The 111,700-nt window shown below is 72.1% G+C and carries 112 protein-coding genes and 1 pseudogene (1 of these 113 cut by a window edge); 39 read left to right on the plus strand and 74 right to left on the minus strand.

Annotation, left to right across the window (positions count from 1 at the left end):
- Both nuoB and G6W55_RS20660 read right to left on the minus strand, forming a co-directional pair.
- On the minus strand, positions 1–373 hold a 373-nt coding region (nuoB, locus tag G6W55_RS20655), incomplete at its 3' end, for an NADH-quinone oxidoreductase subunit NuoB (protein WP_175522320.1).
- A gap of 13 nt (positions 374–386) precedes the next feature.
- Positions 387–746, minus strand: a complete 360-nt coding sequence (locus G6W55_RS20660; protein ID WP_030790196.1) for an NADH-quinone oxidoreductase subunit A — start codon at positions 744–746, stop codon at positions 387–389.
- Between the two features lie 725 nt (positions 747–1,471).
- On the opposite strand from G6W55_RS20660, the gene G6W55_RS20665 reads away from it, so the two are divergent.
- A complete protein-coding gene (locus G6W55_RS20665; RefSeq protein WP_175522321.1) occupies positions 1,472–2,290 on the plus strand; it encodes a C40 family peptidase in 819 nt (272 codons plus the stop codon).
- Positions 2,291–2,629: 339 nt separating this feature from the next.
- Here G6W55_RS20665 and G6W55_RS20670 read toward each other — a convergent pair whose 3' ends face one another.
- Positions 2,630–3,925 carry a geranylgeranyl reductase family protein gene (locus G6W55_RS20670; RefSeq protein WP_175522322.1) on the minus strand — a complete coding sequence of 432 codons (1,296 nt, stop codon included), beginning with the start codon at positions 3,923–3,925 and terminating at the stop codon, positions 2,630–2,632.
- 97 nt (positions 3,926–4,022) lie between these two features.
- Here G6W55_RS20670 and G6W55_RS20675 point away from each other — a divergent pair, with 97 nt between their 5' ends.
- Complete coding sequence (locus G6W55_RS20675) at positions 4,023–4,541, plus strand: GNAT family N-acetyltransferase (RefSeq protein ID WP_309243769.1); 519 nt, start codon at positions 4,023–4,025, stop codon at positions 4,539–4,541.
- A 175-nt stretch (positions 4,542–4,716) separates the two neighbouring features.
- Positions 4,717–5,076: a PASTA domain-containing protein gene (locus G6W55_RS20680; protein ID WP_309243770.1), complete on the plus strand. Its 360-nt coding sequence runs from the start codon at positions 4,717–4,719 to the stop codon at positions 5,074–5,076.
- Positions 5,077–5,097: 21 nt separating this feature from the next.
- On the opposite strand, the gene G6W55_RS20685 is transcribed toward G6W55_RS20680, so the two are convergent.
- Genes G6W55_RS20685 through G6W55_RS20700 form a run of 4 tightly spaced genes read right to left on the minus strand, consistent with a single transcriptional unit; the run spans position 5,098 to position 9,628 of the window.
- Positions 5,098–5,793, minus strand: coding sequence for a demethylmenaquinone methyltransferase (locus G6W55_RS20685; protein ID WP_030790210.1), 696 nt, complete (start codon positions 5,791–5,793; stop codon positions 5,098–5,100).
- Positions 5,794–5,838: 45 nt separating this feature from the next.
- Positions 5,839–6,954 carry an acyltransferase gene (locus G6W55_RS20690; protein ID WP_175522324.1) on the minus strand — a complete coding sequence of 372 codons (1,116 nt, stop codon included), beginning with the start codon at positions 6,952–6,954 and terminating at the stop codon, positions 5,839–5,841.
- Positions 6,954–9,218 (minus strand): bifunctional polysaccharide deacetylase/glycosyltransferase family 2 protein, encoded by a 2,265-nt coding sequence (locus G6W55_RS20695; RefSeq protein WP_175522325.1) that lies wholly within the window; start codon positions 9,216–9,218, stop codon positions 6,954–6,956. Before G6W55_RS20695 ends, G6W55_RS20690 begins: the two co-directional genes overlap by 1 nt.
- A 50-nt stretch (positions 9,219–9,268) precedes the next feature.
- Positions 9,269–9,628, minus strand: a complete 360-nt coding sequence (locus G6W55_RS20700) for a hypothetical protein (RefSeq protein ID WP_309243771.1) — start codon at positions 9,626–9,628, stop codon at positions 9,269–9,271.
- A gap of 247 nt (positions 9,629–9,875) precedes the next feature.
- Here G6W55_RS20700 and G6W55_RS20705 point away from each other — a divergent pair, with 247 nt between their 5' ends.
- Positions 9,876–10,904, plus strand: coding sequence for a chitinase (locus G6W55_RS20705; RefSeq protein ID WP_175522327.1), 1,029 nt, complete (start codon positions 9,876–9,878; stop codon positions 10,902–10,904).
- A 10-nt stretch (positions 10,905–10,914) separates the two neighbouring features.
- Here the strand turns inward: G6W55_RS20705 and G6W55_RS20710 are convergent, their stop codons facing one another.
- From G6W55_RS20710 to G6W55_RS20735, 6 genes are all read right to left on the minus strand, one after another.
- Positions 10,915–11,571 carry a hypothetical protein gene (locus G6W55_RS20710; RefSeq protein WP_175522328.1) on the minus strand — a complete coding sequence of 219 codons (657 nt, stop codon included), beginning with the start codon at positions 11,569–11,571 and terminating at the stop codon, positions 10,915–10,917.
- A 7-nt stretch (positions 11,572–11,578) separates the two neighbouring features.
- On the minus strand, positions 11,579–12,778 hold the full coding sequence (gene mqnC, locus G6W55_RS20715) for a cyclic dehypoxanthinyl futalosine synthase (protein WP_175522329.1): 1,200 nt from the start codon (positions 12,776–12,778) through the stop codon (positions 11,579–11,581).
- Positions 12,779–12,903: 125 nt separating this feature from the next.
- Positions 12,904–14,013: a hypothetical protein gene (locus tag G6W55_RS20720; protein ID WP_175522330.1), complete on the minus strand. Its 1,110-nt coding sequence runs from the start codon at positions 14,011–14,013 to the stop codon at positions 12,904–12,906.
- Between the two features lie 51 nt (positions 14,014–14,064).
- Complete coding sequence (locus tag G6W55_RS20725; protein WP_175522415.1) at positions 14,065–14,808, minus strand: A24 family peptidase; 744 nt, start codon at positions 14,806–14,808, stop codon at positions 14,065–14,067.
- An 8-nt stretch (positions 14,809–14,816) separates the two neighbouring features.
- Entirely contained in the window at positions 14,817–16,796 is a 1,980-nt protein-coding gene (locus G6W55_RS20730; RefSeq protein ID WP_175522331.1) for a serine/threonine-protein kinase, read from the minus strand.
- A 76-nt stretch (positions 16,797–16,872) separates the two neighbouring features.
- Positions 16,873–17,730, minus strand: a complete 858-nt coding sequence (locus tag G6W55_RS20735; RefSeq protein WP_175522332.1) for a menaquinone biosynthetic enzyme MqnA/MqnD family protein — start codon at positions 17,728–17,730, stop codon at positions 16,873–16,875.
- A gap of 290 nt (positions 17,731–18,020) precedes the next feature.
- Between G6W55_RS20735 and G6W55_RS20740 the strand changes: the two genes are divergently transcribed.
- On the plus strand, positions 18,021–18,224 hold the full coding sequence (locus tag G6W55_RS20740; RefSeq protein WP_003974443.1) for a cold-shock protein: 204 nt from the start codon (positions 18,021–18,023) through the stop codon (positions 18,222–18,224).
- 158 nt (positions 18,225–18,382) lie between these two features.
- On the opposite strand, the gene G6W55_RS20745 is transcribed toward G6W55_RS20740, so the two are convergent.
- On the minus strand, positions 18,383–18,946 hold the full coding sequence (locus G6W55_RS20745) for a helix-turn-helix domain-containing protein (RefSeq protein ID WP_175522333.1): 564 nt from the start codon (positions 18,944–18,946) through the stop codon (positions 18,383–18,385).
- 80 nt (positions 18,947–19,026) lie between these two features.
- Here G6W55_RS20745 and G6W55_RS20750 point away from each other — a divergent pair, with 80 nt between their 5' ends.
- The 4 genes from G6W55_RS20750 to G6W55_RS20765 all read left to right on the plus strand — a co-directional run bounded on the left by G6W55_RS20750 (position 19,027) and on the right by G6W55_RS20765 (position 21,276).
- Entirely contained in the window at positions 19,027–19,746 is a 720-nt protein-coding gene (locus G6W55_RS20750; protein WP_175522334.1) for an AzlC family ABC transporter permease, read from the plus strand.
- Positions 19,743–20,057 carry an AzlD domain-containing protein gene (locus tag G6W55_RS20755; protein ID WP_175522335.1) on the plus strand — a complete coding sequence of 105 codons (315 nt, stop codon included), beginning with the start codon at positions 19,743–19,745 and terminating at the stop codon, positions 20,055–20,057. The genes G6W55_RS20750 and G6W55_RS20755 overlap by 4 nt, the downstream gene beginning before the upstream one ends.
- Before the next feature lie 112 nt (positions 20,058–20,169).
- Positions 20,170–20,823, plus strand: coding sequence for a class I SAM-dependent methyltransferase (locus G6W55_RS20760; RefSeq protein WP_175522336.1), 654 nt, complete (start codon positions 20,170–20,172; stop codon positions 20,821–20,823).
- Between the two features lie 42 nt (positions 20,824–20,865).
- The gene (locus tag G6W55_RS20765; RefSeq protein ID WP_175522337.1) at positions 20,866–21,276 is read left to right on the plus strand and encodes a hypothetical protein; all 411 of its coding nucleotides are present in this window, start codon (positions 20,866–20,868) and stop codon (positions 21,274–21,276) included.
- Positions 21,277–21,350: 74 nt separating this feature from the next.
- Here the strand turns inward: G6W55_RS20765 and G6W55_RS20770 are convergent, their stop codons facing one another.
- Together G6W55_RS20770 and G6W55_RS20775 are read right to left on the minus strand one after the other, a co-directional pair.
- Positions 21,351–21,842: a peptidylprolyl isomerase gene (locus G6W55_RS20770; RefSeq protein WP_175522338.1), complete on the minus strand. Its 492-nt coding sequence runs from the start codon at positions 21,840–21,842 to the stop codon at positions 21,351–21,353.
- Positions 21,843–21,924: 82 nt separating this feature from the next.
- Entirely contained in the window at positions 21,925–22,350 is a 426-nt protein-coding gene (locus G6W55_RS20775; protein ID WP_309243773.1) for an ATP-binding protein, read from the minus strand.
- A gap of 123 nt (positions 22,351–22,473) precedes the next feature.
- On the opposite strand from G6W55_RS20775, the gene G6W55_RS20780 reads away from it, so the two are divergent.
- Genes G6W55_RS20780 through G6W55_RS20790 form a run of 3 tightly spaced genes read left to right on the plus strand, consistent with a single transcriptional unit; the run spans position 22,474 to position 23,818 of the window.
- The gene (locus G6W55_RS20780; protein ID WP_175522339.1) at positions 22,474–23,331 is read left to right on the plus strand and encodes a helix-turn-helix transcriptional regulator; all 858 of its coding nucleotides are present in this window, start codon (positions 22,474–22,476) and stop codon (positions 23,329–23,331) included.
- Positions 23,328–23,510 (plus strand): DUF397 domain-containing protein, encoded by a 183-nt coding sequence (locus tag G6W55_RS20785; RefSeq protein WP_175522340.1) that lies wholly within the window; start codon positions 23,328–23,330, stop codon positions 23,508–23,510. The genes G6W55_RS20780 and G6W55_RS20785 overlap by 4 nt, the downstream gene beginning before the upstream one ends.
- Before the next feature lie 5 nt (positions 23,511–23,515).
- On the plus strand, positions 23,516–23,818 hold the full coding sequence (locus G6W55_RS20790) for a DUF397 domain-containing protein (protein WP_175522341.1): 303 nt from the start codon (positions 23,516–23,518) through the stop codon (positions 23,816–23,818).
- Here G6W55_RS20790 and G6W55_RS20795 read toward each other — a convergent pair.
- From G6W55_RS20795 to G6W55_RS20805, 3 genes are all read right to left on the minus strand, one after another.
- On the minus strand, positions 23,803–24,612 hold the full coding sequence (locus tag G6W55_RS20795) for a HEAT repeat domain-containing protein (RefSeq protein ID WP_175522342.1): 810 nt from the start codon (positions 24,610–24,612) through the stop codon (positions 23,803–23,805). The two genes, G6W55_RS20790 and G6W55_RS20795, sit on opposite strands and share 16 nt — an antisense overlap.
- Before the next feature lie 7 nt (positions 24,613–24,619).
- Complete coding sequence (locus G6W55_RS20800; RefSeq protein WP_175522343.1) at positions 24,620–25,108, minus strand: hypothetical protein; 489 nt, start codon at positions 25,106–25,108, stop codon at positions 24,620–24,622.
- 70 nt (positions 25,109–25,178) lie between these two features.
- Entirely contained in the window at positions 25,179–26,468 is a 1,290-nt protein-coding gene (locus G6W55_RS20805) for a hypothetical protein (RefSeq protein WP_175522344.1), read from the minus strand.
- A gap of 210 nt (positions 26,469–26,678) precedes the next feature.
- Here G6W55_RS20805 and G6W55_RS20810 point away from each other — a divergent pair, with 210 nt between their 5' ends.
- A complete protein-coding gene (locus tag G6W55_RS20810) occupies positions 26,679–29,567 on the plus strand; it encodes a BTAD domain-containing putative transcriptional regulator (protein ID WP_175522345.1) in 2,889 nt (962 codons plus the stop codon).
- Positions 29,568–29,605: 38 nt separating this feature from the next.
- Here G6W55_RS20810 and G6W55_RS20815 read toward each other — a convergent pair whose 3' ends face one another.
- The 4 genes from G6W55_RS20815 to G6W55_RS20830 form a co-directional block, all read right to left on the minus strand.
- On the minus strand, positions 29,606–31,207 hold the full coding sequence (locus tag G6W55_RS20815; protein WP_175522346.1) for a glycosyl hydrolase: 1,602 nt from the start codon (positions 31,205–31,207) through the stop codon (positions 29,606–29,608).
- Between the two features lie 331 nt (positions 31,208–31,538).
- Entirely contained in the window at positions 31,539–32,489 is a 951-nt protein-coding gene (locus tag G6W55_RS20820) for a hypothetical protein (protein WP_175522347.1), read from the minus strand.
- A 262-nt stretch (positions 32,490–32,751) separates the two neighbouring features.
- Positions 32,752–33,228, minus strand: a complete 477-nt coding sequence (locus G6W55_RS20825) for a DUF4913 domain-containing protein (protein ID WP_175522348.1) — start codon at positions 33,226–33,228, stop codon at positions 32,752–32,754.
- Positions 33,229–33,299: 71 nt separating this feature from the next.
- Complete coding sequence (locus G6W55_RS20830) at positions 33,300–34,334, minus strand: C40 family peptidase (RefSeq protein WP_175522349.1); 1,035 nt, start codon at positions 34,332–34,334, stop codon at positions 33,300–33,302.
- Between the two features lie 158 nt (positions 34,335–34,492).
- Between G6W55_RS20830 and G6W55_RS20835 the strand changes: the two genes are divergently transcribed.
- Together G6W55_RS20835 and G6W55_RS20840 are read left to right on the plus strand one after the other, a co-directional pair.
- Positions 34,493–34,885 (plus strand): hypothetical protein, encoded by a 393-nt coding sequence (locus G6W55_RS20835; RefSeq protein ID WP_175522350.1) that lies wholly within the window; start codon positions 34,493–34,495, stop codon positions 34,883–34,885.
- Positions 34,882–36,102, plus strand: coding sequence for a DUF418 domain-containing protein (locus tag G6W55_RS20840; protein WP_309243774.1), 1,221 nt, complete (start codon positions 34,882–34,884; stop codon positions 36,100–36,102). Before G6W55_RS20835 ends, G6W55_RS20840 begins: the two co-directional genes overlap by 4 nt.
- On the opposite strand, the gene G6W55_RS20845 is transcribed toward G6W55_RS20840, so the two are convergent.
- The 8 genes from G6W55_RS20845 to G6W55_RS20880 all read right to left on the minus strand — a co-directional run bounded on the left by G6W55_RS20845 (position 36,020) and on the right by G6W55_RS20880 (position 44,495).
- Positions 36,020–37,732, minus strand: coding sequence for a type IV secretory system conjugative DNA transfer family protein (locus G6W55_RS20845; protein ID WP_175522417.1), 1,713 nt, complete (start codon positions 37,730–37,732; stop codon positions 36,020–36,022). The two genes, G6W55_RS20840 and G6W55_RS20845, sit on opposite strands and share 83 nt — an antisense overlap.
- A 74-nt stretch (positions 37,733–37,806) precedes the next feature.
- Positions 37,807–39,306: an ATP/GTP-binding protein gene (locus G6W55_RS20850; protein WP_217687179.1), complete on the minus strand. Its 1,500-nt coding sequence runs from the start codon at positions 39,304–39,306 to the stop codon at positions 37,807–37,809.
- 239 nt (positions 39,307–39,545) lie between these two features.
- The gene (locus tag G6W55_RS20855) at positions 39,546–41,039 is read right to left on the minus strand and encodes an SCO6880 family protein (protein ID WP_175522352.1); all 1,494 of its coding nucleotides are present in this window, start codon (positions 41,037–41,039) and stop codon (positions 39,546–39,548) included.
- A gap of 168 nt (positions 41,040–41,207) precedes the next feature.
- The gene (locus G6W55_RS20860) at positions 41,208–42,449 is read right to left on the minus strand and encodes a hypothetical protein (protein ID WP_175522353.1); all 1,242 of its coding nucleotides are present in this window, start codon (positions 42,447–42,449) and stop codon (positions 41,208–41,210) included.
- Positions 42,446–43,204 (minus strand): hypothetical protein, encoded by a 759-nt coding sequence (locus G6W55_RS20865; protein WP_175522354.1) that lies wholly within the window; start codon positions 43,202–43,204, stop codon positions 42,446–42,448. Before G6W55_RS20865 ends, G6W55_RS20860 begins: the two co-directional genes overlap by 4 nt.
- A gap of 15 nt (positions 43,205–43,219) precedes the next feature.
- The gene (locus tag G6W55_RS20870; protein ID WP_175522355.1) at positions 43,220–43,507 is read right to left on the minus strand and encodes a hypothetical protein; all 288 of its coding nucleotides are present in this window, start codon (positions 43,505–43,507) and stop codon (positions 43,220–43,222) included.
- A gap of 140 nt (positions 43,508–43,647) precedes the next feature.
- Positions 43,648–43,962, minus strand: coding sequence for a hypothetical protein (locus tag G6W55_RS20875; RefSeq protein WP_309243775.1), 315 nt, complete (start codon positions 43,960–43,962; stop codon positions 43,648–43,650).
- Positions 43,959–44,495, minus strand: a complete 537-nt coding sequence (locus G6W55_RS20880; protein ID WP_175522356.1) for a DUF6668 family protein — start codon at positions 44,493–44,495, stop codon at positions 43,959–43,961. The genes G6W55_RS20875 and G6W55_RS20880 overlap by 4 nt, the downstream gene beginning before the upstream one ends.
- Before the next feature lie 207 nt (positions 44,496–44,702).
- Here G6W55_RS20880 and G6W55_RS20885 point away from each other — a divergent pair, with 207 nt between their 5' ends.
- From G6W55_RS20885 to G6W55_RS20895, 3 genes are all read left to right on the plus strand, one after another.
- Positions 44,703–45,506 (plus strand): lytic transglycosylase domain-containing protein, encoded by an 804-nt coding sequence (locus tag G6W55_RS20885; protein ID WP_175522357.1) that lies wholly within the window; start codon positions 44,703–44,705, stop codon positions 45,504–45,506.
- Between the two features lie 1,531 nt (positions 45,507–47,037).
- Entirely contained in the window at positions 47,038–47,631 is a 594-nt protein-coding gene (locus tag G6W55_RS20890) for a hypothetical protein (RefSeq protein ID WP_175522358.1), read from the plus strand.
- A gap of 143 nt (positions 47,632–47,774) precedes the next feature.
- A complete protein-coding gene (locus G6W55_RS20895) occupies positions 47,775–48,323 on the plus strand; it encodes a sigma-70 family RNA polymerase sigma factor (protein ID WP_175522359.1) in 549 nt (182 codons plus the stop codon).
- Positions 48,324–48,361: 38 nt separating this feature from the next.
- Here the strand turns inward: G6W55_RS20895 and G6W55_RS20900 are convergent, their stop codons facing one another.
- The gene (locus G6W55_RS20900; RefSeq protein ID WP_175522360.1) at positions 48,362–50,275 is read right to left on the minus strand and encodes a long-chain fatty acid--CoA ligase; all 1,914 of its coding nucleotides are present in this window, start codon (positions 50,273–50,275) and stop codon (positions 48,362–48,364) included.
- A 246-nt stretch (positions 50,276–50,521) separates the two neighbouring features.
- Positions 50,522–51,856 carry an acetyl-CoA C-acetyltransferase gene (locus G6W55_RS20905; RefSeq protein WP_175522361.1) on the minus strand — a complete coding sequence of 445 codons (1,335 nt, stop codon included), beginning with the start codon at positions 51,854–51,856 and terminating at the stop codon, positions 50,522–50,524.
- 94 nt (positions 51,857–51,950) lie between these two features.
- Between G6W55_RS20905 and G6W55_RS20910 the strand changes: the two genes are divergently transcribed.
- Both G6W55_RS20910 and G6W55_RS20915 read left to right on the plus strand, forming a co-directional pair.
- A complete protein-coding gene (locus G6W55_RS20910) occupies positions 51,951–53,264 on the plus strand; it encodes a 3-oxoacyl-ACP reductase (RefSeq protein WP_175522420.1) in 1,314 nt (437 codons plus the stop codon).
- The gene (locus tag G6W55_RS20915; protein WP_175522362.1) at positions 53,264–54,121 is read left to right on the plus strand and encodes a MaoC/PaaZ C-terminal domain-containing protein; all 858 of its coding nucleotides are present in this window, start codon (positions 53,264–53,266) and stop codon (positions 54,119–54,121) included. The genes G6W55_RS20910 and G6W55_RS20915 overlap by 1 nt, the downstream gene beginning before the upstream one ends.
- Before the next feature lie 23 nt (positions 54,122–54,144).
- Here the strand turns inward: G6W55_RS20915 and G6W55_RS20920 are convergent, their stop codons facing one another.
- The 9 genes from G6W55_RS20920 to G6W55_RS20960 all read right to left on the minus strand — a co-directional run bounded on the left by G6W55_RS20920 (position 54,145) and on the right by G6W55_RS20960 (position 61,257).
- Positions 54,145–54,789 carry a TetR/AcrR family transcriptional regulator gene (locus G6W55_RS20920; RefSeq protein WP_175522363.1) on the minus strand — a complete coding sequence of 215 codons (645 nt, stop codon included), beginning with the start codon at positions 54,787–54,789 and terminating at the stop codon, positions 54,145–54,147.
- A gap of 59 nt (positions 54,790–54,848) precedes the next feature.
- Complete coding sequence (locus G6W55_RS20925; protein WP_175522364.1) at positions 54,849–55,148, minus strand: DUF4229 domain-containing protein; 300 nt, start codon at positions 55,146–55,148, stop codon at positions 54,849–54,851.
- Positions 55,149–55,241: 93 nt separating this feature from the next.
- Complete coding sequence (locus G6W55_RS20930; RefSeq protein WP_175522365.1) at positions 55,242–55,766, minus strand: GNAT family N-acetyltransferase; 525 nt, start codon at positions 55,764–55,766, stop codon at positions 55,242–55,244.
- Between the two features lie 56 nt (positions 55,767–55,822).
- Entirely contained in the window at positions 55,823–56,986 is a 1,164-nt protein-coding gene (mqnE, locus tag G6W55_RS20935; RefSeq protein WP_030790336.1) for an aminofutalosine synthase MqnE, read from the minus strand.
- A gap of 38 nt (positions 56,987–57,024) precedes the next feature.
- Positions 57,025–57,480, minus strand: coding sequence for an Lrp/AsnC family transcriptional regulator (locus tag G6W55_RS20940; RefSeq protein ID WP_030790339.1), 456 nt, complete (start codon positions 57,478–57,480; stop codon positions 57,025–57,027).
- An 85-nt stretch (positions 57,481–57,565) separates the two neighbouring features.
- Positions 57,566–58,228 carry a UbiX family flavin prenyltransferase gene (locus tag G6W55_RS20945; protein ID WP_175522366.1) on the minus strand — a complete coding sequence of 221 codons (663 nt, stop codon included), beginning with the start codon at positions 58,226–58,228 and terminating at the stop codon, positions 57,566–57,568.
- Positions 58,229–58,283: 55 nt separating this feature from the next.
- Positions 58,284–58,856: a Uma2 family endonuclease gene (locus G6W55_RS20950; protein WP_175522367.1), complete on the minus strand. Its 573-nt coding sequence runs from the start codon at positions 58,854–58,856 to the stop codon at positions 58,284–58,286.
- A gap of 47 nt (positions 58,857–58,903) precedes the next feature.
- Complete coding sequence (mqnP, locus tag G6W55_RS20955; RefSeq protein ID WP_175522368.1) at positions 58,904–59,806, minus strand: menaquinone biosynthesis prenyltransferase MqnP; 903 nt, start codon at positions 59,804–59,806, stop codon at positions 58,904–58,906.
- Positions 59,806–61,257 carry a menaquinone biosynthesis decarboxylase gene (locus tag G6W55_RS20960; protein WP_175522369.1) on the minus strand — a complete coding sequence of 484 codons (1,452 nt, stop codon included), beginning with the start codon at positions 61,255–61,257 and terminating at the stop codon, positions 59,806–59,808. The genes mqnP and G6W55_RS20960 overlap by 1 nt, the downstream gene beginning before the upstream one ends.
- An 89-nt stretch (positions 61,258–61,346) precedes the next feature.
- Here G6W55_RS20960 and G6W55_RS20965 point away from each other — a divergent pair, with 89 nt between their 5' ends.
- A complete protein-coding gene (locus G6W55_RS20965) occupies positions 61,347–61,727 on the plus strand; it encodes a PLD nuclease N-terminal domain-containing protein (protein WP_175522370.1) in 381 nt (126 codons plus the stop codon).
- Between the two features lie 42 nt (positions 61,728–61,769).
- Here the strand turns inward: G6W55_RS20965 and G6W55_RS20970 are convergent, their stop codons facing one another.
- Positions 61,770–62,537: a CDP-alcohol phosphatidyltransferase family protein gene (locus G6W55_RS20970; protein WP_175522371.1), complete on the minus strand. Its 768-nt coding sequence runs from the start codon at positions 62,535–62,537 to the stop codon at positions 61,770–61,772.
- A 114-nt stretch (positions 62,538–62,651) separates the two neighbouring features.
- Here G6W55_RS20970 and G6W55_RS20975 point away from each other — a divergent pair, with 114 nt between their 5' ends.
- On the plus strand, positions 62,652–63,110 hold the full coding sequence (locus tag G6W55_RS20975) for a nucleoside deaminase (RefSeq protein ID WP_175522372.1): 459 nt from the start codon (positions 62,652–62,654) through the stop codon (positions 63,108–63,110).
- Positions 63,111–63,116: 6 nt separating this feature from the next.
- Here the strand turns inward: G6W55_RS20975 and G6W55_RS20980 are convergent, their stop codons facing one another.
- The 8 genes from G6W55_RS20980 to hemL all read right to left on the minus strand — a co-directional run bounded on the left by G6W55_RS20980 (position 63,117) and on the right by hemL (position 71,358).
- The gene (locus G6W55_RS20980; RefSeq protein ID WP_175522373.1) at positions 63,117–63,521 is read right to left on the minus strand and encodes an SRPBCC domain-containing protein; all 405 of its coding nucleotides are present in this window, start codon (positions 63,519–63,521) and stop codon (positions 63,117–63,119) included.
- 40 nt (positions 63,522–63,561) lie between these two features.
- Positions 63,562–64,647, minus strand: a complete 1,086-nt coding sequence (gene ccsB, locus G6W55_RS20985) for a c-type cytochrome biogenesis protein CcsB (protein ID WP_175522374.1) — start codon at positions 64,645–64,647, stop codon at positions 63,562–63,564.
- The gene (locus tag G6W55_RS20990; RefSeq protein WP_175522375.1) at positions 64,644–66,359 is read right to left on the minus strand and encodes a cytochrome c biogenesis protein ResB; all 1,716 of its coding nucleotides are present in this window, start codon (positions 66,357–66,359) and stop codon (positions 64,644–64,646) included. The genes ccsB and G6W55_RS20990 overlap by 4 nt, the downstream gene beginning before the upstream one ends.
- A 3-nt stretch (positions 66,360–66,362) precedes the next feature.
- Entirely contained in the window at positions 66,363–67,136 is a 774-nt protein-coding gene (locus tag G6W55_RS20995; protein WP_175522376.1) for a cytochrome c biogenesis protein CcdA, read from the minus strand.
- Between the two features lies 1 nt (position 67,137).
- Positions 67,138–67,764: a TlpA disulfide reductase family protein gene (locus G6W55_RS21000; protein WP_175522377.1), complete on the minus strand. Its 627-nt coding sequence runs from the start codon at positions 67,762–67,764 to the stop codon at positions 67,138–67,140.
- Between the two features lie 99 nt (positions 67,765–67,863).
- Entirely contained in the window at positions 67,864–69,180 is a 1,317-nt protein-coding gene (locus G6W55_RS21005) for a hypothetical protein (RefSeq protein ID WP_175522378.1), read from the minus strand.
- A 160-nt stretch (positions 69,181–69,340) separates the two neighbouring features.
- Entirely contained in the window at positions 69,341–70,042 is a 702-nt protein-coding gene (locus G6W55_RS21010; protein ID WP_175522379.1) for a histidine phosphatase family protein, read from the minus strand.
- Complete coding sequence (gene hemL / locus G6W55_RS21015; RefSeq protein WP_175522380.1) at positions 70,039–71,358, minus strand: glutamate-1-semialdehyde 2,1-aminomutase; 1,320 nt, start codon at positions 71,356–71,358, stop codon at positions 70,039–70,041. Before hemL ends, G6W55_RS21010 begins: the two co-directional genes overlap by 4 nt.
- A gap of 623 nt (positions 71,359–71,981) precedes the next feature.
- Between hemL and G6W55_RS39430 the strand changes: the two genes are divergently transcribed.
- The gene (locus tag G6W55_RS39430) at positions 71,982–72,419 is read left to right on the plus strand and encodes a hypothetical protein (RefSeq protein WP_010353923.1); all 438 of its coding nucleotides are present in this window, start codon (positions 71,982–71,984) and stop codon (positions 72,417–72,419) included.
- A 60-nt stretch (positions 72,420–72,479) separates the two neighbouring features.
- On the opposite strand, the pseudogene G6W55_RS21025 reads toward G6W55_RS39430, so the two are convergent.
- A pseudogene (locus tag G6W55_RS21025) lies at positions 72,480–73,001 on the minus strand (flavoprotein); the annotation flags it as partial.
- Between the two features lie 271 nt (positions 73,002–73,272).
- Here G6W55_RS21025 and G6W55_RS21030 point away from each other — a divergent pair.
- Positions 73,273–74,541 (plus strand): chloride channel protein, encoded by a 1,269-nt coding sequence (locus G6W55_RS21030; protein WP_175522421.1) that lies wholly within the window; start codon positions 73,273–73,275, stop codon positions 74,539–74,541.
- Between the two features lie 12 nt (positions 74,542–74,553).
- Here G6W55_RS21030 and G6W55_RS21035 read toward each other — a convergent pair whose 3' ends face one another.
- From G6W55_RS21035 to G6W55_RS21045, 3 genes are all read right to left on the minus strand, one after another.
- On the minus strand, positions 74,554–75,972 hold the full coding sequence (locus tag G6W55_RS21035) for a DUF2252 domain-containing protein (protein WP_175522381.1): 1,419 nt from the start codon (positions 75,970–75,972) through the stop codon (positions 74,554–74,556).
- 336 nt (positions 75,973–76,308) lie between these two features.
- Entirely contained in the window at positions 76,309–77,943 is a 1,635-nt protein-coding gene (locus G6W55_RS38805; RefSeq protein WP_254876360.1) for a YhjD/YihY/BrkB family envelope integrity protein, read from the minus strand.
- The gene (locus G6W55_RS21045) at positions 77,940–79,301 is read right to left on the minus strand and encodes a hypothetical protein (RefSeq protein WP_244367728.1); all 1,362 of its coding nucleotides are present in this window, start codon (positions 79,299–79,301) and stop codon (positions 77,940–77,942) included. Before G6W55_RS21045 ends, G6W55_RS38805 begins: the two co-directional genes overlap by 4 nt.
- A 233-nt stretch (positions 79,302–79,534) precedes the next feature.
- Here G6W55_RS21045 and G6W55_RS21050 point away from each other — a divergent pair, with 233 nt between their 5' ends.
- A complete protein-coding gene (locus G6W55_RS21050) occupies positions 79,535–79,921 on the plus strand; it encodes a DUF6325 family protein (RefSeq protein WP_375372461.1) in 387 nt (128 codons plus the stop codon).
- Positions 79,922–79,954: 33 nt separating this feature from the next.
- Here G6W55_RS21050 and G6W55_RS21055 read toward each other — a convergent pair whose 3' ends face one another.
- Together G6W55_RS21055 and G6W55_RS21060 are read right to left on the minus strand one after the other, a co-directional pair.
- On the minus strand, positions 79,955–80,347 hold the full coding sequence (locus G6W55_RS21055) for a hypothetical protein (RefSeq protein WP_175522382.1): 393 nt from the start codon (positions 80,345–80,347) through the stop codon (positions 79,955–79,957).
- 192 nt (positions 80,348–80,539) lie between these two features.
- Complete coding sequence (locus G6W55_RS21060; RefSeq protein ID WP_175522383.1) at positions 80,540–80,974, minus strand: hypothetical protein; 435 nt, start codon at positions 80,972–80,974, stop codon at positions 80,540–80,542.
- A 195-nt stretch (positions 80,975–81,169) separates the two neighbouring features.
- On the opposite strand from G6W55_RS21060, the gene G6W55_RS21065 reads away from it, so the two are divergent.
- Positions 81,170–81,472: an SHOCT domain-containing protein gene (locus G6W55_RS21065; RefSeq protein ID WP_030790397.1), complete on the plus strand. Its 303-nt coding sequence runs from the start codon at positions 81,170–81,172 to the stop codon at positions 81,470–81,472.
- 79 nt (positions 81,473–81,551) lie between these two features.
- Here the strand turns inward: G6W55_RS21065 and G6W55_RS21070 are convergent, their stop codons facing one another.
- The gene (locus G6W55_RS21070; RefSeq protein ID WP_245177764.1) at positions 81,552–82,115 is read right to left on the minus strand and encodes a sigma-70 family RNA polymerase sigma factor; all 564 of its coding nucleotides are present in this window, start codon (positions 82,113–82,115) and stop codon (positions 81,552–81,554) included.
- 173 nt (positions 82,116–82,288) lie between these two features.
- Positions 82,289–83,029 (minus strand): hypothetical protein, encoded by a 741-nt coding sequence (locus G6W55_RS21075; protein WP_175522384.1) that lies wholly within the window; start codon positions 83,027–83,029, stop codon positions 82,289–82,291.
- Between the two features lie 205 nt (positions 83,030–83,234).
- Between G6W55_RS21075 and G6W55_RS21080 the strand changes: the two genes are divergently transcribed.
- Together G6W55_RS21080 and G6W55_RS21085 are read left to right on the plus strand one after the other, a co-directional pair.
- Positions 83,235–83,846: a response regulator transcription factor gene (locus tag G6W55_RS21080; protein ID WP_175522385.1), complete on the plus strand. Its 612-nt coding sequence runs from the start codon at positions 83,235–83,237 to the stop codon at positions 83,844–83,846.
- Positions 83,847–83,995: 149 nt separating this feature from the next.
- The gene (locus G6W55_RS21085) at positions 83,996–84,364 is read left to right on the plus strand and encodes a hypothetical protein (protein WP_175522386.1); all 369 of its coding nucleotides are present in this window, start codon (positions 83,996–83,998) and stop codon (positions 84,362–84,364) included.
- Between the two features lie 60 nt (positions 84,365–84,424).
- On the opposite strand, the gene G6W55_RS21090 is transcribed toward G6W55_RS21085, so the two are convergent.
- From G6W55_RS21090 to G6W55_RS21120, 7 genes are all read right to left on the minus strand, one after another.
- Complete coding sequence (locus tag G6W55_RS21090; RefSeq protein WP_175522387.1) at positions 84,425–86,932, minus strand: SpoIIE family protein phosphatase; 2,508 nt, start codon at positions 86,930–86,932, stop codon at positions 84,425–84,427.
- A gap of 179 nt (positions 86,933–87,111) precedes the next feature.
- Positions 87,112–88,377 (minus strand): ArgE/DapE family deacylase, encoded by a 1,266-nt coding sequence (locus tag G6W55_RS21095; RefSeq protein WP_175522388.1) that lies wholly within the window; start codon positions 88,375–88,377, stop codon positions 87,112–87,114.
- A gap of 72 nt (positions 88,378–88,449) precedes the next feature.
- Entirely contained in the window at positions 88,450–89,877 is a 1,428-nt protein-coding gene (locus tag G6W55_RS21100) for a HAMP domain-containing sensor histidine kinase (RefSeq protein WP_175522389.1), read from the minus strand.
- Positions 89,878–90,609 carry a response regulator transcription factor gene (locus G6W55_RS21105; protein WP_175522390.1) on the minus strand — a complete coding sequence of 244 codons (732 nt, stop codon included), beginning with the start codon at positions 90,607–90,609 and terminating at the stop codon, positions 89,878–89,880.
- Positions 90,610–90,712: 103 nt separating this feature from the next.
- Positions 90,713–91,363, minus strand: coding sequence for a CE1759 family FMN reductase (locus G6W55_RS21110; protein WP_175522391.1), 651 nt, complete (start codon positions 91,361–91,363; stop codon positions 90,713–90,715).
- Positions 91,360–92,472, minus strand: coding sequence for an LLM class flavin-dependent oxidoreductase (locus G6W55_RS21115; protein ID WP_175522392.1), 1,113 nt, complete (start codon positions 92,470–92,472; stop codon positions 91,360–91,362). The genes G6W55_RS21110 and G6W55_RS21115 overlap by 4 nt, the downstream gene beginning before the upstream one ends.
- Positions 92,473–92,562: 90 nt before the next feature.
- On the minus strand, positions 92,563–93,453 hold the full coding sequence (locus G6W55_RS21120) for an NADP-dependent oxidoreductase (RefSeq protein WP_175522393.1): 891 nt from the start codon (positions 93,451–93,453) through the stop codon (positions 92,563–92,565).
- 131 nt (positions 93,454–93,584) lie between these two features.
- On the opposite strand from G6W55_RS21120, the gene G6W55_RS21125 reads away from it, so the two are divergent.
- On the plus strand, positions 93,585–93,995 hold the full coding sequence (locus G6W55_RS21125; RefSeq protein WP_175522394.1) for a helix-turn-helix domain-containing protein: 411 nt from the start codon (positions 93,585–93,587) through the stop codon (positions 93,993–93,995).
- 199 nt (positions 93,996–94,194) lie between these two features.
- Here G6W55_RS21125 and G6W55_RS21130 read toward each other — a convergent pair whose 3' ends face one another.
- The 3 genes from G6W55_RS21130 to G6W55_RS21140 are packed head-to-tail and all read right to left on the minus strand — an operon-like array spanning position 94,195 to position 96,497.
- Positions 94,195–94,938, minus strand: a complete 744-nt coding sequence (locus tag G6W55_RS21130) for a TIGR03943 family putative permease subunit (RefSeq protein WP_175522395.1) — start codon at positions 94,936–94,938, stop codon at positions 94,195–94,197.
- A complete protein-coding gene (locus G6W55_RS21135; protein ID WP_175522396.1) occupies positions 94,935–95,966 on the minus strand; it encodes a permease in 1,032 nt (343 codons plus the stop codon). The genes G6W55_RS21130 and G6W55_RS21135 overlap by 4 nt, the downstream gene beginning before the upstream one ends.
- A gap of 57 nt (positions 95,967–96,023) precedes the next feature.
- Entirely contained in the window at positions 96,024–96,497 is a 474-nt protein-coding gene (locus G6W55_RS21140) for a hypothetical protein (RefSeq protein ID WP_175522397.1), read from the minus strand.
- A 166-nt stretch (positions 96,498–96,663) separates the two neighbouring features.
- On the opposite strand from G6W55_RS21140, the gene G6W55_RS21145 reads away from it, so the two are divergent.
- The 3 genes from G6W55_RS21145 to G6W55_RS21155 all read left to right on the plus strand — a co-directional run bounded on the left by G6W55_RS21145 (position 96,664) and on the right by G6W55_RS21155 (position 98,615).
- Complete coding sequence (locus G6W55_RS21145; protein ID WP_175522398.1) at positions 96,664–97,440, plus strand: SDR family NAD(P)-dependent oxidoreductase; 777 nt, start codon at positions 96,664–96,666, stop codon at positions 97,438–97,440.
- On the plus strand, positions 97,440–97,613 hold the full coding sequence (locus G6W55_RS21150; protein WP_167797234.1) for a hypothetical protein: 174 nt from the start codon (positions 97,440–97,442) through the stop codon (positions 97,611–97,613). Before G6W55_RS21145 ends, G6W55_RS21150 begins: the two co-directional genes overlap by 1 nt.
- 489 nt (positions 97,614–98,102) lie before the next feature.
- Entirely contained in the window at positions 98,103–98,615 is a 513-nt protein-coding gene (locus G6W55_RS21155; protein WP_217687172.1) for a hypothetical protein, read from the plus strand.
- 39 nt (positions 98,616–98,654) lie between these two features.
- Here G6W55_RS21155 and G6W55_RS21160 read toward each other — a convergent pair whose 3' ends face one another.
- Complete coding sequence (locus G6W55_RS21160) at positions 98,655–99,848, minus strand: RtcB family protein (protein ID WP_175522399.1); 1,194 nt, start codon at positions 99,846–99,848, stop codon at positions 98,655–98,657.
- A gap of 209 nt (positions 99,849–100,057) precedes the next feature.
- Here G6W55_RS21160 and G6W55_RS21165 point away from each other — a divergent pair, with 209 nt between their 5' ends.
- From G6W55_RS21165 to G6W55_RS21175, 3 genes are all read left to right on the plus strand, one after another.
- The gene (locus tag G6W55_RS21165) at positions 100,058–100,909 is read left to right on the plus strand and encodes a DUF3558 domain-containing protein (RefSeq protein ID WP_175522400.1); all 852 of its coding nucleotides are present in this window, start codon (positions 100,058–100,060) and stop codon (positions 100,907–100,909) included.
- 136 nt (positions 100,910–101,045) lie between these two features.
- Positions 101,046–101,969, plus strand: a complete 924-nt coding sequence (locus G6W55_RS21170) for a DUF3558 domain-containing protein (protein WP_254876361.1) — start codon at positions 101,046–101,048, stop codon at positions 101,967–101,969.
- 76 nt (positions 101,970–102,045) lie between these two features.
- On the plus strand, positions 102,046–103,326 hold the full coding sequence (locus tag G6W55_RS21175; RefSeq protein WP_175522402.1) for a DUF2637 domain-containing protein: 1,281 nt from the start codon (positions 102,046–102,048) through the stop codon (positions 103,324–103,326).
- Between the two features lie 52 nt (positions 103,327–103,378).
- On the opposite strand, the gene lysS is transcribed toward G6W55_RS21175, so the two are convergent.
- Positions 103,379–105,118, minus strand: a complete 1,740-nt coding sequence (gene lysS, locus G6W55_RS21180; RefSeq protein WP_175522403.1) for a lysine--tRNA ligase — start codon at positions 105,116–105,118, stop codon at positions 103,379–103,381.
- Positions 105,119–105,314: 196 nt separating this feature from the next.
- On the opposite strand from lysS, the gene argS reads away from it, so the two are divergent.
- The 3 genes from argS to G6W55_RS21190 all read left to right on the plus strand — a co-directional run bounded on the left by argS (position 105,315) and on the right by G6W55_RS21190 (position 108,158).
- Positions 105,315–107,084 carry an arginine--tRNA ligase gene (gene argS / locus G6W55_RS21185; protein WP_175522404.1) on the plus strand — a complete coding sequence of 590 codons (1,770 nt, stop codon included), beginning with the start codon at positions 105,315–105,317 and terminating at the stop codon, positions 107,082–107,084.
- Between the two features lie 118 nt (positions 107,085–107,202).
- Positions 107,203–107,337, plus strand: a complete 135-nt coding sequence (locus G6W55_RS39290) for a hypothetical protein (protein ID WP_303049926.1) — start codon at positions 107,203–107,205, stop codon at positions 107,335–107,337.
- Between the two features lie 35 nt (positions 107,338–107,372).
- On the plus strand, positions 107,373–108,158 hold the full coding sequence (locus G6W55_RS21190; protein WP_175522405.1) for a DUF4253 domain-containing protein: 786 nt from the start codon (positions 107,373–107,375) through the stop codon (positions 108,156–108,158).
- A 22-nt stretch (positions 108,159–108,180) separates the two neighbouring features.
- Here G6W55_RS21190 and G6W55_RS21195 read toward each other — a convergent pair whose 3' ends face one another.
- Positions 108,181–109,386: a PLP-dependent aminotransferase family protein gene (locus G6W55_RS21195; protein WP_175522406.1), complete on the minus strand. Its 1,206-nt coding sequence runs from the start codon at positions 109,384–109,386 to the stop codon at positions 108,181–108,183.
- Positions 109,387–109,505: 119 nt separating this feature from the next.
- Positions 109,506–110,747, minus strand: a complete 1,242-nt coding sequence (locus G6W55_RS21200; protein ID WP_309243776.1) for a helix-turn-helix transcriptional regulator — start codon at positions 110,745–110,747, stop codon at positions 109,506–109,508.
- Positions 110,748–110,935: 188 nt separating this feature from the next.
- On the opposite strand from G6W55_RS21200, the gene G6W55_RS21205 reads away from it, so the two are divergent.
- Positions 110,936–111,634, plus strand: coding sequence for a DUF4232 domain-containing protein (locus G6W55_RS21205; RefSeq protein WP_175522426.1), 699 nt, complete (start codon positions 110,936–110,938; stop codon positions 111,632–111,634).
- A gap of 3 nt (positions 111,635–111,637) precedes the next feature.
- Here the strand turns inward: G6W55_RS21205 and hemB are convergent, their stop codons facing one another.
- Positions 111,638–111,700: the 3' end of a porphobilinogen synthase gene (gene hemB / locus G6W55_RS21210; protein WP_175522408.1), read on the minus strand. It continues 930 nt past the right edge of the window; only the last 63 of its 993 coding nucleotides appear in the window; its start codon lies off the right edge, out of view; it ends in the stop codon at positions 111,638–111,640.

Here is a 111,700-nt window from a genome sequence, read left to right on the forward strand (position 1 = left end):
CGGGGACGATGTGGTCGACGCCCTGGACGATCGCGTAGTTGTTGAACATGCCGCCCGAGGACGCGCACACGCCCATCGAGATCACCCACTTCGGGCTGGGCATCTGGTCGTAGACCTGCCGGAGCACCGGCGCCATCTTCTGGCTCACCCGGCCGGCGACGATCATGAGGTCCGCCTGGCGCGGTGAGCCGCGGAAGACCTCCATGCCGAAGCGCGCCAGGTCGTAGCGGCCCGCACCGGTGGTCATCATCTCGATGGCGCAGCAGGCGAGGCCGAACGTGGCGGGGAAGACGGACGCCTTGCGCACCCAGCCCGCGGCCTGCTCGACGGTGGTCAGCAGGAAACCGCTCGGCAGTTTTTCTTCGAGTCCCATGGCTAAAGGCCCCTCAGTCCCATTCCAGACCGCCGCGCCGCCAGATGTACGCGTAGGCGACGAAGACGGTGAGCACGAAGAGCAGCATCTCCACGAGCCCGAAAACACCCAGGGCGTCGAAGGTGACGGCCCAGGGGTAGAGGAAGACGATCTCGATGTCGAAGACGATGAAGAGCATCGCCGTCAGGTAGTACTTGATGGGGAAGCGCCCGCCGCCGGCCGGCGTGGGGGTCGGCTCGATTCCGCACTCGTAGGCCTCGAGCTTGGCGCGGTTGTACCGCTTCGGCCCGATCAGCGTGGCCATGACCACGGAGAAGATCGCAAAGCCTGCCCCGAGGGCTCCCAGTACGAGGATGGGCGCATACGCGTTCACCGCTCCTCGCTCCTCTCAGTCGGCACTGACTGCTGGCGATGACATCGGGCTCACATCCGCCTCGCGCGGCCCGCAAGTCCCGCCCGTCCCGGCGAAGATCGCGAACATGTGAAGCAGGTCACAAGCCCAACTGCCTCGCATCCTATGCCCGCCGCTCTGTGATCTGCGACACGGGGTATGGGACGAGCTTTGTGATCTCCACCACCTGATGAAGGATCATGAAGTCATATCAGCAGTGATCTTCGCACCCGAAGCGTCAGAGTGATCACAAGAAGTGACATTTCCGCTCGTCACCGCAGGCGAGAGGGGGCGTCTCAATATCAAGAGACTTCCCTTGCATGCAAATTGGCGATGGACCGGGTGTCCTGATAGTGCGCCGCGTTCACACATCAGAGGGAGTTCCGGGGCGGGATGTGGACGTGTGCACCCGTTCACGAGCGGGGCCGGTCTCGGGACATGCGCCGGCCGGGCGCGAGACGCAGCCCGCCGTACGGCCGTTGCGTGACGTCCGTCACATGCATAAGGGCCGGCTCAGAACCGGGCTTGGCCAACGATCCCAACCGATGGTAGGCCCAGGGCAATTCGGGCGTAACGACGAAAGCCCATGATCACAGCCCTGAGAGGGCGAGTCCGCAATGTCCGTTACGACGTCAATAAGGGTCTCCGGGAAAGGTTTTCGGAGGCCCCGTTGAACAATTGTGGCGCAGCACACGTTTCTTGAAGGTATGGAGGAGCCCCTGATACCGGTTGGACTCATGTCCCACACCGCTCACATACGCAGCCACCGGAAACCCCGCCGCAGCGCGTCGACGATCGCGATGCGGGCCGGAGTCGCCAGTGGTGTCCTCGGCACGCTGGCCGTCGCCACGGCGGCCGGTTCGGCCAACGCCGCCGAGCCGGTGACGCAGACGCTCGAACTGCCCGTGTTCACCGGCGACCTGGCGGCCCAGCTCGCCCAGTCCGCCGAGGCCACGCAGCAGGCCGCGGCGAACTACCAGCTCGCCGCCGAGCGGGACGCGGCTGCCGCCGCGGCCGCCGCGGAGGCGAAGAAGGACCTCGCCGCCGCCAAGAAGGCCGAGGCCAAGAAGAAGGCGGAGGAGGCCCGGGTGGCCGCCGCGGAGGCTGCTTCCCGTTCCGCGGGCCGCACCACGCTCTCCACCACCTCGACGACCGCGTCCGCTCCCGCCAGCGGCAGCGTCGCGACCGTCATCTCGTTCCTCAAGGCCCAGGTGGGCGACGCCTACGTCCTGGGTGCCACCGGCCCCAACGCGTGGGACTGCTCGTCGCTCGTCCAGGCGGCGTTCCGCCAGGTCGGCGTCGACCTGCCGCGGGTGTCGCAGGACCAGTCGACCGTCGGCACCGACATCCCGCTGTCGCAGATCCAGGTCGGCGACATCCTGTACTGGGGCGGCAAGGGCTCGGCGTACCACGTGGGCGTCTACATCGGTAACGGCCAGTACCTGGACGCGGCCAACCCCTCCAAGGGTGTCGTCATCCAGGACCTGTCGGGCTACCCGGCGAGCGGTGCGGTCCGGGTGCTCTGACCCGCTTCACCCCATGGGTGCCGGTTCGGCACCCCTCCATACGGAAGGGCCGCGGCCGCTCGGGGGCAGCGGCCCTTCGGGCTGCGCGCGTACGGCCGTTCACGCCACCGGACGGCCGGGCCGGCGCCAAGACCCGCCGCACGGCCCGCCGGTGGCCCCACGACGGCGTACCGGCCGCCGCCCGTACTCCGGATGCCTCCCGCGCCCCGCGGCGCGGGAGACGGCCGTCGGCGGCCGCGCGCCCCGGCGCCGAACGGTTCGTCCCACGAAGGGCGGGTCCCCGGCCGGACGGCTCGCAAACCCCGCCCGGCCGAAAGAAATCCCCCTCACCCGCACATCTCAGGCGCGCGGCGCCACCTTGCTGAGGCCGTTGATGATGCGGTCCATCGCGTCGCCGCCCGTCGGGTCCGTGAGGTTGGCGAGCATCTTCAGCGTGAACTTCATCAGCAGCGGATGGGTCAGACCCCGCTGCGTCGCGATCTTCATGACCTTCGGGTTGCCGATGAGCTTCACGAAGGCGCGGCCGAGCGTGTAGTAGCCGCCGTAGGTGTCGGCGAGGATCTGCGGGTAGCGGCGCAGGGCCAGTTCGCGCTGGGCGGGGGTGGCGCGGGCGTGGGCCTGGACGATCACCTCGGCGGCGAGCTGCCCGGACTCCATGGCGTAGGCGATGCCCTCGCCGTTGAAGGGGTTCACCAGACCGCCGGCGTCGCCGACCAGCAGCAGGCCCTTGGTGTAGTGGGGCTTGCGGTTGAAGGCCATGGGGAGGGCGGCGCCGCGGATCGGGCCGGTCATGTTTTCGGGGGTGTATCCCCAGTCCTCGGGCATGGACGCGCACCACGCCTTGAGGACCTCGCGCCAGTCCAGCTCCTTGAAGGAGTCGGAGGTGTTGAGCACGCCCAGGCCGACGTTGGACGTGCCGTCGCCCATGCCGAAGATCCAGCCGTAGCCGGGCAGCAGCCGGTCCTCGCCGGGGCCGCGCCGGTCCCACAGCTCCAGCCAGGACTCCAGGTAGTCGTCGTCGTGGCGCGGGGACGTGAAGTAGGTGCGGACGGCGACGCCCATCGGGCGGTCCTCGCGGCGGTGCAGGCCCATCGCCAGCGAGAGCCGGGTGGAGTTGCCGTCGGCGGCGACCACCAGCGGGGCGTGGAAGGTGACTTCGCGTTTGTCGTCGCCGAGCTTGGCGTGGACGCCGGTGATCCGCCCGGTGCGGTCGTCGACGATCGGGGCGCCGACGTTGCAGCGCTCGAAGAGACGGGCGCCGGCCTTCTGCGCCTGGCGGGCGAGCTGCTCGTCGAAGTCGTCGCGCTTGCGGACGAGTCCGTAGTCCGGGAAGGAGGCGAGATCCGGCCAGTCGAGCTGGAGCCGGACGCCGCCGCCGATGATGCGCAGCCCCTTGTTGCGCAGCCAGCCGGCCTCCTCGGAGATGTCGATGCCCATGGCCACGAGCTGTTTCGTGGCGCGCGGGGTGAGGCCGTCGCCGCAGACCTTCTCGCGGGGGAACTCGGTCTTCTCCAGCAGGAGCACGTCGAGTCCGGCCTTGGCGAGGTAGTAGGCGGTCGTGGAGCCGGCCGGCCCCGCGCCGACGACGATCACATCGGCGGTGTTTTCGGAGAGGGGCTCGTTCACGACGGTCACGGCGGGATCTCCCCAAGTTAGGAATCTGCGTGCCGACCGGCACTGGACACGGGCAGTCTATTCAGCAGAATTGATCACCCGGCTGAAGGGCTGCCCCGTGAACCGTGCTCTCCCCGTCGTACGGCTGCGTGTCCCCACGGACGAGGACGCGGTCGCCTGGCACCGGGTCTTCGGCCACCCGGACGTCATGGAGTTCCACGGCGGCCGGCCCGCGGAGCTGTCCGTCTACGAGGAGCTGACCGCGCGGCAGCGCCGGCACGACGCCGAGCGCGGCTTCTGCCTGTGGACCCTGCTCGACGAGGACGGCCGGGTCATGGGGTTCACCGGGGCGCAGCCGTGGCCGGCGGAGTGGGGGCCGCGGGGCGAGATAGAGATCGGGTGGCGGCTCGGCCGGGAGTTCTGGGGCAAGGGCTATGTCACGGCGGCCGCGCGGACGACCCTGGAGCGGGTGCGGGCGGCCGGGGTGCCGTCGGTGGTGGCGATGGTCGACGCCCGCAACGCACGGTCGATCGCGGTGACCCAGCGGCTGGGCATGCGGCTCGCCGACACGTTCACGGGCCCCGAGTCCGGCCGCGAGGGGCACTGCTACCGGTTGGATCTCGGCACCACCGACTGAGCCGCGACAGGGCCCCGGCAGAGCCCCGACAACGCCCCGACAGCGCCCGACGTCACGCTGAGTGAGAAAATGCTACGGATCGATACTCAGCGCTTCCGGACGGCACCCCGGGCCGGTTACCCTTCCAGTACCGCTGGGGGTGACATCTGTGCTCATACCGCCCAATACACCCGAAGTGCGCGTACCGCGGTTCGTCGGCCTGATGGCCGTGGACGCGCGCGAGGCGGCCGCGGCGCGAGGCGTGCTGCTGGCCGCTCCCGACCGGCCCGAATTCCACCGCGCCGTCGTCGACTACGTCGTACGGCAGTATCCGCCGCCCGGAGTGGAGGTGCCGCGCGGGGCCGTCGTCACCGTGTGGTTCGACTTCGCCGAGGGTGAGGGCGGCGGCGGGGCGGGAGTCCGGGAGCCGCGCGTCCCGAAACCGGGCGGCGGCGGAATCCGACGCGAACTGGACCGGCCCGGGGACGCCCTCCGTCCCGGACATCCGGGCGCCTCGGGGCACCCCGAGAGCCCCTTCGAGCCGATCGCCCTGTAGCCGCGGGCCCGCCCGTGCGGCTCAGGACTCCTTGAAGCCCCGGTGCAGCGTGACCACACCGCCCGTGAGGTTGCGCCACGCCACCTTCGACCAGCCCGCCTTGCGCAGCCGTTCGGCCAGCGCGGGCTGGTCGGGCCAGGCGCGGATGGACTCGGCGAGATAGACGTAGGCGTCCGGGTTGGAGGAGACCGCGCGGGCGACCGGCGGCAGGGCGCGCATCAGGTACTCGGTGTAGACGGTCCGGAAGGGCGCCCAGGTCGGGTGGGAGAACTCGCAGATCACCACGCGTCCGCCGGGCCGGGTCACCCGGTGCATCTCGCGCAGCGCCGCGTCGAAGTCCTGGACGTTGCGCAGGCCGAAGGAGATGGTGACGGCGTCGAAGGTGTCGTCCTTGAACGGCAGCCGGGTGGCGTCCCCGGCGGTGAACGGCAGCCAGCCGTGCTTCCGCTTGCCGACCTGGAGCATGCCGAGCGAGAAGTCGCAGGGGACGACGTAGGCGCCGGTCCGCGCGAACGGCAGGGACGAGGTGGCCGTGCCCGCGGCGAGGTCGAGGATCTTCTGCGCCGGACGGGCGTCGACCGCCGTCGCCACCTCCTTGCGCCACCTGCGGTCCTGGCCGAGCGACAGCACGTCGTTCGTCAGGTCGTACCGTTCCGCCACGCGGTCGAACATCGAGGCGACTTCGTGGGGCTGCTTGTTCAGGGAAGCACGGGTCACCTCGCCATTCTTACAGCACGCCTCCCCGGCGCTCACGGCACGCCCTCAGGGCAGCAGCCTCGGCCGCTTCCTCGCCGCGACGTCCTCCACCCAGCCGCACAGCAGCACGAACACCCCGATCAGCAGCCAGCCGACGCCGAACAGGAACCACTGGCTCTCCAGCGGCAGATACGCCTCGAACGCCGGGACGTCCCAGAACCGGTCGATCAGCGGGACCGCGAGAAGCAGCGCGATCTCGTGCCAGAGGTAGATCGTGACCGCGCGCGCGTTGAAGACGGTGACGATCCGGTTCGTCCGGCGGAACCGGGTCAGCCGGGCGAAGTCGATGCCGAAGCGCGCCTTCGCCCACAGCAGCGGCAGCACGAACCCGGCCGACCAGAACGCCTGGGCGAGCGGGTTCTCGTCCAGGTCGTAGGTGCCGAACTCGGCCCGGTGGGCGAGGGCGTACCAGCCGCCGAAGCCGAGCGCCGCGAGGGAGAGGACGGCGACCGCGGCCGGTCTCATCCGCCGGAGCACGCCGTCGCGGTGCGCGAAGCCGAGCAGCCAGCAGCACAGATACGTCGACAGGTCCCACAGGGCGGTGCCGATCCGGCCGTCCGGGCCCGCCCAGACGAAGTTCAGCACCAGCACCGGTACGAGGGAGAGCACGAGCACCGGGAGCGGGGCGAGCCGGAACACCCGCAGCAGCAGCGGGGAGAGCAGTACGAACCAGAGGTAGGTGCGCAGGTACCAGAGGATCTCCCACGCCTGCTCGCCCCAGGCGTTGCCGGGCGGATCGCCCAGCGGGACGATCCAGTACACGATCCGCCAGTCCGGCATCCAGCCGTGCAGCAGCATCGCGAGGACGACGAAGACGCCCCAGAACCAGAACGGCGGCAGCAGCCGTCGCAGCCGGCTTCGGACGACCTTGAGCGCGGGCCGTTCCAGGGACTTGGCCATCAGCGTGCCGGCCAGGGCGAACATGATCCCCATGGACGGGAAGACCAGCCCCGCCCAGGCCCAGCCGAAGGTGTGATACCCGACGACCCTGATCAGGGCGAGGGCCCGGAGGGTGTCGAAGTAGCGGTCCCGCTGGGCAGGCGCGGGCACGGACACGGGCCCGGACGCCGGCTCCGGGACCCGTACCTCCGTCGTACTCCGGGCCTTCCGGTGCGCCCCCATCAGCTCACCCCGGCCGGGGTCCCGACCTCGCCCGTGCGCTTCAGCTTCTGCCAGCGCAGCCGGCCGCCGGTGAGCGCCGTGACACAGGAGTGGATGAGGACGAGGTACATCATCTGGCGGTAGGCCAACTGCTGGAGCGGCATCATCAGCAGATACCGGTACTTCTCGCGGTCCAGCCGGAACGCGTAGGCCGCGCAGACCAGTTGGACGCACAGGACCGCCAGCCAGGCCAGCAGGGCCGCCCGGAAGTCGATGAAGATCATCGAGTAGAGGGTGAACACGTCGATGAGCGGGGCGAACACCGGCGTGACGATCTGGAAGAGCACCACCAGCGGCATCCCGACCCGGCCGAAGCGTCCCGAAGGCCCCTTGTCCGTCAGGGACTTGCGGTGCTTCCACAGCGCCTGCATGGTGCCGTAGGACCAGCGGTAGCGCTGGGACCACAACTGCTTCAGCGAACCCGGCGCCTCTGTCCACGCCTTGGCGTGCTCCTGGTACACGACCTGCCAGCCCGCGCGGTGCATGGCGATGGTGATGTCGGTGTCCTCGGCGAGGGTGTCCTCGCTCATGCCGCCGACCTCCAGCACCGCGTCCCGGCGGAACGCGCCGATCGCGCCCGGGATGGTGGGCATGCAGCGCAGCAGGTCGTACATGCGGCGGTCGAGGTTGAAGCCCATCACGTACTCGATGTGCTGCCAGGCGCCGATGACCGTGTCGCGGTTGCCGACCTTGGCGTTGCCGGCGACGGCTCCGACCTTCGGGTCGGCGAAGGGCTGCACCAACTGGTGCACGGCGTCCGGCTCGAAGACGGTGTCGCCGTCCATCATCACGACGATGTCGTGACGGGCGCTGCGGACACCGTGGTTGAGGGCGGCGGGCTTGCCGGCGTTCTCCTGCCGCAGGACCCGGACGTTCGTCATGCCGAGCCGTTCGGCCGCCTCGCGCGCGATCTGCGAAGTACCGTCCGTGGAACCGTCGTCGACGACGAGGATCTCGATGGGATGGGTGCTCTTCGCCAGGGACGCGAGGGTGTTGGCGATGCACTCCTTCTCGTTGTACGCCGGGACGATCACGCTCACCGGGCGGGTGACCGTCGGTCCCCAACTGAACCGGCGTCGGTTGCGTTTGCGGTGGTGGCGGCGGGCGAGGACGAGCATCATCCCGAACCGGCCCATGACCGCGACGCCGACGACCATCAGTCCGACCGAGAGCGCCGGGACGGTCCACTCGGCGAGGGTGACCGCCGCGATGAGCGCCTTGCCCTCGTAGAGGGTGACGCCGGTGGCCTCGCGGTGGGCGGCCTGGAGGGGGGAGGCAGCCGCACCGCCGACGCCCGCGCCTGCGCCTGCGCCTGGGACGCCGTTGCCCCCCGTGTTCCCGGCAGCGGTCTGCTCGGCCATCGCGCCGCTGATCGTGGTGAAGGTGTACCCCGCCGCCTTCATCTTCTCGATGTACTTCGGCAGCGCCGCGATCGTCTGCGAGCGCTCCCCGCCCGCGTCGTGGAAGAGCACCGACGCGCCCTCGCCGTCCTCCGGCGTGGCCCACTTGATGATCTTCGAGACGCCGGGGCGCTTCCAGTCGTCGCTGTCGGTGTCGACGAAGACGCTGGTGTAGCCGTCCTCGCCCAGCTCCTGGTAGACGGGCCAACTGTAGTTGTCGATGGCGTCCGTCTCGGAGGAGTACGGGGCGCGGAACAGCGTGGTCGTGATGCCGGCCGCACCGGCGAGGGCGAGCTGGGTCTGCGTCATCTCCCGCGTGACGCGGGCCTCGCTCTGGTAGGAGAGGTCGACGTGGGTGAAGGTGTGGATGCCCACCTCGTTGCCCTGCTCGACCATGTCCTTCACGATCCCCGGGTAGCGCGACACCATCGAGCCGACGACGAAGAACGTGCCCGGGACGTCGTACTCCTCAAGGATCTTGAGGACTTGGGGTGTCCAGGTGGGGTTCGGGCCGTCGTCGAAGGTGAGGGCGATCGTCTTGTCCGGGACGGAGACGGTCGTGGCCTGGCCGCCCCGGAAGGTGAGGATCGGGCCGCCGTCGAGGATGTCGTCGGGTACGTCGCTGGAGCTGGCGCCGGTGCGGACGCGCTGGTCGCCGCCGACCTCGGCGCGCAGATAGCCGTCGAGGAGCATCACGCTGGTCAGGGCCAGCAGAAGCAGCAGGGCGAGGATGACCCGTGGCTTCTGGAGCGCGGCGGCCTTGCCCGCGGCGCGGCCGATGCGGGAGGGGGCGCGGCGGCGGCCACGGGAGGAAGTCGTCGTCATGGGTGTGGGGCTGCGTTCCGTCGAAGGGCCGGTGAGGGAGAGGTCGGGGGTCAGCCGGTGGACGGGGAGGCCGTCACGGTCGGGCTCGTGCTCGGGGGCGCCGCCCCGGTCGGCGCGGCCCCGGTCGGCGCGGCCCCGGTGGGCGGCGCTCCCACCTCCGCCCCGGCACCGCCCGCGGGACCGAAGCCACCGGGCAGCCCGCCGCCGCCCTGTCCGCCACCGCCCTGTCCGCCGCCGAACGGCAGCAGCGAGGACGGCGTGAGGGAGGTCCCCCAGCCCATGAAGGCGGCGCCGAGGATCGCGGCGTAGGCGAGACAGCCGACGCCGAGGAGGACGCCCACCCGGCGCAGCAGCTTGGACCTGCGGCCGGAGGTGTCCACGAACACGGGTCCGTCGGCGGGGCCGCTCACGCCGCCGGGTTTGCGACGGCGACCGCGAACGCGAACGGCCTCACGACTGTCGAAAGCAGGCTCGGATTGCATTCCCCGGATGTTAAGGAGCCTTATGTGGCAGAAACTCTGACCCGTATATGAGGCACCCATGAGAAAGGGGTGAACCTGTCTCCTTCCTGAGAGATTCGCACTGTGCCCGTGCGATCGGTCCGCATGTGAGAGATTTCGAGCCCGGGGGTCGATTCACGAAAGCGGGTGCTTGTACATGCGGAGTTTCCTGGTGCCGACGGCCGGGCTGACCTGCCTGCTCGTCCTGGCCACGGCGGGATGCTCCACGGGATCCGGGGGATCCGCCGGGGAGCAGCAGGCGAAGGGGGTCACGCCGTCGCCGTCCGTCTCCGCGTCCGCGTCCGGGGCCGGCACGGCGTACGCCCCGTACGTCAGCGCCGTCGAGCCCTCCGACAACGACACGGCCGGCTCGCCGTCGACGTACAACCTGGCCTTCGTCATCTCCGACGGCAGCGGCTGTACGCCCGAGTGGAACGGCACGCACGCCGTCGACGACTCGGCGGTGACCTCCCGGATCTCCGCGCTGAAGGAGTCGGGCGCCACGGTCCGGGTCTCCTTCGGCGGGGCGTCCGGCGAGGAGCTGGGCGCCACGTGCTCCGACGCGGCCGCGCTGGCGGAGGCGTACGGCGCGGCGCTCGACGCGGCCGGTTCCACGCAGGCCGACTTCGACATCGAGGGCGACGAGCTGACCGACGCCGACTCGGTCGCCCTGCGCTCCCGGGCGATCGCGCTGCTCCAGGAGGAACGGCCGGACCTGGAGGTGTCGTTCACCCTGCCGGTGATGCCGTCCGGGCTGGACGCGGACGGGCTCGCGCTGCTGAAGTCCGCGAACAAGTACGACGTGCAGGTCTCCACCGTCAATCTGATGACGATGAACTACGGGGAGTCGTACGACGGGGACATGGGCGCGTACGCGATCACCTCGGCGACGGCGGCGCAGGCGCAGTTGAAGGAGGTCTTCGGCACCTCGGACGCCACGGCGTGGCGGGCGATGGCGCTCACCTCGATGCTCGGCACGAACGACGTCGCCAACGAGACGTTCACGCTGGCCGACGCGGCGGAGGTACGGGAGTTCGCGGAGGAGAAGGGCATCTCCTGGGTGTCGATGTGGTCGACGTTCCGCGACCAGCAGTGCGAGGAGGGCACGGCCACGGACGACGCGCTCACCAATTGCAGTGGGGTGGAGCAGAGTCCGGGCGCGTTCGCGGAGGCGTTCTCGGGATAGCCCCGCGGGCTCACCTGGACCGGTACAGCAGTCGGCCGTCGATCACCGTGGCGATGCAGCAGGACGCGCCCCGGGCGGTCAGCGCGGCCTCGTCGGGGGCGTCGAAAACGGCGAAGGTGGCGGCCGCGCCGGGCACTTGGGCGAGCGGCGCCACGATCGCCTCGCGCAGGCCCCGGCCACCGTCACGGGCCAGCGGGTCGAGTGTCGGGGCGCCCGCCGGATCCGTGAAGCGCTCCTCCACCGTGAGTCCGGCCCGGCGCACGGCGTCCAGTACGGCCGGCCGCCACAGGTCGCCCGCCACGGCCACGGTGCCGTGCGCCAGCATCCGCTGTACGCCGCGCCGGGCGCTCGCGCCCCGGCGCGCGTCGGTCGGGGCGAGCGCCGCGAGGGCCTCGCCGGTGAGCGGCTCGGTGCCCAGCTCGTCGGCCTCGCGCGGGTCGGGATGGTAGGCGTGTTCGAGGAGTTCGGGGCCGTACGGGTTGAGCAGCCCCGGGGTGAGCAGGCCCGGCCAGCGGCGCACGCGAGCCGTGGGAGACGCCTCGGCGAGTTCCTCGTACGAGCCGAAGGCCGCGACGGTCCGCCCGTCCACGAGCACCGCGCCGCCGGGCACGGGAGGGTTGTGCGGATCCCCGGTCACGAGCAGATCCGCCGTATGAATCGTCAGCACGGAACGGCTAGTTGGAGGTGAGGAGCTTCAGTTCCGGGTGGGCCGTGCCGCCCTCGATGGCGGTCGAGGAGATGTGGGACATCACGCGCTCGTCGAGCGGGTCGTTGGCCGGGTCGTCGTGGACGACGAGGTGCTCGTAGGTCGTCGCGCGCTGGGCCGGGACACGGCCCGCCTTGCGGATCAGGTCGATGATCTCGAGGCGGTTGGAGCGGTGCTTGGCGCCGGCCGAGGAGACGACGTTCTCCTCCAGCATGATCGAGCCGAGGTCGTCCGCGCCGTAGTGCAGGGAGAGCTGGCCGACCTCCTTGCCGGTGGTGAGCCAGGAGCCCTGGATGTGCTGGATGTTGTCCATGAACAGCCGGGCGATGGCGATCATCCGCAGGTACTCGAAGAGCGTGGCCTGCGTACGGCCCTTCAGGTGGTTGTTCTCGGGCTGGTAGGTGTACGGGATGAACGCCCGGAAGCCGCCGGTGCGGTCCTGCACGTCACGGATCATCCGCAGGTGCTCGATGCGCTCGGCGTTGGTCTCGCCGGTGCCCATCAGCATGGTGGAGGTGGACTCGACGCCCAGCCCGTGGGCCGTCTCCATGATCTCCAGCCAGCGTTCGCCGGACTCCTTGAGCGGGGCGATCGCCTTGCGGGGGCGGGCCGGGAGCAGCTCGGCGCCGGCGCCGGCGAACGAGTCGAGACCGGCCGCGTGGATCCGCTGGATGGCCTCCTCCACGCTCACCTTGGAGATCCGGGCCATGTGCTCGACCTCGGACGCGCCCAGCGAGTGGATCACGAGCTGCGGGAACGCCGCCTTGATCGCGGAGAAGTGCTTCTCGTAGTACTCGACGCCGTAGTCCGGGTGGTGGCCGCCCTGGAACATGACCTGGGTGCCGCCGAGTTCGACGGTCTCCGCGCAGCGGCGCAGAATGTCGTCGAGGTCGCGGGTCCAGCCCTTGTCCTTGTCCTTCGGGGCCGCGTAGAAGGCGCAGAAACGGCACGCCGTGACGCACACGTTCGTGTAGTTGATGTTCCGCTCGATGATGTACGTCGCGATGTGCTCGGTCCCGGCGTACTTACGGCGGCGCACGGCGTCGGCGGCGGAGCCGAGCGCGTGGAGGGGCGCGTCGCGGTAGAGGACCAGCGCCTCTTCCGGGGTGATCCGACCACCGTCGGCTGCGCGGTCGAGCACGGACTGGAGGTCGGCCTTCTCGGTCACCGGGCGCGTCCCTTTCGTCAAGGGTTGTGGACGGACCCGGCCAGCCTACGCCAGCCCTTTCACCGGGATCACTTCAGGCCGCCGGGCTCGACATGGCCCGGGTCCTCGTGCCCCGGCGACCGCCGTCAGCCGTCGAACGTCCGCCAGGGGATGTCCAGCCGGCGCAGGGGGTCCAGTGCGCTGCGGTGCGTGGCACCGATCCAGACCTGGAGCCTGGTCTCGTCCCAGTCCGGTGTGATGTCGGCGACCAGGCCGGGGGCGACCAGGAAATCGGTGGGCGCGAGGGGCGACAGGAACGGCCGCAGGGGCACCCGCCGAAGACAGTCCTCAAAGGCTGGCAGGGAGTCCCTGGGAACGTCCTGGGACGTGGCCAGATAGGGGGCGGTCAGGGCGGCTTCGTGCAGCAGGAACTGTAGGAGGAACCCGCTGAGCGGTTCCTGTTCGGGCATGGGGCGATCGTCCTCGAACCAGACGGTCGGATCGGCGTCCGTGGCACCGGGCTGCCAGGGGTACGACCAGGTCCAGCAGCCCTGGTTCTCGACGCCGAAGACGAGACGCTCCGCGCTCTCGTCCGGACGCAGTCCGCCGGCCGGCAGGATCGTGTTCTGCCGGCCGAGGAGAGCCGGGCGCCTTGCGGCCAGGCGGTAGAAGTCGGCCAGCGCCCAGGGGACGGAACCCGGCACGTCGGCGACCGGCCCTTCTCCCCCTTCCGCCCCTTCTGTCTCTTCTGTTCCGGTCACCGGGAACCAGCCCTTGGCGAAGAGCTCCAGGGCCCTGCCGCGGTCGGTGTGCACGTGGTCAAGCCATTCCAGGCCGGGCAGGGCGGGCGGCGGGGCCGGTGGCCGGACTCTGTCGAGCACCTCTTGGTCCAGTGGGGAGTCGAGGCTCAGCACGCAGAACATGAATGCGTCGTCGCTGTGCTCACCTCTCACCGGCCGTGCCGTGCCGAGGTAGACGCAGGTCCCTGCGAGCCGGATGAACACGTGCGGGGAAGGTCGGCGGTCCGCCCCCCAGATCCGTGAGGCGAGTCCGGCCGGGCCCGGACCGTGCAGCCGGAATTCCCTGCTGTTCCAGACACCGCTCGCGGTCACGCTGTCCCCGGCGTCCGCGACGACCACGGACTCGGCCGCGCCGAACGCGACGACAGCGCCGCCGACCGTGAACACCTCGGCACCGGGCCCGGCGAGAGCCAGCGCCTCGGCTTCGTCGACCAGGTCCAGGCAGGTCAGGTACATGGCGGGAGTGTAGTCAGGCCGGGCGCCGCAGGGGACGGACGGCGATCTTCGCTAGGCGGTGTACGCGCCGATCAGCAGACCGGTGAGGGTTCCGGTGAGCATGAACGGGCCGAAGGGGATCGTCGTGCGGCGGTCCGCGCGGCCTGTGACGACGAGGGTGCCGCCGTAGAGGGCGCCGTAGGTGAAGCCGGCGAGGGTGCCGAGCATGACGGTGGGCCAGCCGTACCAGCCGAGGACGGCGCCGGTGCCGAGGGCGAGTTTCACGTCGCCGAAGGCCATGCCGTCGGGGTTGATGAGGTGCAGCACGTAGTAGGCGGCGCCGAGGGCGAGGGTGGCGAGGAGGGCGGTCGTCCAGCTTCCGGCGTGCTCGGGCAGCAGGGCGGCCGGGGCGAGGAGAGCGAGGGCGGCGGTGGGGAGGGCCAGGGTCAGCGGGTCGGGCAGTCGGCGTACGCGCAGGTCGACGACGGCGAGCAGGACGCCGACCGGTGCGAGCGCCAGCCAGACCCCCAGTTCGGGCCGGGTTCCGGTGGCCGCGGCGAGCAGGGCGCAGACGGCGGCGGTGACGAGGGGGTGGAGGTATGTGCCGGGGGCGTAGGGGGCGGTGGGCGCCGCGCAGGCCGGGCAGTGGGCGCGGCCGAGCCAGCCCCGTAGGGGGTGGCCCGCCGGGCAGGCCGTGCGCCAGCCGGTGTCGGCCTCCTCGGACGGTACGGCGAAGCGGTACGCGGCGCGGGGCAGGAGCGTGCCCGCCAGCGCGCCCCACACGGCGGCGAGGGTGATCAGCGCCGCGTCGGTCAGGTCCGCGGTCACCCGTCGACCTTCGCCATCCGGGCCGTGGGGTTGCCCTCGGCCGCGCTGTCCGAGCGGTAGGTGAGGTCGTCGCCGGTCGGGGTGAAGCGGATGGTGTGGGGCTCGGGGTTGCAGCCGGCGTGGTTGGACGGGGCGCCGACCGAGGTGGCGACGACCTCCGTCTTCGTCACCTCCTTCAGCGTCAGGACGTCGACGCAGACACCGCCGAGCGGGTCGGTCTGGCGCAACTGGCCCAGCTTTCCGCCGACGTCCGTCTGTTTCAGGGTGACCCGGAAGGTGCCCATGGGGAGACTGCCGCCGAGGCCGCGGCCCTGGCCCTCCCAGGTGCCGACGTACCGGGCGGGCAGCGCGGTCAGCCGGTCGCCTCCGCCGGTCGCGCTCGCGCTCGGCGCCGCGCTGGACGCGGTGTCGGAACCGGCTCCCGTTCCGGCGTCGGAGTCGTCGCGCTGGCCGGGCAGGAGCTGGAAGACGAACGCCGACCCCAGGGTGACCGCGGCGAGCGCACCGGCGACCGCGAGCACCACACTGCAACTCAGCCGCCGCCCACGGCCGCCCTCACCGGGGGTGGCCCCGGCCGCCACGGTCACGGACAGCTTCCCGGGCCGCCCTCCGCCGCCCTCCCCGGGCACGGCGTCCCGCGGCGCGGGCACGGAGCCAGGGGCCGGAGGCCCGCCCACCGGGGCACCTGCGCCTACCGGCCCGGCAGCGGCGATTCCCGGCCCGGCGGGCGTGGCACCGTGCCCCGCACCCGACCCGGGCGTCGTGTCTCCGCCCGTCCCAGGCCCGCCAGGCGCCGCACCCCCACCCGCCCCGAAACCGGCGGCCCCGAACACCCCGCCCCCGCCGGGCCCGACGGGCGTGGCCTCGCTTCCCGCGACCGACCCGGACCCCGGCCCCGTGGGCGTGGAGGCACCCGGGCCCGGCCCCCACCCGGCGGCACCCGCACCGTCCACCGGCGTATCGGTGCCGCCCCCCGCCGCCCCCATCACCGGTGGCGGCCCGAAGACTCCGTGGGCCTCGCCCACCGAGGGGGTGGTGAAGCCGACCGGGCCCGAGGGGATCGGTTCCGCGGACGTCGCCTCCAGGTTGAGGAGTTCGACGGCGCTGCGGCCCACCTGGGCGATCAGGGCGCCCGGCAGCCAGCCGCCGGCGACCAGGCGGGCGGCGCCGTCGGGGGCGAGACGGTGGGCGAGGTCGCCGGGGGCGGGGCGGGCCGCCGGGTCCTTGGCCAGGCACGCCCGGACGACCTCGCGGAGTTCGCCGGTGACCGACGCGCCGAGCACCGGCTCCTCGTGGACGACCTTGTAGAGCAGCGCGGCCGACGAGTCGCCGGGGAAGGGCGGTTCGCCGGTGGCCGCGTAGGCGAGGACCGCGCCGAGGGAGAAGACGTCCGCCGCGCCGGTCACGCCCCGGCCGAGGATCTGCTCGGGGGCCATGTAGCCGGGCGAGCCGATGGAGACGCCGGTGGAGGTGAGGGACGCGGTGCCGTCGGTGGCGCGGGCGATGCCGAAGTCGATGAGGAGCGGGCCGTCGACGGTGAGCAGGACGTTGGACGGCTTCACGTCCCGGTGCACGAGACCCAGTCCGTGCACCGCGGCGAGCGCCTCGGCGAGCCCGGCGCCGAGCACCCGCACGGTGTGCTCGGGCAGCGGCCCCGCGCCGGAGGCGACGGCCGCGGCGAGCGAGGGCCCGGCCACATAGGCGGTGGCGACCCAGGGCACGGCCGCCTCCGGGTCGGCGTCCAGCACCGACGCCGTCCAGGCGCCGCCGACCCGGCGGGCGGCCTCGACCTCGCGCCGGAACCGGGCCCGGAACTCCTCGTCGAGCGCGAGGTGCGGGTGCACGATCTTCACGGCGACCGTGCGGCCCCCGGCGCTGCGGCCCAGGTAGACCCGGCCCATCCCGCCGGACCCCAGCCGGCCGAGCAGCCGGTAGGGCCCGACGGCCGTCGGTTCGTCGGCTCCGAGCGGCTGCATGGACGTCCACCCCTCCCCCTGGGCCCGAGACCCGGTGCCCCCGTGGCCCGTCGGCCCCTTTGGGCTCTGAAGCAGGTTACGCAGGAAGGGGCCGGAGCAGTTCCACGTTCACGTCGGCGGGGAAGCCGGTCGTCGGTCCGATCCGGCGGGCGAACTCCGCGACCGCCGCCAACTGCGGTGCGCCGAACCGGAAGTCGAGGGTGGTGAAGTACTGCTCCAGGACGTGTTCGTCGAACGCCTCCCAGCGGGCGGCCTGTTCGGCGACCTTGCCGACCTCCTCCAGAGAGAGGTTGCGGGAGGCGAGGAACGCCTGGTGGACCTCGCGGGTGAGGTCGGGCTCGCGCTCCAGGTAGTCACGGCGGGCGGCCCAGACGGCGAAGACGAACGGCAGCCCGGTCCACTCCTTCCAGAGCGCGCCGAGGTCGTGCACCTGGAGGCCGTAGCGCGGCCCGTCGAGGAGGTTGGCCCGCAGCGCCGCGTCCCCGATCAGGACGGCCGCCTCGGCCTCCTGCATCATCAGGCTGAGGTCGGGCGGGCAGGTGTAGTAGTCGGGCCGTACGCCGAAACGATCCGCCAGCAGGAGCTGGGCCAGCCGCACGGAGGTGCGCGAGGTGGAGCCGAGGGCGACGCGGGCGCCGTCCAGCTCCTCCAGCGGGACCTGCGAGACGATCACGCAGGACATGACCGGGCCGTCGCAGCCGACCGCGATGTCGGGGAAGGCGACCAGGTCCTCGGCGTTCCTGAGGAACTCGACCAGGGTGACGGGCCCGATGTCGAGGTCTCCCTGCACCAGCCGCTCGCTGAGCTTCTCCGGGGTGTCCTTCGTCAGCTCGAGATCGAGGAGCGTGCCCGTTCTCGCGAGCCCCCAGTACAGGGGCAGGCAGTTCAGGAACTGGATGTGGCCGACGCGCGGCCGGGTGCGAGAATTGTCCACATCGCGAGGCTAGACCTCGTCGGGTACGCTGCGGACTCCGACCCCCTCAGTCAACCCCTTCGCCGGACGTTCAAACGTCCGGGTGACGTGATCTTGACCTCTGTTGCTTTCGGCTGCCCGCGTGCTAGGCTCGCCCGCAAGTTGCAGTTTGGTTTCCCTTGCAGTACAGAGCCTGCGGAGCATGTGACCGCGGGCTCTTGACGTTTTCAGACGTATGCAGTTGTGCGGCACTCGCTTTTCACACTTGCAGGTTCTGGAGCAGGGCAACCCTTTGGGCCCAAGGAGGGCTTATGGCTACCGGAACCGTGAAGTGGTTCAACGCCGAAAAGGGCTTTGGCTTCATCGCCCAGGAAGGCGGCGGCCCCGACGTCTTCGTCCACTACTCCGCGATCAACGCACAGGGCTTCCGTTCCCTGGAGGAGAACCAGCAGGTCTCCTTCGACGTCACGCAGGGCCCGAAGGGTCCGCAGGCGGAGAACGTCACCCCCGTGTGATCGTCACACCTCGTGTGATCGCAACCTGAGTGCAGTACCCAAGGAGCCCCGCGCCATCGGCGCGGGGCTCCTGCCTCTTCCGGCACCTCTTCCGGTCCCCCTTCCGGGTGAATCACCCGGGTGAATTCCTGGCGTGCGTCTGACGCCTCACGCGCGCCTCACACGTGCTGCATGACAAGGACGAACGTCGTCCCGGGCAGCAGCGCCTCGTACGAATGGGGGACGTCCCCCCGATAGGTCAGGTAGTCCCCGGGATCCAGTTCGACCAGTTCCCCGGCCGGGCCCGCCTTCACCCGCCCCGTGCTCACGATCAGGTGCTCCACCGTGCCCGGGATGTGCGGCTCCGAGGTCCGCGCCGCGCCCGGCTCGGCCCGCAGATGGTAGATGTCCCGGCGGGCGCCCGGCGGACTGGCCGACAGCAGGGTGGCCGCGTACGGCGCCTGCTCCGAGGCCACGGTCGGCCCCTGACCGGCCCGGATCACCCGGACGGCGGCGGCCGGCGGCTCGACCAGCGCGCTGAACGGCACCCCGAGCGCCACGCCCAGCGCCCAGATCGTCTCCATGCTCGGATTACCGCTCGCCGCCTCCAACTGGGAGAGCGTGGACTTGGCGATGCCGGCGCGTTTGGCCAGCTCGGACAGGGAGAGCCCGGCCCGGGCGCGCTCGCGCCGCAGGGAGGCGGCGATCCAGTCCAGCGGGAGCCGGGAGGGGGTTTCGGGCATGCCACGCACTCCATCGTTCGCTCTGTCGGTACGGGCGTTCGCCTTGACGAACGACCGCCGTACTGTTCATTGTAGAAAACATGCGTTCGCCACACCGAACAACACCGGGTTCCGGAACCCCCTCCCTCGGGCCGCTCGTCCGGGACAGTTCACTCGTCTGGGTGGCCAGTGGGGTGGTGGGTCTCTCCTTCGGCGCGATCTCCGTCGCGGGCGGGCTGCCGGTGTGGGTGCCGGTGGTGATGTCCCTGCTGGTGTACGCGGGATCGGCCCAGTTCAGCGCGGTGGGCGTGCTGCTGGCCGGGGGCGGGCCGTTCGCCGCGGCGGCTACCGGGCTGCTGCTCAACACGCGCACGGCCGCCTTCAGCCTCGCCGTCGCCGACCTGCTCGGGCCCGGCCGGGCGGCGAGGTTCCTCGGCGCGCACCTGGTGACCGACGAGACGGTCGCCTTCGCTCTGGCCCAGCCCGACCCGGCGCGCCGCCGGGCCGCCTTCTGGGTCTCGGGGCTCGGTCTGTTCGCCGTGTGGAACGCGGGGGTCGCGGCCGGTGCGCTGGCCGGCACCGCGCTCGGCGACACCGCCGCGTACGGACTCGACGCCGCCTTCCCCGCCGTACTCGTCGCCCTGGTCCTGCCCGCCCTCCGCGAGGACACCCGGCTGCGCCGCCCGGCGGCCCTCGGCGCGCTCCTCGCACTGGCGGCCACGCCGTTCGTCCCGGCGGGCCTGCCGGTCCTGCTCGCGCTGGCGGCGCTGCCGCTGTACGGCGTGCACGGCCTGAACGGCAAGGTCGGGGCCGTCCGATGAGCGCGACGGTCGCGGCGATCCTGGTGCTGGCGGTGGGCACGTACGCCTTCCGGCTGGTCGGCCCCGCCCTGCACGGCCGGGTGACCCTCCCGGACCGGGTGCGGGAGCTGCTGACGGCCGGGGCGGTGGTCCTCCTGGTCGCCCTGCTCGCCACCGGCGCGCTGACCGAGGGCGGCGGTTTCGCAGGCTGGGCGCGCCCGGCCGGGGTCCTCGCGGGCGCGGCCCTGGCCTGGCGCCGGGCGCCGTTCGCGGTGGTGGTCCTGGGCGCGGCGGGGGTGACGGGGGTGCTGCGGGCGGTGGGGGTGGGGTAGCGAGGACGGGTTCGCGGGGGCGGGTTCGCGGGGGCGGGCGTGTTCCGGGTGGTGGCGGAGGTGCCGTTGGACGCGGCGCGGTTGTCAGTGGGGCGATCTAGGCTCCGGGGGCATGAGCGCCTCCTCCTCCGATTTCCTCACGGCCACCCGCGTCTTCTACGACACCGTCGCCGAGGACTACGCCGAGCAGTTCCGGGACGTCTTCGCGGGGGCGCCGCTGGACCGGGCGCTGCTCGTCGCGTACGCCGAACTCGTCGGGAAGGGCGCCCGGGTGGCCGATCTCGGGTGCGGGCCCGGCCGGGTGACGGGGCTGCTGGCCTCGCTGGGTCTGGAGATGTCCGGGCTGGACCTGTCGGAGTCGATGCTCGCCGTCGCGCGGCGGGAGAACCCGGGGATACCGTTCGAGCGGGGCTCGATGCTCGGCATGGCCGGGTACGCGGACGGCTCGCTCGACGGGGCCGTCTCCTGGTACTCGTCCATCCACACCCCGGTGGAGCAACTGCCCGCCCTGTTCGCCGAGTTCCACCGGGTGCTCGCGCCGGGCGGCCCGCTGCTGCTCGCCTTCCAGGTCGGGGACGAGCCGCGCCGTCACGACCGGCCCTGGGGTCACTCCGTCGTCCTCGACTTCCTGCGCCGGCGCCCGGAGCGGATGACCGCGCTGCTCACGGAGGCGGGTTTCGTGCCGCTGTCGTGCACGGTGCGGGAGGCCGACACCGGGCGCGGGGAGACGACCCCTCACGCTTTCCTGATCCTCCGCAAGCCCTGACGTGCCTGACGCGTGACCTGCCCCTCGAAAGGATCCGCCCCCGTGTCCATGTGGCTGAACCTCGCCAAGACCGACCCCGTCCGGCTGCGGGAGGCGCGCGCGAATCCGGAACTGATCGACGCCCTCTTCGACGCCGAGTCGGCGGAGGCGGATCTGCACGAGGAGGACTACCGGCTGCTCGCCGACATCGCCGAGGGCCGCGCCGCCGCGGAGGAGGGCTCGGCGGACTGGAGCAGCGCCTATCCCTGGCTGGCCCGTGCGACCGGGCAGGGCTGCGAGACGGTGGAGGAGTACGACTTCGGGTACGGCCCGGCGTTTCTGCTCACCCCGGACGAGGTGCGCCGGACCGCCGACGGGCTGGAGCGGGAGGGCTGGTCGCGCTTCCTGGAGCTGAGCGCGTACTACGCCAAGGCCGCCGCGGAGGGCAGGGGGATGATCGGCGGCGTGAGCTGAGCCGGGGCCGCGCTGCGGCGGGCGGGGCCGGCTCAGGGCGCGTGCCCGGCCCGCCGCAGCGCGTGGCGGGTGGCTCAGACGGTGCCGGACTCCGCGATGGTGACCTTCGCCTTGGTGCTGCCCGACTGGCTGCCGAGGCTCTCGATCTTCTTGACGAGGTCCATGCCCTCGACGACCTCGCCGAAGACGACGTGCTTGCCGTCCAGCCAGGAGGTCACGATCGTGGTGATGAAGAACTGCGAGCCGTTGGTGTTCCTGCCCGCGTTAGCCATGCTCAGCAGGCCCGGCTTGGTGTGCTTGAGCTGGAAGTTCTCGTCCGCGAACTTCTCGCCGTAGATGCTCTTGCCGCCGGTGCCGTCGCCCCGGGTGAAGTCGCCGCCCTGGAGCATGAAGTCCGGGATGACACGGTGGAAGGACGAACCGGCGTAACCGAAGCCGTGCTCGCCGGTGGCCAGCTCACGGAAGTTGCGGGCGGTCTTGGGCACGACGTCGTCGTACAGCTTGAAGACGATGCGCCCGGCGGGCTCGTCGTTGATGGTGATGTCGAAGTAAACGTTGTCGCTCATGGGTCCATGATTCATCGATTCGGCCCGGTTCCGGTAATCGGCACGGTGGGAGCGGGTGGGAGCGAGCGGGTGGGAGCGGCGTTCACGGCAACTCCAGCTCCGCCCACACCGTCTTGCCGACCTCCCGCCCGGTGACCCCCCAGACACGGGCCAGCACCGTGACGATCACCAGTCCCCGGCCGCCCTCCTCCTCCGGGTCGGTCACGATCCGCAGCCGGCGGTCGCCCCGGGTGTCGCTCACCTCGACACGGAGCGTGTTCCCCGCGAGCAGCAGCCTCAGCTCGAAGTCCCGGCCCGGTACGCGTCCGTGCGTGACCGCGTTCGCGGCGAGTTCCGCGACGACCTGCTGTGCGGCGCGGTTGCCGTCGCCGTCGTGCGGGTGGCCCCACGCGGTGAGCTGCTGTTCGGTCAGCCTCCGGGCGAGGCGTGCGCCGCGGGGCGTGGAGCTGAGGCGCAGGGTCGTCCCACCGAGGGGGGTGGAGATCTGGGTGGAGATTTCGGAGTTCACCTGACTGAGCGTGGCCGGTTGTATCTACGCTGGCCAGGGGCGACTTGGCGACTCTGGGTAGCCGTACGGCTGCGGGGCGGTGTGCGTACGGAGTGTCGTCGTCCAGGACCCACGGAGGCGTACATGACGGATGAACGCAGGCCGGAAACCCCGGCGGAGGCCGACGGCACGACGGGCTTGCTGACGGCCCTGGGCAAGATGATGAAGCTGCTACGGGAACGGAAGGGGCTGACTCAGAAGGACTTCGGCCAGATGGTGGGCTACGGCCCGGACGCCATCTCCGCGATGGAGCGGGGCGTACGGACGATGCGGCCGGAGGTCCTGGAGAAGGCGGACGAGTTGTTGGACGCGGGGGGCTTGTTCCTCCAGGCAATCCCGGAGCTACGGGAGGCGATGTCCCGGGTACGGACACGGCATCCGGAGTGGTACCGGAGCTACGCGGCGTTGGAGGCGGAGGCGGTTGAGCTGCACTTCTATGCCAACCATGCCATTCCTGGGCTTTTGCAGACTAAGGACTACGCGTTCACCGTGTTCCGCCAGAGACGCCCCTTCCTCAGCGAGGACATCATCGAGAAGCGGGTCGCGGACCGGCTCTCCCGGCAGCAGATCTTCGACAGCTGGCCCCCGCCGATCGTGAGCTACGTCCTTGAAGAGGTTGTTCTGGATCGGCCGATCGGCGGACTGGCCATCCTAAAAGGGCAGTTGGAGAATCTACTGCGGGTCGGCAGCCTTCGGAACGTGGAAATCCAGGTGATGCCGACTCGGCGCGAGGAACACCCCAACCTGGACAGCGCGTTCAATCTGCTGACCCCCAAGGCACATGGCCAGGTCGCGTACACGGAGGCACAGAGGTACCCCCGGTTGATCACCGACTCAGAAGAAGTCAGGAAGATCGCAGACCGCTATGGTTTCATGCGCGCGCTGGCACTCAGCCCTGCGGAGTCCCGCACCTTGATCGAAGGGAAGCTGAAGGAACTATGAGCAGCGAGAACCTCACCTGGTTCAAGTCCAGCTACAGCAGCGGCGAAGGCGGCGAGTGCCTGGAGGTCGCCACGTGCACCCACACCATCCACATCCGCGACTCCAAGAACCCCGCCGGCCCTAACCTCACCCTTTCCCCCGCCGCTTGGGCTGACTTCCTCACCCGCGCCACGGAGTGATCGCGATGAGCAACCAGAAGCTCACCTGGTTCAAGTCCAGCTACAGCAGCGGCGAAGGTGGCGATTGCGTAGAGGCCGCCTACGCCTGGTTCAAGTCCAGCCACAGCAGCGGCGGGGGTGGCGAATGCGTTGAAGCCTCCTACGCCTGGCGTAAGTCCACGCACAGCGACGGGGAGGGCGGCGAGTGCCTGGAGGTGGCGGCCTGCCCGCACACCATCCACATCCGCGACTCCAAGAACCCCGTCGGACCCACCCTCGCCCTCTCCCCCACCGCCTGGGACGGCTTCCTCGCTCACGTCGCGGAGTGAGATCTCACCGCCGCCACCGCCTCCCTGACCTCCGGTACGGGGTCGGTGGCGAGGTGGGTCAGAAGGGTTTCCGTGCCGGGGGTGGACCAGCCGCAGATCGCCCACACCAGTGCCTCCCGGACGCCCGGGTCGGGGTGGGCGGCCAGGCGGGTCAGTTCGCGGATCGGGCCCCGGCGGCGCTTCGCGAACCAGTGCAGGGCCTCCAAGAGGACGGCCGGGTCCCCCGGGTCCCCAGCCGTCTCGATACGCGCGAGCAGGACGCGGGGCGGCGGACCGGGGCCGTCCAACGGATGCGGGAGACGCTCCCGTAGGCGGCGGTCGCCGTAACCGCCGCGCACCCCACAGCCGTAGCACGTGCACGGGCGGGTGCCGTGGGCGTCCGGCTGGTAGCGCCAGCCGAGGAGTTGGGGCACCCGGCGAACACGGTGGATCTCGCGTGGGCGGATCGCGCGGGGGACGAAGACCCCCCAGCCACGTGGGTCCCGCAGCGCCCCGACGCGGCGTACCGCCTCCGCGGCGGCGACGGTCACCTGGGCACCCCGGGCACGGTCCCGGTAGTGCCCGACCAGGACCTCCTGCGTGTCGTCCAGCCGGATGTGGACGGCGACCAGACCGCCCCGGCTGCCGAAGCGGGCCAGTTCGCGCAGCCACTGGTGGGTGAGGGTGTGGGAGGGCAGCACCGGGAAGCAGTAGACGCCACGCGCGCCGTCCTGGCCGTGGCTCACGGCACGGATTCCGGAGCGGCGGACGCGTGGGGCGGTGGATGCCGACGTCAGGTGGACGAACATTGCCATCGGTCGGTCACACTCCCAGGCCGGGAGGGGGTGGGCCCAGTGGGTCCTCCGTCAGAGTCCGTGGGCTCGTCAGAGACGCCTCGTACGCGTTCCTTCTGAACACGAAGGGGCCCACAGGGAGTTCTCCCCACTGTTCGCGGAACGGCAGGTGGAAGGTGGACCAGGTGATCGTCGTGCCGGTCACCCGGCGGGACGCGAGCAGTGGGGCGCATTGCCAGATGCCGCAGGGGCAGCCCAGGAGGGGAGTCTCGTCGGTGTCGGTGAGGAAGGAAGTCGGGGTGAACTCCCTTACCCACAGCCCCTCGAAGCTGCCCCAGATCTGTTCCGCCGACTCTCGTTCCTGGTCCTCGAACTGGTCCTCCAGTTCCGGGCGCCACAACTCCCTTGTTGCCCAGGCGATATGGGCGCGCAGGTCAGTGCCGTCTACGCGGATGCCCCAGACGGGGAACTCCGGTGCGCTCTCCGCCGGGTGGTGGAAGAACTCGATCTCGTTCACAACGGCCCGCTCACCTCTCGTACAGGCCCAGTACCTGTTCGCCGAAGTCTCGCAGGACGCTTCCGTTCCGTCAGACGGTGAACTTGACCGCCTCCAGCCACCGGTCGTTGCTGAACGAGCCCCCGGTGACGAAGTCGGGGCGGGGATCGGCGCAGCCCGTCTCGCTCCAGCCGGTGTCCTGCACATGGGCGGCCTGGCAGATCCGGCCCCCGCTGCCGATGTTGATGGCGAAGCCCAGCATGCTCGGGGCGCTCCGCTTCGCGCTGCCGATGTAGATGTTCTTGCCGTCGGCGGTGTTGGGCGTCCACTTCGGCTGCCAGATCCCCGCCCCGTCGGTCGAACGAGGGTTGTGGACAAAGGCGTTGGCGGCCGTACCCCCCGTCCCGCTCACGGCGATGTTGAGCGCCTTGATCGGCAGGTTCTGTCCCGTCGTCCCGGCCACCGTGCCGTCGCACACCGGCTTCTGCCAGCCGCGCCCCGAGACGTAGGCGCGGTAGCAGATGTGCCGTCCGGACGGATCGTTCCTGGCGAGACGCTTCACGGCCGTGGCGGCCGTCTCCGCCGGAGGCTTGGCGGTCACCGTGGTGGTGGCCTTCGGCGGTCGCACGGTGACGGTGGCGCCCCCGGCGCCGCCCTCGCCCCCCGCCCCGCCCGGCACCTTCGGCGTCGGTTTCGGCTTCGCCTTCGGCTTGGTCGGTGACGGGCTGGGCGACAGCGAACTCACGCTCGGGGACACGGAGACGGTCGGCGCCGCCGTCCGGGGCGACGGGGACGCCGTCCGCTGTGGTGCGGTCGCGCGGGCCGCCTGGCCCGTCGGCTCGCCGTCGTCCGATCCGCCGCTCCCCAGCATCACCAGCGGGACGATGACGGCGCCGGCCACGAGGAGGGCCACCGGTCCGATGACCAACGGCCTTTCGAGCAGCCGGGCGGGCTCGTACTCGTCGTCCGACTGCCGGGTCCGGGTCCGGGTCCGGGTTCTGCGTACGGCCGTCGGCCCCGGGGCAACAGCGGCGGGGGCCGGTTCCGGCTGCCGTTCCGGCTGTTCCGGCTGTTCCAGGAGTCTGCTCGAACCGTCCGGGGCGACCTCGACGTACGTCACATGGCCCGCGGAGGGGTCGGTGACGGCCGCCGTGACCGTGCTGTCGCGGTCGACGGCGTGCCGGTGCAGCCGGTCGAGGACCGCCGCGTCGACCGACTCGCCCGCCTCCGTCCGCACGGGCTCCCCGTCGACGGCGGCGGAGCCGTCGCCGGAGATGACCACGGTGAAGTCGGGCGCGGGCCGCGCGGGCAGGTCCCCGGGAGGACCCGCCGCTCCGGGATCCTCGGCCCCCGGCCCGTCCGTATGCTCACCCCGGTTCATACCTGCTCCTTCACGGCCTTCACTGCCTTCACGGTCCTGAGACGGAACCTGGTAGCCCAACGGCCCCCGTCCCCGAACGGTTCAACCGAACCCGGTGATTAAACGTTCAAATACACGGCCGGACGGCACTCAACACGCATTGAACGGGGCGGACATGTACGTTCCGTCGAAGCCGCCGCGCGCACAACGCCGGTCAGTAGAGTCCGTCCCATGAACGCCCATGAGACGGATGTGCGATTCTCCGTGCTGGGACCGGTCCGAGCCTGGCGCGGCACGGAGGAGTTGGCCCTCGGCTCCCCACAGCAACGCGCGGTGCTGGCGGCGCTGCTGTTACGGCGAAGCCGCCCGGTCGCGCTCGACGAACTGGTCGACGCGGTCTGGGGCGGGGAACCACCACCCGCCGCGGTGTCCGTACTGCGCACCTACGTGTCCCGCCTCCGCAAGGTCCTCGAACCCGGACGGGCCTCGGCCGCTCCCCCGCGGACGGTCGTCTCGGTCGGTGACAGCTATCTGGCCCAGGTCCCCGAAGAGTCCCTGGACCTCGCCGTGTTCGAGCGGCACACCGCGGAGGCGAGAAGGCTGCGCGCCGCCGGCGAGGTGTCCGCGGCCGCCAAGCTGCTGCACTCCGCGCTGGACCTGTGGCGCGGGTCGGCGCTCGCCGGACTGCCCGGCCCGCTGGCCGAGTCGGAACGCGCGCGGCTGGACGAGGTCCGGCTGACCACGCTGGAGACCCGGCTCGACATCGACATCGAACTCGGACGCCACACCGAGGTGATCGCGGAGCTGACCTCGCTGGTCGCCCTGCACCCGCTGCGGGAGCAACTGTCCCGGCTGCTGATGCTCGCGCTGTACCGGTCCGGGAGGCAGGCGGAGGCGCTGACCGCCTACCGGACGGCCCGCAACGCCGTGGTCGCCGAACTCGGCATCGAACCCAGCGCCCGCCTCCAGGACCTGCACGAGCGCATCCTCGCGGGTGACCCGGAGCTGGCCCAGGACCCCTCCGGGCAGCGGGAACCGGAGGCCACGAGCGATGTCCCGGAATCCGTGCCCGCGCAATTGCCGCCAGGACTCGCCACGTTCACCGGGCGCACCACCGAACTCGACCGGCTGCGCGCCCTGTTGCCCGAGGACGATGGACAGTTCACCACGGTGGTGATCAGCGCGATCGGCGGCATGGCCGGGGTCGGCAAGACCGCTCTCGCCGTCCGCTGGGCCCATGAGATGGCCGACCGCTTCCCGGGCGGCCAGCTCTACATCAATCTGCGCGGCTTCGGCCCGACCGGCGCGGCGGTCCAGCCGGAGGACGCCATCCGCACCTTCCTCGACGCGCTCGGCGTTCCCGCGATGCGGATTCCCTCGGGTCTCGACGCCAAGGTGGCGCTGTACCGCAGCATGCTCGCGGGGCGGCGGGTGCTGGTGCTCCTCGACAACGCCCGGGACACCGACCAGGTCCGTCCGCTGCTGCCCGGCTCCCTCGGCTCCCTCGTGATCGTGACCAGCCGCAACCAGCTCCTGGGCCTGGTCGCCGCCGAAGGGGCGCATCCGCTGACCCTGGACCAGCTCACCTCCGCGGAGGCCCACGCCCTGCTGGCCGGCCGCCTCGGCGCGGACCGGCCGGCGGCTGAGCCCGAGGCGACGGCCGAGATCATCACCCGGTGCGCCCATCTGCCGCTGGCGCTGGCCATCGTCGCCGCGCACGCCGCCACCCACCCCGGGTTCCCGCTCGGCTCCCTCGCCGAGAGCCTGCGCGAGAGCCACGGCAGCCTCGACGCCTTCGCCGGGGGCGACGACCTCAGCACCGACGTACGCGCCGTCTTCTCCTGGTCGTACCGTGCGCTGTCGGCGCCCGCCGCCCGGCTGTTCCGGCTGCTCGGTCTGCACTCCGGTCCCGACATCTCCGCGCCCGCCGCGGCCGCCCTCGCCGGGCTCACGGTGCGTGAGATCCGCGGCCCGCTCACCGAACTGACGTCCGCGTGCCTGGTCATCGAACGCGCGCCGGGCCGCTACACCCTGCACGACCTGCTCCAGGTGTACGCGGCCGAACGCGTGGAGGCCGAGGAGACACCGCAGGAGCGGGACCAGGCCGTCGGCCGGCTGCTCACCTGGTATCTGCACGCCGCCGACGCCGCCTACGCGCAGATCACCCCGCACCGTGAACGGATCCCCCTGCCGCCGCTCCCCCCGGCGTTCTCCGTCCCCGAGTTCACGACCCACGACCAGGCGCTGGACTGGTGCGAGACCGAACGCGCCCACCTGGTGACCGGAGTGCACCAGGCCGCCGCGATCGGGCGGGCGGACATCGCCTGGCGGCTGCCCGCCACCCTGTGGGGCTTCTTCTACCTCCGCAGTCATCTGCACGACTGGGCCGACACCACCCGGGTGGGTCTGGCCGCCGCCCGCGCCGCGCACGACCGCCCGGGCGAGGCCCGCGCCCTCGCCGACACGGCCGCCGCCCTGCGCAGCAGCGGGCGCTACGAGGAGGCCATCGAGCACCTGCGCCGGGCCATGGCCGTCTACCGTGAACTCGGGGACGCCACGGGCCGCTCGCTGGCCGTGTCCAACCTGGGCGACGTGTACCTCCAGTCCGGCCGGCTCCGCGAGGCCGTCGAGTACATCCGCCGGGGACTCGTCCTCGACGAGATCAACGGCAGCGCCTGGGGAAAGGGCATCGCCCTGTCCAATCTGGGCGACGCCTACCAGCGGCTGGGCCGGTACGACGACGCCGTCGTCTGTCTGGACGAGGCGCTGACCGTCCTGCGCGCCAACGGCAACGTCTGGGTCGTGGGCGTCACCCTCGACATCCTCGGCACGGTCCACCACCGGCTCCAGCGGTACGACGAGGCGGTCGGGTACTACCACCAGGCGCTGGAGACGCACCGGGCCGTCGCCAACCGGTGGGGCGAGGGCCACACCCTGAGCAACCTCGGCGACGTCCACCGGGCCGCCGGCGAGCACGCGGCCGCCCGCGCGAGCTGGCGGCAGGCCCTGGCGGTCTTCGAGACGTTCGGCCATCCCGACGCGGACCGGGTCCGCGAGCGGCTCGCCCGCCCGGAGAACGGCCGGGCCGGCACGGAGACCCCGGCGGACGCCTCTGCATGACCCGCCGCACACCCGACGCCCTCGGCCCCCGTCCGGCATCAGTTCGCCGGCCCGCCCGCCGCGCGGTAGGCGCGGCCGCTGTCGTTCGGCGTCGTCCCGTCGTAGAGGCCGGTCGGGGCGGTGCCGGTGGAGAGGGTGAACCAGGCGTAGCGCTCCACGAAGTCCAGGCCCTCCAGCATGCGCGTGGACGCGGTGACGAAGTCGGTCTGCTCCCGAGCGCCGGGATAGCGAGGGGGGTCCTGTGAGAAGTCGATGAGGCCGTACTCGGTCAGCCAGACGGGCTTGCCGTACCGGTCGTGGACGGCTTGCAGATAGCCGCGCAACTGGTCGGTGGCGGCGGGCCCGAAGTCGCCGCCGTACCAGTGCAGTGGGATGAAGTCGACCCGCAGACCGCGCTCCCGGGCCCCCTGCATGAAACGGTCCAGCCAGCCCCCGGCCAGGTCGGCGCCCCAGGCGACCGCCGGGGCGCCGAGGCGCAGGCCGGTGTCCTCCAGCCGGGGCCACAGGTCGAGGGCCTGTTCGGGCGTCATGTCGGACTGTCCGGGCAGGTCGGGCTCGTTGAAGCCGAGCAGCGCGGTGCCCTCACGGGCGGCCTGTCCCAGTTCGGCGTCGGTGACGGAGCCGGGTCCCCAGATCATCGGGACGTACTCGACGCCCTCGGGGCGGGCCACCGGTCCGGTGGAGGAGGTCCAGTTGTAGTACCAGGACGCACCGGAGTCGGCGAGGGCCTCGGCGGCGCCGTCGACGGGGTTGAGGCTGATGCCCTTGCGGGCCGTCGTGGTGGCCCCGGCGGTCGGGGCCGGCTCGCCGGGGGCGACGGCCGGTCCCTGGTCCCCCGCGCCGCCGGTGCCGGTGCCGTGGAAGGCGACCGTCAGACCGCTGCACCGGGTGCACTGCCGTACGACGCTGTTGCCGGGCTCGGCGTCCTGCTTGGACCAGGCGTACGCGGTGGGGCACGCGCGGTTGAGGGCGTCGCTGTAGGGCGTCTTGGCGTCGCGGTCCGGGTTGACGCACACCAGCGGTTCGCCGGTGGTCCCGTCCCGGACGAGATCGTCGGCCGGGCAGGCGGACAGCAGGTCCTCCGCGCAGCCCATCGCCTGGCACTCGCCGCTCGCGGGCGGCTCGACGCCGTCCGGGGTGATGGTGACGGCCGCCGAGACGGCGTTGACATAGCTGACGTTGTACCAGGGCGCCAGGCCGTCGGCCAAATCGAAGTTGAACTCCGCGAGGGAGGTGGGCTGTTCGCCGGTGACGCAGTGGTCGGCGTACGGTCCGCAGTCACCCACCGCGCAGTGGAACGTACTGCCCTCCTCGCCGCCGCAGCCCTGGCGGGCGAAGAACGTGCCGCGCCAGTGTCCGGCGCCCGCGTGCTCGGGGACGCTGATCGTGGCGGACTCGCCCGGTGCCAGCGTCGGCAGTCCGGTGAGAGCGGCCGAGCCGTCGGCGTTCACCGTGCTGCCGATCCAGATACGGCCCTCCGTACGGTTCTGGAGCGTGACGGTGTGATCGACGACCCCGGCGGCCGGCGTGCCGTGGACGACCTCCCCACCCGGGCGGTGCCCCTGGATCGCAACGGCGGTGCCGGCCACACCGACGACGACCAGCAGCAGGGCCAGCAGGAATGAAGTACGTCTGCGCATAGCGGTGTTCACCTCACCGACGGACGAGGTTCCGCCTCGCGCGGTTCGAAGCCCGGCGGCAACGGTGGCAGCCCGACGGGCAGGGGCTCCTCGGGCGACGGCAGGGAGCCGTCGGTCGGCCGCGACGGGACGGCGGGGCGGACGGGGCCGTGGTCCGCGACGGGCACGGGCCGGCGGCGTGCCAGCAGCCCCTGCGACGCGAACCGCCCTCCGCGGGCAGCGGACATGGGGTACCTCCACCTCAACTCTCGATCACCGGACGGAAGTCGGAAGGAGCCCGGGCCCGCGGCGCCGTGAACTCGCCACGGGCCCGGGGGACATCCGTCAGCTCCTACCTGGTGGCGTGCTGCTTCTTCTCCGCGGCCTTCTTCTCCGCGGAGGACTTCGGCGGCTTGCTCGGGGTGGACGCTCCGTGCTTCTTCGCCGCGTCCTTGCTCGACGAACCGTGCTTCTTGGCCGCGTCCTTGCTCGAAGAGCCGTGCTTGCGCGGCCTGTCCGGGCTGAAGGCCTCGGCCGAGTCCTGGCCGAGAGGCGACTGAACCGTCGTGGCCCTGCGCTTGCCGGCCGCCCGCTCGCTCAATCCGGCCGACTCACCGGTGGACGCGCGCGGCTGGCCGGACAGGCTGAGGTCCTGGAGCGTGCTCGCCAGGTTCTCGTTGCCGTCGTTGGGGTGTGTGTAGAGGGACTGGGACGAGCGGGAGGACGGCGCGAGGGCGGCTCGCGGGTCGTAGCCCGGCGGGTACTGCCCCGGCTGGTCCCCGAGCATCGGGTTGCGGTGCATCCCGTACATCTCGTACCCGGGGTCCTGGGCCGTCCGGCCGGGATCCGTGTGGGCGTGGTGCACCGCGTCCGCGGCGGTCGCGGCGCCGGCCACCCAGGTTCCGCCGCCGTCGATCATCTGCGTGGCCGCGGCGTCCTGGTCGCCGACGGCGCCGTAGGTGTTCATCGCCGCCGACACCATCCGCCCGGTGCTGGTGGCTATCTGCATCGGGTCGATATGGCCACCCGACCGGTACTGCTGGTACTGGTCGTAGTACTCCTTGGCGGCCACACCCGCCTGCGCGGCGATGCCCACGCCCTTGGTGATCGTGGCGGCCTGGCCGCTCATGAAGGACGAGGCGCCCTGGATGAGGCTGGGGGACGCGTCCAGCAGGGCCTGTCCGATGCGTCCCCGGTTGTCCGACACCCACCTGGTCGCGGACGAGCTCCAGCGCGCCACGTCCCCGCTCGGGGACAGCGCGTAGAACGCCCCGCGACTGCCGTTGGTGGGCGCGACGTACACGCCGGTGTCGCCTTGGGGAAGCTGCGGCGCCGTCGGCGGAACGGCCTGGTTCGACGGCGTGATCCGCGTTTCGGTACGAGGATGCCGCCTGGTGCCGGTGTTGACCTCCTGTGCCTCTACGGCCGAGTAGTAACTGCCGCTGGATCGACCGCTTTCGTCAGAATGTTCGGATCCTGGCATGTCACCCTTCCTTTCGGGGTGGACTGATCACTCCCTACGGAGTTCTCTCTCGGCAGCACAACGGGCCCGCCACGGCTCCGGTTCACCCGAGTCCGGCGGACGGGGGCGGCGGCCCGAACGGATCGGCCGCGTCGACGGCGGGCGCCTCCTTCGCGCGGTGCATGCCGGGCTTGCATCCGGCGAACGGGCCCTGCGGGTCCCGCAGGGACTCCATCACCGAGGGCAGATAGTCGCGGTGCCAGACGGCGGGCCCGGTCGCCTCCGAGCCGGGACCGGTGAGTTCGTCCCAGGCGAGCCACAGGCCGTGGAGCTGGGCCACCGCCTCGGGGTGCTCCCACCAGCGGGGACACCAGGGCGAGGCGGACGTGGCCTCCCTGCCGTAGACCGGCAGCAGGACCCGGTGGGTCCACAGGGTCAGCCGGCGCAGCGTCTCCGCGTAGTCCGGACCCCGCAGGTAGAGGATGAACCGGGGTGGCGAAGGCTCGTCCTCCTCGGTCTCGGAGGTCTCCGGTACCTCCGTCGGCACCTCCGTCGGCACCTCCGTCGGTGTCGCTGTCATGGCGCTCCTGCTGTCCTGGTGGGGTCGGTTCGACGGTCGGGGGACACAACGGGCCGCGTGCAGGGGAAGGTTCAGGCCCCCGGCCGCACCACTCCGAGGATCTCCATCGAGCCCGCCGGTGCCACGGTCACGTCGCGGCCGGGGCGTGGGGCGTGGATGATCTTTCCGTCGCCGATGTAGAGGGCGACATGGCTGGCCTCGGCGAAGTAGATGACGAGGTCACCGGGGCGCAGGTCCGGGACGGGGACGCGTTTCAGTCGCCGCCACTGTTCCTGGGAGGTGCGCGGTATGAGCACCCCCGCGTGCTCCCAGGCGCGCAGGGTGAGGCCGGAGCAGTCGAACGAGTCGGGTCCCTCCGCGCCCCAGACGTAGGGCTTGCCGAGCTGGCGGGTGGCGTAGGCGATGGCCTTGCGCCCGGCGGCGTCGGCCTCGGTGCCGGCCCCGTCCAGGACACCGGACTCCACCCACTTCGCCTGCGCCTCGGCGGCGGCCTTCCGGTCGAGCGCGGCGAGCTGCTCGGCCTGCTCCCTCGCGAGCCGTGACTCCAGCCGCTTCGCCTCGCCGATGCGCTTCTCGATCGTCCGGCGTTCGGCGTCCTTGGCGCGGCGGGTCGTCCGCAGCTTCCTCAGTTCCGCCGCGGCCTCCTCGTCACGGGTCGCCAGGTCGTCCCGGGTGGTGCTCAGCGCGGTCAGCACGCCCTGGGTGGCCTGCTGCGAACGGCGGGCCAGGGAAGCGTTGTCCAGGGCGCGTTCCGGGTCGTCGGCGAGGACGAACTGGATCTCGGCGGGCAGCCCGCCGCCCCGGTACTGGGCGCGGGCCGCCGCGCCCGCCAGCTCGGTGAGACGGTCCAGCCTGGACTCGGTCACCGCGATCCGGGCCTTGAGCGCGCGGACCTTCCCGCTCTGCTCGGTCACCTTCTCGTCGGCGGCGTTGTAGTTGTCGGTGGCGATCTCCGCGTCGTGGTAGAGCCGTTCGAGTTCGGCGCGCACCTCGGGGAGGGTGGCGGGCTCGGCGCGGGCCGGCGGGGCGGCCGTCGCGGTCAGGGCGAGGGCCACGGTGAGCGTCGCCGCCGTCCGCCGGCCATGTGCGCGCAGGGTCCGTCTCATCCGGCCGTGGCTCCCTTCGGGGTCGTCGGGTCGGGTGGCAGGGGTGAGCCGACAGCACAACGGGGCCGCGGTGTGCGGTGGTTCAAGCGGACGTGAACCGGTGCGGTACCGCCGCCCGTTGTGCGTGCCGAGGCCGTCAGGCAGTCGAAGGGGCTCATGTGGATGTGGAGTTGACGGCGCTCGCGCTGTGCATCGGGTTCGGGGCGGGCTTCCTGCTGCTCGCCGGACGGTCGACGGCCACCGCCGTCCGGCTGCGGGTGCGCGGGCTGCGGGTGACGGGGGTCGTGACGGCCCGTGCGGCGGCCGACCGGCGCGGCGGCGGGCTCGTGGTGTTCCCGGACCATCTCGGACGCAGTCTGGTCCTCGATCCGGGCCGGTACGGGCGGCTGTACGGGCTGCCTCCGACCGGCCGGAGCGTGCCGGTGGTCTTCGTGCGGGAGCGGCCCACGACGGCCCGGGTGTGGACGATGCGGCATCTGCTCGGCCCGGCGTTCGGCTGGTTCCTGTCGTCGGCCGTGGCGTTCGGGACCGGGGTCGTGATCGCCTCGTGAAGCGGGACGAGGACGGGGCCGAGGGCATCGGGAGGGTCGAGGAACTCGACGTGCTGCGCGGGTTCGCCCTGTTCGGGATCCTGCTCGTCAACGCCCAGTTGATGGCGGGTCCTTGGACGTCGTTCGGCGGCGGGCCCGGTGCCTCGGCCCTGGACCGGACGGCGGCCTGGGCGGTGACCGCCACGACCACCCTCTACCAGTTGTTCTCCTTCGTGTTCGGGTACAGCTTCGCGCTCCAGGCGGACGCCGCCCGGCGCTCGGGCACACCGTTCGCCACGCACCATCTACGGCGTACGGCAGGGCTGTTCGGGCTCGGGCTGGCGCACGCCGTGCTGCTCTTCCCCGGCGACATCCTGATGACGTACGCCGTCCTGGCGCTGGTCCTGTACGGTCTGCGCGGTCTCTCGCCCCGGGCCGCGCTGCGGGTCGCGGTCTGTCTGGTGGCGGTCCTGGCGGCGCTGCTGCTCGGGTACGGGCTGCTGACGGTCGCCCTCACCGGCCCGGTCACCCCGGCCGGGTACGCTCCCGAGGCCGCGCGCCTCACCGCCGCCTACCGGGGCGGTGCCGCCTCGGTGATCGGGGCGCATCTGCGGGAGCTGCCGTCGGCGCTCGGCGCGAACCTGATGTACGCGCCCGACATGCTGGCCGCGTTCCTGGCGGGCCTCGCGGCGGCCGGGACCCGGCTCCTGGAGCGGCGGGGCCGGGACCGGGTGTGGCTGCGGCGGACGCTCCTGCGGTGGGGGCCGGCCGGTCTGGCCGGCGGGGTGGCCACCGCGTGCTGTGCGAACGGTCCGCTGGACAGCCGCTGGTTCCTGGTCGGGCACGCGGTGTCGCTGCTCACCGCGCCCGCGCTCACGGCGTCGTACGCCTGCGGGCTGCTCCTGCTGACCGGGGCGCACCCGGCGGCGGCCCGGGTGCTCGCCGCGTCCGGGCGCATGGCGCTCACCCACTACCTCACCCAGTCGCTGGTGCTGGCCTGGGTGTTCACCGGGTACGGGCTCGGACTCCACGACCGGGTCGGCACGGCCGCCGTCCTGGCGGGCTGCGTGGTGCTGTATGCTCTCCAACTCACCTGCGGACAGCGGCTGATGAGCCGTACCCGGTACGGCCCCGCCGAGCTGGTGCTGCGGACGGTCACGCGGGGGCGGCCTCCTGGCCGGGGGCCGGCTTGTGCAGGGTCACGCCCGGCATCAGGCGGCGTGCGGCCCGTTCGGTGATCGCCGCGGTCTCCGCCTTCGCCGCCGCGGCGATGGCACCCGCGCCGGGCTCCTTGTACCAGGGGCGCAGCCGGATCAGGGCGGGGCGTATCCCGGTGGCGAGAAGCAGGGCGGTGCCCTTGGGCAGGGCGCGGATGCGGTCCGGGGGCAGGACGGCCTCCTGGCGGTAGGAGTACGACCGTGACGTCCCGTCCTTGCCGCGGGTGATGCTCGGGGTGCGGACGTCGTGCTGGCCGACGAGGGTGGAGATCTTCTGGACGAAGTCGGCGTCGTCCAGGCCGGATCCGAGGAGTTTGACGGTCGCCGCGCTCCACAGCGCGTCCATGCCCACCTCACCCCACACCCGGGCCCCCTGGCGGTAACTCTGGAGCAGGGTCACGACGTTGATGCCGCGGGAGCCGAAGTGCGAGTAGAGATCGGGGAGATCGGAGATACGGCACACGTTGGCCGCCTCGTCGAGCACGGCGGTCAGCGGCGGGTCCAGCCGGCCGCCCATGCTCTCCGCGGCGACGACTCCGGCCCGCATCGTCGCGTCGGCGAGTCCCGCGATGACGCCGGCCGCCGAGCCGCCGCCGTCCTTGGAGAGGAGATAGAGGGTGTCGTGGCCCAGGACGTGCCGGTCGGGCCGGAACTCCGGCCGGTCGGGATCGGGGACGACCCAGGCGAGGACCTCGGGATCGAGGAGGCAGGACACGGTCTGCCGGGCCGTCTCGAAGATGCCGTCCCGGGTCTCCACCGCGCCCCGCACCGTTCCCTGCAACTGCTCGGCCATCGCCGGGAGTCCGACGTCGCGCAGCAGGTCGACCGGGGTGCGGTCGGCGGGGTCCGCCAGCCAGCCGAGGAGTTCGGTCAGCGGGGCCCTGCCGCGGGCGGCGGCGAGGAACAGGGCGGTCAGGGTGTTCTGGGCGGCCGCGATCCAGAAGTCCTTCTTCGCACTGTCGTCGTTGACCGACGCGACGAAGTGGCCGGCCATCCGGCGGGCCCCCTCGATGGTGTGGCACTCGCCGAGGAGGTCCCACCACATGGCGCGCGGGGTGTGGGCGATGCCCTGCGGGTCGAACGTCCAGACCGTGCCCGCCTTCTCGCGTTCGGCGCGGGTGACGGTGTAGACGTCGGACTTGTTGGAGGTGAGCAGCACCGCGCCCTGGGCGCGCAGCACCCGGGGGACGGCGATCCCGGTGGACTTGCCGGAGCGGGGCGCCATGAGGTCGAGTTCCACGTCCTCGTAACTGCTGCGCAGTTCGGGCCCCTTGGGCTCCAGATCGCCGAGGAGGTTGCCGGTCTCGTCCGGATGCAGCCGGTCGCGGTCCTGGAGACCGGGGCGCAGTTCGCGGGCCCGGGCCTCGATGCCCGTACGGCACAGGGCGGCCAGTTCCCGCCGTCCGGCGAGTCCCTTGGGGCGGGCCGCCCGGTCCAGGACCAGGCGGACGACGACAGCGGCGGGCACCACGAGGAGCGCCAGCAGCCCGGCCATGCCCGCGTAGACGGCGGCCGCCGGAGCCGGCCACAGGGCGCCCGGACCGTCGGAGACCAGCCGGGTGGCGGTGGACAGGGCGAACGGCGGGGCGTCCCAGCCGTTGCCGGAGAGCCCGCAGCCGAGGGTGCCGCCGGACCAGGCGACGGTGAACATCAGCAGTCCGGAGCCGGCGAGCAGGGCGAAGGCCCAGGGCAGCAGCTCGTGCGGGTCGGAGCTCCGGGAGGCGCTCACGCGGTCCACCTCCCGGTGTCCGGGCGGGTGCCGGGGACGCCGGGGGGTTCCGGGAGGCCGTCCCCGGCGGCCCGGGCGACCTGGCGCGCCGCGCGGGCCGCCGCCTGTTCGACGGCCTCCTCGTTCGTCGTCCAGCGGGTGTTGGTGTTGTGCAGCCGGCGCTCGGCGTCCGTGATGGCGACCTTGATGGGGATGCCGGGCCGGCCGCCGACCTTGATGAGGAACCGTCCGCGGCCGGGCGGCTCCTCGTTGTCGCCGGTGACGCCCCAGCCGGGCGGCGACGACCAGGACGAGACGAGGTCGATCTCGCGCCGGGACAGCCCGACCACCTTGCCCAGCTCCTCCATCTCGGTCTTCGGCAGCCCGGCGCAGACGACCATTCCGGCCCGCTCGACGAACCCCCGGGCCTTGGCCCGGTCGGCGTCGGTGCCGAGCGCCTCGGCGTCCTTGAGCGTGTGGGTGATCTTGGCGTCGCCGAGGCCGAGCGAGCGGTTGAGCCGGGTGAGCGCGTCGATGCGGTCGACGATGCCGGAGGCGGCGCGCAGCGGACGCCACAGCTCGTCGAGGACGGTGAAGAACCAGCGGCGCGGGGCGAGTCCGGCGTCCGCCAGCGCGTGCGAGGCGGCCACCGTGCCGAGTCCGTCGGACCACGCGGCGAGCATCGCGGCCGCGGTGAGCTGGGTGTCGGCCTCGCCGATGCCCGAGATGTCGATGCAGACGGCGGGCGCGTCCGGGTCGATCCGGGTGGACGTCTCGGAGGCGAAGGTGTCGCCGAGCGGCCCGTCGAGGATGCCGAGCAGGGAGCGGTGCAGGGGATCGACGGCGTCCCGGTAGCGGGTGTCGTCCCCCCGGTCGAGGGTGACCGTGCGGACCCGGGGCGGCCCTTCGGTGAGGACCCGCAGCACGTCGGGGAGGAGCACGGTCCGCCCCTGCGGGGTGCGTTCGCGCAGATGGTGCAGGACGGCGGAGAGCACGGACTGCTCGTGGTCGTCCATGGGCCGGCCCCGGACGATGGTGACGAGGGCGGCGACCATGTTCAGGACGCGGCCGTGGGCCTCGGCCCTGAGCACCTCGCCTGCCTCGCCGCCGATCTTCGCGGCGGCGGAGCCCATCGCACCGGGGTCGAGGACGTTGATGCCGCCCCGCCCGCGTCCGATGGAGATCACCTGGCCGCCGAGCGCGCGGACGGTGTCGGCGTAGTCCGGCTTGAGGTCGCCGAGGACGAGCGGGACGACACCTGTCGCGGCGAGTCCGATCAGCATCCGGTTGACCAGCGTGGACTTGCCCAGCCCCGGCATGCCGAGCATGAACAGCGAGGGGTTGGAGATGTAGCGGGCCCGGGTGAACCAGTTCAGCGGGTCGCCGCAGACGGTGGCGCCGGTGAACAGGTGCTGGCCGAGGGGCACTCCGGTCATCGGCGAGCCGGAACCGGCCGCGAACGGCCACATGCCGCACGCCTGCACGGTGGTGGCCCGCCACATCGTGGGCGGGTCCATGTGGCTGACGCGTCCGCCGCCCGCGCCGTACCAGCCGCGGTGCGGGACGATCAACTCCCGCGGCTTGGAGGGGCCTTGCGTCCCGTCCCGCTTCTTCCCCGGTTTCCCGGACGTCCCGGACGTCCCGAGCGGCTCGTCCCAGGGTCCCTGGAGGCCGGACCGGCCCGCCTCGAACTCCGCGGCCGCCCGTTCCTCGGCCAGCCGGTCGGCCCGCTCGGCCCGCTTCCGCTCGCGCCGGCTCACAGCGCCTCCTGGAGTTCGTGGGGGACGAGGGTCTGCTCCCAGGGCAGGATCCCGGCGGGCAGGGTGCAACTGAACGCCGCCGCCTGCATCCGGTCCGCCGGCCGCATCAGCACCCGGGAGGCCGCGGTGAGGTTGCGGACCGTGACGCTCGCGTCCGCCAGGTCCTCCACGGTGTCGACGGTGACGGTCAGCATCAGCGAGAACTCCACGAGCCCCGCGCCGGACGCCTCCTCGGCCGCGGTCTGCTCCGCCGCCCGCACCTCGGAGGCGGCACGGGCCTGCACCATGCCCCGGCCCGACGACGCCATGAACTGGGCGCTGCGCCGGTCCGCCTCGACGATCCGGGCCGACGTGGCCGGGTCGATGGGCCGGTAGACCAGGGCGACCCGCTTGCGGCGGGTGCCGGGGGCCGCCTCCAGCATGCCCCGGAGCACCGAGGAGCGGACCGTGCCGCGCGGTGCCAGGGTCAGCATCCAGGTGCGGGAGACACCGGAGTCGTGCTGGTAGCTGTTCACCGTCTCGACGGTGGCGGCCGGTCCGGCGTCGTCCCACTCCAGGCCCGTTCCGCCGTGCTGGGCGCGGGCGGTGAGGACGTCGGCGGCGACCGCGGGATCGTAGGCGACCCGGACGACCTCGGCGATCCGCTCGGCCGACAGCGGGTACGCGGCGCCGCCGCCGGCCGCGACGAGCCCGCTGAGCAGGCCCGGGATCCGGATGGCGAGGTCGGTGAGCACATCGGCCTTCTTGCGCCGCTGGCCCGGCGGGACGCCGTAGGTCAGCGTGATGTACGTGTGCATCTCCGACGACGCGCTCGGATAGCGCTCCACGACCTCCTCCATCACGGCGCGCGCGGCCGGCGGGGCGTCGGGGTGGATCCGGGGGAGCACCTCGTGGGCCAGCCGGGTGCCGGGGTCGGGGGCGGTCTCCACGATCACGGACGCGCCGCGCAGGCCGGGTTCATGGGCCAGCCGGGCCAGCCACTCGCCCCACAGCGCGACCCAGACGTCGACCTGGTCCGGGTCGATGAGCGAGCCGCCGTCGGGGTCGCAGCCGAGGACGATCGTGTACAGGTTGCGGACCGGGTGGTGCAGGACGCCGAAGGGGCGGTCGTAGGCGTCCCGGCCCTCGGTCACGGTCACCTTGTTGAGCAGTCCCGGCGGTCGGAACCGGCCGCCGGGACGGGCGGACAGCGGGCCGGAGACGTACAGGTGGGCGCCCTTCGCCTTCCGGCGCCACCAGCCGACGCGCAGCGTGAGGAGCTGGTAGACGTTGCGGCCGTCCTGGGTGCGGATGGCGAGCGGGGTCAGGACCACGACGGTCGGGACGAGCACGACCAGCGCCGCGTACAGCGAGATCAGCGACGCCAGCAGGGTGACGACGAGCCCGCCGAAGACCCCGAAGGTGCCGACGAGTCCGAGCGGTCCGAGCCCCGGGCGGCGTGGCCTGCGCCAGTTTCCGTAGGTCGGATGGGTGGCGGCTTCGGTGGACATGGGTCCGGTTTCCCTTCGTGAGATGACGGGGGGTTCGGCGACGGTGGAGGCCGCCGGACCCCTGGGGGAGAGGGGCCCGGCGGCCGGTCGGAGGGGGCCTGCGGATCGGCGGCCCGGCGGAAGGGGGCTTTCAGGTGCCCGGCCGGAGCGGCGCCGGTGCTCCGCGGATCACTTGTTGTTGCCCAGCTCGCCGTCGGAGCCCTCGACTGCGCCCGAGACGGTCGAACTGGCCACCTGCGCCGCGGCCACCGCCGTGAGGACGGCGACCCCCGCGGGGCCGCCCGCGGCGGCCGCGCCGCTTCCCGCCGCCCCGGCGCCGGAGGCACCGCCGGCCCGGCCCGCCGCGGCCGCGCCGTCCGCGCCGCCGGAACCGGTCGCCCCTGGCTCTCCGCCCGCCCCGGAGGAACCGGCTCCACCGGACCCGCCGCCGGATCCGGAGGCCCCGGACGCGCCGCTCGGACCGCTCGGGCCGGCGGGCGCGCCGGCGCCGGAACCGCCGCCGCGCCCGCCGCCGACCATGACCGCGCCGGTGGCCAGGCTGGAGCCCGCCTGTCCCATGGCGGCCATCGGGTTGCCCGTGCCCATGGCAGCGGTGGCGGGCACGATGAGCTTGAGCAGCGCGGGCAGGGCGACGGCGGACAGCAGCATCACGCCGATACCGGCGATCCGGGTGTTGATGCTGCCGGTGTTGCCGGACCCGCTGTTCTTGCCGGCGTTGATCATCGCCATGCCCGCGTTGAGGACGAGGGCGACCGCGGGTTTGTAGAGCAGCCAGGCGATCAGCCAGCCGATGTGCTTGCGCCACCAGCCGGCGCCCCAGTCCGTCATCGAGGCGGCGGCGGCCATCGGGAGGGTGCCCAGCAGCACCATCATGACGCCGAGCCGGATGTACATCAGGACCGTGTGGATGATCCCGGCGATCAGCAGCAGGAACGCGAGGACCAGCAGCAGGAAGGACTGGATGCCGCTGCCGTCCGAGCAGGCGCCGACGTTGCTCAGCGACTCCCGCACGGCGTTGTTGAACAGGTAGTTCGAGAAGTCGTCCGCGACGGCGGCCCCGGCCACCACGACGGTGGTGGCGGCGCCGGACACGAGGATCACCCGGAGGATGCCCATGAGGGCGGTCCGGCCGGCGTCGCTCCTGCGTTCCAGGGCCATCCGGGCGGCGGCGAAGATCAGCGAGCCGACGGCGAGGTAGACGACGATCCACTGCGTGTCGCCGCTGATGTTCTTCGAGGTCTGGGTCTCCTCCAGCGTCGGCACGTTGGTGGTCAGCGCCGCGAACACCGCGACCGCTCCCGCGAGGATCGTCTTCGCGATCAGTTCGACGATGGTCCCGATGGGGTCGCCGAGAAAGCTGAAGAAGCCCTTCACCAGGTCGACGACCGGATTTCCGGACGTGCAGTTCACGTCGTGCCTCCCCACAGGGTGAAGCCCCTGGCGGTCTGCACGGCGGAGACCGGCGAGTGCAGGGACCCGTTGTCGTCGGGCCGCACCTTCCAGTCCCCGCCGCTCCAGCGCAGCGAGATCGTGGTCACCGCGTATCCCTGGGTGCTCTTGAGGAGCAGGCGGACCACGGCCGCCGTGTCCTGGTACGAGACGACCGAGAAGCCGGCGTACGAGGCCACCTCCGTGCCGTTCGGCGCGTCGGTGTCCTGCACCGTCGCGCGCTGGAACTCGAACATGTCGCGGCCCTGTCCGGCCACGACCTGCTGCTCGGTGACGGTGCGCCAGTCGGAGCCGCTCATGTGCGACGGGATGACATGGGCGGCGAGCACGGCCCCGGTCGGGGTGTGCGCGTAGCACCACCACAGGGGGCCCTGGATCAGGGTGGGGCCCGCCGAGGCGGACACCGGCACCTTGGTGACGCCCAGCGGGCGCCAGGTGACGTCGTCGGGCGCGGTCTCGGTCGATGCGGCGTCCGCCCCGTCGTCCGTACGGCAGCCCTCGGGGCGGCCGTCCCGCGGGGCGGAGGCGCGGGACAGGGGGCCTTCGGAGGCCGCCGCGTCCGCACGGCCCGTGGTCGTGTCCGAACCGGACAGCGCGGTGACGACGCCGCCCACCACGACCACGACGGCCAGGAACCCGGCCGACATCTGCCAGCCGCGCTGCCTGTAGTACGGCCCCGACTCCGCGAGCCGGCGCTCCCTTCGCCTGAACTTCACGGCGGTCCGCCCGGCCTACGCGAACACGAAGCTGATCAGGGGCCCCGCGGTGGCCACGAGGACACAGCCGCCGAGCACCATGCCGAGCCTGCTCATGTGTTCCGAGCCCTCACCGCGCTTGAGGGAGACGGCCATCATCGCGCCGGTGATCAGCACCCCGGCCACGCCCGCGGCCGTGCCCGCCCAGGCCGCTATGCCGAGCACCGTGTTGACCTTCGTGGTCAGGGCGCCGGGGGCGTTCCTGGCGGGCTGCGGGACACCGGCGGCGAGCAGGGTGGAGGCTTCGTGGAGCAGAGAGGTCATCGGGATCTCCGAGGGTTCGGCACCCGGCGTGAGCGACGGGCGCGAGGGTGACTTGGCGGGAAGGGGGACGACTGGCGGGAGGGGAAGGGCTGTCGGGAGGGGAAAGGCTGGCGGGCCGCCGGTGCGGCGGGACCTCGTGGTCAGGGGCCGAGGAGCTGAAGGCTGCCGAGCGCCGCGACGAGCGGGCCGGCCGTGGTGGCGAGCACACAGCTCATGACCACGATGAAGACACCGCGGAAGTAGGTGGCGCCCTCGCCGGGCTCGCCCCGGCGCATCTGGAGCGCCAGTTGGATGCCGACGATGATCAGCCCGGCGACCCCGGCGGCCGAGGCGCACCAGGCCAGCAGCCCGAGGATGGTGTCCGCCTCGACGGGCGGGGTGTAGGCGGCCAGGTGCCGTCCGCCGGGAACGGGAAGGGCCGGAGGGCCGCCGGGAAGGGCGGGGGCGCGGGTCACGGCGCGGCCCCCTCACCGTGGGATCCACTGCCCACCAGCCTTGCCACGGTGGCGAGTTGGCGGGGAACCGATTTCGGTCGCCCGCCGGTGCGCCAGGCCGGTATCCACGGCACGCGGTGCACCCGGGCGACGGACCGGAGCACCCGGATCCGGCGCAGCAGACCGAGCGGCAGCCGGCCGGGGGCGTCGGCGACGAGGACGACGGCCAGCAGTTCCAGACCCTGCGGGGCCTTCCCGTCGTGCAGCGCGCCGAGCGCCTGCGAGACCGACCGCAGACCCCGCGCGCTGGTCCGGCCGACCAGGACGACACGGTGCGGTTCGCCCCGGGCGGGCTCCGGCCAGCGGGCGCCCACGTCGACTCCGCCGAGGAGTTCGACGAGGGAGGTCACGCCGGCGCCGCCGTGTGCCTTGACCCACCCGATCTCGTCCCGCGACCGCCCCCTGGCCGCCGTCCCGGCGCGCCGGGTCTCGCCCCAGGCCGCTCCCGCGGTGGCCCGCACGGGGGCGGGGGCGGTGGTTCTCGGCCCGCGCACCCATGCGCGTGGGTTCCCCGGTGTCTGCCCGGCGGCTTCCCGGCTCACGTTTCCGTTGCTCAGACTCATCCGCTTTCCATCGTTCTGAACCTCTTCGCCCCGGCCACCGTTGTGGTCTGCCGAGCTCGTCGGACACACAACGGCCCTCCTGGCCGCTGCGGTTCAAGGCGAAGAGAAGAAGCGAAGAGAAGAAGAAGGCGGACCGGCATGAGCGCAGACCCGGCAGGGGGCGGCGAGAAGGGCACCTCCGACGCCCTCAGGAACACCCTGGCCGCCGGCACGGGCTGCGGCTGTCTGCTGTCGCCGCTGGTGCTGGCCGGGACGGTGATCGTGGTGATCGTCTTCGGTGGGTTCGGGGTGCTGCTGGCCCCGCTCATCGCACTGATCCTGCTCTTCGGCGGCGGGGGCGGCGGCGGGGACACCCCCGCACCGGAGGTCCAGGCGAGCCAGGCGATCGACATCTTCACCGGTGACGGCAAGGGGGACCTGGAGCCGTCGACCGTCCCCGACGACCTGTACGACCCGATCGTGAAGGCCGGTGCCGTGTGCGACACCGTCGGCCCGATCGTCATCGCGTCCCAGATCGAGCAGGAGTCCGCCTTCGACGCCACCCTGGTCGGCCCGAACGGCGAACTGGGCCTCTCGCAGCTACCACCCGAGATCTTCACGCGGTTCGGGGAGGACGACGACGACAACGACAAGGTCTCCGCCCTGGACGCGGCGGACTCGATCATGGCGCAGGGCCGCTACCTGTGCGACCTGGCCGGGCAGGCCCAGCGGGCGATCGACGACGGCCGGGCCGCCGGCACCGTCCTGGATCTCGCCCTGGCCGCCTACGACGTCGGCATGGACGCCGTGCTCGCGGCGAAGGGGCTGCCGTCCGAGGCCCAGGGCTATGTCGCCGCCGTCCGGGCCCAGTTCTCCAAGTACTCGGGGCTCGCCGCACCCCCGGAGGGTGCCACTCCCGGCGTCACCCCCGGCCCCACCGACAGCGCGCCCGGCACGGCGTAGGGCGCGAGGGAGGATCACCATGACCCGCTTCGACATACGCATCCTCGGCGACGAACGCGCCGACATCGACGGGGAACCCGTCGTCCCCGCCCCGGGCGGAAGCCTGCACGAGGCCGTACTCGACCGCCTCCAGCGATCCGCACAACGCCTCGGCCGCCCCGTGCAGGCAACGGTCGACGACGGCCCGGACGCCGCCCACTTCCTCCTGGAGGTCTCCCCGGACGGCTCCAGCAAAATCCTGACAACCGAGCCGTCCTCGACGGGTCCGAGGACAGCGACCCCGGAACCGGGGTCCAGGTCGGAGCCGGGGCCGCAGTCGGAGCCGGGGCGGAGGTCGGGGTCGGGGCGGAGGTCGGGGTCGGAGCCCGGGCCGGATGCGAAGACGAGGGCGGAGCTGGGAACGGAGCCGAAGCCAGGGCCGGAAACGGAGCTGACGTTGGGGCCGGGGTCGCAGCCGGACACGGGGCCGGAGCCGAGGAAGGGGTCCGGGTCGGAGCCGGGGTCAGACACGCGGCCGGACGCGAAGACGAGGGTAGAGCTGGGACCAGAGTCAGAGCCCGGGCCGGAGGCCAGGCTGAGGTCGGGGTCGAAGCCGGGCACGGGGCAGGAGCCGGGGAAGGGGTCGAGGTCGGAGCCGGGGAAGGGATCCGGGTCGGAGCCGGAGCGGAGATCGGCGTCGGAGCCGGAGACGGGGCCAGAGCCGAGGTTGAGGTCGAAGCCGGGGCCAGAGCCGAGGTTGGGGTCGAAGCCAGGGTCGGACACGGGGCCGGACGCGAAGACGAGGGTAGAGCTGGGAACGGAGCCGGAGCCCGAGTCGAAGCCGGGACCGGAGCCCGGGCTGACGCCGGGGTCGAAGGCGGGCACGGGACCGGAGCTGGAGCCGGAGACAGGGTCGGACACGAAAACGAGGGCAGAGGCGGGGCCAGGGCCGAGATCGGGGCTGGGGCCGGAGACGGGGCTGACGTCGGGGCCGGGGTCGCAGCCGGACACGGGGCCGGAGCTGAGGCGGAGGTCCGGGTCGGAGCTGGAGACGGGGCTGACGCCGAGGCCCGGGTCGGAGCCAGGGCCGGACACGGGGCCGGACGCCAAGACGAGGGCGGAGCTGGGAACGGAGCCAGAGCCCGAGTCGGAGCCAGAGTGGGAGACAGGGCTGAGGCCGAGGTCGGAATCGGGGCCAGACACAGGGCCGGCGCCAGGGAAGGGGTCCAGATCGGAGCTGGGGCGTAGATCGGGGTCGGGGCCAGAGTCGGGGCCGAAGCCAGAGCCAGAGTCGGGGCCGGAGCCAGGGTCGGGATCGGCACCGGGGGCGGAGCCAGACACGGGATCGGCGCCCGGGGCAGAGCCAGCGTCGGAGCCAGGGTGGCCGGAGCAGGAAGCGGAACCCGAAACGGAAGCCGCCGCCCCCGGTCCGCGCCCCCGCGTCCGGGACTCCGCCGTAGCCACGGCGATCGCCCGCGCCCGGGCCACCGCGACCGCCGCCACCGCGCGCGACCGCTCCGACGCCCCGCCCGAAGCCCGTCCCGCCGGCCCCGTGGCCAACTCCGACGCCCGGCCCGCCAGCCCCCCATCCGGCTCCGACACCCGGCCCGTCGGCCTCCGCCCGGCCAACTCCGACGCCCCGCCCGCCAGCCTCCCCCCGGCCGACGCCGGCGTCGACGCCGGCGTCCCGGAGGACATCGCTGAGCGGGTCGTTCGTATCAACGCGTTGACCGTCACGGGGCGGCTCGACGAGGCGTTTGCCGAGGCTACCGGGCTGCGGGAGAGTCTGAGTGGTGCGGCGGGCGCCGGGCATCCGTACGCGCTGGAGGCGCGGGCCCTGGAGGCGTATGTCGCGCACCTGCGGGGCGACCATCGCCAGGCCACGGTGCTCGCCCTGTCCGTGGCCCGGATCCGGTGCGGGGCCGGGGACGAGCGGGCGCCCACGGAGGTCGCGCGGGCGGCTGCGGCCTGGCAACTCCTCGACGACGACCGGGCCGTCGTCGTGCACGGGCGTGAACTCCTCGGCATGTGGGACGGGTTGAGCCGCAGAGGCCCGCTGCCCCCCGGTCACACGGAACTCGCCGCACAGGTCCGCGCCCTCGTGGAGTCCCTGGAGGCACAGCGGGTCCTCGCCCCACTCGCCTGACCGGCGCCGCCGGTCCACGGCGCCGTAGACCGGTCGTCAACCGGATGTGGAACCACGCCCGGAACACTCGGTGGCCCCCCCAAGGAGACTCAGGCCGCGGTCCCATGACCGCGGCCTGCCTGTCCCAAGGCAGGAGCACATCCATGAACGTCACCGTCATCGGGTCGGCGAGCGCGGGAACCTCCGAGGAACGAGCGCTGCGCGACCTCTACCTGGAACACGGTCCGGACCTCTACGCGTACGTACTGCGCCTGTTGGAGGGAGACACCCACCGCGCCGAGGACGTCATCCAGGAGACCCTGCTGCGCTGCTGGAGCAAACAGAACCTGGCCGACGGCGAGGGCATGGCCGTCCGCCCCTGGATGTTCCGGGTCGCCCGCAATCTCGTCATCGACGGGCACCGGGTGCGGATGGCCCGGCCGACGGAGGTATCCGGCGCCACTTGGCTGACCGAGAGGGGCGCCGACACCGACCACATCGACCGGATGCTGTCGTCCGTCGTCGTACGCGACGCCCTGCGGGCACTGTCGCCCGCGCATCAGGACGTGCTCCTCGCGACGTTCTTCGCGGACCGCACCACCAAGCAGGCGGCGGCGGTGCTGGGCATCCCGCAGGGCACCGTGAAGTCCCGGGTCCACTACGCCCTGCGCAGCCTGCGCGTGGCGCTGGAGGAGCGGGGGGCGGCGGCGTGAAAGGGCGGCCCCGGGCCCCTGGCCCCGCCGCCGGCCCCTCATCTCTCGTACAACCCCTGCACCTGTTCGTCGAAGTCGCGCAGGATGCGGTCGCGGCGGAGTTTCATCGTCGGGGTGAGATGGCCGGCGAATTCGCTGAAGTCCGCAGGGAGGACGGCGAAGCGGCGGATCGACTCCGGGCGGGAGACCAGCTTGTTGGCGTCGTCGACGGCCCGTTGCAGCACCGACTGCAACTCGTCGTCGTCGAGGAGCAGTTCGACCGGTACGGGATGCTTGCCGTTCATCGCCCGCCAGTGGGTGAGACCGTCGGGGTCGAGGGTGAGGAGCGCGGTCACGTAGGGGCGGCCGTCGCCCAGGACGAGGGCCTGGGAGATCAGCGGGTGGGAGCGCAGCCAGTTCTCCAGCGGGGCGGGCGCGACGCTCTTGCCGCCCGCCGTGATGATCAGTTCCTTCTTGCGGCCGGTGATCGTGAGGTAGCCCTCGTCGTCCAGTTCGCCGATGTCCCCGGTGGGCAGCCAGCCGTCCGGGGTCGCGGAGACCACCCCGCCCGCCGCCGGATCCCAGTAGCCCCGCAGCACGTGCTCACCGGCGACGAGGATCTCGCCGTCCGCCGCGATCCGGATGCGCGTGCCGGGCATCGGCCAGCCGACCGTGCCGAGCCGGGGCTTCAGCGGAGGCGTCACCGTGGTGGCGCCGGTGGTCTCGGTGAGGCCGTAGCCCTCGTAGATCTCGATGCCCGCGCCGAGGTAGAACGCGGACAGGCTCCGGCCGAGCGGTGAGCCGCCGCAGATGGCGTGGCGGACGCGGCCGCCCATCGCGGCGCGGAGACGGCGGTAGACCAGCGGGTCGTAGAGGGCGCGGGCGGCGCGCAGCGTGGCGCCGGGACCGGATCCGGTGCCGGTCTTGTGGGCCTCGACGGCCTCGCCGTAGCGGCGGGCGACCCCGGCCGCACGGTCGAAGGTGGCGACCCGGCCGCCCGCCTCGGCTTTCGCGCGGGCGGAGTTGAAGACCTTCTCCAGCATGTAGGGGATGGCGAGGAGGCAGGTGGGCCGGAAGGCGGCCAGGTCGGGCAGCAGGTCCTCGGCCTTGAGGCTCGGCGCGTGGCCGAGACGGACGCGGGCCCGGACGCAGGCGATGGCGACCATCCGGCCGAAGACATGGGACATCGGCAGGAACAGCAGGACCGAGAGATCGTCGTCGGCGCCCTTGAAGACGGGCGAGAGGAGTTCGATCGCGTTGTCGACCTCGGCGAAGAAGTTGCCGTGGGTGAGCACACAGCCCTTGGGGCGGCCGGTGGTGCCGGAGGTGTAGATGAGCGTGGCGAGCGTGTCCGGGCCCAACATGCCGCGCCGGACGGCCACTTCACCGTCGGGTATGTGGTCGCCGGCCTCGGTGAGCCGGTCCACGTGCCCCTTCTCCATGACCCACACATGCCGCAGGTCGGGCAGCCGGTCGAGTTCGGGGCCGAGCGCGGCGGCCTGCGCGACGGTCTCGGTGACCAGGGCGACCGCGCCCGAGTCCTGGAGGATCCAGCGGGTCTGGAAGACGGAGGAGGTGGGGTAGACGGGCACGGTGACCAGCCCGGCCGCCCAGGCGGCGAAGTCGAGCAGGGTCCACTCGTAGGTGGTGCGGGCCATGATGGCGATCCGGTCGCCCGGCACCAGCCCCTCCGCGATCAGCCCCCGGGCCGCGGCCTGCACCTGGCCCGCGAACCGCTCCGCCGTGATGTCCGCCCACTCGCCGTCCGGGCCCTTGCGGCTGAGCACCACCGACTGCGGGGCGGCGGCCGAGTTGTCGTAGGGCAGGTCGGCGAGCGAACCGTGGGTGACCGGCGGGGCGAGCGCGGGTACGAACGCCTCGCGCACGGCGCCGTCCAGCCGCCGGATCTCGGGCGGGACGAGGGTGGGGGGAGCGTCGTCGAAGTCTGCGGAGGTCGAGTACGGCGTGGACACGGGCGGCTCCCTGGGCGTGCAGCGGGGAAACTGCTTGCTGCATGACGTACGTGCCTCGTATGGCGAGGTGTTCAACCGGAACGCCCCCGCAGAAAGGGGTTGCTGGCCGGTCCCGACAGGGGATCGTACGGGGCCCACGTGTGGGGGGTGTGGGCGTTCGGGGATGGTCCGGCGTCGGGCCTGTGCGGGCTTCGCCGCAGTTCAGCACCGCTGCCGGAACCGCCTCGGTCCCCCTGCGGAACCGCCTCAGCTCCGTTCCAGGACGGCCGTGACGCCCTGGCCGCCCGCCGCGCAGACCGAGATCAACCCCCGTGCGGGGCCGCTCTGTTCGGAGAGCAGTTTGGCCAGGGTCGCCACGATCCGGGCGCCGGTGGCGGCGAACGGGTGGCCGGTGGCGAGCGAGGAGCCCGCCACGTTGAGCCGGTCCCGGTCGACGGTTCCGAGGCCCCGCTTCTCCCAGGCGGCGAGAGTGGCCAGCACCTGGCTCGCGAACGCCTCGTGCACCTCGATCAGATCGAAGTCGTCGAGGCCGAGCCCGGTGCGTTCCAGCATGCGCGGCACGGCGTGCGCGGGGGCCATCAGCAGGCCGTCCTCGCCGCCCGCGACATCGCCGCGCACGAAGTCGACGGCCGCCGTCTCGTAGGCGGTCAGATAGGCCAGCGGTTCCAGGCCGCGCGCCTCGGCCCACTCCTCGGAGGCGAGCAGGACGACCGCCGCGCCGTCGGTGAGCGGGGTCGAATTGCCCGCCGTCATGGTGGGGTTGGGGCCGTCCGTGCCGAACACCGGTCTGAGCGCGGCGAGTTTCTCGGCCGTGGAGTCGGGGCGCAGGTTCTGGTCGCGGTCCAGGCCGCGGAAGGGGACCACCAGGTCGCGGAAGAAGCCGCGGTCGTAGGCGGCGGCCAGCCGCTGGTGGCTGGTGGCCGCGAGCGCGTCCTGGTCCTCGCGGGAGACGTCCCAGGCGCGGGCGGTGACCGCCGCGTGCTCGCCCATGGACAGACCGGTGCGGGGTTCGGCGTTGCGCGGGATGTCGGGGACCAGATGGCCGGGGCGGATCTTCGCCAGGGCCTTGAGGCGGGCGCCCGCCGACTTGGCCCGGCGGGCTTCGAGGAGGATGCGGCGCAGCCGGTCGTTGACGCCGAGCGGGGCGTCGCTCGCGGTGTCGGCGCCGCCCGCGATCGCCGAGTCGGTCTGGCCGAGGGCGATCTTGTTGGCGGCGGCGATGACGGCCTGGAGGCCGGTGCCGCACGCCTGCTGGATGTCGTAGGCCGGGGTGCGGGCGTCCAGCTTGGAGCCGAGGACCGTCTCGCGGGCGAGGTTGAAGTCGCGGCTGTGCTTGAGGACGGCGCCGGTGACGACCTCGCCGACGACACCGGGCACGTCGAGCCCGTAGCGGATCGCCAGGCCGTTCACGGCGGCCGTCAGCATCTCCTGGTTGGAGGCGGTGGCGTACGGGCCGTCGGAGCGGGCGAAGGGGATCCGGGTGCCGCCGACGATCGCCACACGGCGGGCGCGCGGGGGCTCCGCCGGGCTGAAGGACGACGCTTCCACCAGCTTCAGCCGTGTCGGCTCCGAGGCACTCATCTCGACCTGCTCCTCACCCTTGACCTAGACTTACCCCCGGTAACCTTACTGGAGAGTAAGCATGTGTGCCGAGCCCGTGGGAGACGAGACGAACATGGCCGACCGCTATCTGCGCTTCACCGCCACCGCACCCGGCCGCGCCCTCACCCGAAGGCTCGGCCTTCCGCGACCGGCGGCGCTCAGGCGCTGGACCGTCGAACACCCGTCCCTCACAGGCTCCTTGGTGCACCTTACGGCCGGGGAGTCCCCCCTCACCCTGGCTCCCGTCCTCGCCCGCGCCGGACTTCCGGCGGGTGACGGCACCGCGGCCGACAGCCCGGCCGCCGTCGTGCTCGACGCCTGCGGTGTACGGGACGTCGACTCCCTCGCCGCGGTGCACACGGCCCTGCACCCGGTCGTACGGTCCGTCGCCACGAGCGGCCGGATCGTGGTGCTCGGCGCCCCGCTCGACACCGGGGACCACCACCAGGCGGCCGCGCAGCAGGCCCTGGAGGGGTTCGTACGGTCCCTCGGCAAGGAGGTCGGAGGGGGCAGGACGGTCAACCTGGTCCGGCTGACGGACGCGGAGGCCGCGTGGTCCACGCTGGACTTCCTCCTCTCCCCCAGGTCCGCCTACGTCAGCGGGCAGGTGATCGAGGTGGGTGCCCGCTCCGACGGCCCCCCGGAGACGGCGGACCGTCCGCTCGCCGGCCGGACCGCGCTCGTCACCGGAGGCGCGCGCGGCATCGGTGAGGCCGTCGCCGAGACGCTGGCACGCGACGGCGCGACGGTCGTCGTCCTCGATGTGCCGCAGGCCGAGGCGGACGCCCGGCGGGTCGCCGGACGGCTCGGCGGACGGGCCCTCACCCTCGACATCACCGCCGCCGACGCCGGTGAGCGGATCGCGGCCGAACTCCCGGACGGGCTCGACGTGTTGATCCACAACGCCGGGATCACCCGGGACCGGCGGCTGGCCAACATGCCCGCAGAGCGCTGGAGTTCGGTGCTCGACGTCAATCTCGCGAGCGTGCTGCGCACCACGGACGCGCTGCTCGCCAAGGGCACCCTGCGGCGCGGCGGGCGGATCGTGGCGACCGCGTCCATCGCGGGTCTCGCCGGGAACGCCGGGCAGACCAACTACGGGGCGAGCAAGGCGGGGATCGCCGGTCTGGTGCGGGCGCTGGCGCCGCGCGCGGCCGCCGGGCACGGGGTGACCGTGAACGCGGTCGCGCCCGGGTTCATCGAGACGAGGATGACGGCGGCGGTACCGCTGTTCATCCGCGAGGCCGGACGCCGGATGAACTCCCTCGCGCAGGGCGGACTTCCGGTGGACGTCGCCGAGACCACCGCCTGGCTCGCCCACCCGGCGTCCGGCGCGGTCAACGGACAGGTCGTGCGGGTGTGCGGCCAGAGCCTGCTGGGGGCGTGATGACCACCCAGCGCACCGCCCCGTCCCTGGGCCCGCTGCTGGCGCGCGGCGCCCTGCTCTCCCCCTTCAAGAGACCCCGCCCGGACGCCGTCTTCGACGGGGAGCCGCTCGTCCTGTCCGGGCTGCGGATCGACGTGGACCGGCTGGCCCGCTACGAGCGGATCTGCGGCTTCGCCCCGGGCGGCGACGGACTCCCGCCCACCTACCCGCACGTCCTGGGATTCCCCTCGGCCATGGCCCTGATGAGCCGCCGCGCCTTCCCGCTCCCGCTGCTCGGCCTGGTCCACACGTCGATCGGGATCACCCGCCACCGCACCCTGCCGACCACCGGCACCTACGAACTCACCGTGTACGTCGACCACTTGGCCGCGCACCGGCGCGGCACCCAGGCGTCGGTCGTCACCGAACTGCGGGAGACCGGCGAGAGCGCGGCGGTGTGGGAGTCGACCAGCACCTACCTCGCCCGGCACCGCACGACGACGGCCACCGCCGCCGCGCCCCAGGAGCCGGATCCCCTTCCGGCACCGCTCCCGGTGCTCGGCGAATGGCGGCTGGGCGGCGACGTGGGACGGCGGTACGGGGCCGTGTCCGGCGACCGCAACCCCATCCATCTGCACCCGCTCACCGCCCGCCTCTTCGGCTTCCCCCGGGCCATCGCCCACGGCATGTGGACCGTCGCCCGCTGCCTCGCCGCCCACGGCACCCCACCGGCCGTCCGCGCCCACGCCGACTTCCGCGCACCGGTCCTGCTCCCGGGCACGGTCGTCTACGCGGCGGACGGCGACCGCTTCGAGCTGCGCCGGCCGGGGGACGACGGGCGGATCCACGTCAGCGGACGCGTGGAAGCACTGGGGTGAACCTCAGGCCGCTGGGGTGAGCCTCAAGCCGCCGGAGGGTTCCAGGCGTTGCCCCGCATCAGGTCGGACAGGCCCGCCCAGGCGAAGTTCATCAGGGTGGCCGCCGCCTGGCGCGGGGTGACGGACTCGCTGGCGTTGGCCCAGGACGCGAGGGACTCGGCGGCGCCGACCAGGGCCTCGGCGAGACCGGCGACCTCGCGCTCGGGCAGGTCGGGATCGCGGTGCGCCTCACGGGCGGCGACGACGATGAGCTGGGTCACGAACGCGACGATCTCCTCGCGCATCGCGGTCACCTCGGCGGCGAACGTCTCGCCGTGGGTGCGGGCCTGGAGGTGCAGGACGGACCAGGACAGCGGGTGTGCGCCGGTGTGGGCGAAGAAGGCGAGCAGACCGTCCCAGAGCTGGCGGTCGGCGCTCTGGTCAGGTCCGATGCCGGAGCGTACGGCCGCCACCAGGGCCTGGGCCTCCCGCCGGATGCAGGCGGTGAAGAGGTCGTCCTTGGAGTTCAGGTACAGATACACCAACGGCTTGGAGACGCCCGCCAGTTCGGCGATCTCGTCCATGGACGCGGCCATGTAGCCGCGTCGGCCGAAGATCTCCACGGCGGCGTCCAGCATCTGCTGTTCACGGACCGCACGCGGCATCCGCTTGGTCTTCACGGCACCCATGGGGCAAGCCTAATCGGGCCGGGCGGGGGACAACTCCCTTCCGGCCGGCAGCAGTTTCGTCAGGAGGTCTGGCCCTGGGCGTGCGCGGTGTCCGTCGCCGCGTCCTCCTGGGAGCGGCTGGCCTCCAGGTTGGCCTTCATCCGGTCCACCCGGCGCACGACCGTCTCCGAGGCGCGGTCGCGCTCCTTGCGCAGCACGACGAAGCTGATCGGCGCGGAGAGCACCAGCGCGAGCAGGATGATCCACATGCCGTTGGAGTCGCCGAGGCCGCGCGGCACGACGCCGAAGTGGACGAGGCCCCAGACGACCCCGAGGCAGCCGGCGAAGACGCCGAGGCGCATCAGCGTGTAACGGAGCATCTCAACCCACTCTTCCGTGTCCAACGTGTCCAACGTGTCCAAACAGGACCGACGTCCAGTGAAGCACGGCGGGCCGCCGATCTTCGCGCGGGGTCATGCGAGCGGCAGCAGCAGGGTGATGTCGTCGCGGTCGTCGCCCGGGGCGACCCGGATCGCGGCGGGGACCCGGCCGACCTCCTTGTAGCCGCAGGAGGTGTAGAAGTGCTCCAGGCCGAGGCCGCCGCGGCAGGAGAGCCGTACGGCCTCGATGCCGTCGAAGCCGCGGGCCGCGTCGGCGGCGGCCGCCATCAGGTCGCGGCCGTAGCCGTTGCCCTGGTGGCGGGGGTGGACCATCACGGTGTAGAGCCAGACCCAGTGGGTCATCAGGCGGTGGGTGTTGAAGGCGAAGAAGGCGGTGGCGGCGACCTCGCCGTCCTCGTCGTGGCCGACGAGCAGCCGGTGGCGGCCCTCGGCCATGGCCGTGAGGTGCTTCACCAGCTCGGGCCGGATCCGCTCGCGGTCCACGGGCGCGACGAAGCCGACCGCCCCGCCCGCGTTGGAGACGTCCGTCCACAGGTCCAGGACGCCGTCGCGCAGGGCGGGGGTGACGGCCGGGTCGAGGGTGAAGGTAAGGGGCATGCAAGCAGGGTAACCATTACCCCGCTCGCGCCTCAACGGCGTTTGGGACCCTCGCCTCAGACCCGCATCGGCTGCGGCGACTCCCGGCGCTCCGGGTCCGGACCGTCGTACTCACGGATGATCTCGTAGCGCGTGTTGCGCTCCACCGGGCGGAAGCCCGCGTCACGGATCAGGTCGAGCAGGTCCTCGCGGGTCAGCTTGTTCGGGGTGCCGTAGTTGTCGGCGTCATGCGTGATCTTGTACTCGACGACCGAGCCGTCCATGTCGTCCGCGCCGTGCTGGAGGGCGAGTTGGGCGGTCTGGACGCCGTGCATCACCCAGAACACCTTGACGTGCGGCACGTTGTCGAAGAGGAGCCGGGAGACCGCGAAGGTCTTCAGGGCCTCGGCGCCGGTGGCCATCTGGGTGCGGGCCTGGAGCCGGTTGCGGACCTTGCCGTCCTTCATGTCCACGAAGTCGTGCTGGTAGCGCAGCGGGATGAAGACCTGGAACCCGCCCGTCTCGTCCTGGAGTTCACGCAGGCGCAGCACGTGGTCGACGCGGTGCCGGGGCTCCTCGATATGGCCGTACAGCATCGTGGAGGGGGTCTTGAGCCCCTTCTCGTGCGCCAGACGGTGGATCCGGGACCAGTCCTCCCAGTGGGTGCGGTGGTCCACGATGTGCTGCCGCACCTCCCAGTCGAAGATCTCGGCGCCGCCGCCGGTCAGGGACTCCAGACCGGCGTCGATCAGCTCGTCGAGGATCTCGGAGGCGGACAGACCGGAGATCGTCTCGAAGTGGTGGATCTCCGTGGCCGTGAACGCCTTCAGCGAGACGTCCGGCAGCGCGGCCTTCAGCTCCCGCAGCGAGCGCGGGTAGTAGCGCCACGGGAGGTTGGGGTGCAGGCCGTTGACGATGTGCAGCTCGGTGAGGTTCTCCGACTCCATCGCCTTGGCGAGCTTCACCGCCTCCTCGATGCGCATCGTGTACGCGTCCTTCTCGCCCGGCTTGCGCTGGAAGGAGCAGTAGGCGCAGGACGCCGTGCACACGTTGGTCATGTTGAGGTGGCGGTTGACGTTGAAGTGCACGACGTCGCCGTTCTTGCGCGTGCGCACCTCGTGGGCCAGCCCGCCCAGCCAGGCCAGGTCGTCCGACTCGTAGAGCGCGATGCCGTCCTCGCGGGTCAGCCGCTCACCGGCCCTGACCTTCTCCTCCAGCTCGCGCTTGAGCCCGACGTCCATGCTCTTCCCTCTCCTCGGCAGATCCGTCAACCGTACGCCTAGACCTCTTCGGGGAGGTCCCCGACCCGGTTCTCCCACTTGGTGGAGAGCACGATCGTGGTACGGGTCCGGGAGACGCCCTTGGTGCCGCTGAGCCGCCGGATGATCCGCTCCAGGCCGTCCACGTCGTTGGCCCGCACCTTGAGCATGAACGAGTCGTCGCCGGCGATGAACCAGCAGTCCTCGATCTCGTTCAGGTCCTTCATCCGGTTCGCCACGTCCTCGTGGTCGGCGGCGTCGGAGAGGGAGATGCCGATGAGGGCGGTGACACCGAGGCCGAGCTGGGCGGCGTTCACCGTGGCCCGGTAGCCGGTGATGACCCCGGCCGCCTCCAGCCGGTTGATGCGGTCGGTGACGCTGGGTCCCGACAGGCCGACGAGGCGTCCCAGCTCCGCGTAGGAGGCCCGGCCGTTCTCCCGCAGGGCCTGGATGAGCTGCCTGTCCACCGCGTCCATGCGAATCGAAGCCTTCCGATCAAGTTCCTGAGGAATGAGAGGTACTGCGAGTACTGCGAGGTTCCCGGTGCTCAGCCGGCGCCGCTCATGTGTCCCGGGGCGCGGACGCGCCGCCCAGTTCGCCCCGCCACCTGCGGTACAGGCCGTGCGCGACCCCCGCCGCGTCGAGCACCCGTCCGGCGACGAAGTCGACCAGGTCCTGGATGTGGGTGGCGCCCGCGTAGAAGGCGGGCGACGCGGGCACCACGCTCGCGCCGGCGTCGTCGAGGGCGACGAGATGCCGCAGCGTCTGCCCGTTCAGCGGGGTCTCCCGTACGGCGACGACCAGCCGACGGCGTTCCTTGAGCGTCACGCTCGCCGCCCGCTGGAGGAGGTCCTTGGAGAGCCCGAGCGCGACCCCGGCGACACAGGCGGTCGAGGCGGGGACGATCAGCATCCCCTTCGCGGGATACGACCCCGAGGACGGGCCCGCGGCGAGGTCCCCGGCGTTCCAGTACCGCACCCCGTCGAGTCCGGCGTCGACGTCGAAGGTGCCCGGCTTGCCGTCGGCCCCCCGCGCCAGCCATTCCCGCAGGTCGTCCCGCCAGTGCGCGTCCCGGAACGCGATCCCCGTCTCGTCCAGCAGGGTGAGCCGCGAGGCCCGGCTGACCACCAGGTCCACGCTCTCGCCCCCGGCGAGCAGCGCCCGCAGGACAGCGGCGGCGTACGGCGTACCGGACGCCCCGGACACCCCCACGATCCAAGGCAAGCGCTGCGTTTCTCCTGCGTTCACACCTTGAGCGTACCGGTGGGCGGGAGGGTCTTCAGGACCGGTGGGGTGCGTTGGGGTCGATGGGGAGATGAGCGGTGTTGACCGTGAGCCTGCCGAGCGGGGATCGGACGGTCAGGTCGGGACCGTAGACGACCGTGTCACGGCCACGGTAGCCGTTGGGCCCCGGGTTCCACAGGGTCACGGCGTGGCCCTGGAGGGGGTCGAGGATCAGATAGTTGGCGATGCCCCGGGAGGCGTACCAGCCGGGCTTGACCTCGTAGTCGCGGCGGACACTGCCCTGGGAGACGACTTCGACGACCAGTTCGATGAGATCGGGTGAGTAGGCACCCTTGTTCTTGGCCGCCTCGGGGGCGGGGATGACCGCCAGGTCGGGGCAGAACTCGTTGTCGTCGTCGAAGGGGAAGGCGACATCGCTGGCGAAGTCCCACTCGGGGCCCAACTGCGCCTCGAGGTCGTTCCACACCAACCGGATGGTCTTGGCGTGGTGGGGCTTGACCGGACTCATCATGATGTTGCCCTCGACGATCTCCATGCGATAGCCGGGGAACATGTCCTCGAACCGGCTGAGCTGCGAGTGCAGGCGGTCAAGGTCCGAGACGGTCACGGTGGCCTCCTTGGGGGTCCTGCCCTCGATGGTAGGCCGCACGGTACTCAGACGGTCAGACCCCGGACCAGGAGATCCAGCAGCGCGCACCCGAACAGGGCGATGCCGATGAAGCCGTTGACGGAGAAGAACGCCCTGTTCAGACGGGTGAGGTCATGGGGGCGGACGATGGTGTGCTCGTAGACGAAGGCGGCCGCGACGACGACCAGGCCGAGCCAGAAGAACGCGCCGGCGCCGGTCAGCAGCGCGTACCAGACGAGCAGACCCGTGGTGATCGCGTGGCAGACGCGGGCGGAGCGGATCGCCGCCGGGACGCCGAAGCGGGCCGGGACCGACAGCACGCCCGTCTCACGGTCGGTGTCGATGTCCTGGCAGGCATAGATCAGGTCGAAGCCGCCGATCCAGATGCCGACGGCGAGACCGAGGACGACCGCGTCCCAGGACCACTCGCCGGTGATCGCCAGCCAGCCGCCGATCGGGCCCATCGCCTGGGCGAGACCGAGGATGGCCTGCGGGAAGTTCGTGAACCGCTTGCCGTAGGGATAGACCACCATCGGGATCACCGCGACGGGGGCCAGGGCCAGACAGAGCGGGTTGAGCAGGGCCGCCGAGCCGAGGAAGATCACGACGGCGATCAGGGCGCCGGTCCAGGCGTGCTTCACCGACACGGCGCCGGTGACCAGTTCGCGGTGGGCGGTGCGCGGATTGCGGGCGTCGATCTCGCGGTCGATGATCCGGTTCACCGCCATGGCGAAGGTGCGCAGACCCACCATGCAGACGGTGACGAGCAGCAGCTTGCCCCAGTGGATGTTGCCGTCCAGCTCGAACATCGCGGTGAGCGCGGCGATGTAGGCGAAGGGCAGGGCGAAGACCGAGTGCTCGATCATCACCAGACGCAGGAAGGCCCTGGTGCGACCGGGTTGGGGGATCGCGGCGGAAGCGCTGGTCATCACAGGCCGTATTCCTTCCAGCGGCGGTCGACCGTCGCCGCCGTCTCCGGGTCGGACAGCACCATCTCGGGCCAGCCGCCGTCCCGCGTGTACCCCTCCTCGGCCCATTTGCGCGTCGCGTCGATGCCCGCCTTGCCGCCCCAGAACTGCTGGTAGGAGGCGTGGTCGAGATGGTCGACCGGACCCTCCACGACCGACAGGTCACGGGCGTAGTCGGTGTTGCCGAGCGCCCGCCAGGCGACCTCGTGCAGATCGTGGACGTCGCAGTCGGAGTCGACGACCACGATCAGCTTGGTCAGGGACATCATGTGGGCGCCCCAGACCGCGTGCATGACCTTCTGGGCGTGCTTGGGGTACTTCTTGTCGATCGAGACGATCGCGCAGTTGTGGAAGCCGCCGGCCTCGGGCAGGTGGTAGTCCACGATGTCCGGGACGATGATCTTCAGCAGCGGCAGGAAGAACCGCTCCGTGGCCCGGCCCAGCGGACCGTCCTCGGTGGGCGGGCGGCCCACCACGATCGACTGGAGCAACGGCCGTTTCCGCATCGTCACGCAGTCGATGGTGAGCGCGGGGAACGGCTCCTGCGGGGTGTAGAAGCCGGTGTGGTCGCCGAAGGGGCCCTCGGGCAGCATCTCGCCCGGCTCCAGCCAGCCTTCGAGGACGACCTCGGCGTTGGCCGGGACCTGGAGCGGGACCGTCTTGCAGTCGACCATCTCGATCCGCTTGCCCGCGAGGAACCCGGCGAACAGGTACTCGTCGATGTCACCGGGCAGCGGGGCGGTGGAGGCGTAGGTGACGGCGGGCGGGCAGCCGAAGGCGATCGCGACGGGCAGCCGTTCGCCGCGGCGGGCGGCCACCTGGTAGTGGTTGCGGCTGTCCTTGTGGATCTGCCAGTGCATGCCGATCGTGCGCCGGTCGTGGCGCTGGAGGCGGTACAGGCCGAGGTTGCGGATCCCGGACTCCGGGTCCTTGGTGTGGGTCAGGCCCAGGTTGAAGAAGGAGCCGCCGTCCTGCGGCCAGGTGAAGAGGGCGGGGAGCCGGTCGAGGTCCACGTCGTCGCCGTGCAGGACGACCTCCTGGACCGGCGCGTCCTTCACCTTCTTCGGCGGGACGTGCGTCATCGCGCCGAGCTTGCCGAACGCCTCGCGCACGCCGACGAAGCCGTGCGGCAGCTCGGGGCGGAGCAGGCCGCCGATCTTCTCCGAGATCTCCGCGTACGACTTCAGGCCGAGCGCCTTGAGCAGGCGGCGGTCGGTGCCGAAGACGTTCATCGCGAGGGGGAGGTCGGAGCCCTTCACGTTCTCGAAGAGCAACGCGGGGCCCTGTGCCTTCTGCACCCGGTCGACGATCTCCCCGACTTCCAGGTACGGATCGACCTCGGCCTTGACGCGCTTGAGGTCGCCTTCGCGTTCCAGTGCCCTGAGCAGGGAACGAAGATCGTCGTAAGCCATGCGACCCAGTATCGCCGAGCGGCTACCCTGAGCCCGTCACCGGGGCCGGACACGAGCGGGCCCCGCCACCACCCAGGGGGCTGTACTCCATGCTCAGGCTGCTGATGTATCTGGTGCCGCTGGCGCTGACGATCTACGCGCTGATCGACTGCCTGAACACACCCGAGGACGAGGCACGCCATCTGCCGAAGATCGTCTGGGTGTTCATCGTCCTGCTCTTCTGGATCGTCGGCCCGATCGCCTGGCTCGCCGCGGGCAAGGTCCGCACGCCCCCGCAGAACGGCCGCACCCCCTCGGAGTGGCACCGCAACCAGCGCTTCGTCGCCCCCGACGACAACCCGGAGTTCCTCAAGTCCCTCGACAAGGACGACAAGGACGAACAACTCCTCAAGGACTGGGAGGCCGACCTCCGCCGCCGCGAGGAAGACCTGAAACGCCGCACCTCGGACGAGGAACCGAAGGGCGACTGACCAGCACCCTCAGCGAGGCGCGGACCGTACCCGGGCCTCGGGTCAGCGCAGGCGGGACGATGACAGGATTGAGAGCAGGTGGGCCGGGACCATCAGCCACGTGATCGTGGCGATGGCGGCCAGGGTCCAGCGGGTCGGGTCCAGGGAGTCCGTCGCCGCGTCGGCGAAGGCCACGACCAGGAGGACGAGGGACGCCTCGATGCCGTTGGTCACCCGGTGGATCTTGAAGGCGGCGGCCAGCCTGCGCACCGACGCCACGCCCTGCGAACGCGGCGCCGCGGCCTCGTCGTCGGCGACCGCCAGCCCGCGCCGGGCCCGGGCCACGTCCACCAGGTCGGTCGACGCCTTCAGCAGGACGACGCCCAGCGCGGTCGCGAGCCCCAGCGACAGCCAGCCGCCCACCCCCGACTCCGCCGCGCGGAAGCCGATGCCGGTCATCAGCGCCGCGTCGGCGAGGTAGGCGCCGAGCCGGTCGACGTAGATGCCGGTCGCGCTGTTCTGTCCCTTCCAGCGGGCGACCTCGCCGTCCACGCAGTCGAAGAGCAGGAAGAGCTGCATGAACAGCGCGGCGAGCACCGCACCGGTCAGCCCCGGTATCAGCAGCGCCGCGCCGGACAGGATCCCGCACACCACCATCGTCCAGGTGAGCTGGTCCGGCGTGACCGGCGTGCGCACGAGCTGACGGGTGAACCGCAGCGACACCCGGCGCATGTACAGCCGCCCCGCCCAGTGTTCGCCGTTGCGGCTCGCCAGCTTGGCCTGCGGCTGGCAGACCTCCCGCAGCTCCTCCAGCACCGGAGCAGCAACCATGACCGTTCCTCCCACACGCCCCGAGATGACCGGGCCAGGCTAGGCGAGCGCCCAAGAGGCCCGTACGGCGGGGCGGTTGTGCGGGAGGAGGAGTTTCCGCGGCACAGTGACCTCATGACTGTTCCGGACGACGACACCGCCCGCCGCTGGCTCCGCACCGCCCTCGCCGAGGCCCGGGCCGGGCTCGCCGAGGGCGGCATCCCGATCGGCGCCGCGCTCTACGGCCCGGACGGCACGCTGCTCGGGCGGGGCCACAACCGGCGGGTGCAGGACGGCGACCCGTCCACGCACGCGGAGACGGCGGCGTTCCGCGCGGCGGGCCGGCAGCGGTCGTACCGGGGCACGACGATGGTCACGACCCTCTCGCCGTGCTGGTACTGCTCGGGGCTGGTACGGCAGTTCGGCATCTCGCGGGTGGTCGTCGGAGAGGCGGTCACCTTCCACGGCGGCCACGACTGGCTCGCCGAACACAGCGTGGAGATCGTGCTCCTCGACGACCCCGAGTGCGTCGCCCTGATGCGGGACTTCATCGCCGAACACCCGGCCCTGTGGAACGAGGACATCGGGGAGTAAGCGGAGCTAGGGCGACCCCTCGACGAAGTCGATCAGACGTTCGAACCGCGCCCGCCACACCGCCTCGCCGTCCCCGCGCGACTCGCGGAACTCGTGCGTGAACCGCAGCGCCGACCCCTCGTCGCCGTCGCGCTCCAGGTGGAAGCGGATCCGGCCGCCCTCCAGGGCGTACTCGGCGACCCGGTCCACGTCCCACGCGGTGATCTCGCCGCGCCCCGGCCCGCGCAGCGCGACCGCGCCGCCGAGCCGGGGTTCGAGCAGGTCGACGCCGGTCCACCAGCCGCCGATGCCCTCGGGGGTGGTCAGCGCGGGCCAGACGGCCTCCATGGGCCGGGGCAGCCGGACCAGGAAGTGCAGGATGTGCGTGTTCCCGTGGGTCTGGCTGGTGCCCTGTTCGACGGAACCGGTCATGACACCAGCGTGAACCCTGACCGGAGCCGGTGCACGCCGGTCAGACGCCCGCGTACGAGTGCTTGCCGCTGACGAAGATGTTCACGCCGTAGTAGTTGAACAGCCAGCAGGCGAAGGCGGCCAGTGCCAGGTAGGCGGCCTTGCGGCCCTTCCAGCCGGCCGTGGCGCGGGCGTGCAGATAGCCGGCGTAGGCGACCCAGGTGATGAAGGACCAGGTCTCCTTGGGGTCCCAGCCCCAGTAGCGGCCCCACGCGTCACCCGCCCAGATCGCGCCCGCGATAATCGTGAACGTCCACAGCGGGAACACGGCCGCGTTCACCCGGTAGGCGAACTTGTCCAGGGAGGCGGAGGCGGGCAGCCGGTCCAGGACCGAGTTCGCGAACCGGCCCGGCTGGCCGCCGGTGGCGAGCTTGTTCTCGTACGAGTCCTTGAAGAGGTACAGGATCGTGGCGACCGCGCCGACGTAGAACACCGCGCCGCAGAAGATCGCGGTGGAGACGTGGATGTACAGCCAGTACGAGTGCAGCGCGGGCACGAGCTGGTCGCTCGCCGTGTAGAGGACGGTCACCGCGAGGCCGAGGTCGAGCAGGACCGTGGTGATCAGGAACAGGCCGAGCCAGCGCACGTTCTTCCGCAGCGCCAGCAGCGCGAGGTACACGCCGACCGCGACCGTGGAGAAGGTGATGTTGAACTCGTACATGTTGCCCCAGGGCGCCCGCTGCACCGAGGCCGCGCGGGCGATCACGCCGCCCAGCTCGACCAGGAACGCGAGCACCGTCAGGGAGACGGCGATCCGCCCGTACATGTCGCCCTGCTCGTCCCCGCCGTGCGCGCCCGGCCCGTCGGGCACGTCCCGGCTGCCGGAGGAGGAGCGGACGACGACCCGCGGACGCTCCAGTACGGCGGTGGCGCCGCCGTTCTTCCGCACGGTGACGGCCGGGCCCTTGCCCTTCGCCCGCGCGTCGGCGGTGAGCGCGGCGGCGGTACGGCCGACCTTGCTGCGGCTGCCGAAGAGCCATTCGGCGATGTACGCGAAGAAGGCCAGGGTGTAGACGGCCATCGCGGAGTAGATCAGCGTGTTGCTGATGTTCGCGAGGTTCTCGTTGGTGGCGGCGGCGAGAGTCACTGCTCAGCCCCTTCGGCAGGTACGGCTTGAGGGTCGGGGGAATCGTCGGGGTCGGGGGCGTCGGCCGGGGCGCCGGGGGTCCTGTCGTAGAGGATCCCGGCCAGGGCGCCGAGTTCCTCCGGGACCTTGGCGGACTCGCTGCGGCCGAGGCCGGCCATCTCGACGACCGTGACGCCGTCGGCGCCGCGCACCGCGCGCACCCAGACCCGGCGGCGCTGGATGAACAGGGAGCCGGCCAGGCCGAAGATCGCGGCGAGCGCGCCGGCCAGGGCCCAGCCGCTGGCGGGCTGCTGGGTGATCTGGAAGTTCGCCCACTCCTTGGTGCCCTCGTAGGTGATCGAACCGGCGCCGCCCGGCAGGGTCATGGTGTCGCCGGGCTTGAGGTTCGACCGGAGCTGGAGGCCCTTGGAGTCCTTGAACTCCTTCATGTTCTTCTTGTCGAGCTGGTAGACGCTCTGCGGGATGCCGGAGTCGACGCCGAGGTCTCCGTGGTACGGCTCCAGGTTCAGGACCGGGTTGCGCAGGGACGGGAAGGCGGAGGCCGTCTCCATGCCCTTGACGAAGCTCGGCAGGAAGAACGCCTTGAAGGCGAGCTGTTCGGTCACGCCCTCGGCGTTCCGGTAGCCGTCGAGGACCTTGATCACGCCGGACGAGGTGATGTTGGAGTCCAGCGGGAGCAGCGGTACGGCGTCGCGGTAGACGACGTCGCCCTTGCCGTCGCGGACGGTCACCACGGGCGCGTAGCCGTGGGCGGTGAGATAGACCTTGGAGTCGCCGATCTCCAGCGGGTGGTTGACCTTGACGAGGGTGGTGCGGTCCTTGCCGTAGGCGCCCTCGCTGTAGGTGAGGGCGGCCTGGAAGGTGCGCGCGGTGCCCTTGTTGGGGCCGGTCGTCTCGTACGTGCCGGTGAACTCGTCCAGGGAGAAGCTGAACGGCGTGAGGTCGTCGGCCGAGAAGAGGTTGCCGGACTTGAAGTCGTCGTAGGAGATCAGCGTGTTGGAGAAGCCGCCGCCCTCGACGACCAGGGTGTTGCCCTCGGACTTGAAGAGCTGGCCCCAGGCGAAGGCGACCAGCATCACGATCAGCGCGATGTGGAAGGCGAGGTTGCCGACCTCGCGGAGGTAGCCCTTCTCGGCGGCGACGGCGTCCCCGGCGAGGTGGGCGCGGAAGCGGCGCTTCTTCAGCAGGGCGAGCGCGGCCTCACGGACCTGCTCGGGTGCCGCGTCGGTGTGCCAGGTGGTGTACGCGGGCAGCCGGGTGAGGCGCTTGGGGGCGCCCGGCGGGCGGCTGCGGAGCTGGCCGGTGAACTGCCAGGTGCGCGGCACGATGCAGCCGATGAGGGAGACGAACAGCAGGATGTAGATCGCGGAGAACCACACCGAGCTGTAGACGTGGAAGAGGCCCAGCCGGTCGTAGAGCGGCGCGAGCGTCTCGTGCGCCCGGCGGAACTCGGCGACCTTCGTCTCGTCGCTGCCGGACTGCGGGATCAGCGAGCCGGGGATCGCGCCGAGCGCCAGCAGCAGGAGCAGCAGCAGCGCGACCCGCATGGAGGTGAGCTGGCGCCAGAACCAGCGGGCCCAGCCGATCACGCCGAGACCGGGTGCGCTCGTGAGCGATTCGGCGGGGGCGGTGGAGAGCTGGGAGCCGGCGGCGCCGAGGTCCTGGTCGTCCGGGGCGGCCGGCGTCCCGTCGGTCGTAGAGGTTGTGCTCATGGATCAGATCCCCACAGTGAAGCCGGCGGACCAGGACTGCATGTCCTGCACGAGGCGGTCCCACGTGCCGGTCAGCAGCAGCACACCGGTCACGATCATCATGATGCCGCCGGTCCGCAGCACCCAGACGTAGTGCCGCTTGACCCAGCCGAAGGCGCCGAGCGCCTTGCGGAAGGCGACCGCGGCGAGCACGAAGGGCACACCGAGGCCGAGACAGTAGGCGACGGTCAGTATGGCACCGCGGCCCGCGCTGCCCTGCTGCGAGGAGAGGGCGATCACGGAGGCGAGGGTCGGGCCGATGCAGGGGGTCCAGCCGATGCCGAACAGGGCGCCCAGCAGGGGGGCGCCGACGAGTCCGGTGGCGGGCCTGCGGTGGAAGCGGAACTCGCGCTGGGTCATCCAGGGCATCAGGCCCATGAAGAAGACGCCCATGAGGATCATCAGGACGCCGAGCACCTTGGACAGGACGTCCCGGTTGGCCTGGAGGCTGTCACCGGCGTAGCCGAACAGCGCGCCGCCGGAGACGAACACGGCGGTGAAGCCGAGGACGAAGAGGGAGGCGCCGGCGGCCATCCGGCCGCGCCGGGCCTCGGCCAGGTCGGTGCCGGCGACCCCGGTGACGTACGAGAGGTAGCCGGGGACGAGCGGCAGGACGCACGGGGAGAAGAAGGAGACCAGGCCGCCGAGGAGGGCGATGGGCAGGGCGAGCAGCAGCGCGCCGCTGAGCACTGTCTGGTTGGGGTCGGTCGACGCGGCCAGGGTGGTGAGTGCGCTCACGTCACTTCTCCGCGAGGACCGGGGCGATCATCTTGCGCAGCTTGTCCTCGCTGAGCGCGGCCAGGGAGCGGGCGGCGATCTTTCCCTCCCGGTCTATGACGAGCGTGGAGGGGATGGCCTGCGGGTTGAGCGTGCCCTTCTCGAAGCGGAGCATCAGCTTGCCCGTGGGGTCGTACAGGCTGGGGTAGGTGACGCCCTGCTGCTTCTCGAAGGCGAGGGCCTTGTCGGTGCCGTTGTCCCGGGTGTTGATGCCGACGAACTGCACGCCGTCGGCCTTCAGGTCCTGGTGGACCTTCTCGAAGTTGGGTGCCTCGGCGCGGCAGGGGGCGCACCAGGAGCCCCAGACGTTGAGGACGACGACCTTGCCCTTGAAGCTGCCGACGTCGAGCTGTCCGCCGTCGACGGTCTCACCGGACAGGTCGGGGAGCGCGGTCCGCTTCCCCTTTGCGACGGTGGAGATGCCGTCCGCGCCGAGGACGAAGTTGGTGTCGCCCCCGCCGCCCGCGGTCCCTCCGGAACCGCACGCGGAGAGCAGCAGTGCCGCCGTCGCGGCGGCGCCGGTGAGGGCGGCGCGGCGTGAGCGGTTCCGGGGCTTCGAGCGCTGGGGGGCGCGGCTGGCGGCACTCATGTGAAAAGTTTCGCATGCCCGTTCTGGGGATCTTGCGCACCCCCCTTGTGGGGGCCTTTGTGGGGCCCTTGCGGGGCCCTTGTGGGGGAGATCCGCGTGTCAGGCGGCGTTCGCGGAGGCGGTGGAGGTGGGGGCCGAGGTGCTGGTCCCGGTGCCCTTCGTGAACTCCTGCCAGCCGCCGGCCGGGCGCTGTCCGACGTCCAGGGTGCGGAGCTTGTCGAGGACCTCGGGCTTCTGTACGTCGATCCAGTCGGTGAACTGCCGGAAGGAGACGAGGCGTACGTCGGCGCCCTTCTCCTTCTCCCGGGCGATGTGCTTGAACGCCTCCTCGACGGCGTCCATGTAGATGCCGCCGTTCCACTGCTCGAAGTGGTTGCCGATGAAGAAGGGGGCGCGGTTCGTCTCGAATGCCCGCTTGAATCCCTGTATGTACGCCTGGGCGGACTGCTTGCGCCAGCCCGGGTAGTTGTGGCTGGGGGCGTTCGTGGAGTTGACCGACTGGTTGGCCAGCATGTTGTAGTCCATGGAGAGGACCTCGAAGCCACGGCCGGGGAACGGTATCTGCTGGAGCGGCAGGTCCCAGATGCCGTCCTTCTTCACCGGCCACACCTGGCGGCCGCCGGGCGAGGAGGCGTCGTAGCGCCAGCCGAGGGAGCGGGCGGTGGGCAGCAGGCTGTCCTGGCCGAGCAGACAGGGCGTGCGGCCGCCGACGAGTTCCTTGTCGTAGTCGAAGGGCAGGGCCGGCAGATCGGTCCAGCCGGTGTTGGTCCGCCACTCCTTCACGAAGGACTTGGCCTGGTCTATCTCGCTGCGCCACTGCGCGGACGTCCAGTTGCCGACGGAGCCGGAGCCGCCGCAGAAGTGGCCGTTGAAGTGGGTGCCTATCTCGTGGCCCTCCAGCCACGCCCGGCGCACGTTGGTGAGCGTCATCCGGACGTGCTCGTCGGTGAGGTAGCCGATGTCGGAGGCGCCGCGCGGGTTGTTCGGCGGGTCGTAGAGCCGCTTCTTCGACTCGGGCAGCACATAGAGCCCGGAGAGGAAGAACGTCATCGACGCGCCGTGCTCCTTGGCGAGGTCGAGGAAGCGGGGGAAGAGGCCGTTGCCGACCTCGCCCGCGCCGTCCCAGGAGAACACGACGAACTGCGGCGGTTCCTGACCGGGCTCCAGCGGCTCGGGCTTCGCGGGCTGGTGGGGCTGCTTGCCGGTGAAAGAGGTGGAGCCGTCCCCGATCGGACGGGCGGTGGCCGAGGGGCTGGGGCTGCCGGAGGGGCTCTTGCTCCCCTTCCCCGAGCCCTTGGCGCCGTCGCCGGAACCGCCGCCGTCCGAACCCGAGAGGCTGCCGCAGGCCGAGAGACCGGCGGCGGCCGCGGCTCCGGCGCCGAGTCCGAGTGCTCCCCTTCGGGTGATCGTGCGCATGGCGGTCCTCGTTCGTCGCGTCCTCTGGTGGTCACCCATTCAGAGGACACGACGAACGAGGCGGTTCCGTCGGCGGTTACCGGTTTCGTAACAGACGTACGCAGAAGGAACGTGTGTTCGGGCGCTGTCCGCGCCCGGGCCCACGCGTTCTACGCGCCTTCTACGCGCCGAACGCCTTGCCCTGCCCCGTGTTGTTCTTCCCCTTCACCGGCTTGGCGCCGGCCCGCAGATGCTCGGGGACGAGGTCGATGGCGGGCTCGGAGTAGCCGACGGAGACGATCGTGTCGCCGAGGTACGTGAACGACGTCAGCGAGGCCAGCGTGCACTGCCGCTTGCGCGGGTCGTGCCAGAGCCGGCGGCGCTCGACGTAGGACCGCACGATCCAGATCGGGAGCTGATGGCTGACCAGCACCGCCTCATGGCCGCGCGCCCGGTCCCGGGCGGCGTCCAGCGCGCCCTTCATCCGGACGACCTGGTCGACGTACGGCTCGCCCCAGGACGGCTTGAACGGGTTGACCAGGTGCTTCCAGTTCTCCGGCTTCTTCAGCGCCCCGTCGCCGACGCCGAAGGTCTTGCCCTGGAAGACGTTGTCGGCCTCGATGAGCCGCCCGTCGGTGGCGAGGTCCAGACCGTGCGCCTTGGCGATCGGGGTGGCCGTCTCCTGCGCCCGCTCCAGCGGCGACGCCACGACATGGGTGACGTCGCGGGAGGAGAGGTGCTCGGCGACCCGGTCGGCCATCTGCCGGCCCAGCTCGGAGAGGTGGTAGCCGGACAGCCGGCCGTACAGGACGCCGTCCGGGTTGGCGACCTCGCCGTGCCGCATCAGGTGGACGACGGTGAGGTCCTTGTCGGTGGTGGTCATGCCGCAGTGGCCTCCGCAGCCGCTCGGGCCGCCGCCGGAAGGGCGTCGGCGATCCGCTGGATGGCCCGGTCGTCGTGGGCCGTGGATACGAACCAGGACTCGAAGGACGACGGCGGCAGGTACACGCCGTTCGCCAGCAGCGAGTGGAAGAAGGCGGTGAAGCGGAAGGACTCCTGCGCCTTCGCGTCCTCGTACGAACGGACCGGGCGGTCCGTGAAGAAGACGGAGAACATGTTGGACGCGCTCTGGAGCGTGTGGGTCACGCTCTCCTTGGTCAGCGCCTCGGAGACCAGCGCCTGGATCCGCTCGGACACCGCGTTCAGCTTGGCGTACGCCGCGTCGTCGAGCAGCCGGAGCTGGGCGAGCCCGGCGGCGGTGGCGACCGGGTTCCCGGAGAGGGTGCCGGCCTGGTAGACGGGCCCGGCGGGGGCGAGGTGCTCCATCACGTCGGCGCGGCCGCCGAACGCCGCCGCCGGGAAGCCGCCGCCCATCACCTTGCCGAAGGTCATCAGGTCGGGGCGGACGCCGTCGATGCCGTACCAGCCGGCGCGGCTGGTACGGAAGCCGGTCATGACCTCGTCGGAGATGAACAGCGCGCCGTTGGTGGCGCAGGTGTCCTTGAGCCCCTGGTTGAAGCCGGGCAGCGGCGGGACGACGCCCATGTTGCCCGGGGACGCCTCGGTGATCACACAGGCGATCTCGCCCGGGTGCCGGTGGAACGCCTCCTGCACGGCCTCCAGGTCGTTGTACGGCAGGACGATCGTGTCGCTGGCCTGGGCGCCCGTGACACCCGGGGTGTCGGGCAGCGCGAAGGTCGCCACACCGGAGCCGGCGGCGGCGAGCAGCGAGTCGACGTGGCCGTGGTAGCAGCCGGCGAACTTGATCACCTTGGTGCGGCGGGTGAAGCCGCGGGCGAGCCGGATCGCGGACATGGTGGCCTCGGTGCCGCTGGAGACGAGCCGCACCTGTTCCACGGGCTCGACCCGGGAGACGATCTCCTCGGCGAGCAGCACCTCGCCCTCACCGGGCGTACCGAAGGACGTACCGCGCGCCACGGCCTCCTGGACGGCGGCGATGACCTCGGGGTGGGAGTGCCCGAGGATCATCGGGCCCCAGGAGCACACCAGGTCGACGTACTCCCGGCCGTCGGCGTCGGTGAGACAAGGACCACTGCCGGACACCATGAACCGGGGCGTACCGCCGACCGCGCGGAAGGCGCGGACCGGGGAGTTCACTCCGCCCGGGGTGACGGCAGCCGCTCGGTCGAACAGTGCCTGCGAGACAGGCGCATCGTATGAATAGGGCAGTTCGCTCATGACCTGCGACTTCTCCGACCTTCTCCGACTTGCTGGACTCCGGTTGCCAGTGACTTCCCAGGGTAGGGCAGGGGGCTGGTGATGCCGCGGGGGCGCCGGACGGGGCCGGGCCGGCCCGGGCCGGGCCGGTGGGCGGGGATCTTCGTCCTCTCCGGAGATCCGGTCGCGCTCGCCCGTCATCTGCGAAACTGTGACCCGAGAGACGCGGCCGGGCGCAGATCACAGCGACGGTGGGGCGCCGGGCTGCGAAGATCCTGCGGACAGGTGTTTCAGCGCACGTTTCGGCGAGCGGCCGTGGGGGAGGTCACTGACACGATGATCGGGTTGCGCGGCCGGGGCTTCGCGTCCTAGAAAAGCAGTCGGGTGGAGATATGCATCGCGGTGGCGGACTGGGCGAGGGGACTGACGACCTTGGTCCTCGACGTGCCCAGCGGGGAAGGCACCGGCGCAACAGGGAGGAAGCCGACGAGGCACGTCAGAACCCAGGTGTGAACCAAGGTGTGAACCACCCGGGCCCGAATCAGGGTGCGAACCAGGGTGGACCGAATGAGCCCGAGCCGAACGACCGGCGAGTCGACCGGCGGGCCGATCGCCTCCGGGCGGGGAGCAGGAATGGTGGTCGGGTGGGGGTGACGTACAAGTACTTCGGCGCGCCGGACGGCGCGACCGCGGCCCGCGTCCCGATCTCGATGCGCCCCGAGGAGCTCGGCGGCGACGAACTCGGCATGAACGGCATGTTCACCAAGATCAAGCCGGAGACGATGGCCGCGATGGTGCTGACCGGCATCGAGGGCGTCCCCCTGCACAAGGTGCCCCCGCTCGAACTGGTCGTCCTGCACCCCGACTACGCGGTGGTGAAACTCCCGATGACCGTCGTCGACCCCCTGCGGGACATCGGCGAGGAGGCGGTGGGCGCGGCGGCCTTCATCTGGTCGACGGTCCCGGACCGCGGTGGCCCCCGGGACGCGTTCAACGTCTACCAGCTCCTCCACGAATGGCAGGACTTCAGCCACCGCCTGCACGAGGCGGGCCACCAGCCGTATTGCCTGGTGTGGCCCTGACCTGGGGTTTCGGTGGTTTCGGGCGGGGTCTTCGGGCCTCGCCCTTCTCTTTTCTTCACTGAGCCGGGGCTCCAGCAGGTCCAGGGCCTCGTCCCAGCGGAAGCGATCCGCGCCGCCGCCCGCCTTGGGACGGTGGGGCTCGTATCCGCCGACCAGGACCCCCATCTCCCGAAGCTGGTCCAGGCTCCGGCGGTAGGCGGGGTGGGCGGCCTGGGCCGTGTTCAGGTACGGCAGGACGGCCGTGGGCACACCCATGCCGTACGCCTCGCACAGGACGCCCAGGGCGAGGGTGTCGGAGATCCCGGCGGCCCACTTGTTGACGGTGTTGAAGGTGGCCGGCGCGACGGCGATGGCATCCGCGGGCGGCAGCGGACGGGCCTCCCCCGGCTTGCGCCAGCCGGAACGGACCGGATAGCCGGTCCTGCCCTCGACCGCCTCGGCATCGAGGAGGCCCAGCCCCTGCGGGGTGGCGATCACACCGACATCCCAGCGCCGCTCCTGCGCGGAGGCGATCAGCTTGCCGACATCACCGGCGATGCCACAGCCGCACACGACGACGTAGAGGAAGGGCTTGTCGGTCACGCGGGGGCTCCCAGGCGTTGGTCGAGGGGGTGCGGCTCCGGCAGGGTACGGCGGCGGTCGCGGGCGGTCTCTACCCAAAGGGCGGCACCAGGATGTGCGTGAGGAGGCGTGGCCGGTCGGCGTGCCGTTCTGTTCTTGTTGTAGGGGGCGGTAGCCTCTGGGCCGGTTGGGGTGTTTGGGTTGTTTGGTGCCGTGTTGGGAGGATCTCATCGTCGGGAGTGAGTCGCGGGGTGGTGGGGGGCAGCCCGGTGAGGCTGATCTGTTGCGGGAGATGTTGGGGCGGCCCGAGTACCGGAAGGCGCTGGTGTTCTGTGGGCTGATCGGGATTCCCGTGGCGCTCGTCGCCTACTGGTTTCTTGTGGCGCTCCATCAGCTTGAGCGGCTGATGTGGACGACGTGGCCCGAGGCACTGGGCTGGGAACGGGCGCCCTGGTGGTGGGGGTTTCCGTTGCTGGGGGTGGCGGGTGTCGTCGTCGGGGTGGTCGTCGTACGGCTGCCCGGGCGGGGTGGGCATGTGCCGGCGGCCGGGCTGCATTCGGGCGGGGTGGCGAAAGAGGCGTTGCCCGGGGTTGTCACGGCCGCGCTCGTCGGGCTGCCGCTCGGGGTCGTGCTCGGGCCCGAGGCGCCGTTGATCGCCCTGGGCGGCGGGCTGGCACTGCTGAGCGCGAGTCTGGTGCGGGCGCCGCAGAACGAGGCCGGCACCGCGCTGCTGGGCGCGGCCGGCTCCGCCGCGGCGATCTCGGCACTGTTCGGGAACCCGGTCGTCGGCGCCGTACTCCTGATGGAGGTGGCCGGGGTCGGCGGGCCGCAGCTCTTCGCGGTGATGCTGCCCGCGTTGCTGGCCAGCGGGGTCGGGGACCTCGTGTTCACCGGGTTCGGGCACTGGACCGGGCTGGAGACCGGCAGCCTCGACATCGGGCTGCCCAAGCCGCCGCCGCTCGACGTGGGAGACGTGCTGTGGGTGCTGGTGACGGCGCCCCTCGTCGCGCTGCTGGTGCACTGGATCTTCGTCGTCGGGCGGTACACGGTGCGGTTCGTGGCCTCCCGGACGGTACGGAACACCACGCTGTGCGCGCTGGGGGTGGCGGTGTGCGTCGCGCTGTACTCCCTCACCACCGGGCGCTCCCCCGCCGAGGTCGCGCTGTCCGGGGAGAGCACGCTCGGTGAACTGGCCCAGGACCCGCACGCCTGGCCGATCGGCGCGCTCGTGGCGGTGCTGGTGTTCAAGTCCCTCGCGTACGCGCTCTGTCTGGGCGGGCTGCGCGGCGGTCCCGTCTTTCCCGCGCTGTTCCTCGGCGGGGCGGCCGGTGTGCTGCTCTCGCCGCTGCCCGGGTTCGGGCTGGTGCCGGCCATGGCGGCAGGGATGGCGGCTGCGGTGGCGGCGGCCCTGCGGCTGCCGGTCAGCGGGGTGGTCCTGGTCGTCCTGCTGCTGGGGAACGTGGAGACGGTGGCGTTGGTGGTGCTGGCGGCCGTGCTGTCGTTCGCCCTGACCGAGCTGCTGCCGCAGGGGCCGAAGGCGACGCCCACGCCCACGCCGTGAGCGAACCGGGGATCACGCCTCCTCCGCCGTGACGCGGCCCGTGCCGATCGCGTCCACCAGGGCCTGGTGGTCCTTCTCGTTCTGGTCCGCGTACAGCTCGGCGAACTCGGCGAGGGCGCGGTCGAAGACGTCGCCGCCGCCGAGATACGCGGCGATCGCGATGCGGTCGCCGGAGCGGGCGTGGGCGCGGGCCAGGGTGGCGCCGCACAGCCGTCCGAAGAGGGACATCCGCTTCGGCGACAGGGTCTCGGCGACCACGATGCCCTTCCAGTCGCGCAGTTGGCGGATGTAGAAGTCGCGGCTGCGGCCGTCGATGCCGGTGGTGCGTTCCCAGCCGAGGAAGATGTCGCTGGTGGCCTGCATCAACCGCTGGCCGGCGACGACCCGTTCGCCCTGGGTGTCGAAGCGGCTGGCGCCGGCGTAGGGCGCGAGGACGGACTCGTCGGCCTCCTTGGCCTGGAGGAACAGCGGGTCCTCGTCGTCGCGGCCGAGCAGCAGGACGATCCAGCAGCGGGTGCCGACGCTGCCGACGCCGACGACCTTGCGGGCGATGTCGGCGAGCCGGTACGTCTCCAGGAGGAAGCGGCGGTCGGTCGGGAGGGACTGGCTGTAGTGCTGGACGAGGCGGCTGATCTCCCTTTCCAGGACGTGCCGTTCGGCCGACGGCAGCAGGTCCTCCAGGCCGACCAGGAGGGGCGGGTCGGGGGCGATGCGAGGGCGGCCGTCGACGACGTGGGTGAGCTTCTCGAACACCTGGAGCGAGTCGCGGGACTGGGCCTTCGCCCTGGCCCGTTCCCACATCCGTGTGCCCTTGGACCCCATCTCCGGGGCGAAGTGGCTCGCCAGTTCGTCGGCCTCGAAGCGGGTGTACCAGACGTCGAGGTTGCCCATCTCGGCGTAGGCGCGCATGCGTTCGCGGTACGACCGGACGGTGTCGCGGACCACGGAGGCGCGTTCCCTGGTGTCGAAGCCGTTCGCGCGGGCCGCGATGACGAGGCTCGCGGCGAGGCGTTTGACGTCCCACTCCCAGGGGCCGGGGAGGGTTTCGTCGAAGTCGTTGATGTCGAACATCAGCCGGCGTTCCGGGGAGGCGAGCAGGCGGAAGTTCAACATGTGGGCGTCACCGCAGAGTTGGGCCCTGATGCCGGTGCGCGGGGTGTCGGCGAGGTCCGCGGCCATGATGGCGGCGGCGCCGCGGTAGAAGCGGAACGGCGACTCGCTCATCCGGCCGTAGCGGATCGGTACGAGGTCGGGGAGCCGTCGCGCCGACTGGGCCTCGATGATGTCCACCGGGTCCTCGCGGTCGGACGGCGGGCTGAACTCCGCGTGACTGGAACGCGGTACGGCGGTCCGCGCGGCCCGCCCCACATCGGCCCGCTCCCTCGGGGTGCGGTACCGCAGATCGTGCCCGGTGGGCTGTTCATCGGTCATGGCAGACGCTCCCGCCTATGAGTCTTCCAAGGTAGCCGTGGGGGTGGGGGGCGGCGAGTCGGGATCTTGGGAGGGGGTGACGCCCCGGGAGGGGGTGGGGGTGGCGCCCCGAGAGGGGCTGGGGGTGTGTCACTCCGGGAGGGGTGGGGTGGGTGCTAGTGGGGCGGGGGGCGGTAGCCGGGTGGTCCGGGCGCGTGCGGCGGGCTCCAGCCCCGGGGAGGCGGGCCCTTATGGGTCGGGGCCCGGTGAGGTGGGGTGGGTGCTCGTAGGGCGGGAGGGCGGTAGCCAGGTAGTCCGGGCGCCGTGCGGCGGGCTCCAGCCCCGGGGAGGCCGGCCTTATGAGTCGGGGCCCGGTGGGCTGGGGCCGGGCGAGGTGGATCCCGGTGGGGTGGACCCGGGTGGGTCCGGGCCGGGGGCGGTGGACTCCGGTGGGGTGGATCCCGACGGCGAGGGATGTGGTGAAGCGGACTCCGGTGGGGTGGAGCCGGACGGCCCGGCCCCTGGTGCGGACGGCCTCGGTGAAGCGGGGTCGGGGTCTGGTGGGGCGGAACCCGGCTCGGCGGAACCGGACGGGTCGGACCCGGACGGGCCGGAGCCGGGCGGGGTGGACCCGGGCGGGGTGGACCCGGGCGGGGTGGACCCGGGTGAGGCGGAACCCGGTGAGGGGGCGGAACTCGGTGCGGTGGAGTCCGGCGGCGCGGAACCCGGTGAGGCGGCGGAACCCGGCGGCACGGACTCCGGTGGGGTGGAGCCGGACGTCCCGGTCCCGGGTACGGACGGCCTCGGTGAAGCGGGGTCGGGGTCTGGTGGGGCGGAACCCGGCTCGGCGGAACCGGACGGGCCGGACCCGGACGGGCCGGACCCGGACGGGCCGGACCCGGACGGGGTGGACCCGGACGGGGTGGACCCGGGCGGGGTGGACCCCGGTGAGGCGGACCCCGGTGCGGCGGAACCCGGTGAGGGGGCGGAATCCGGCGGCGCAGGAGCCGGTGGGGCGGAGCCCGGCAGCGTGCCCCCCGGTGGGGCGTACTCGAGTGCCGGTGGCGTGCCCAAGAGGCGGGCTGCCCAGGGTTCTCGGGCCACCACCGCGCCCGCCGTGACGCAGAGGGCGATCACCACGCACAGGGTGATCAGCCAGGACAGGAGGGTGAAGACCGCGCCGAGGGAGCCGTACGCGGCGAGGCTGTGGTTGAGGGCTCGGGGGACGTACAGGGTCGCCGTGGAGGTGAGGACGCTCAGGGCCGCGCCCGTGAGCAGGGCGCCCGGGAGGAGGGGCGCCCAGGGCACGCGGCCGGTCAGCAGCAGGTGCTGGGTCCACCACCACAGGCCGACGTCGGCGACCAGCAGCAGCGGCAGGCCCAGCCACAGGCCGAGGCCGAAGCCGTTGCGCAGGACGTCCTGGAAGCCGATCATCACCAGCCACGCCGCGAGCCAGGCCAGCCACCGCCAGGCGGCCACCCGCGCGGCGGCACCCGGCAGGCGCCAGGCGCGTTCGCAGAGCCGTTGCATGGCCCGGCTGCACGCGGTCGCCGAGATCAGCACCAGCAGACTGCTGACGAACCCCGTCGTCTGGAGGAACTCGCCCGACTCGTCGCCCAGGAACGCCTGTCTGAGCTGGGCGTCCGCGCTGCCGGTCAGCCCGAACACGTCCCGCACGGAGTCGACGAACCGTTCCCGCATGTCCTGCGGGGCGATGGAGGCCACGACGAACAGCAGCGGTACGGCCGTGAGGAACGTCTGGGCGGCCAGCCGGGTCGCGGAGTCGAGCACGTTCACCGAGAGGACGTGGGACATGAGGTGTGTGATCAGCGGGACCCTGGCCTCCGCCCGGGCGCGCAGCCCCATCAGCCGGGTCAGCGCCGACTCCCGGCGCTTCCCGCGCTCCGCGCGCTCCCGGCGCCGCCACCGCCGTCGCCTCGGCGGGGGCTCCGGACCGGCGACGTCCCGTCCCGCACCGGGGTCCGGGTTCACGCCGGGCCGGGGTCCAGGAACTCACGGAGGGCGAGGGCGATCAGCACGATCACCGCCGTCCAGATCACGACCGCCATGGTCGGGTAGTTCCAGGTGAACAGGACGATCGCCGCGACCAGCAGGATCGCCGCCCCGATCCACGGCTTGTAGCGGTGCGTGAAGCGGCCCACCGCGCCCAGCCGCAGCCCCGACGACATGGCCACGTCCCGCCCGGCGCCGATGCCCTTGCTGAAGAAGTGCCGGGTGAAGACGGCCGGCCGGGAGGGCCCGACGAAGAACGCGCCGAGCGCCGTGACCAGCGCGAGCGCGCCCACCGCACGGATGCCGGAGCGCAGGAACCGTACGAGTGCGTCGTAGATCGAACCGGCGGCGGCCTCGCTCGCGCCCGCGGGCAGATGGTCGAGGTAGATCGCGCGGAAGACCGTGAGCGCGACGCCCAGCACCACCATCGCGACCAGCACCCCGAGCGCGGCCCCGATCAGGGCACGGCGCCGGTGCGCGGCCAGGAACACGCCGGCGGCGGCCACCAGGACGGTGATCACGGGCAGCCAGGTGCCGAGGATCTCCAGCACCCGCAGATACGTCTTGATCTTCCCGACGCTGTCGCCCTCGACCACGACGAATTCCGTGTGGACCTCGGGGATGCGGGAGGCCAGGCCGAAACCGTCGTCGACCAGCCGCTCCTTCACCTGCTGGACGATCGGCCCGATGTCGATGGCGACCTGGTTGTTCTTCAGCGACACCGCGCCGCCGGCCTGCCCGGTGAGGGCCTTGTCGACGGCGGCGTGGGCCCGGCGGTTGGCGTCGGTCCAGACCGTCTCGAAGGCGGGGCCGGACACCACGCGTTCCACCGTCGAGCCGACCAGTTCCTTCAGACCGCTGCTGATCGGGCCCGTCAGGCCGCCGATCAGGGTCGCGGCCCTGGGCGGTACGCCGCGCTCCGACGCCGCGTCGCTCAGCTCGTCCACCAGGCCGTCGACGTCGATCCGCTGGACGACGGCGTCCGTGACCCGGCGGGTGACGGCCTGCTGAATGTCCGGATCGGAGGCCAGCGGAGCCACGGTGGCGACATAGCGGTCGGTGTCGCGGACGATGCTGTTCGTCCAGACGGCGACCACGGAGAGCAGCGCCAGCAGCGACGCCAGGATGATCAGCAGGGCCGAGCCGAAGGACCGCAGCCGGTGCCGGGGCTCGTGGACCGGCTCCTGCTTCCGCTGGTCACCGGCGGTCTCCAGGGCGCCGATCCGGTGCCGGAGTTCCTCGAGTTCGCCGCGTTCGCGCTCCGACAGCCTCCGGTCGTCCGAGGACTGCTCGGACGGCCGCTCCGGCTCGGGGCGAGGGGCGTCGCCGTCTGTCATGTCTTCGAGGAGATCCCGGCGGGGGCCGCCCGGCGAGGCGGGTGGGCCGACGGAGTGAACGCGCGGTGCGGGCCGCACCGGGTGCGACGACCGGCGGCCGGTGCTGCAATGGCAGGCGGGGGACCCACGAACGCACCTAGGGGACTGCCGTGAGCGAGCAGAGCGAGCAGAACGACGACATCGACGAGCTGGGACCCATCGACTTCGTGGTCGTGGAGTTCCCCGGCAACCACATGACGGGTGAGGGACTCCCGCTGCTGGTCGACCTGGTGGAACGGGAGGTCATCCGGATCCTCGACCTGCTGTTCGTACGCAAGGACGAGGACGGCACGGTGACCGCGGTGGAGATCGCGGACGTCACCGGCGACGGCGAACTCGACCTGACCGTCTTCGAGGGCGCGCGGTCCGGGCTCCTCGGCCAGGACGACCTGGACGAGGCCGCCGCGGCCATCGAGCCCGGCAACTCCGCGGCGCTGCTGGTCTACGAGAACCTGTGGGCCGCGCCCTTCGCCAGCGCCCTGCGGCGGGGCGGGGCGCAGTTGGTGGCGTCGGGGCGGCTGTCGGCGGAGGCGGTGCTCGCCTCGCTGGACGCGGTGGAGGCGGCGGAGGCGGGGGCGTAGGCCCGGTCCTCCACAGCGTGGTGGGCGGTGGAGCTAGCCTCCGCCGCCCACCACGCTGTAGCTGAGCCAGGGGGTCTGGCCGGGGGTGTACGCGACGGACATCTGCGTGCCGAGGTAGAAGCTCTCGCCGCCGGTCTGCCCGGCCTGGTCCTTGCCGGCCTTGGTCAGGACGCAGTCCTCGTTGGCGTAGAGCCTGATGTCGTCGACGGTGTGGTTGGTGACGTGGTGGGCGCCGCCGGGGAGACGGTGGCAGCCGTCCTCGTCCGGACTCTGGATCGTCACCTCCCGCTTCGCGGGGGTGCGGTACTCGATGGTGCCCATGGCGGGGTGCTGCGTACAGCCCGCGACGGCGAGCAGGAGAACGACGGCGGCCGCGGCCCGTCGGCCCGTACGACTGCGCCTACGTCTACGACTACGACAGGTCATGGCGTCGAGTCCTCGTCTGTGCGGGAGGTCAGCGGGGAGCCGGCGGGAGACCCGGCCCCGTGCGCCCAGGCTGCCGCGATCTCCCCGCCCCGGCACGCGGGGCAGGCCCACTCGGCTGAATCGGGCCGGAACAAGCGTGAGCCGCGGCTGATCTCCAGCCGCGGCTCGGCTCATCCCGTCACCGCACCCCCGTCACATCCCCTCGAAGGTCCTCGCGTCCCGGGACGGCCCCACGCACAGGGCCCAGATCACGAAGCCATCGATGATGATCAGCATGATCGCCCAGAACGGGTACCACGGCAGCCAGGCGAAGTTGGCGATCATCGAGAGGCCGGCCAGGGTGATGCCGACGAAGCGGGCCCAGGCCGCGCCGCTGAAGAGGGCGAAGCCCGCGAGGGTCACCACGATGCCGAGCACCAGGTGCAGCCAGCCCCAGCCGGTCAGGCTCCACTGGAAGGTGAAGTTGGGGGTGGCGACGAAGACGTCGTCCTCGGCGATGGCGGCGATGCCCTGGAAGATCGCCATGATCCCGCCGAACATCATCATGATCGCGGCGAAGACGGTCCAGCCGGACACGGCCATTCCGCGGCCGCCGGCGCTCTGCGTTCCCGTGCTCTGCGTGGTCATCCCGGACTCCTTAGGAATGGGCCTCATCGCCGTACCCCGCCCGTCCCGGACCGGGACGGGGACCGGTCGGCGATCCACACGCATCCAGCGTGACACGGGAGCCGGGGCCCGGCAGATCCACCGGCCCGCCGCCGGAATGCCGGGGCCTCGCGGCGGTGGTCCAATGGAGGAAACCCGGCGCGAGAGGGGATCGCCATGCCAGGTCTGATTCGCGGGGTCGCCCGCACCGCGGTCGTCGCGGGTACGGCGACCGCCGTCTCCAACCGTGTGTCCCGCCGCCAGCAGGGCCGCTGGGCGGCGCAGGAGGGCTACCACCAGGAGCCGCAGCCCCAGTACCAGCAGCCGCCCCCGCCGCCGCCCCAACCGGCCGCCGCCACTCCTCCCCAGGACGAGATGACCCAACGCATCGACCAGCTCAAGCAACTCGGCGACCTCAAGGCCCAAGGCGTGCTCACCGAGGCCGAGTTCGAGGAACAGAAGCGCAGGTTGCTGTCATAGGCCATAGGTCACAAGTCATAGTCCGCAGGCGGCGCAGGACCGACTGCCGTACGGGAGGAGGGCGGCAACTCGGGTCGGATCAGGGGGAGTCGATCAACTCCACCAGGGCCGACCTCGCCCGGGCCACTCGCGAACGAACCGTGCCCACAGGGCAGTTGCTGACCCGGGCCGCCTCCGCGTACGGCAGTCCCGCCAGTTGGGTGAGGACGAACGCCTCACGGCGTTCGTCCGGGAGCGCGGCCAGCAGGTCGAGCAGGGCGATGCCGTCGTCGAACCCGGGCAGGCCGCGCGGCTGGGCGGACTCGACGGCCCGCTGCCAGTCCGCCGTGTCGGAGAGCCGGGGCCGGGTGGAGGCGTACCGGTAACTGTCCATGACGGCCCGCCGGGCGATGGACAGCAGCCAGACCCGCGCCGAGGAACGGCCCTCGAAACGGTGCAGGCTGCCCAGCGCCCGCAGGAACGTGTCCTGCGCGAGGTCCTCCACGGCCTGGGGATCGGCGCAGAGGTGGGCGACGTACCGCAGCACGTCACGGTGGAGGGCCTGCACGAACCGTTCGACGGCGGCCGGGTCGCCGGCGCGGGCGGCGAGCGCCCAGGCGGTTATCGACTCGTCGGGGCAGGCCGGAGGGGCGGAAGCGATCACTTGGTGTCCTTCTCGGTCATCCGTGATCCGGACCGGGCACGCCGGTGCCCCGCCGTACGCCCGCCAACGGCACGGCGGCGGAACGAGGGCGGAGAACCAGGGCGGAACCCGGGTCCGGCAGTGGGGAAAGCGGGGCGCGCGCGGACGGCGGCCCCGGGTGTCACCGGCTGTCGTCAGGCGACAGCGGGCCCCACGGGCGGACCCCGGGAAGTGATCGCGTGGACGAGGAGAAGGCGCGGAACGCGCTCCGACCGGCCCCGGGCGAGGCGCCGGCGGGGGCGATCCGGGGTGTCGGGCAGGGCGAGCAGCAGCCGCAGCGGCGCGACGAGCCGGGCAGCCATGGCGCGCAGGACCCGGAAGGCGGCCCGTTCGCCCTGGGCCAGCCACAGTCCGCACAGCAGCGCGGCCAGCAGGTGCGCGGCGAGCATCCCGAACGACGACGACATGAACGACGACGACAGGTCACCGAGTCCGGCCAGCCCGTCGCCGCCCCCGCCCACGTCCATGGCGTCCATACCGCTCATCGAGCCCATGGAACCCATAGAGCCCATGGAGCCCATGGAGTGCGCGTGCCCGGCATGACCATGCATCGCCATGTGCCCGACACCACCGGCAATACCGGAGCCGCCGGCACCCCCGGCAGCCCCCGCATGCCCGTCAGCCCCCTGCGCGAGTGAGAACCCCACGTGCAGAGCCGTCTGCGCCGCGACGACGACCGACACGACCGTCGGCATCCCCCGCTCCCGGCCCGCCAGGCACCACCCCGCGGCGCCGGTCGCGGCCGCGCCCGCGGCCAGGGTCCAGCCGGGCACCTGGACGCCGGACATCAGCACGTGTCCCAGGGCGGCGAGCAGCACACAGACGGCCGCGAACAACGCGGCCCGTACCGTGCGCACACCCCACCCTGCGTCCACGCGCCCCATCCTGGCATCCGGTCCCGGGTCGTCATGTCTGAGTACGGAATTCCCCCCGAGGCCACACTCAGCGCACCGAATGTGTCGCACACCACACTCCGCCACCCGGGCGCTCCGTCCCGTGCCCTCCCTCCACGCCGACGCGCCCGAGCCGCCCATGTCGCAGAGACTGGGAAGAGTGGGTGCTTCAAGAGCGGAGAGACCGATGAGCGGGTGCCCCGAGCGGGTGCGGATCGCGCTGGTCTGCGACTGTCCCCTCTTCCGGCACGGGGTCTCCCAGCTCATCGGCACCACCCCCGACCTGTACCTCGTCGCCCACGCGCCGTCGGTGGAGCGCGCCGACGGCAGCCTGCGCGGGGCGCACGTCGTGCTGATCGACGTCCAGGAGACCGGGCCCCGGCTCGCCGCGGCCGTGGCGAGGCTGCGCAAGCGGGGACACGCCGTGCTGGTGGTGTCGTCGTCGCCGCAGATCGACGCCGTGCAGGTGATCCAGGCGGGCGCGAGCGGCTTCCTGAGCCGGCGGGCGGAGCCGGACGAGGTGCTGCGGGCGATCCGTACGGTGGGCGCGGGCCGCAGCTATGTGTCCGGGCCGGCCAGCGATCTGCTCAGCCACATCCCGCATTTCACGGACCGGGAGCAGGAGATCCTGAACCTTCTCGCGCACGGTTCCACGGACCACGAGATCGCGGCGCGGCTGGGCATCAGCAAGCACACGGTCCAGTCGCACCTGGACCGGATCGGTGAGAAAACCGGCTCCCGGCGCCGCCCCGACCTCACCCGGATCGCCGTCGAGAACGGTCTCGCCGACCAGCGCTGACAGCGCCTCGGGCAGCCCCGGACGGGCCCTCACGTGGGCAGTTCTACCCCGGTCCCCCTGGGCAGTTGTCTCCCTTGACCGGTCCCGCGCGAAAGCCGGACGGTGGAACCGAACCACTGGCGCAGCACGAGAATCAGCCGGGAGCAGTCATGCGCAATCGTCGTCTCGCAATTCTCGCCGTCGCAGCGGTTCTGCCTCTGGGCGGAGCGTCGCTGTTGGTGGCCGGTCCGGCATCGGCAGCGCCCCCGCCTCCCGTGACGGTCTCCGGGACGGTGGAGGACTGCGACAGCGGCTCCTCCCCGGAGGACGTGACGATAGAGACGAGCAAGGAGTCCAAGTCCAAGGACGTCTCGGGCACCAACAAGTACTCCGTGGTGTTCAAGAACATCCCGAAGAACGGGCGGGCCGGCACCGCGACGGTCACCTGCGAGGACGGGACCTCCTACGACCAGAAGGTCAAGATCAAGGGATCGCAGAACGCGCAGCCCGCGAAGCAGAAGATCAACCTGGAGCCGTGACGGCGGGAAACCACCGGCCGGGTGTCGCACCACCGCGACGCCCGGCCGAACCGTACGCCGTCACTCCCCTCCCGCGACTCCCCCGACTCCCGCGACTCCCCCGATTCCCCCGGTCTCCTGCTCCGCCCAGATCGTCTTGCCCTTGGCGTGCGGCCGGGTCCCCCAGCGGCGGCTGAGCTGGGCGACCAGCAGGAGCCCGCGCCCGCCCTCGTCGTAGCCGCGGGCGCGCCGCATGTGGGGTGCCGTGCTGCTGGCGTCCGTGACCTCCACGATCAGGGTGCGGTCGTGGATGAGCCGGAGCCGGATCGGCGGCTCCCCGTGCCGGATCGCGTTGGTGACGAGTTCGCTGACGATCAGCTCGGTGACGAACGACGCCTCGGTCAGCCCCCACGCCTCCAGCCGCGCGACGACGTTCTTGCGGGTGTCCGCGACCGCGGCCGGGTCCGGGCTGACGGTCCAGGTGGCGACGCGGGCGGTGTCCAGCGCCCGGGTGCGGGCGACGAGCAGCGCCACGTCGTCCACCGGCCGCGACGGCAGCACCCGGTTCAGGATCCGGTCGCACAGGGCGTCCAGATCACACGGTGTGGGCTGCGCGTCCGCCGGTCCGGTCAGCGCGGCGCGCAGCCGGGCGAGGCCGTCGTCCACGTCGTCGTCCGGGCTCCTGGCGGCGACCAGGCCGTCCGTGTAGAGGACGAGCAGGCTGCCCTCGGGCAGTTCGGTCTCGGCGGGTTCGAAGGGCAGGCCGCCCAGGCCCAGCGGCGGTCCCGCGGGTACGTCGAGCAGGTCGACCGTGCCGTCGGCGCGCACCACGGCGGGCGGCGGATGCCCGGCCCGGGCGAGGGTGCAGCGGCGGGAGACGGGGTCGTAGACGGCGTAGAGGCAGGTGGCGCCGACGCCGTCTCCGACGCCGTCCGCCGGGTCGGTGTCGCCGGGCAGGTCCACGTCGGCGGCGAGGCGGGCCACCAGGTCGTCCAGGTGGGTGAGGAGTTCGTCGGGCGGCAGGTCGATGTCGGCGAGGGTGCGCACGGCCGTCCGCAGCCGGCCCATGGTCGCGGAGGCGTGCAGTCCGTGCCCGACGACGTCGCCGACGACCAGGGCGACCCGGGCGCCGGAGAGCGGGATGACGTCGAACCAGTCGCCGCCCACCCCGGCGCGGGCGCCGGCCGGGAGGTAGCGGGAGGCGACCTCCACCGCCGACTGCTCGGGCAGCCGCTGCGGCAGCAGGCTGCGCTGGAGGGTGACCGCCGTGCCGCGTTCGCGGGTGTAGCGGCGGGCGTTGTCGATGCAGACCGCGGCGCGGGCCGCCAGTTCCTCGGCGAGGACGACGTCGTCGTCCTCGAAGGGGTCGGGGCGCCGGTGCCGGACCAGGACGACGACGCCGAGGGTGGTGCCGCGGGCCGACAGGGGTACGGCGATGAGGCTGTGGAAGCCGAAGTCGCGGATCCGGGCGGCGCGGGCGCGGTCCCCGGCGATCCAGCCGGCGATCAGGGTCTCGTCGAAGCGGTGCCGTACGGCCCGGCCGGAGCGCAGGCTCTCGGCGGCCGGGGAGCCCTCCGGGTACATGTCCACCTCGCCGCGGGCGAGGACGGCCTCGGGGACGCCGGGCAGCGCGGACTGGTGGGCGGCCCGCCGCAGGGTCAGGGGCGCCCCGGCCGCGGCCTCCTCGGCGCCGTCCTCGAACGCCGTCAGCAGGTCGACGCTGACGAAGTCGGCGAGGCCCGGGACGACCACGTCGGCGAGTTCCTGCGCGGTCCGGATCACGTCGAGGGTGCTGCCGATCCGGCCGCCGGCCTCGGCGATGAGCTGGAGGCGTTCGCGGGCCCGGTGCTCCTCGGTCATGTCGTGCCCGGTGGTGGAGACGCCCAGGATCCGGCCGTCCGGGCTCTCCAGCCGGTGGACGTGCACCGACCAGGCGCGCCCGCGGGCCTCGCCGGGGGCCCGCGCGTGGTTCTCCAGATGGCACGGCAGGCCGGTCTCCAGGGTCCGCCGCATGTGCGCCTCGGTCTCCTCGGCCACCGGCAGGGCGACGATGTCCGTCAGGCGCAGCCCGCGCGACGCGTCGTCGCTCAGGCCCAGCAGCCGTTGTCCGGCCAGGGTGGAGCCGCGCAGCCGCAGGTCGGTGTCGTAGACGGAGACGGCGCAGGTGGGGGCCTGGAGGAGACCGGTCCGCAGCAGTTCCTCGTCCTCGGGCCGGGGGCGGCGGCCGGTCACGGCGCCGATCAGGAGCCAGTCGTGGGTGCCGTCGGCGGCGGTCCTGCGGTGGGCCAGGACGGGGACGTCCACGCGCCGCCCGTCCCGGTGGCGCAGGGTGACCGTGCCGTGCGGGCGCGACGGTGCGACGGGATCCGTGAGGGCGGCGAGGTCCGCGAGGTCTCCGGGGCCGGGCGGCTCGGCGAGCAGTTCGCCGGCCGGCCGGCCGACCGCCCAGGCCGCCGGGTGGCCGAGCAGCCGTTCGGCGCCGGTGTTCCAGCCGGTCACGGTGCCGTCCGCGGCGACGGTGACGCGTGCGGTGAGCGCCTCGGCCTCACCGGCTGCGGGATCCCGCCGGAGGTCGGGGGGAGGCTCCATCACGGCTCCATCACCGCTCATCTCCTCCTTCGGGCGCTTCACCTTCGGGCGCTGTCGCGGGCATCGCACCACTTGACCGTATGCTGCGCAATTATTCCCCCCATTGCTATGTGCCCGCTTATTGCCATCCATCCCATCTATTGCTATAAGTCCGCAAAAGCGCGTACCTGCCGCCTGCCCTACTTGGTGCCGACGGTCCGCAGCACGGTCACCGCCAGGGCCCGTGCCGCGTCCACCACCTCCCGCAGGGACACGTGCTCGCGGGCGCTGTGGGCGACGGCGATGTCACCGGGACCGAACTGGAGCGTCGGGATGCCGGCGCCGGTGTAGTGCCGCAGATCGCTGCCGTACGTCGCCCCGCGCTCCCGGGGCCGGGCGGCGCCCGTCGCGTCGGCGTACGCGTCCGCCACCGTGTCCCGCAGCGGATGCCCCGGCTCCAGCCGGCCGCTGGCGAACTGTCCGCCCGGCCAGGTGACCGTGGCCGGGTGCGCGCGCAGCCAGTCGTCCCCGGCGCACGCCTCGGCGACGCACCGCTCCAGCGCGGCCCGCGCGGCCGCCGGGTCCTCCCCGAGCCGCACCCCGAGCCGTCCCTCGGCGACCAGCAGGTCGGGCACGCTGCTCGCCCAGTCGCCGGAGCGCAGGGTGCCGACGGACAGGGAGTAGGGGATCGGATACTCGGCGAGCAGCGGATCGGGGTCGCGGTTGCGGTCGGCCTCCAGCCGGGCCAGCGCCCGGTGCAGCGGCAGATAGCCGTCGATCGCGCTCACCCCGGCCTCCCGGGAGCTGGCGTGGGCGGCCTTGCCGGGCACGGTGATCCGGAAGGTGAGCGCGCCCGCGTTGGCGGTGATCACCGTCCCGGCGGTGGGTTCGGCGATCACGCACGCGTCGCCGCGGTGGCCGCGCCGCAGGGTGCCGAAGGCGCCGATCCCGCCGTCCTCCTCGCCGACGACGAAGTGCGCGGCGACCCGTCCGCGCAGCCGTACCCCGGACGCGCGGACGGCGGCGAGCGCGGCGAGCTGGGCGGCGAGCCCGGCCTTCATGTCGCAGGCGCCGCGTCCGTGCACGACGTCACCGGTCACCCGGGGCACGAACGGATCGCCCTGCCAGGCGGCGAGGTCGCCGGGCGGTACGACGTCCACATGGCCCTGGAGGATCAGCGTCGGTCCGTCGGCGCCGCCGTCCGTGTGGCCGACGAGGCCCCATGCCTCCTCGCGGGCGACCTCCATGCCGGGGAAGCCGGGGTCGGCGAGCAGGGCGGGCAGGTCCATCGGCCACAGGTCGACATCCAGGCCGAGCCGCTCCAGCCGTCCGGCCAGATGGTGCTGGAGTTCGGACTCGGCCGGGCTGCCGGTGACGCTGGGTATCGCGACCAGCTCCAGCAGTGTGCGGCCCACGGCCGCCTCGTCGACCGCCGCCAGGACGGCGGCCTCCTCGTCACTGAGCACGACGGCTCCCTCCCTCGTGAGCGGGCTCCCCCGCCCTGGATACCTGCTCACGCCGACGAGGCCGTACGCCCGTCAGAGCCCGCCGCCCACCGTGAACCCGATCACCGTGCCGCCGCCCTCCCGCCGGACGGCGAAGGGGGCGCCGCCGTGCGACAGCGCCACCTCCCGCACGATGGACAGGCCGAGTCCTGAGCCGGGCAGGGAGCGGGCGTCGGCGGCCCGGTAGAAGCGGTCGAAGACCCGGGTCAGATCGGTCTCGGCGATGCCCGGCCCCCGGTCGAGGACCTCGACCCGGACGACACCCGGCCGGGCGGGTCCCTTGACGGCGATCTCGACGGGCTCGCGGCCCTCACGGTCGAACTTGGTGGCGTTCTCGACCAGGTTGGACAGCGCCCGCTGGAGCATCTGGGGGCGGCCGTCGGTGGTGGTGTCGCCGCTGGCCCGGACCACGATCTTGCGGCCGGTGCGGCGCCGGACGGCCGCCGCGACCTCCTCGGCGAGGTCCGCGAGGTCCAGGGTGCGGGGCGGTTCGGTGTCGGACTGGCCGGCCGCGAGGTCGACGAGTTCGTTGACGAGGTCGGTCAGCTCGCGGGCCTCCTGGGTGAGGTCGGCGACCAGCTCGTCCCGGGTGTCGGGGGGCAGTTCGTCGATCCGGCGCAGCAGCGAGATGTTCGTCCGCAGCGAGGTCAGCGGGGTGCGCAGCTCGTGCCCCGCGTCCTGGACCAGACGCCGCTGGTCCTCCTCCGACTGGGCGAGACGGCCCAGCATGCGGTCGAAGGCACGGCCCAGCCGGCCCACCTCGTCCTGTCCGGTGACCGGCACCTGCACCCCGAGCCGGCGGGTGCGGGCGACGTCCTCGGCTGCGGCGGTGAGGATGACCAGCCGGTGGGTGATGCGCCGGGCCAGCCACCAGCCGAACAGTCCGGCAGCCGTGACGACGGCGGCCATCAGCACGAGGGTGCGCTGCTGGAGCGCCCGCAGCAGATCCTCGGTGTCGCTGAACTCCTGCGCCACCTGCACCGCGCCCCGACCGCCGCCGAGCGCGACGGTCGCCACCCGGTAGACGTCGCTGCCGACGTCGACGTCCTTGTGCACGGCCATCTCACCGGCCGTCGCGGCGGCGGCGATCCGCCGGTCGGCGGCCACCACCGGCAGTCCGGGGTTGCCGCCGTCGACGACGGAGCCGTCCGCGCCCAGCACCTGGACGTCCGTGCGGGCGGGCCGCACGATGTCGTGGCCGGGCGCGGCGGAGGAGAAGTCCTCCGGTGCCATCGCGGTGCCGCGCACCTCGTCCCGCAGGTCCTGCACGACCTCGTCGAACACGGTCTCCTGGTCGACGCGGACCAGCCGGGCGGCGGCCGAGTAGGACAGCAGGCCGATCAGCAGGGTCACGGCGGCGGTGACGGCGGCGAAGGACACCGCGAAGGTGGTGGCCAGCGACACCAGCCCCAGCCGCGGCCACCCCGCCGGCCGGTGAGGTGGCCGGCGCGGCCGGCGCACTCAGTCCTCCCTGAGCACGTAGCCCACGCCGCGCACCGTGTGGATGAGCGGCGGGGCGCCGGGGTGGTCGAGCTTGCGGCGCAGATAGCCGACGTAGACGGCGAGGTTCTTGGAGCCGGGGCCGAAGTCGTAGCCCCAGATCCGGTCGTAGATGGTGGCGTGGTCCAGGACGACCCCGGCGTTGCGGACCAGCAGTTCCAGCAGCTCGAACTCGGTGCGGGTCAGCTCCAGTTCGCGTTCGCCGCGCCAGGCCCGCCGGGCCTGCGGGTCCATCCGCAGCCCGGCCGCCTCCAGCCGCCGTCCGGCGGGCTGCCGGGGCGCGGCGGGGGGTTCGGGGGCGGCGGCCGGCTCGGGGGCGGCGCCGTTGCCGGTGCGGCGCAGCAGGGCGCGCAGCCGGGCGAAGACCTCCTCGACGTCGAACGGCTTGACGACGTAGTCGTCGGCGCCCGCGTCGAGTCCGGCGATCCGGTCGGCGGTCTCCACCAGCGCGGTGAGCATCAGGATGGGGGTGCGGTCGCCCTCGGCGCGCAGCACCCGGCAGACCTGGAGGCCGTCGATGCCGGGCATCATCACGTCGAGGACGAGGACGTCCGGCGGGGACGTGTGGGCGTGGGCCAGCGCCTCGACCCCGTCGGCGACCGCGGTGACCCGGTAGCCCTCCAGGACCAGGGCGCGTTCCAGGGCGTTGCGGATGGCGCGGTCGTCTTCGGCGAGGAGCACGGTGGGAGACACGGTTTCAGTCTGCCAAGCTTTCCCCGCCGGACGACGTGACGATCTTCCTCGCGGTGGCCTTCTTACTGCCCTCTCACTCTCATGGGCAGGCCCGTGGGCGGGGTCAGCCCGCCGGCCGCAGCGCCGCGAGCTGTTCCGCGAACGGGATCACCTCGAACCCGCCCGCCTCGGCCTCCGCCGGGGCGGCCGGGGCGGCCGGGGCGTCAGGCCGCGCCGCCGACAGCCCCGTCATCAGCGCCGCCAGCTCCCCGGCGGCCCGCTCGACGCGCTCCGGCAGTCCCTCGGCGCCCCAGTCCTCGGAGGCCGCGTAGACGGCGGTCGGGACGACGACGGCCCGCAGATAGGCGAAGAGCGGCCGCAGGGCGTGCTCCAGCACCAGCGAGTGCCGGGCGGAACCGCCGGTCGCCGCGATCAGCACCGGCTTGCCGGTCAGCGCGTCCTGGTCGAGGACGTCGAAGAACGACTTGAACAGTCCGCTGTACGACGCGGAGAACACCGGCGTGACGACGATCAGGCCGTCGGCGCCCGCCACCGCGTCGAGGGCGGCGGCCAGTTTCCGCCCGGGGAAGCCGTTGGTGAAGTTGTGGGCGATCTCCACGGCGAGGTCGCGCAGCTCCACGACCTCCCCCTCCACCTCCACGTCCGCCCGCGCCTTCGCCTTCGCCTTCGCCTTGGTCTCCGCGGCGAGGCGGTCGGCCAGCAGCCGGGTGGACGACGGGACGCTCAGCCCCGCCGAGACGACGACGAGCTTCATACGGCGCTCACCTCCGCGTTCTCCGTGGCCTTCCCGGCCTTCTCGGCCGCGAGCAGCGACTGATGGGTCGGCGCGTCCGGCACATCGGCCGGGCGGCCCTTGGCGAACTCCTTCCGCAGCACCGGCACGACCTCCTCGCCGAGCAGGTCGAGCTGCTCCAGGACCGTCTTCAGCGGGAGCCCCGCGTGGTCGAGGAGGAAGAGCTGACGCTGGTAGTCGCCCGCGTACTCACGGAAGGCCAGCGTCTTCTCGATGACCTGCTCGGGGGTGCCGACGGTCAGCGGGGTCTGGTCGGTGAAGTCCTCCAGCGACGGGCCGTGCCCGTAGACGGGCGCGTTGTCGAAGTAGGGCCGGAACTCGCGCACCGCGTCCTGGGAGTTCTTCCGCATGAACACCTGGCCGCCGAGGCCCACGATGGCCTGCTCGGGCGTGCCGTGCCCGTAGTGGGCGTACCGGGCCCGGTACAGCTCGACCATCCGCCTGGTGTGGTCGGCGGGCCAGAAGATGTTGTTGTGGAAGAAGCCGTCGCCGTAGTAGGCGGCCTGCTCGGCGATCTCCGGGGAGCGGATGGAGCCGTGCCAGACGAACGGCGCGACGCCGTCCAGCGGGCGCGGGGTGGAGGTGAAGCCCTGCAACGGGGTGCGGAACTTCCCCTCCCAGTCCACGACGTCCTCGCGCCACAGCCGGTGCAGCAGGGCGTAGTTCTCGACGGCGAGGTTGATGCCCTGGCGGATGTCCTGGCCGAACCAGGGGTAGACCGGGCCGGTGTTGCCGCGGCCCATCATCAGGTCCACCCGGCCGTCGGCCAGGTGCTGGAGCATCGCGAAGTCCTCCGCGATCTTCACCGGGTCGTTGGTGGTGATCAGGGTGGTGGAGGTGGAGAGGATCAGCTTCTCCGTGCGGGCGGCGACATAGCCGAGCATCGTGGTCGGGGACGACGGCACGAACGGCGGGTTGTGGTGCTCGCCGGTCGCGAAGACGTCCAGGCCGACCTCCTCGGCCTTGAGCGCGATGGCGACCATGGCCTTGATCCGCTCGCGCTCGGTCGGCGTACGCCCCGTGGTGGGGTCCGGCGTGACGTCGCCGACGGTGAAGATCCCGAACTGCATGGCCGCTCACCTTCCATGTTTGTTGACGGTTCAACTATACCGCCCAACGGTGAGCGCGCTCCCCGTATTCCAGCCCCTGCCTCCGGGCGCCTACGGCACCAGCACCACCCGGCCCCGCAGCCCGCCCTCCGCAAGCCTGACGTGCGCCTTCGCCGCGTCCGCCAGCGCGACCACCTCGGCCACCCTGAGCGACAGCGCCCCCTCCTCCACCAGCCGGACCAGCTCCGCCAGCCGCGCCCCGTCCGCGGCCACCTCGACCGCCGAGGTCCGCACCCCGCGCACGGAGGCCGGCTCGGCCTGCGGGATCACGCCCACATAGGCGCCCCCGTCCCGCACCCACGCCAGCGCCGGTTCCCCGAGCACCGCCGCGTCCAGCACCAGGTCGAACCCGCCCGGCGCGGGCTCCCCCGCGACGAAACCGGCCGCGCCCAGGGACCGTACGAACTCCTCGTCGCCCTCCCGCGCCAGCCCCGTCACCGCGATCCCGCGCCGCGCCGCGAGCTGCACGGCGTATCCGCCGACCGCGCCCGCCGCGCCCGTGACCAGCAGGGACACACCCGGCTCCGGGTCCAGCAGATCCAGCGCCCGGGCGGCGGTGAGCGCGTTCAGCGGCAGGGTCGCCGCGTGTGCCGCGTCCACCCCGGCCGGCGCCTTCGCCACCGCCGCCGCGTCCACGACGACGTACTCGGCGTGCGTGCCGAGCGGCTTGACCATGCCGTGGCCCAGGGCCACGACCTCGTCGCCGACGGCCCAGGCCGTGGCCACGCCCGTCGCGTCCACGGTCCCGGCGACGTCCCAGCCGAGCCCGATCTCCTTGCCCGCCCCGCCGAACCCGCCGGCCCGCACCCCGGCGTCGACCGGGTTCAGGGCGGCCGCCGCCACCTTGATCCGCACCTGCCGGGCACCCGGCTCGGGCAGCTCCCGCTCCACCACCTCGACGACCTCGGGCCCGCCGAACGACCGCACCACTACCGCACGCATGACAACTCCCCTGCCCTTACGGGCCGTTGACCGGTTCTCCGTCCTTCACCGACAACCCTAGGAAGAGTTACTATCCAGGAGGAAGTAGTTACCTGAAGGTGCCTACCGCACCCCGAGGAGACCTGACAGCCATGGCGATCATGACCGCGGTCCAGCGGCGCGAGCAGGCCCGCGCCGAGTACGACGCCTTCCTCAAGGCGTGCCCGACCAACCAGCTCCTGGACCGGATCAGCGACAAGTGGGTCAGCCTGGTCGTCTCCGCGCTCGCCGCGGGACCGATGCGGTACAGCGACCTGGCCCGCAAGATCGCCGGGGTCAGCCCCAAGATGCTCACCCAGACCCTGCGCGGCCTGGAGCGCGACGGCATCCTCACCCGCACGGTGACCCCGTCCGTCCCGGTCCGCGTCGACTACGCACTCACCGAACTCGGCGGCAACCTCGCCCTCCTGCTCACCGCGGTGAAGGACTGGGCGGAGACCCACTTCGACGAGGTCCACGCGGCCCGCGAACGCTACGACGCCGAGAGCGCGTCGGACGACTAGGGCCTTTCTTTCGGATCTGGCCGGCTTCGAGCGACGGTGCGTCTCGGCGGGCCCGAGCGGGGTCTGGTGCGTGCAGATGCAAGGCGGAGGAGGGCGTCGACGCGGAGCGTCGGCAACCGACGACAACGCCGCAGATGGGCGTGCCAGACCCCGCGACCCTCGGCAAGATCCGAAAGAGAGGCCCTAGCGGCGGCGGGTCTCAGGAGCCGAGCGGGAGGGCGTCCGTGTAGCCGTTGCTCGGCCGCGCGGCCTTGCGGACGCTCGCGGCGTCCAGCGCGACCGCCGCCGAGGAGGTGCCGAGGGTGCCGTCCGCGTGCCAGGTGCCCGTCACCGTCACCCAGGTGTCCGCCTCCGGCGCGGCAGGCCCGTACACCCGCACCTTCACGGACTGGGCGTCCGCCGCGCAGCACGACAGCAGGATCCGGGTCAGATACCAGCCGTCGCCGCCCTCGGCGGGCGTGACGAAGCCCGTCATCAGCACCGTCCGCCCCTTGATCGCCCGTGTCGTGTCCTGCTGCACCCGCTGGGTGAAGTCGGTCAGGGTGATCGGCAGCGGCGAGGCCGCGGGCAGCGGGCCGAACCCGTCCTCGGCGACGACGGCGACGGCCTTCGGCGCCTCCCGCGACGCGGTGTACGAGCCCAGCGCGGGCGGCGCGTAGAAGAGCAGGCTCAGTGCGGGCAGGACCAGCAGCCAGGCGACCCGCGGGACCCCGGAGTGGTCGTGGTCGTGCCCACCGCCGGACCCGGTGCGGTCCGCGCCCCGTCCGCGCCACGCGGCCACCGCCTCCGCCGCCCCCAGCAGCACCAGCAGCACCCCGGAGGCGACGAGCAGCGGCCGCATCCCCTCCTTCACGTACCGCAGGTACTCCTCCGTGAACAGCGACGTCCGCAGCAGCCCGAGGCCGCCCAGCGCGAGCAGCCCCGCCGTCACCCAGCGCCTCACAGCAGCACCCCTCCGATCAGCACGGCGCACACCACCGCGACCACCGCCGTGGCCGCCGAGAAGCGGAACGCGAAGGCCCGCCCGAAGGTGCCCGCCTGCAACGCGATCAGCTTCAGGTCGACCATCGGCCCGACCACCATGAACGTCAGCCGGGCCACCGGCGAGAACCCGGTCAGCGAGGCCGCCACGAACGCGTCCGCCTCGCTGCACACCGCCAGCACGATCGCCAGCCCCGCCAGGAACAGCACCGACAGCCACGGCGACCCGGAGAACGTCTCCAGCACCGACTTCGGCACCGCCACGTTGAAGGTCGCGGCGGCCATCGCCCCGACCACGAGGAACCCGCCCGCGTGCAGGAAGTCGTGCTGGAAGCCCTCACGGAACTCGGTCCAGCGGCTGTGCCCCGGCCGGTGCCCGGTGTGCCGCCGGGCGGGCCGCAGCCACTCCTCCTTGCCGAGCCAGAGCCACAGCCAGCCCATCGCGGCCGCCGCCAGCAGGGACGCGAGCAGCCGGGCCAGCACCATCGCGGGATCGCCCGGGAACGCGATCGCCGTGGCGGTCAGCACCACCGGGTTCACGGCCGGCGCCGACAGCAGGAACGCGAAGGCCGCGGCCGGGGTCACCCCGCGCCCGATCAGACTGTTCGCCACCGGCACCGACGCGCATTCGCAGCCCGGCAGCACCACGCCCGCCATCCCGGCGACCGGCACCGCGAGCGCGGGCCGTTTCGGCAGCAGCCGCCCGAAGAGGCTCGCCGGCACGAACGCGTTGATCGCCCCGGACAGCGCCGTGCCCAGCAGCAGGAACGGCGTCGCCTGCACCGTCACCGCCAGGAACACCGTCCGCCACGCCTGCACGGCCGGCTCCTCCAGCGACCGGCCGACGGCCACCAGCACCACGCCCGGCAGCAGCGCCGCGCCCAGCAGCACCAGCGGCCAGTGCGCCGGCAGCCGACGGGCACCGACGGCCTCCCCGCCGTCCGCGGCCATCGCGGACCGTGTCTCCGTCCGTATCTCCGTGTCCCGCATCCCGCCCCAGACCCGGCCTTCCCTCGGTCAGCGCCGTGTGCCGAGATCGTACGGCGCTCAGAAGGCGTAGGCGTCGCCGGTGTCCAGCACCAGCACCTGCTGCCGGTCGTTGGCGCGGTTGCGGTCCACCGAGCCGCCGGCCCACACCGTGTCCACCTCCAGCGTCACCTCCGCCGGCCGGTCCCGCAGGGCCACCCCGAGCGCGATCCGCTCCGCGAGCGTGTCCGCGGCCAGCGGGCCGGTGCGGCACACCACCGACCGCTCTCCGGCCCGCGCGCACCGGTCCGGCAGCGGCTGCGGCTCCGCCGCGAGCGGCGCCGACCAGCGCAGCCGTACCGTCGCGTCGGTGACGTCACCCGGACCGTGGTTGCGCGGTGACAGCCGGACCTCCATCCGGCCCCGGTCCAGCACGGCGTAGCCGTGGTACGACAGATCGGCCTCGGGCACCTCCGCGGCCGCCGCCGGGACGGCCCCCGCCGCCCCGAGCACCAGCACGGCACCCCACACCGCCCGGCCCCGCATCCTGCGCATGCCACCACTCCTCGGCTCGTCGACCCGGCACGGGCTCACGCAGGGGATGTATGCCACGGCGGGCGGGCGGCAGACGCCGTCCGTCGGATGACCAGGCCATCGGACGAGCCGCCTATCCTGGCCGGGCAGGGTCTTCAGGGTTCCGCCGTCGTCCGAGGAGCAGTACATGGCCACCGCCGCACCGTCCGCCGCCTCCCGCATCGCCGTCGTCACGGGTGCGAGCAGCGGAATCGGCGCCGCCACCGCCCGGCAGCTCGCCGCCGCCGGCTACCGCGTCGTCCTGACCGCCCGCCGCAAGGACCGGATCGAGGCGCTGGCCGAGGAGATCGTCACGGCGGGCGGCCGGGCGACCGCCTACCAGCTCGACGTCACCGACCGCGCGGCCGTCGACGAGTTCGCGACCGCGTTCCGGACGATCGGGGTCCTGGTCAACAACGCGGGCGGCGCGCTCGGCGCCGACACCGTCGCCGCCGGGGACCCGGCCGACTGGCGCACGATGTACGAGACCAACGTCATCGGCACCCTCAACCTCACCCAGGCCCTGCTGCCCAAGCTGGTCGCGAGCGGCGACGGCACGGTGGTCGTCGTCTCCTCCACGGCGGGCCACGGCACCTACGAGGGCGGCGGCGGCTATGTCGCGGCCAAGCACGGCGCCCATGTCCTCGCCGAGACGCTGCGCCTGGAGATCGTCGGGCAGCCGGTGCGGGTCATCGAGATCGCCCCCGGCATGGTCCGCACCGACGAGTTCGCCCTGACCCGCTTCGGCGGCGACCGGGACCGGGCCGCCAAGGTCTACGAGGGCGTCGCCGAACCGCTCACCGCCGACGACGTCGCCGAGACGATCACCTGGGCGGTCACCCGCCCCCACCACGTCAACGTCGACCTCCTCGTCCTGCGCCCCCGCGCCCAGGCGTCCAACACAAAGATCCACCGGGAGCTGTGATGCCCGACACCGAACCCACCGCGGACATCAACTCCCCCGAGAACCTGGAGAAGCGCCGCCTGGCCCAGGAGACCAAGGACGAACGGCACGTCTGGATCTTCCTGGCGTGGTTCCTCTTCGGCATCCACATCATCGCGTTCGTCATGATCTACGCGGTACACCACGCACCGTAGGACTGGCCCCGCGGCCTCGGCACCACCGACTGGGCCCGCTTCCGCGCCCTCGGCATCCGCGACAGCAGAGGCAGCCCGTACGCGGTGACGCTGCTGGAGAAACGACTTGGCTGAACCCGGACGGGTGAATGTCGTCGATCGCCCGATCGACCGGCGAAACGGCGATCTAGGCTCGCGCCGACACGCCACACAAAACGGCCCCCGGCCGGGACGGGCATCCCGCGTCGAGGGCCTCACCAGCATGGAAGGAAGAGCGACCGCCTCAGGCAAGGGGCCGGAAACAAGGGCCGACTGAGCGTGGAGATCAATGTGCGGGACGTCGATCTCCTCCGTGCTTTCCATAGGCTCACGCCCTACAACTCCAGCATCACCGAGCGCATCCGCTCGACCAATTTCGCCGAGCGAAGCCACACGGCCGTCTGGACCTTGTGCTCCCTCGAAGCCAGGACCACCATCAACCGGCTCGGCCTTCCTTACGGCCGTAAATCGATGACGGTATCGCCGCCGGAATGCGCGTTCAGCCGCCGCGACTACCTCCGAGGTGTCGTGGACGCCGACGGCTCCGTGGGACACACCGGCCAGGGCTGGCCCTTCGTCTCCCTCACGACGGCCAGCACGGCGGTCGGCGCCTATCTGTGCTTCTACGCAGGAAAGGTCACCGGGGCGGAACGCGGGCTCAAGCGGAACACGCGGGACGGCATCTACAACATCCTCTACACCAAAGAGAACGCGCAGAAGCTGGCGGCAGACCTCTACTACGACGGCTGTCTCTCCCTGGATCGCAAGAAGACCGCGGCCGACTCACTCGGCGACTGGGTCCGGCCGGTCGACATGAGGGTCGCACCCCCACGCCGTCGCTGGAGCGCCTGGGAGGACCGTGTCCTGCTGCGGCTGAACGACGACGCGGCAGCGGCGAAGGAACTCGGCCGGACCCCGAAGAGCTGTGCCATCCGGCTCTGGCGGCTGCGCAACGGCCAAGCCCCCATGCCGAGCGCGCGCTAGCCGTCCGAGGCTCCCGGTCCGGACCGGGAGCCTCCCACGTCACCCCTTCACGCAGATGAACTGCTTGAGCTTCGCCACGACCTCGACCAGATCACGCTGCTGCGCCATCACCTGATCGATGTTCTTGTACGCACCCGGGATCTCGTCGATCACCCCGGTGTCCTTACGGCACTCCACGCCCCGCGTCTGCTCCTCCAAGTCCCGTACGGTGAAGCGCCGCTTGGCCGCGGTACGGCTCATACGGCGGCCGGCTCCGTGGGACGCCGAGTTGAACGCCTTCTCGTTGCCGAGGCCCTTCACGATGTACGAACTGGTGCCCATCGAACCGGGAATGATCCCGAACTCACCGGAACCCGCGCGAATCGCGCCCTTGCGTGTGACGAGAAGATCCATCCCGTCGTACCGCTCCTCCGCCACATAGTTGTGATGGCAGGAGATCTCGGTGTCGAACGCCGGCCTGGCCTTCTTGAACTCCTTGCGGATCACGTCCTTCAGGAGCGCCATCATGATCGAGCGGTTGTACTTGGCGTACTCCTGCGCCCAGTACAGATCGCTCCGGTACGCGGCCATCTGCGGGGTGTCCGAAACGAACACCGCCAGGTCACGGTCGACCAGACCCTGGTTGTGCGGGAGCTTCTGCGCCACACCGATGTGATGCTCGGCCAGCTCCTTGCCGATGTTCCGGGAACCGGAGTGCAGCATCAGCCAGACAGAGCCGTCCGTGTCCAGACACACTTCGATCATGTGATTTCCCGATCCCAGCGTCCCCATCTGCCGGCCGGCCCGCTCGCGACGGAATCTGACCGCCTCCGCGACCCCGTCGAACCGCCCCCAGAAGTCGTCCCACCCCCCGGCCCCGAAGCCGTGCAGCGTGTCCGGGTCCACCGGGTCGGTGTGCAGGCCGCGGCCCACCGGGATGGTCTGTTCGATCTTCGAGCGGAGGCGGGAGAGGTCGCCGGGGAGGTCGTTCGCGGTCAGGGACGTCTTCACCGCCGACATGCCGCAGCCGATGTCGACCCCGACCGCCGCCGGGCACACCGCGCCCCGCATCGCGATGACCGAACCGACCGTGGCGCCCTTGCCGTAGTGGACGTCCGGCATCACCGCGAGGCCCTTGATCCAGGGCAGGCCCGCGACATTGCGGAGCTGCTGGAGCGCCCCCTCCTCGACCGACGCGGGGTCGGTCCACATCCGGATCGGCACCTTCGCGCCCGGCATTTCCACGTACGACATATCGCCCCCACTACCCCGGAATCACTACAGAAGTCGTCAAACGCAAAACCGGCGCCAAGGTCCACGAACAGGACGGCGGACCGGCATCCACGGTGTTGCGTGCGATACACATTGTCTGCCGGTGCCGCCCCCGTCCGGCAAGCGAATAACCAGCGGGGACACTGGAGCGGCAACCCCGCACCACCCCCCACCGTCGAGAGGAGCCGACCGTGCCGCGGAAGGCGTACGTACCGGGCGTCGCCGCACTGCTCGCGGCCCTGCTGGCCGGCTGCACCGGAGCCTCCGACGACGGCGGCCCGACGGACAACTCCAACCCCGGCGAGGCCGGTACCGCCTCCGTCGCCGCCCAGCCCGGCAAGTACGACTCGCTCCCCGAGGCGTGCGGAGCGGTGAGCCGCTCCACCCTCGACTCCCTGCTGCCCGGCATCGAGGAGATCACCGACGAGCGGCAGCGCACGGCCGCCTACGAGGGCGACGCCACCCTCACCTTCGACACGGACCGCAAGGTCGGCTGCCGTTGGAAGGTGCAGTCGGCGGACGCCACCGACCATCTCCTCGTCGACTTCGAGCGGGTCGTCTCCTACGACAACGCCGTCAGCGACGACAACCGGGCCGAGGAGCTGTTCGCGCGGAAGGTCACCGCGGCCGACCTCCCGGAGCCCAGCCCCTCCGGCACCGACGAAGAGGGGACGACGGCGGAGGCGAGCGCCTCCGGGTCGTCCACCGCGTCCCCGACTCCCTCCAAGTCGGCCTCCCCCACCGCCTCACCCACCGGCTCCGGCTCGGCCTCCCCCTCCGCCTCCTCGACCGGGACCCCCGCCGACCTCCAGCCCCGGCTGCTGGACGATCTGGGCGACGAGGCGTTCGTCGACGACGTGCTCGCCAGCTCCGGTTCGACCGCGAAACAGCGCACCGTGACTGTGGCGTTCCGCACGTCCAACGTCATCGTGACCATCCAGTACGACGAACAGCCGGCCACCGTCGGCGCGGTCCCCGACAGCAAGGAAATGCAGGACAAGGCCCGGAAACTGGCCTCGCAGCTCGCCGACTCCCTGACCTGACACCGCCCTTCGGGCCGTACCCGCCCGCCGTCCACGAAGCTCCCGAAGCGGAACCGCGCTCCCATTTCACCGCGTACCGTGGCCCCTCGGACCCGATCCGACCGCAGGAACCACGAGCGTCATGAGTGAAGGAACCATGCAGCGACGAGCCCAGCGAGACGACCAGCAGCGTGCCGAGCGAGCCATCCGGACGGGAGGGCTGAACCGCGTCGTCGCGGCCGCGCTCGCGGTCCCCGTGATGGTCCTCGCCGGAGCCTGCTCCTCGGACTCCGGCTCCGACTCGGGCTCCGGCGACGGCGCACAGGGCGCCGCGACCGCCTCCGAGGGTGCCGCGAGCGCCGCGCCGACCGTCCAGGCCGCCGCGTACGCCGCGCTGCCGGACTCGTGCAAGACCCTGTCCAAGAAGACCCTGAAGGACCTGGTGCCGAAGGGGGGCACCTCCGGCAAGGAGGGCACCTCCTCCGACACCGCGGCCCGCGCCAGTTGCTCCTGGTCCAGCCTGGACAACAACGGTGTGGACGGCTCGCAGTTCCGCTGGCTGAACGTCTCGCTGCTGCGCTTCGAGTCCGACCAGGCGGGCGGCACCGGCGAGGCACAGGCCAGGACGTACTACGCGAAGCAGGTCAAGGACGCCCAGAACGTCTCGGGCGCGAAGAACACCAAGGCGGAGCCCCTCGCCGGGACCGGCGACGAGGCGACCGTGGTGCGCTACGACCTGAAGAAGAAGGAGGGCGCGTTCAAGCAGCAGACGGTCGTCGCCCTCGTCGAGAACGTCGTCGTCACGCTGGACTACAACGGCGCCGGTCTCGCCGGTGACGAGACGCCGAAGGCGGACACCCTGACGACGGCCGCGAAGAAGGCCGCCAAGGAGGTCGTCGCGTCGGTCCGGTCGGCCAACGGCGAAGGCACGGGCGTGGGTTCGGGCGTCGGTTCGGGCGACGGCGGCGACACCTCGTCGAAGAGCCCGGCGCCCTCCGCGAGCCCGTCGAAGACGTCCTCCGCGGCCCCTTCCAAGACGCCCGCCGAGGGCGCCTCGAAGTCCGCCGTCGCGAAGAGCTGACGATCCGCTAACGCGTACGCCGCACACATGTGCCACCCTGTTCCGCGCAACAGCATGCACTGGGAGGGGAGTACGGGTGGCCGCGCCAATCCAACTGACTCGGACGCACCGCGTTCTCATCGGCGTGGTCGTGACCGGCGCCGTCATCATCGCCGGGATCGGCTTCGCCGGTTCGTACGCGGCGGTCCGCGAGTTGGCGATCCAGAAGGGCTTCGGGAACTTCTCCTACGTGTTCCCGATCGGCATCGACGCGGGCATCTGCGTCCTGCTGGCCCTGGATCTGCTGCTGACGTGGATCCGCATCCCGTTCCCGCTGCTGCGCCAGACGGCGTGGCTGCTGACGGCGGCGACGATCGCGTTCAACGGCGCGGCCGCCTGGCCCGACCCGCTGGGCGTCGGGATGCACTCGGTCATCCCGATCCTGTTCGTGGTGTCGGTGGAGGCCGCGCGGCACGCGGTCGGCCGGATCGCGGACATCACGGCCGACAAGCACATGGAGGGCGTCCGCCTCACCCGGTGGCTGCTCTCGCCCGTCCCCACGTTCCTGCTGTGGCGGCGGATGAAGCTGTGGGAGCTGCGCTCCTACGAGCAGGTCATCAAGCTGGAGCAGGAACGTCTCGTCTATCAGGCGAGGCTGCGCTCCCGCTTCGGCCGCGCCTGGCGCCGCAAGGCCCCGGTGGAGTCCCTGATGCCCCTGCGCCTGGCCCGCTACGGCGTCCCCCTCGCGGAAACGGCCCCGGCGGGCCTGGCGGCGGCAGGCATAGAACCGGCCGTCCTGCCCCCCATAGCGGCCGACATAGCTGCGGGCAGTCGTGCCGCTGGGGCGGCACGGGTGGGCGCAGCGGCACCTCCCAGCGAGCAGCGCCTTCAGCTCGAGGTCAACCAGTTCACCGGGCCCCAGGACGACACCGCAGGCAACCCCTGGCTCCACGCCCGCGACCCTCAGACCGTCGAGTACCACGGCGGCTACGACCCCACCTACGACCCCTCGGAGCAGTACGCCCAGTGGTACGAGGAGCAGCAGCAGGCCGAGGCGTACCGCGAGCAGTACGAGGAGGAGCCCCCGGCCCCCGGCCAGGAGCCCTCGCCGGAGGAGACGGGGACGTTCCCCATCCCGGTCGGCCCGGGCCGCACCCGTGAGCTGGGTGAGGGCGGCGGCAACCCGGAGCCGGACGAGGAGGCGTTCTACCAGGTGTTCCGTCAGTCGATAGACGGCAGCTTCCCGACGCCGGGGGTGCTGGGCGACAACATCCAGGCGACGTACGGCACGGTCCTGAGCCCGAGTGCGCTGAAGGTGCTCACGGACCGCTTCCAGCACCGCTTCAACGCGGAGCTGGAGGAGGACCACATCGCGTAGACCGCATACGGAAGGCCCCCTCCGAGGAGGGGGCCTTCCGTATGCGCCGGACCTACTCCCCGAGCAGCGTCCTCACCCGCTCCTGCCCCACCGCGAGCAGCAGCGTGGGCAGCCGCGGCCCCGTGTCGCGGCCGACGAGCAGGTGGTAGAGCAGCGCGAAGAACGTCCGCTGGGCGGTCTTGATCTCCGGCGGCAGCTCCTTGGGCGTGGCGTCGGCCGAGAAGCCGGCCTGCACCTTGGGGACGCCGTACACGAGATGGGTGAGGCCGTCGAGCGACCAGTGCGCGGCGAGTCCGTCGAGGAGGAGGCGCAGGGACTGCTGGGACGCCTCGTCGAGGGACTTCAGCAGGTCGGTGTCGGGCTCCTCGCGCACGATGGTCCGCTGGTCGGCGGGGACGTGCGTGTTGATCCACGCCTCGGCCTTGTCGAACCGGGGCCGTGCCTCGTCGAGCGAGCCGAGCGGGTTGCCGGGGTCGAGGTCGCTGAGGATGCGCAGCGCCTGGTCCTGGTGTCCGGCGGTGATGTCGGCGACGGAGGCGAGCGTGCGGTAGGGCAGCGGCCGGGGGGTGCGCGGCAGCTCGGCGGCGGCGGTGCGCACGGCGCGGGAGTGCGCGGCGGCGTCGGCGGGCAGCACCGAGCCGTCGGCGACCTTGGCGTCGAGCTTGTCCCACTCGTCGTAGAGCCGCTGGATCTCCTGGTCGAAGGCGATCTTGAAGGACTGGTTGGGGCGGCGGCGGGCGTACAGCCAGCGCAGGATCTGCGGCTCCATGATCTTCAGCGCGTCGGCGGGGGTCGGCACACCGCCCCGGGACGAGGACATCTTGGCCATGCCGCTGATGCCGACGAAGGCGTACATGGGGCCGATGGGCTGCTTGCCGCCGAAGATGCCGACGATCTGGCCGCCGACCTGGAAGGAGGAGCCCGGCGAGGAGTGGTCGACACCGGAGGGCTCGAAGATCACGCCCTCGTAGGCCCAGCGCATCGGCCAGTCGACCTTCCAGACGAGCTTGCCGCGGTTGAACTCGTTCAGCCGGACGGTCTCGGAGAAGGCGCACGCCGTGCAGGTGTACGTCAGCTCGGTGGAGTCGTCGTCGTAGGAGGTGACGGTCGTCAGGTCCTTGGCGCAGTTGCCGCAGTACGGCTTGTACGGGAAGTACCCGGCGGAGCCGGTGCCGTCGTCCTCGGAGGCGGCGCCGGAGCCCTCGGCGGCCTCCAGCTCGGCCTCGTCGAGCGGCTTCTGCTGCTGCTTCTTCGCCGGGGCCTTCTTGGTGCGGTACTGGTCGAGGATCGCGTCGATGTCGGCGCGGTGGCGCATGGCGTGCAGGATCTGCTCGCGGTAGACGCCGGCCGTGTACTGCTCGGTCTGGCTGATCCCGTCGAACTCCACGCCCAGCTCGGCCAGCGACTCGACCATGGCGGCCTTGAAGTGCTCGGCCCAGTTCGGGTACGACGAGCCGGCCGGGGCCGGGACCGAGGTCAGCGGCTTGCCGATGTGCTCGGCCCAGGAGTCGTCGACGCCCTCGATGCCGGCGGGCACCTTGCGGTAGCGGTCGTAGTCGTCCCAGGAGATCAGATGGCGGACCTGGTGGCCCCGGCGGCGGATCTCGTCGGCGACCAGGTGCGGGGTCATGACCTCGCGGAGGTTGCCCAGGTGGATGGGTCCGGACGGGGAGAGTCCGGACGCGACGACGACAGGTTTGCCCGGGGCCCGGCGCTCCGACTCCTCGATGACCTCATCCGCGAAACGGGAGACCCAGTCGGTGGTCTCGGTGCTCTGAGCCACGATCGGCACGTCCTCTGTGTGTTCTGAAGGCTGATGTGTTCTGAAGGCCGGTGTGTTCCGAAGGCCGGCGGGTGTGCGGGACAGCAGGCGACGACCCGCCCGGCCCATTCTCCCAGACCACCCCGCGCCCGGGAAAACCGCTTTACCCCCCGTGGGATACTGGGCCTGTCTATCCATCCCCACGAGGAGAACGGCACCCACTCCTATGGCCTCGGTCACGTCCCTCAGCCACTCCGTCGAACAGCGTCTCGCGTCCGCCCTCACGGCCACCCTGCCGGAGGCCGCCGGCGCGGACCCGCTGCTGCGACGAAGCGACCGGGCCGACTTCCAGGCCAACGGGATCCTGGCGCTCGCCAAGAAGGCCAAGGCGAACCCGCGCGAGCTGGCGACGCAGGTCGTGGCGCAGGTGGTCACCGGTGATGTGATCGGGGAGATCGAGGTCTCCGGGCCGGGCTTCCTGAACGTGACGGTGACCGACAAGGCGATCACCGAGAACCTGGCGGCGCGCTACGCCGACAGCGCGCGCCTCGGCGTGCCGCACGCGGCGCACCCCGGGACCACGGTCGTCGACTACGCCCAGCCGAACGTGGCGAAGGAGATGCACGTCGGTCATCTGCGGTCCGCGGTGATCGGTGACGCGGTCGTCCAACTCCTGGAGTTCACCGGCGAGTCGGTGGTCCGCCGACACCACATCGGCGACTGGGGAACGCAGTTCGGCATGCTCATCCAGTATCTGGACGAGCACCCGCACGAGCTGGACCACAAGGACGCCGACGGCGTGAGCGGCGAGGAGGCGATGTCCAACCTCGACCGCCTCTACAAGGCCGCGCGCAAACTGTTCGACGCGGACGAGGAGTTCAAGACCCGGGCGCGCCGCCGGGTGGTCGACCTCCAGGCCGGTGACCCGCAGACGCTCGCCATCTGGCAGAAGTTCGTCGACGAGTCGAAGATCTACTTCTTCTCCGTCTTCGACAAGCTGGACATGGAGATCAGCGACCCCGACATCGTCGGCGAGTCGGGGTACAACGACATGCTGCACGAGACCTGCCGCCTCCTGGAGGAGTCGGGCGTGGCGGTGCGGTCGGACGGCGCGCTGTGCGTGTTCTTCGACGACATCAAGGGCCCGGACGGCAACCCGGTGCCGCTGATCGTGCAGAAGTCCGACGGCGGCTTCGGCTACGCGGCGACCGACCTGTCGGCGATCCGCGACCGCGTCTTCAACCTGAAGGCGGACACCCTGCTGTACGTGGTGGACGCCCGGCAGTCGCTGCACTTCAAGATGGTCTTCGAGACGGCCCGCCGGGCGGGCTGGCTGAACGACGACGTGACGGCACGGCAGTTGGCGTTCGGCACGGTCCTCGGCAAGGACGGCAAGCCGTTCAAGACCCGTGAGGGCGAGACGGTCAAGCTGGTCGACCTGCTGGACGAGGCGGTCGAGCGGGCGACGGCCGTGGTCGCCGAGAAGCGCGAGAAGGTCGGCCTGACGGACGAGGAGGTCGTGGAGAACGGCCGGTTCGTCGGCGTCGGCGCGGTGAAGTACGCGGACCTGTCCACGTCGGCGGTGCGGGACTACAAGTTCGACCTGGACCAGATGGTGTCGCTGAACGGCGACACGTCGGTGTACCTCCAGTACGCGTACGCCCGGATCCAGTCGATCCTGCGCAAGTCCGAGGACGCCCGTCCGGCCGCGCACCCGGAGCTGGCGCTGGCCCCGGCGGAGCGTGCCCTGGGCCTGCATCTGGACCAGTTCGCGGAGACGGTGCTGGAGGCGGCGGCCGCCTACGAGCCCCACAAGCTCGCGGCGTACCTCTACCAACTGGCGTCGCTGCTCACGACGTTCTACGACCAGTGCCCGGTGCTGAAGGCGGAGACTCCCGAACTGAGGGAGAACCGCCTGTTCCTGATCGACCTGACGGCCCGCACCCTGCACCGGGGCATGGCCCTCCTGGGCATCAGGACCCCCGAGAAGCTCTGACCGGCCGGGACCGCACGGGAACCGTCTCCTCACGTTCGCGCGTCTAGCATCCATCGCCGCCTACGGCGGTGAACGCGAGCGTGAGGAGAGCCGGTTGGGCGGGGCGGACGATCCGACGGTGCCCGAGTTGCTGGTCGGTTTCCTGGTGGCCGGCGCGGTCGGGGTGGCCATCCCGGCACTGATCGTGCTCCCGGTCCTCGGCGCCGGCATCTGGCTGACCCATCTGCTGCGACGGCCGAAGTCCCGCCGCTGACCGCGTTGTCAGTGCCTGCCCCTACAGTCACCGGCATGGCGACTCTTCCCAACCCGCTGCCGAAGCTCGCGTCCGACCCGAGCGGGCGCTCCCTCGGGCTCCAACTCCCCCTGGGACGGCTGGTCGACGCCACGGACGACGGCCCGTGGCACGAACCGCTGCTCTGGCACGCCGCACAGCCCGCCTCCGCCGGCAACTGGTCCGCGCTGGGCACACCGGCGACGCGCGCGGGGCTGCTGCCCGTCCTGGTGGACCTCGGCAGCGACCAGGGGGGTCCGCAGGACTGGGACCTCGCGCCCGGCGAGACGTCCTACCCCGGGGACCACGACGCCGAGGAGGTGCTCGCGGAGTTCTGGGCGGAGTACTCGCCCGACGGCACGGAGTGGCCGGGACCGGCCGAGTCCCTCACCCTGGTCGCCGATCCGGACACCCGGGCCGCCGAGACCGCCGACACGCTGACCGCCGGACCGCCCCATTTCACCCGGCCGCACCTGGCACTGGTACCGGCCCGCCGCTCCGCCGACATCCCGGCGGCGATCGGCTGGACCGGCCCGCTGAACCACGAGAACGACGTGGCCCGGCTGTGCGCGGTGCTGCGTTCCTGGGAGGACCGCTTCGGGATACGGGTCGTCGCCCTCGGCTTCGACGTGCTCGTGGTCTCGGTGGCCGCGCCGCCCACCACGCTCGCCGCCGCCGAGGCCCTGGCGGCGGAGCACTTCGCGTTCTGCCCGGACAACGTCGAGCAGAACCCCCCGTACACCCTGCGCGGTTACGCGGAACGGCTCGTCGGCGAGCGCGTCTGGACCTTCTGGTGGGACTGACCAGGCCGGCAGCCCCGGTCCGCTAGCGGCCGAGCCCCTTGCCCAGCCTGCGCAGCCCCTCGCCGATCTCCTCCGGGGTCTGCGTCACGAAGCACAGCCGCAGCGTCGACCGGTCGGGCGCACCGGCGTAGAAGGGCGCGCCGGGGACGTACGCCACGTCCTGCCGCACCACCCGCGCCAGCGCCTCCGTGGTGTCGTACGACGACGGGAGGCGGACCCAGAGGAACATGCCGCCGTCGGGCCGGTTCCACACCGACCCCTCCGGCAGCGCGTCCGGCAGTCCGGCGAGCATCGCGTCGCGCCGCTCCCGGTAGACGTCCGCCACCCGCCGCACATGCGCGTCGAGGTCGTTCACGGCCAAGTAGTGAGCCGCGGCGAGCTGGTTGACGGTCGGGGTGTGCAGATCGGCGGCCTGCTTGGCGACGGCGCAGGCGCGCCGCAGCTCCGCCGGGGCGCGCAGCCAGCCGAGCCGCAGACCGGGCGCCATCACCTTGGAGAAGGAGCCGAGCAGCACGGTGCGGTCGCGGGCGTCGGCGTGGGCGGCGATCCACGGCACCCGGTCGCCGTCGTAGCGGAGTTCGCCGTAGGGGTCGTCCTCGACGATCCACAGGCCGTGCCGGGCGGCGACGGCGGCGAGTTCGGCGCGGCGCGCGGCGGGGACCGTGCGGCCGGTGGGGTTCTGGAAGGTGGGGACGGTGTAGAGCAGCTTGGGGCGTTCACGGACGACGAGTTCGGCGAGGGCGTCCGGGTCGGGTCCGTCCGCGTCCCCGGGCACGGCGAGGATCCGGGCCCCGGCCAGGCCGAAGACCTGGAGCGCGGCCAGATAGCAGGGTTCCTCGACGAGCACGGTGTCACCGGGGTCTATGAGGGCCGTCGCGAGCAGGGACAGGGCCTGCTGGGAGCCGGTGGTGACGAGCAGGTCGTCGGCGCCGGTCGGCAGGCCGCGGGCGGTGAGGCGGGCCGCGAGCAGGGAGCGCAGCGCCGGTTCGCCCTCGGTGGTGGCGTACTGGAGGGCCCGCGCCGGGGTCTCCTCCAGCACCTGCCGGAAGGCGGCCGCGACGCCCTCGCGGTCGAACAGCTCGGGCGCGGGCAGCCCACCCGCGAAGTTGATCACCTCGGGGCGCGCGGTGACGGCGAGAATGTCCCGCACCGGTGAACCCCCGGTAGACCGCACACGGGCGGCCGTGGGAGGAACGGGGGCGGAGGCGGGGGCGGGCGCGGATGTCATGAACGCACCCTAGAGAGATACATGCCACCTACACCCGTGCTTTCCGCGATCCGGACGCCGACTGCACCCACCCAGGGGCGCGGGGAACTGCGCGACCAGCCACGACGCACCCGCACCCGCTACCCCTCCGACCCCGCAGTGCGCCACGCAGAACCCCCGAGCGGGAACTCGTACGCCGGACGCCCGTGCTCCCCACTGGTACGGAACGGCTTCCCCTCGTCATCGATCCTCAGCGTCCCGTGCCGGGAGCCACTGGACCAGGACAGCTCCAGATACCAACTCACGTCGTAGGCAGAGGCGTCGGCCGTCACGTAGTAGACCTCCGGGTCGGACTCGCTCACCTTGAACGGGAAGTCCGGATGCCCCGCCTCCGGCACCGGCGCCGGCCGCGCCGCGTCCAGCGCGATCGAGAACGACCTCGTCGGCACACCCCCGCCGCAACCGACCCCCGGGTAGCCCATCGCGTAGTCGTTCCAGGCGAGCGGCGAACGCCTGGCCACCGTACGGACCGTCAGACGGTCCACCACGACGGTCTCCTCGCCCGTCCCCTGCACGGTGAGTTCCAGGTACTGCTGCCCCGCCGACACGGCCCCGTGCCGGGACACCCAGGCCGGCGCGTCCTGCTCGACCGGCGGCGGACTGACCTCGCGAGGCCCCTGCCGGATCAGATAGTGCTGCCCGCAGGGGCTCTCCCAGGCGAACGGCCGCGCGGTCACCGTCAGCGGAACGCCCGCACCGGCACCCTTCCCGTCGGCCCGCGACCCGGCAGACGGCGACGCCGACGACGGGGACGCGGAAACGGACTCCACCGGTGACGACGACGTTGACGGTGACACGGACGACGACGCCGACACCGACGGCGCCCCCCGCCCCGGCACGGACTCCGCCGCACCGACCGGACCGCCCGCGCCACCGTCGTCGTCCGCACCGCCGCCCGGCAGCACGAGCGCGAGGGTCAGCGCGACCGACCCCAGGGCGGCGACGGCACCCACCCCGGCGAGCACCAACGGCCGCCGCACACGCACGGGGACGGGCTCGGGCTCAGGGTCGGGCTCGGTCACAACGTCGGGCTCAGGCTCGGTTACGACCTCGCGCTCGGAAACAGGTTCCGCCCCCTTCTTCCCCCGCCCCGCGTCCGCCAGCACCCAACTCCGGTGCAGGGCCACGAGTTCGTCCGGCGACGCCTTGCAGAGGCGGGCCATGCGCTCGACGGGGGCGTAGTCCGTGGGCACGGCGTCCCCGTTGCAGTAACGGTGCAGCGTCGACGTACTCATGTGGAGCCGTTTCGCGAGCGTCCCGTAGCTGAGCCCGGACCGGTCCTTCAACTCCCGCAGCAGCTCCGCGAAGTCGGCCGCAGCCACCGTTCGTCCACCCCCCATGTCCCATCCCGGCGTTCCAGGGATGGTGCGTTCGCCCAGCTCGCACCCGGTGCGGGCGTTCCAGTGTCCCTGATCGTCCGCCGGTCCTGGCGTCCGGGACGGATGCTCTCGCAAGCTTTGGTCAAGCAAGCAGCTCATCGCAACTCGGCACCACGGAAGAGGACTTGACCATGCGTATCCGCCGCACCCGCTCACTGCTCGCCGTCACCGCGCTCACCGCCCTCGCCCTCACGGCGTGCGAGAACGGCACGGGCACGAGGGACGAGGGCGCCTCCGCCCTCCCCGAGACGCCGTCGGCCTCCGCACCGGCGACGGCCTCGCCGACCGGCGGCAGCACGACCACCCCGGCCGAGGACGGAAACAAGGACGGGAACAAGAACGGGAACAACGACGGCACCAAGGACAACGCGAAGGGCGACTCCAAGACCCCCGCCCCCGCCACCCCCGTCCTCTGCAACGGCTCGACCACCAAGGTCACCGCCCAGCCCGTCCCCCGCCCGCTCAACCACATGCTGCTCACGGTGACCAACACGGGCAGCAAGACGTGCGACCTGACCTACTACCCCGTCCTGCGCTTCGACGAGATGCAGTGGGTGCCGCGCGCCGCCGAGGAGACGCATCCGCAGGCCGTGGTGTCGCTCGCGCCGGGCGAGTCCGGGTACGCGGGCGTCCTGCTGTCCGCCGCCGACGGCAGCGGCGACGGCGGCACGACCGCCGAGAAGCTGACCGTCGCCTTCCAGGGCATGACCCCGAACAGCGACGGCGGCGCCTCCGCGACCCCGGCCCTGCCCGCCGCGGGCGTCTACTACGACAGCTCCCTGACGGTGACGTACTGGCAGCAGGACCGGGAGGACGCCCTGAGCTGGTGACGGCTACCGCAGCTTGCGGGCCGCCTCGGTCGCCCAGTAGGTGAGGATGTTGCGCGCGCCGGCCCG

The organism is Streptomyces sp. CAI-85, assembly GCF_013363615.1.
Taxonomy (GTDB): domain Bacteria; phylum Actinomycetota; class Actinomycetes; order Streptomycetales; family Streptomycetaceae; genus Streptomyces; species Streptomyces antibioticus_B.

Bases quoted from the DNA above. Each gene is read 5' to 3' on its own strand.
- G6W55_RS20665 (WP_175522321.1), top strand. From the start codon at position 1,472: ATGGAGGAGCCCCTGATACCGGTTGGACTCATGTCCCACACCGCTCAC.
- G6W55_RS20690 (WP_175522324.1), bottom strand. From the start codon at position 6,954: ATGGGGGCGCACCGGAAGGCCCGGAGTACGACGGAGGTACGGGTCCCG.
- G6W55_RS20695 (WP_175522325.1), bottom strand. From the start codon at position 9,218: ATGACGACGACTTCCTCCCGTGGCCGCCGCCGCGCCCCCTCCCGCATC.
- G6W55_RS20705 (WP_175522327.1), top strand. From the start codon at position 9,876: ATGCGGAGTTTCCTGGTGCCGACGGCCGGGCTGACCTGCCTGCTCGTC.
- G6W55_RS20720 (WP_175522330.1), bottom strand. From the start codon at position 14,013: ATGTACCTGACCTGCCTGGACCTGGTCGACGAAGCCGAGGCGCTGGCT.
- G6W55_RS20730 (WP_175522331.1), bottom strand. From the start codon at position 16,796: ATGCAGCCGCTCGGAGCCGACGAACCGACGGCCGTCGGGCCCTACCGG.
- G6W55_RS20740 (WP_003974443.1), top strand. From the start codon at position 18,021: ATGGCTACCGGAACCGTGAAGTGGTTCAACGCCGAAAAGGGCTTTGGC.
- G6W55_RS20745 (WP_175522333.1), bottom strand. From the start codon at position 18,946: ATGCCCGAAACCCCCTCCCGGCTCCCGCTGGACTGGATCGCCGCCTCC.
- G6W55_RS20750 (WP_175522334.1), top strand. From the start codon at position 19,027: ATGCGTTCGCCACACCGAACAACACCGGGTTCCGGAACCCCCTCCCTC.
- G6W55_RS20755 (WP_175522335.1), top strand. From the start codon at position 19,743: ATGAGCGCGACGGTCGCGGCGATCCTGGTGCTGGCGGTGGGCACGTAC.
- G6W55_RS20760 (WP_175522336.1), top strand. From the start codon at position 20,170: ATGAGCGCCTCCTCCTCCGATTTCCTCACGGCCACCCGCGTCTTCTAC.
- G6W55_RS20770 (WP_175522338.1), bottom strand. From the start codon at position 21,842: ATGAGCGACAACGTTTACTTCGACATCACCATCAACGACGAGCCCGCC.
- G6W55_RS20780 (WP_175522339.1), top strand. From the start codon at position 22,474: ATGACGGATGAACGCAGGCCGGAAACCCCGGCGGAGGCCGACGGCACG.
- G6W55_RS20785 (WP_175522340.1), top strand. From the start codon at position 23,328: ATGAGCAGCGAGAACCTCACCTGGTTCAAGTCCAGCTACAGCAGCGGC.
- G6W55_RS20790 (WP_175522341.1), top strand. From the start codon at position 23,516: ATGAGCAACCAGAAGCTCACCTGGTTCAAGTCCAGCTACAGCAGCGGC.
- G6W55_RS20795 (WP_175522342.1), bottom strand. From the start codon at position 24,612: ATGGCAATGTTCGTCCACCTGACGTCGGCATCCACCGCCCCACGCGTC.
- G6W55_RS20805 (WP_175522344.1), bottom strand. From the start codon at position 26,468: ATGAACCGGGGTGAGCATACGGACGGGCCGGGGGCCGAGGATCCCGGA.
- G6W55_RS20810 (WP_175522345.1), top strand. From the start codon at position 26,679: ATGAACGCCCATGAGACGGATGTGCGATTCTCCGTGCTGGGACCGGTC.
- G6W55_RS20815 (WP_175522346.1), bottom strand. From the start codon at position 31,207: ATGCGCAGACGTACTTCATTCCTGCTGGCCCTGCTGCTGGTCGTCGTC.
- G6W55_RS20825 (WP_175522348.1), bottom strand. From the start codon at position 33,228: ATGACAGCGACACCGACGGAGGTGCCGACGGAGGTGCCGACGGAGGTA.
- G6W55_RS20830 (WP_175522349.1), bottom strand. From the start codon at position 34,334: ATGAGACGGACCCTGCGCGCACATGGCCGGCGGACGGCGGCGACGCTC.
- G6W55_RS20845 (WP_175522417.1), bottom strand. From the start codon at position 37,732: ATGTTCACCGTCGCCTGGTCCGGCGGCACCCTCGGCTGCGGGCTCTCC.
- G6W55_RS20850 (WP_217687179.1), bottom strand. From the start codon at position 39,306: ATGGACCCGCCCACGATGTGGCGGGCCACCACCGTGCAGGCGTGCGGC.
- G6W55_RS20855 (WP_175522352.1), bottom strand. From the start codon at position 41,039: ATGTCCACCGAAGCCGCCACCCATCCGACCTACGGAAACTGGCGCAGG.
- G6W55_RS20870 (WP_175522355.1), bottom strand. From the start codon at position 43,507: ATGACCTCTCTGCTCCACGAAGCCTCCACCCTGCTCGCCGCCGGTGTC.
- G6W55_RS20885 (WP_175522357.1), top strand. From the start codon at position 44,703: ATGAGCGCAGACCCGGCAGGGGGCGGCGAGAAGGGCACCTCCGACGCC.
- G6W55_RS20895 (WP_175522359.1), top strand. From the start codon at position 47,775: ATGAACGTCACCGTCATCGGGTCGGCGAGCGCGGGAACCTCCGAGGAA.
- G6W55_RS20905 (WP_175522361.1), bottom strand. From the start codon at position 51,856: ATGAGTGCCTCGGAGCCGACACGGCTGAAGCTGGTGGAAGCGTCGTCC.
- G6W55_RS20910 (WP_175522420.1), top strand. From the start codon at position 51,951: ATGGCCGACCGCTATCTGCGCTTCACCGCCACCGCACCCGGCCGCGCC.
- G6W55_RS20915 (WP_175522362.1), top strand. From the start codon at position 53,264: ATGACCACCCAGCGCACCGCCCCGTCCCTGGGCCCGCTGCTGGCGCGC.
- G6W55_RS20920 (WP_175522363.1), bottom strand. From the start codon at position 54,789: ATGGGTGCCGTGAAGACCAAGCGGATGCCGCGTGCGGTCCGTGAACAG.
- G6W55_RS20925 (WP_175522364.1), bottom strand. From the start codon at position 55,148: ATGCTCCGTTACACGCTGATGCGCCTCGGCGTCTTCGCCGGCTGCCTC.
- G6W55_RS20930 (WP_175522365.1), bottom strand. From the start codon at position 55,766: ATGCCCCTTACCTTCACCCTCGACCCGGCCGTCACCCCCGCCCTGCGC.
- mqnE (WP_030790336.1), bottom strand. From the start codon at position 56,986: ATGGACGTCGGGCTCAAGCGCGAGCTGGAGGAGAAGGTCAGGGCCGGT.
- G6W55_RS20940 (WP_030790339.1), bottom strand. From the start codon at position 57,480: ATGGACGCGGTGGACAGGCAGCTCATCCAGGCCCTGCGGGAGAACGGC.
- mqnP (WP_175522368.1), bottom strand. From the start codon at position 59,806: ATGACCAGCGCTTCCGCCGCGATCCCCCAACCCGGTCGCACCAGGGCC.
- G6W55_RS20960 (WP_175522369.1), bottom strand. From the start codon at position 61,257: ATGGCTTACGACGATCTTCGTTCCCTGCTCAGGGCACTGGAACGCGAA.
- G6W55_RS20965 (WP_175522370.1), top strand. From the start codon at position 61,347: ATGCTCAGGCTGCTGATGTATCTGGTGCCGCTGGCGCTGACGATCTAC.
- G6W55_RS20970 (WP_175522371.1), bottom strand. From the start codon at position 62,537: ATGGTTGCTGCTCCGGTGCTGGAGGAGCTGCGGGAGGTCTGCCAGCCG.
- G6W55_RS20975 (WP_175522372.1), top strand. From the start codon at position 62,652: ATGACTGTTCCGGACGACGACACCGCCCGCCGCTGGCTCCGCACCGCC.
- G6W55_RS20980 (WP_175522373.1), bottom strand. From the start codon at position 63,521: ATGACCGGTTCCGTCGAACAGGGCACCAGCCAGACCCACGGGAACACG.
- G6W55_RS20990 (WP_175522375.1), bottom strand. From the start codon at position 66,359: ATGAGCACAACCTCTACGACCGACGGGACGCCGGCCGCCCCGGACGAC.
- G6W55_RS21000 (WP_175522377.1), bottom strand. From the start codon at position 67,764: ATGAGTGCCGCCAGCCGCGCCCCCCAGCGCTCGAAGCCCCGGAACCGC.
- G6W55_RS21005 (WP_175522378.1), bottom strand. From the start codon at position 69,180: ATGCGCACGATCACCCGAAGGGGAGCACTCGGACTCGGCGCCGGAGCC.
- G6W55_RS21010 (WP_175522379.1), bottom strand. From the start codon at position 70,042: ATGACCACCACCGACAAGGACCTCACCGTCGTCCACCTGATGCGGCAC.
- hemL (WP_175522380.1), bottom strand. From the start codon at position 71,358: ATGAGCGAACTGCCCTATTCATACGATGCGCCTGTCTCGCAGGCACTG.
- G6W55_RS21030 (WP_175522421.1), top strand. From the start codon at position 73,273: ATGTTGGGGCGGCCCGAGTACCGGAAGGCGCTGGTGTTCTGTGGGCTG.
- G6W55_RS21035 (WP_175522381.1), bottom strand. From the start codon at position 75,972: ATGACCGATGAACAGCCCACCGGGCACGATCTGCGGTACCGCACCCCG.
- G6W55_RS21045 (WP_244367728.1), bottom strand. From the start codon at position 79,301: ATGACAGACGGCGACGCCCCTCGCCCCGAGCCGGAGCGGCCGTCCGAG.
- G6W55_RS21050 (WP_375372461.1), top strand. From the start codon at position 79,535: ATGACGGGTGAGGGACTCCCGCTGCTGGTCGACCTGGTGGAACGGGAG.
- G6W55_RS21055 (WP_175522382.1), bottom strand. From the start codon at position 80,347: ATGACCTGTCGTAGTCGTAGACGTAGGCGCAGTCGTACGGGCCGACGG.
- G6W55_RS21060 (WP_175522383.1), bottom strand. From the start codon at position 80,974: ATGACCACGCAGAGCACGGGAACGCAGAGCGCCGGCGGCCGCGGAATG.
- G6W55_RS21065 (WP_030790397.1), top strand. From the start codon at position 81,170: ATGCCAGGTCTGATTCGCGGGGTCGCCCGCACCGCGGTCGTCGCGGGT.
- G6W55_RS21080 (WP_175522385.1), top strand. From the start codon at position 83,235: ATGAGCGGGTGCCCCGAGCGGGTGCGGATCGCGCTGGTCTGCGACTGT.
- G6W55_RS21085 (WP_175522386.1), top strand. From the start codon at position 83,996: ATGCGCAATCGTCGTCTCGCAATTCTCGCCGTCGCAGCGGTTCTGCCT.
- G6W55_RS21090 (WP_175522387.1), bottom strand. From the start codon at position 86,932: ATGGAGCCTCCCCCCGACCTCCGGCGGGATCCCGCAGCCGGTGAGGCC.
- G6W55_RS21110 (WP_175522391.1), bottom strand. From the start codon at position 91,363: ATGAAGCTCGTCGTCGTCTCGGCGGGGCTGAGCGTCCCGTCGTCCACC.
- G6W55_RS21115 (WP_175522392.1), bottom strand. From the start codon at position 92,472: ATGCAGTTCGGGATCTTCACCGTCGGCGACGTCACGCCGGACCCCACC.
- G6W55_RS21120 (WP_175522393.1), bottom strand. From the start codon at position 93,453: ATGCGTGCGGTAGTGGTGCGGTCGTTCGGCGGGCCCGAGGTCGTCGAG.
- G6W55_RS21125 (WP_175522394.1), top strand. From the start codon at position 93,585: ATGGCGATCATGACCGCGGTCCAGCGGCGCGAGCAGGCCCGCGCCGAG.
- G6W55_RS21135 (WP_175522396.1), bottom strand. From the start codon at position 95,966: ATGCGGGACACGGAGATACGGACGGAGACACGGTCCGCGATGGCCGCG.
- G6W55_RS21140 (WP_175522397.1), bottom strand. From the start codon at position 96,497: ATGCGCAGGATGCGGGGCCGGGCGGTGTGGGGTGCCGTGCTGGTGCTC.
- G6W55_RS21145 (WP_175522398.1), top strand. From the start codon at position 96,664: ATGGCCACCGCCGCACCGTCCGCCGCCTCCCGCATCGCCGTCGTCACG.
- G6W55_RS21150 (WP_167797234.1), top strand. From the start codon at position 97,440: ATGCCCGACACCGAACCCACCGCGGACATCAACTCCCCCGAGAACCTG.
- G6W55_RS21155 (WP_217687172.1), top strand. From the start codon at position 98,103: ATGACGGTATCGCCGCCGGAATGCGCGTTCAGCCGCCGCGACTACCTC.
- G6W55_RS21160 (WP_175522399.1), bottom strand. From the start codon at position 99,848: ATGTCGTACGTGGAAATGCCGGGCGCGAAGGTGCCGATCCGGATGTGG.
- G6W55_RS21170 (WP_254876361.1), top strand. From the start codon at position 101,046: ATGCAGCGACGAGCCCAGCGAGACGACCAGCAGCGTGCCGAGCGAGCC.
- argS (WP_175522404.1), top strand. From the start codon at position 105,315: ATGGCCTCGGTCACGTCCCTCAGCCACTCCGTCGAACAGCGTCTCGCG.
- G6W55_RS21190 (WP_175522405.1), top strand. From the start codon at position 107,373: ATGGCGACTCTTCCCAACCCGCTGCCGAAGCTCGCGTCCGACCCGAGC.
- G6W55_RS21195 (WP_175522406.1), bottom strand. From the start codon at position 109,386: ATGACATCCGCGCCCGCCCCCGCCTCCGCCCCCGTTCCTCCCACGGCC.
- G6W55_RS21205 (WP_175522426.1), top strand. From the start codon at position 110,936: ATGCGTATCCGCCGCACCCGCTCACTGCTCGCCGTCACCGCGCTCACC.